The organism is Streptomyces sp. AJS327, assembly GCF_013450295.1.
Lineage (GTDB): Bacteria > Actinomycetota > Actinomycetes > Streptomycetales > Streptomycetaceae > Streptomyces.
This window is the reverse complement of record NZ_SKBR01000001.1, coordinates 475,342-590,684: the sequence shown is the minus strand read 5'-3', so window position 1 is coordinate 590,684 and position 115,343 is coordinate 475,342. Positions and strand designations below refer to the sequence as shown.

At 71.1% G+C, this 115,343-nt stretch carries 99 protein-coding genes and 4 pseudogenes (2 of these 103 only partly in view); 56 read left to right on the top strand and 47 right to left on the bottom strand.

Translation table 11 applies throughout. The features are described from left to right. From E0L36_RS02345 to E0L36_RS02320, 6 genes are all read left to right on the top strand, one after another. Window positions 1-190, top strand: partial view of a VirB4 family type IV secretion system protein gene (locus tag E0L36_RS02345; protein WP_180927177.1) — the 3' portion only. The gene continues 1,550 nt to the left of window position 1, outside the view; 190 of the gene's 1,740 nt are visible here — the last part of the coding sequence; its start codon lies beyond the left edge, outside the window; the stop codon is at window positions 188-190. 1,289 nt (window positions 191-1,479) lie between these two features. Then, the gene (locus E0L36_RS27350; protein ID WP_258015872.1) at window positions 1,480-2,637 is read left to right on the top strand and encodes a type IV secretory system conjugative DNA transfer family protein; all 1,158 of its coding nucleotides are present in this window, start codon (window positions 1,480-1,482) and stop codon (window positions 2,635-2,637) included. A gap of 166 nt (window positions 2,638-2,803) precedes the next feature. After that, window positions 2,804-3,661, top strand: coding sequence for a replication-relaxation family protein (locus E0L36_RS02335; protein ID WP_308416604.1), 858 nt, complete (start codon window positions 2,804-2,806; stop codon window positions 3,659-3,661). Continuing rightward, window positions 3,658-4,581 (top strand): NlpC/P60 family protein, encoded by a 924-nt coding sequence (locus E0L36_RS02330; RefSeq protein WP_308416603.1) that lies wholly within the window; start codon window positions 3,658-3,660, stop codon window positions 4,579-4,581. The genes E0L36_RS02335 and E0L36_RS02330 overlap by 4 nt, the downstream gene beginning before the upstream one ends. 431 nt (window positions 4,582-5,012) lie before the next feature. After that, complete coding sequence (locus E0L36_RS27345; protein ID WP_258015871.1) at window positions 5,013-5,324, top strand: hypothetical protein; 312 nt, start codon at window positions 5,013-5,015, stop codon at window positions 5,322-5,324. Between the two features lie 249 nt (window positions 5,325-5,573). Then, a complete protein-coding gene (locus E0L36_RS02320) occupies window positions 5,574-6,347 on the top strand; it encodes a hypothetical protein (protein ID WP_180927174.1) in 774 nt (257 codons plus the stop codon). Between the two features lie 47 nt (window positions 6,348-6,394). On the opposite strand, the gene E0L36_RS02315 is transcribed toward E0L36_RS02320, so the two are convergent. The 3 genes from E0L36_RS02315 to E0L36_RS02305 form a co-directional block, all read right to left on the bottom strand. After that, window positions 6,395-7,090 (bottom strand): hypothetical protein, encoded by a 696-nt coding sequence (locus E0L36_RS02315; RefSeq protein WP_180927173.1) that lies wholly within the window; start codon window positions 7,088-7,090, stop codon window positions 6,395-6,397. A 125-nt stretch (window positions 7,091-7,215) separates the two neighbouring features. Next, window positions 7,216-8,604 carry a VWA domain-containing protein gene (locus tag E0L36_RS02310; protein WP_258015870.1) on the bottom strand — a complete coding sequence of 463 codons (1,389 nt, stop codon included), beginning with the start codon at window positions 8,602-8,604 and terminating at the stop codon, window positions 7,216-7,218. 508 nt (window positions 8,605-9,112) lie between these two features. After that, window positions 9,113-10,207 carry an AAA family ATPase gene (locus tag E0L36_RS02305; protein WP_374705501.1) on the bottom strand — a complete coding sequence of 365 codons (1,095 nt, stop codon included), beginning with the start codon at window positions 10,205-10,207 and terminating at the stop codon, window positions 9,113-9,115. Window positions 10,208-10,492: 285 nt separating this feature from the next. Here E0L36_RS02305 and E0L36_RS02300 point away from each other — a divergent pair, with 285 nt between their 5' ends. Next, a complete protein-coding gene (locus E0L36_RS02300; RefSeq protein ID WP_180927170.1) occupies window positions 10,493-10,666 on the top strand; it encodes a hypothetical protein in 174 nt (57 codons plus the stop codon). A 377-nt stretch (window positions 10,667-11,043) separates the two neighbouring features. Here E0L36_RS02300 and E0L36_RS02295 read toward each other — a convergent pair whose 3' ends face one another. The 16 genes from E0L36_RS02295 to E0L36_RS02220 all read right to left on the bottom strand — a co-directional run bounded on the left by E0L36_RS02295 (window position 11,044) and on the right by E0L36_RS02220 (window position 26,258). Further along, window positions 11,044-13,899, bottom strand: a complete 2,856-nt coding sequence (locus E0L36_RS02295; protein WP_180927169.1) for a BTAD domain-containing putative transcriptional regulator — start codon at window positions 13,897-13,899, stop codon at window positions 11,044-11,046. A gap of 24 nt (window positions 13,900-13,923) precedes the next feature. Next, the gene (locus tag E0L36_RS02290) at window positions 13,924-14,391 is read right to left on the bottom strand and encodes a pilus assembly protein TadG-related protein (protein WP_219636078.1); all 468 of its coding nucleotides are present in this window, start codon (window positions 14,389-14,391) and stop codon (window positions 13,924-13,926) included. Then, window positions 14,388-14,852 carry a TadE/TadG family type IV pilus assembly protein gene (locus E0L36_RS02285; RefSeq protein WP_308416602.1) on the bottom strand — a complete coding sequence of 155 codons (465 nt, stop codon included), beginning with the start codon at window positions 14,850-14,852 and terminating at the stop codon, window positions 14,388-14,390. The genes E0L36_RS02290 and E0L36_RS02285 overlap by 4 nt, the downstream gene beginning before the upstream one ends. Continuing rightward, window positions 14,849-15,265, bottom strand: a complete 417-nt coding sequence (locus tag E0L36_RS02280; protein WP_180927168.1) for a TadE/TadG family type IV pilus assembly protein — start codon at window positions 15,263-15,265, stop codon at window positions 14,849-14,851. Before E0L36_RS02280 ends, E0L36_RS02285 begins: the two co-directional genes overlap by 4 nt. A gap of 8 nt (window positions 15,266-15,273) precedes the next feature. Further along, on the bottom strand, window positions 15,274-15,462 hold the full coding sequence (locus E0L36_RS02275) for a hypothetical protein (protein ID WP_180927167.1): 189 nt from the start codon (window positions 15,460-15,462) through the stop codon (window positions 15,274-15,276). A 13-nt stretch (window positions 15,463-15,475) separates the two neighbouring features. Further along, window positions 15,476-16,372 carry a type II secretion system F family protein gene (locus E0L36_RS02270; RefSeq protein WP_308416601.1) on the bottom strand — a complete coding sequence of 299 codons (897 nt, stop codon included), beginning with the start codon at window positions 16,370-16,372 and terminating at the stop codon, window positions 15,476-15,478. Beyond that, window positions 16,369-17,301, bottom strand: coding sequence for a type II secretion system F family protein (locus E0L36_RS02265; protein ID WP_258015869.1), 933 nt, complete (start codon window positions 17,299-17,301; stop codon window positions 16,369-16,371). Before E0L36_RS02265 ends, E0L36_RS02270 begins: the two co-directional genes overlap by 4 nt. Next, the gene (locus tag E0L36_RS02260; RefSeq protein WP_308416695.1) at window positions 17,298-18,560 is read right to left on the bottom strand and encodes an ATPase, T2SS/T4P/T4SS family; all 1,263 of its coding nucleotides are present in this window, start codon (window positions 18,558-18,560) and stop codon (window positions 17,298-17,300) included. Before E0L36_RS02260 ends, E0L36_RS02265 begins: the two co-directional genes overlap by 4 nt. Before the next feature lie 898 nt (window positions 18,561-19,458). Next, window positions 19,459-20,007, bottom strand: a complete 549-nt coding sequence (locus E0L36_RS02255) for an SAF domain-containing protein (protein ID WP_258015992.1) — start codon at window positions 20,005-20,007, stop codon at window positions 19,459-19,461. 236 nt (window positions 20,008-20,243) lie between these two features. Next, window positions 20,244-20,372, bottom strand: a complete 129-nt coding sequence (locus E0L36_RS27340) for a hypothetical protein (RefSeq protein ID WP_258015868.1) — start codon at window positions 20,370-20,372, stop codon at window positions 20,244-20,246. A gap of 665 nt (window positions 20,373-21,037) precedes the next feature. Beyond that, window positions 21,038-21,535 (bottom strand): hypothetical protein, encoded by a 498-nt coding sequence (locus tag E0L36_RS02245; RefSeq protein WP_258015991.1) that lies wholly within the window; start codon window positions 21,533-21,535, stop codon window positions 21,038-21,040. Between the two features lie 556 nt (window positions 21,536-22,091). Further along, window positions 22,092-22,562, bottom strand: coding sequence for a TrmO family methyltransferase (locus tag E0L36_RS02240; RefSeq protein WP_180927164.1), 471 nt, complete (start codon window positions 22,560-22,562; stop codon window positions 22,092-22,094). A 39-nt stretch (window positions 22,563-22,601) separates the two neighbouring features. Continuing rightward, window positions 22,602-23,567, bottom strand: a complete 966-nt coding sequence (locus E0L36_RS02235; RefSeq protein WP_308416600.1) for a Tat pathway signal protein — start codon at window positions 23,565-23,567, stop codon at window positions 22,602-22,604. Window positions 23,568-24,146: 579 nt separating this feature from the next. Continuing rightward, window positions 24,147-24,686: a GNAT family N-acetyltransferase gene (locus E0L36_RS02230; RefSeq protein WP_180927162.1), complete on the bottom strand. Its 540-nt coding sequence runs from the start codon at window positions 24,684-24,686 to the stop codon at window positions 24,147-24,149. Continuing rightward, a complete protein-coding gene (locus E0L36_RS02225; RefSeq protein WP_180927161.1) occupies window positions 24,683-25,960 on the bottom strand; it encodes an XRE family transcriptional regulator in 1,278 nt (425 codons plus the stop codon). The genes E0L36_RS02230 and E0L36_RS02225 overlap by 4 nt, the downstream gene beginning before the upstream one ends. A 157-nt stretch (window positions 25,961-26,117) precedes the next feature. Beyond that, entirely contained in the window at window positions 26,118-26,258 is a 141-nt protein-coding gene (locus tag E0L36_RS02220; protein ID WP_219636077.1) for a hypothetical protein, read from the bottom strand. A 238-nt stretch (window positions 26,259-26,496) separates the two neighbouring features. Here E0L36_RS02220 and E0L36_RS02215 point away from each other — a divergent pair, with 238 nt between their 5' ends. From E0L36_RS02215 to alaS, 15 genes and pseudogenes are all read left to right on the top strand, one after another. Continuing rightward, window positions 26,497-26,862, top strand: a complete 366-nt coding sequence (locus tag E0L36_RS02215; protein ID WP_180931940.1) for an ATP-binding protein — start codon at window positions 26,497-26,499, stop codon at window positions 26,860-26,862. After that, window positions 26,862-27,257 carry a DUF6415 family natural product biosynthesis protein gene (locus E0L36_RS02210; protein ID WP_258015867.1) on the top strand — a complete coding sequence of 132 codons (396 nt, stop codon included), beginning with the start codon at window positions 26,862-26,864 and terminating at the stop codon, window positions 27,255-27,257. The genes E0L36_RS02215 and E0L36_RS02210 overlap by 1 nt, the downstream gene beginning before the upstream one ends. Window positions 27,258-27,320: 63 nt before the next feature. Further along, a complete protein-coding gene (locus tag E0L36_RS02205; RefSeq protein ID WP_180927158.1) occupies window positions 27,321-27,521 on the top strand; it encodes a DUF5999 family protein in 201 nt (66 codons plus the stop codon). 117 nt (window positions 27,522-27,638) lie between these two features. Then, entirely contained in the window at window positions 27,639-28,988 is a 1,350-nt protein-coding gene (locus E0L36_RS02200) for a hypothetical protein (RefSeq protein WP_180927157.1), read from the top strand. A 1-nt stretch (window position 28,989) separates the two neighbouring features. Next, window positions 28,990-29,178, top strand: a pseudogene (locus tag E0L36_RS28435) (GntR family transcriptional regulator); the annotation flags it as partial. 138 nt (window positions 29,179-29,316) lie between these two features. Beyond that, window positions 29,317-29,805: a class I SAM-dependent methyltransferase gene (locus tag E0L36_RS27335; RefSeq protein WP_308416599.1), complete on the top strand. Its 489-nt coding sequence runs from the start codon at window positions 29,317-29,319 to the stop codon at window positions 29,803-29,805. 23 nt (window positions 29,806-29,828) lie between these two features. Then, complete coding sequence (locus tag E0L36_RS02190) at window positions 29,829-30,266, top strand: DUF6082 family protein (protein ID WP_219636076.1); 438 nt, start codon at window positions 29,829-29,831, stop codon at window positions 30,264-30,266. A gap of 45 nt (window positions 30,267-30,311) precedes the next feature. After that, window positions 30,312-31,070: a bifunctional 2-polyprenyl-6-hydroxyphenol methylase/3-demethylubiquinol 3-O-methyltransferase UbiG gene (locus tag E0L36_RS02185; protein ID WP_180927154.1), complete on the top strand. Its 759-nt coding sequence runs from the start codon at window positions 30,312-30,314 to the stop codon at window positions 31,068-31,070. 256 nt (window positions 31,071-31,326) lie between these two features. Next, a complete protein-coding gene (locus E0L36_RS02180; RefSeq protein ID WP_180927153.1) occupies window positions 31,327-32,142 on the top strand; it encodes an aspartyl/asparaginyl beta-hydroxylase domain-containing protein in 816 nt (271 codons plus the stop codon). Window positions 32,143-32,185: 43 nt separating this feature from the next. After that, window positions 32,186-33,088 (top strand): hypothetical protein, encoded by a 903-nt coding sequence (locus tag E0L36_RS02175; protein WP_180927152.1) that lies wholly within the window; start codon window positions 32,186-32,188, stop codon window positions 33,086-33,088. Further along, window positions 33,085-33,483: pseudogene (locus tag E0L36_RS02170) on the top strand (LOG family protein); the annotation flags it as partial. The gene E0L36_RS02175 and the pseudogene E0L36_RS02170, both read left to right, overlap by 4 nt. A gap of 182 nt (window positions 33,484-33,665) precedes the next feature. Further along, entirely contained in the window at window positions 33,666-34,214 is a 549-nt protein-coding gene (locus tag E0L36_RS02165; protein WP_180927150.1) for an orotate phosphoribosyltransferase, read from the top strand. Next, entirely contained in the window at window positions 34,211-34,891 is a 681-nt protein-coding gene (locus tag E0L36_RS02160; RefSeq protein WP_308416598.1) for an HAD family hydrolase, read from the top strand. The genes E0L36_RS02165 and E0L36_RS02160 overlap by 4 nt, the downstream gene beginning before the upstream one ends. Window positions 34,892-34,897: 6 nt before the next feature. After that, window positions 34,898-35,044, top strand: a complete 147-nt coding sequence (locus E0L36_RS02155; protein WP_180927149.1) for a hypothetical protein — start codon at window positions 34,898-34,900, stop codon at window positions 35,042-35,044. 84 nt (window positions 35,045-35,128) lie between these two features. Next, on the top strand, window positions 35,129-37,804 hold the full coding sequence (alaS, locus tag E0L36_RS02150) for an alanine--tRNA ligase (protein ID WP_180927148.1): 2,676 nt from the start codon (window positions 35,129-35,131) through the stop codon (window positions 37,802-37,804). 332 nt (window positions 37,805-38,136) lie between these two features. Here alaS and E0L36_RS02145 read toward each other — a convergent pair whose 3' ends face one another. The 4 genes from E0L36_RS02145 to E0L36_RS02130 form a co-directional block, all read right to left on the bottom strand. Further along, window positions 38,137-38,403 carry a WD40 repeat domain-containing protein gene (locus E0L36_RS02145; RefSeq protein ID WP_308416694.1) on the bottom strand — a complete coding sequence of 89 codons (267 nt, stop codon included), beginning with the start codon at window positions 38,401-38,403 and terminating at the stop codon, window positions 38,137-38,139. A 53-nt stretch (window positions 38,404-38,456) separates the two neighbouring features. Further along, complete coding sequence (locus tag E0L36_RS02140) at window positions 38,457-38,855, bottom strand: ATP-binding protein (RefSeq protein ID WP_180927146.1); 399 nt, start codon at window positions 38,853-38,855, stop codon at window positions 38,457-38,459. Window positions 38,856-39,483: 628 nt separating this feature from the next. Further along, on the bottom strand, window positions 39,484-40,863 hold the full coding sequence (locus E0L36_RS02135) for a CoA transferase (protein ID WP_180927145.1): 1,380 nt from the start codon (window positions 40,861-40,863) through the stop codon (window positions 39,484-39,486). Between the two features lie 419 nt (window positions 40,864-41,282). Beyond that, the gene (locus E0L36_RS02130; RefSeq protein ID WP_180927144.1) at window positions 41,283-41,393 is read right to left on the bottom strand and encodes an integrase; all 111 of its coding nucleotides are present in this window, start codon (window positions 41,391-41,393) and stop codon (window positions 41,283-41,285) included. Window positions 41,394-42,250: 857 nt separating this feature from the next. Between E0L36_RS02130 and E0L36_RS02125 the strand changes: the two genes are divergently transcribed. Beyond that, complete coding sequence (locus E0L36_RS02125; RefSeq protein WP_308416597.1) at window positions 42,251-43,492, top strand: MFS transporter; 1,242 nt, start codon at window positions 42,251-42,253, stop codon at window positions 43,490-43,492. 313 nt (window positions 43,493-43,805) lie between these two features. Here the strand turns inward: E0L36_RS02125 and E0L36_RS02120 are convergent. The 5 genes and pseudogenes from E0L36_RS02120 to E0L36_RS02100 form a co-directional block, all read right to left on the bottom strand. Then, window positions 43,806-44,165 (bottom strand): annotated as a pseudogene (locus E0L36_RS02120) (amidase family protein); the annotation flags it as partial. A gap of 536 nt (window positions 44,166-44,701) precedes the next feature. Beyond that, entirely contained in the window at window positions 44,702-45,400 is a 699-nt protein-coding gene (locus tag E0L36_RS02115; RefSeq protein ID WP_180927142.1) for a type 1 glutamine amidotransferase domain-containing protein, read from the bottom strand. A gap of 140 nt (window positions 45,401-45,540) precedes the next feature. Beyond that, window positions 45,541-46,128, bottom strand: a complete 588-nt coding sequence (locus E0L36_RS02110; protein ID WP_180927141.1) for a TetR/AcrR family transcriptional regulator — start codon at window positions 46,126-46,128, stop codon at window positions 45,541-45,543. A 79-nt stretch (window positions 46,129-46,207) separates the two neighbouring features. After that, window positions 46,208-47,044 (bottom strand): alpha/beta fold hydrolase, encoded by an 837-nt coding sequence (locus E0L36_RS02105; RefSeq protein WP_180927140.1) that lies wholly within the window; start codon window positions 47,042-47,044, stop codon window positions 46,208-46,210. 202 nt (window positions 47,045-47,246) lie between these two features. Beyond that, complete coding sequence (locus tag E0L36_RS02100) at window positions 47,247-47,795, bottom strand: TetR/AcrR family transcriptional regulator (protein WP_180927139.1); 549 nt, start codon at window positions 47,793-47,795, stop codon at window positions 47,247-47,249. 105 nt (window positions 47,796-47,900) lie between these two features. Here E0L36_RS02100 and E0L36_RS02095 point away from each other — a divergent pair, with 105 nt between their 5' ends. Next, window positions 47,901-48,761: an enoyl-CoA hydratase/isomerase family protein gene (locus E0L36_RS02095; RefSeq protein WP_180927138.1), complete on the top strand. Its 861-nt coding sequence runs from the start codon at window positions 47,901-47,903 to the stop codon at window positions 48,759-48,761. 209 nt (window positions 48,762-48,970) lie between these two features. Here E0L36_RS02095 and E0L36_RS02090 read toward each other — a convergent pair whose 3' ends face one another. Further along, the gene (locus tag E0L36_RS02090; RefSeq protein ID WP_180927137.1) at window positions 48,971-50,461 is read right to left on the bottom strand and encodes a PLP-dependent aminotransferase family protein; all 1,491 of its coding nucleotides are present in this window, start codon (window positions 50,459-50,461) and stop codon (window positions 48,971-48,973) included. A gap of 40 nt (window positions 50,462-50,501) precedes the next feature. On the opposite strand from E0L36_RS02090, the gene E0L36_RS02085 reads away from it, so the two are divergent. Beyond that, window positions 50,502-51,395 carry a methyltransferase domain-containing protein gene (locus tag E0L36_RS02085; RefSeq protein WP_180927136.1) on the top strand — a complete coding sequence of 298 codons (894 nt, stop codon included), beginning with the start codon at window positions 50,502-50,504 and terminating at the stop codon, window positions 51,393-51,395. A 180-nt stretch (window positions 51,396-51,575) separates the two neighbouring features. Here the strand turns inward: E0L36_RS02085 and E0L36_RS02080 are convergent, their stop codons facing one another. After that, entirely contained in the window at window positions 51,576-52,544 is a 969-nt protein-coding gene (locus E0L36_RS02080; RefSeq protein ID WP_180927135.1) for an ABC transporter permease, read from the bottom strand. A 107-nt stretch (window positions 52,545-52,651) separates the two neighbouring features. Here E0L36_RS02080 and E0L36_RS02075 point away from each other — a divergent pair, with 107 nt between their 5' ends. The 5 genes from E0L36_RS02075 (at window position 52,652) to E0L36_RS02055 (ending at window position 56,000) form a co-directional block, all read left to right on the top strand. Continuing rightward, window positions 52,652-53,284 carry a TetR/AcrR family transcriptional regulator gene (locus E0L36_RS02075; RefSeq protein WP_180927134.1) on the top strand — a complete coding sequence of 211 codons (633 nt, stop codon included), beginning with the start codon at window positions 52,652-52,654 and terminating at the stop codon, window positions 53,282-53,284. A gap of 279 nt (window positions 53,285-53,563) precedes the next feature. Beyond that, complete coding sequence (locus E0L36_RS02070) at window positions 53,564-53,902, top strand: hypothetical protein (RefSeq protein ID WP_180927133.1); 339 nt, start codon at window positions 53,564-53,566, stop codon at window positions 53,900-53,902. A 28-nt stretch (window positions 53,903-53,930) separates the two neighbouring features. Beyond that, window positions 53,931-54,278 (top strand): hypothetical protein, encoded by a 348-nt coding sequence (locus E0L36_RS02065; RefSeq protein ID WP_180927132.1) that lies wholly within the window; start codon window positions 53,931-53,933, stop codon window positions 54,276-54,278. Between the two features lie 232 nt (window positions 54,279-54,510). Then, on the top strand, window positions 54,511-55,191 hold the full coding sequence (locus E0L36_RS02060; RefSeq protein ID WP_180927131.1) for a FadR/GntR family transcriptional regulator: 681 nt from the start codon (window positions 54,511-54,513) through the stop codon (window positions 55,189-55,191). Continuing rightward, window positions 55,188-56,000, top strand: a complete 813-nt coding sequence (locus E0L36_RS02055; RefSeq protein ID WP_180927130.1) for an ABC transporter ATP-binding protein — start codon at window positions 55,188-55,190, stop codon at window positions 55,998-56,000. Before E0L36_RS02060 ends, E0L36_RS02055 begins: the two co-directional genes overlap by 4 nt. A gap of 347 nt (window positions 56,001-56,347) precedes the next feature. On the opposite strand, the gene E0L36_RS02050 is transcribed toward E0L36_RS02055, so the two are convergent. Further along, window positions 56,348-56,491, bottom strand: a complete 144-nt coding sequence (locus E0L36_RS02050) for a hypothetical protein (protein WP_180927129.1) — start codon at window positions 56,489-56,491, stop codon at window positions 56,348-56,350. A 674-nt stretch (window positions 56,492-57,165) separates the two neighbouring features. Between E0L36_RS02050 and E0L36_RS02045 the strand changes: the two genes are divergently transcribed. The 4 genes from E0L36_RS02045 (at window position 57,166) to E0L36_RS02030 (ending at window position 60,792) form a co-directional block, all read left to right on the top strand. Then, window positions 57,166-57,720 (top strand): hypothetical protein, encoded by a 555-nt coding sequence (locus tag E0L36_RS02045; RefSeq protein ID WP_180927128.1) that lies wholly within the window; start codon window positions 57,166-57,168, stop codon window positions 57,718-57,720. A gap of 366 nt (window positions 57,721-58,086) precedes the next feature. Next, complete coding sequence (locus tag E0L36_RS02040) at window positions 58,087-58,671, top strand: CGNR zinc finger domain-containing protein (protein ID WP_180927127.1); 585 nt, start codon at window positions 58,087-58,089, stop codon at window positions 58,669-58,671. A 623-nt stretch (window positions 58,672-59,294) separates the two neighbouring features. Further along, on the top strand, window positions 59,295-59,750 hold the full coding sequence (locus tag E0L36_RS02035; protein ID WP_180927126.1) for a VOC family protein: 456 nt from the start codon (window positions 59,295-59,297) through the stop codon (window positions 59,748-59,750). 139 nt (window positions 59,751-59,889) lie between these two features. Continuing rightward, complete coding sequence (locus tag E0L36_RS02030) at window positions 59,890-60,792, top strand: pyridoxamine 5'-phosphate oxidase family protein (protein WP_180927125.1); 903 nt, start codon at window positions 59,890-59,892, stop codon at window positions 60,790-60,792. Between the two features lie 267 nt (window positions 60,793-61,059). On the opposite strand, the gene E0L36_RS02025 is transcribed toward E0L36_RS02030, so the two are convergent. The 3 genes from E0L36_RS02025 to E0L36_RS02015 all read right to left on the bottom strand — a co-directional run bounded on the left by E0L36_RS02025 (window position 61,060) and on the right by E0L36_RS02015 (window position 62,904). Further along, a complete protein-coding gene (locus E0L36_RS02025; protein WP_180927124.1) occupies window positions 61,060-61,509 on the bottom strand; it encodes a VOC family protein in 450 nt (149 codons plus the stop codon). A 47-nt stretch (window positions 61,510-61,556) separates the two neighbouring features. After that, window positions 61,557-61,970, bottom strand: a complete 414-nt coding sequence (locus tag E0L36_RS02020) for a hypothetical protein (protein ID WP_180927123.1) — start codon at window positions 61,968-61,970, stop codon at window positions 61,557-61,559. Between the two features lie 112 nt (window positions 61,971-62,082). Beyond that, window positions 62,083-62,904, bottom strand: a complete 822-nt coding sequence (locus E0L36_RS02015) for a hypothetical protein (protein ID WP_180927122.1) — start codon at window positions 62,902-62,904, stop codon at window positions 62,083-62,085. Window positions 62,905-63,495: 591 nt separating this feature from the next. Here E0L36_RS02015 and E0L36_RS02010 point away from each other — a divergent pair. After that, entirely contained in the window at window positions 63,496-64,818 is a 1,323-nt protein-coding gene (locus E0L36_RS02010; RefSeq protein WP_308416596.1) for a hypothetical protein, read from the top strand. 83 nt (window positions 64,819-64,901) lie between these two features. On the opposite strand, the gene nhaA is transcribed toward E0L36_RS02010, so the two are convergent. Continuing rightward, window positions 64,902-66,311, bottom strand: coding sequence for a Na+/H+ antiporter NhaA (gene nhaA, locus E0L36_RS02005; RefSeq protein WP_180927120.1), 1,410 nt, complete (start codon window positions 66,309-66,311; stop codon window positions 64,902-64,904). Between the two features lie 413 nt (window positions 66,312-66,724). On the opposite strand from nhaA, the gene E0L36_RS02000 reads away from it, so the two are divergent. The 5 genes from E0L36_RS02000 to E0L36_RS01980 all read left to right on the top strand — a co-directional run bounded on the left by E0L36_RS02000 (window position 66,725) and on the right by E0L36_RS01980 (window position 76,872). Next, complete coding sequence (locus E0L36_RS02000) at window positions 66,725-67,831, top strand: helix-turn-helix domain-containing protein (RefSeq protein WP_180927119.1); 1,107 nt, start codon at window positions 66,725-66,727, stop codon at window positions 67,829-67,831. A gap of 444 nt (window positions 67,832-68,275) precedes the next feature. Further along, window positions 68,276-68,947, top strand: a complete 672-nt coding sequence (locus tag E0L36_RS01995) for an OB-fold-containig protein (RefSeq protein WP_180927118.1) — start codon at window positions 68,276-68,278, stop codon at window positions 68,945-68,947. A gap of 108 nt (window positions 68,948-69,055) precedes the next feature. Continuing rightward, window positions 69,056-71,098: an SPFH domain-containing protein gene (locus E0L36_RS01990; RefSeq protein WP_180927117.1), complete on the top strand. Its 2,043-nt coding sequence runs from the start codon at window positions 69,056-69,058 to the stop codon at window positions 71,096-71,098. A gap of 290 nt (window positions 71,099-71,388) precedes the next feature. Next, a complete protein-coding gene (locus E0L36_RS01985) occupies window positions 71,389-76,200 on the top strand; it encodes a DNA repair ATPase (protein WP_180928531.1) in 4,812 nt (1,603 codons plus the stop codon). 153 nt (window positions 76,201-76,353) lie between these two features. Beyond that, window positions 76,354-76,872, top strand: coding sequence for a hypothetical protein (locus E0L36_RS01980; protein WP_180927116.1), 519 nt, complete (start codon window positions 76,354-76,356; stop codon window positions 76,870-76,872). A gap of 73 nt (window positions 76,873-76,945) precedes the next feature. Here E0L36_RS01980 and E0L36_RS01975 read toward each other — a convergent pair whose 3' ends face one another. After that, window positions 76,946-77,632, bottom strand: a complete 687-nt coding sequence (locus E0L36_RS01975) for a hypothetical protein (protein ID WP_180927115.1) — start codon at window positions 77,630-77,632, stop codon at window positions 76,946-76,948. 1,103 nt (window positions 77,633-78,735) lie between these two features. On the opposite strand from E0L36_RS01975, the gene E0L36_RS27330 reads away from it, so the two are divergent. Together E0L36_RS27330 and E0L36_RS01965 are read left to right on the top strand one after the other, a co-directional pair. Further along, window positions 78,736-80,607, top strand: a complete 1,872-nt coding sequence (locus tag E0L36_RS27330) for a serine/threonine-protein kinase (RefSeq protein WP_258015865.1) — start codon at window positions 78,736-78,738, stop codon at window positions 80,605-80,607. Between the two features lie 211 nt (window positions 80,608-80,818). Continuing rightward, a complete protein-coding gene (locus E0L36_RS01965; protein ID WP_180927114.1) occupies window positions 80,819-82,513 on the top strand; it encodes a VWA domain-containing protein in 1,695 nt (564 codons plus the stop codon). Between the two features lie 205 nt (window positions 82,514-82,718). Here the strand turns inward: E0L36_RS01965 and E0L36_RS01960 are convergent, their stop codons facing one another. Beyond that, the gene (locus E0L36_RS01960; protein WP_180927113.1) at window positions 82,719-83,405 is read right to left on the bottom strand and encodes a transglycosylase family protein; all 687 of its coding nucleotides are present in this window, start codon (window positions 83,403-83,405) and stop codon (window positions 82,719-82,721) included. A gap of 869 nt (window positions 83,406-84,274) precedes the next feature. Between E0L36_RS01960 and E0L36_RS01955 the strand changes: the two genes are divergently transcribed. From E0L36_RS01955 to E0L36_RS01930, 6 genes are all read left to right on the top strand, one after another. After that, on the top strand, window positions 84,275-84,565 hold the full coding sequence (locus E0L36_RS01955; RefSeq protein ID WP_180927112.1) for a DUF3040 domain-containing protein: 291 nt from the start codon (window positions 84,275-84,277) through the stop codon (window positions 84,563-84,565). 346 nt (window positions 84,566-84,911) lie between these two features. Next, window positions 84,912-85,130, top strand: coding sequence for a hypothetical protein (locus E0L36_RS01950; RefSeq protein WP_180927111.1), 219 nt, complete (start codon window positions 84,912-84,914; stop codon window positions 85,128-85,130). Between the two features lie 185 nt (window positions 85,131-85,315). After that, entirely contained in the window at window positions 85,316-85,801 is a 486-nt protein-coding gene (locus E0L36_RS01945) for a cation:proton antiporter regulatory subunit (protein WP_180927110.1), read from the top strand. Between the two features lie 4 nt (window positions 85,802-85,805). Next, a complete protein-coding gene (locus tag E0L36_RS01940; protein ID WP_180927109.1) occupies window positions 85,806-87,125 on the top strand; it encodes a cation:proton antiporter in 1,320 nt (439 codons plus the stop codon). Between the two features lie 140 nt (window positions 87,126-87,265). Further along, on the top strand, window positions 87,266-87,640 hold the full coding sequence (locus tag E0L36_RS01935) for a VOC family protein (RefSeq protein WP_180927108.1): 375 nt from the start codon (window positions 87,266-87,268) through the stop codon (window positions 87,638-87,640). A gap of 202 nt (window positions 87,641-87,842) precedes the next feature. After that, the gene (locus E0L36_RS01930) at window positions 87,843-88,391 is read left to right on the top strand and encodes a GNAT family N-acetyltransferase (RefSeq protein WP_180927107.1); all 549 of its coding nucleotides are present in this window, start codon (window positions 87,843-87,845) and stop codon (window positions 88,389-88,391) included. A gap of 76 nt (window positions 88,392-88,467) precedes the next feature. On the opposite strand, the gene E0L36_RS01925 is transcribed toward E0L36_RS01930, so the two are convergent. Next, window positions 88,468-89,517 carry a zinc-binding dehydrogenase gene (locus E0L36_RS01925; protein WP_180927106.1) on the bottom strand — a complete coding sequence of 350 codons (1,050 nt, stop codon included), beginning with the start codon at window positions 89,515-89,517 and terminating at the stop codon, window positions 88,468-88,470. Between the two features lie 92 nt (window positions 89,518-89,609). Here E0L36_RS01925 and E0L36_RS01920 point away from each other — a divergent pair, with 92 nt between their 5' ends. Next, window positions 89,610-90,182, top strand: coding sequence for a TetR/AcrR family transcriptional regulator (locus E0L36_RS01920; RefSeq protein WP_258015984.1), 573 nt, complete (start codon window positions 89,610-89,612; stop codon window positions 90,180-90,182). 156 nt (window positions 90,183-90,338) lie between these two features. Beyond that, entirely contained in the window at window positions 90,339-91,886 is a 1,548-nt protein-coding gene (locus tag E0L36_RS01915; protein ID WP_180927105.1) for a hypothetical protein, read from the top strand. A 247-nt stretch (window positions 91,887-92,133) separates the two neighbouring features. Here the strand turns inward: E0L36_RS01915 and E0L36_RS28165 are convergent, their stop codons facing one another. From E0L36_RS28165 to iolC, 6 genes are all read right to left on the bottom strand, one after another. Beyond that, window positions 92,134-93,306 carry a cytochrome P450 gene (locus E0L36_RS28165; RefSeq protein ID WP_308416594.1) on the bottom strand — a complete coding sequence of 391 codons (1,173 nt, stop codon included), beginning with the start codon at window positions 93,304-93,306 and terminating at the stop codon, window positions 92,134-92,136. Window positions 93,307-93,473: 167 nt separating this feature from the next. Further along, complete coding sequence (locus E0L36_RS01905; RefSeq protein ID WP_180927103.1) at window positions 93,474-95,771, bottom strand: FUSC family protein; 2,298 nt, start codon at window positions 95,769-95,771, stop codon at window positions 93,474-93,476. A 326-nt stretch (window positions 95,772-96,097) separates the two neighbouring features. Next, the gene (locus E0L36_RS01900; protein ID WP_180927102.1) at window positions 96,098-97,594 is read right to left on the bottom strand and encodes a CoA-acylating methylmalonate-semialdehyde dehydrogenase; all 1,497 of its coding nucleotides are present in this window, start codon (window positions 97,592-97,594) and stop codon (window positions 96,098-96,100) included. A 204-nt stretch (window positions 97,595-97,798) separates the two neighbouring features. Next, entirely contained in the window at window positions 97,799-99,769 is a 1,971-nt protein-coding gene (gene iolD, locus E0L36_RS01895; RefSeq protein ID WP_180927101.1) for a 3D-(3,5/4)-trihydroxycyclohexane-1,2-dione acylhydrolase (decyclizing), read from the bottom strand. Further along, window positions 99,766-100,887: a 5-deoxy-glucuronate isomerase gene (iolB, locus tag E0L36_RS01890; protein WP_180927100.1), complete on the bottom strand. Its 1,122-nt coding sequence runs from the start codon at window positions 100,885-100,887 to the stop codon at window positions 99,766-99,768. Before iolB ends, iolD begins: the two co-directional genes overlap by 4 nt. 294 nt (window positions 100,888-101,181) lie before the next feature. After that, window positions 101,182-102,333, bottom strand: coding sequence for a 5-dehydro-2-deoxygluconokinase (gene iolC / locus E0L36_RS01885; RefSeq protein WP_180927099.1), 1,152 nt, complete (start codon window positions 102,331-102,333; stop codon window positions 101,182-101,184). 450 nt (window positions 102,334-102,783) lie between these two features. On the opposite strand from iolC, the gene E0L36_RS01880 reads away from it, so the two are divergent. The 3 genes from E0L36_RS01880 to E0L36_RS01870 all read left to right on the top strand — a co-directional run bounded on the left by E0L36_RS01880 (window position 102,784) and on the right by E0L36_RS01870 (window position 104,962). After that, window positions 102,784-103,758, top strand: coding sequence for a sugar phosphate isomerase/epimerase (locus E0L36_RS01880; protein ID WP_180927098.1), 975 nt, complete (start codon window positions 102,784-102,786; stop codon window positions 103,756-103,758). 496 nt (window positions 103,759-104,254) lie between these two features. After that, window positions 104,255-104,449, top strand: coding sequence for a MerR family DNA-binding transcriptional regulator (locus E0L36_RS01875; RefSeq protein WP_180927097.1), 195 nt, complete (start codon window positions 104,255-104,257; stop codon window positions 104,447-104,449). Between the two features lie 294 nt (window positions 104,450-104,743). After that, window positions 104,744-104,962, top strand: coding sequence for a heavy-metal-associated domain-containing protein (locus E0L36_RS01870; protein WP_180927096.1), 219 nt, complete (start codon window positions 104,744-104,746; stop codon window positions 104,960-104,962). A 659-nt stretch (window positions 104,963-105,621) separates the two neighbouring features. Here E0L36_RS01870 and E0L36_RS01865 read toward each other — a convergent pair. Both E0L36_RS01865 and E0L36_RS01860 read right to left on the bottom strand, forming a co-directional pair. Next, entirely contained in the window at window positions 105,622-106,932 is a 1,311-nt protein-coding gene (locus E0L36_RS01865; RefSeq protein ID WP_180927095.1) for a citrate synthase, read from the bottom strand. Between the two features lie 140 nt (window positions 106,933-107,072). Continuing rightward, the gene (locus tag E0L36_RS01860; protein WP_180927094.1) at window positions 107,073-109,331 is read right to left on the bottom strand and encodes an ATP-dependent RecD-like DNA helicase; all 2,259 of its coding nucleotides are present in this window, start codon (window positions 109,329-109,331) and stop codon (window positions 107,073-107,075) included. 193 nt (window positions 109,332-109,524) lie between these two features. Between E0L36_RS01860 and E0L36_RS01855 the strand changes: the two genes are divergently transcribed. The 3 genes and pseudogenes from E0L36_RS01855 to E0L36_RS27320 all read left to right on the top strand — a co-directional run bounded on the left by E0L36_RS01855 (window position 109,525) and on the right by E0L36_RS27320 (window position 114,145). Further along, window positions 109,525-110,532, top strand: a complete 1,008-nt coding sequence (locus E0L36_RS01855) for a LacI family DNA-binding transcriptional regulator (RefSeq protein ID WP_180927093.1) — start codon at window positions 109,525-109,527, stop codon at window positions 110,530-110,532. After that, a complete protein-coding gene (locus E0L36_RS01850; RefSeq protein ID WP_180927092.1) occupies window positions 110,529-112,124 on the top strand; it encodes a sugar ABC transporter ATP-binding protein in 1,596 nt (531 codons plus the stop codon). Before E0L36_RS01855 ends, E0L36_RS01850 begins: the two co-directional genes overlap by 4 nt. Then, window positions 112,114-114,145: pseudogene (locus tag E0L36_RS27320) on the top strand (substrate-binding domain-containing protein). The gene E0L36_RS01850 and the pseudogene E0L36_RS27320 overlap by 11 nt, the downstream one beginning before the upstream one ends. Window positions 114,146-114,708: 563 nt before the next feature. Here E0L36_RS27320 and E0L36_RS01835 read toward each other — a convergent pair. Then, a protein-coding gene (locus E0L36_RS01835; protein ID WP_180927089.1) for a sugar phosphate isomerase/epimerase crosses the window boundary here: on the bottom strand, window positions 114,709-115,343 show its 3' portion. It continues 190 nt past the right edge of the window; the window shows 635 of its 825 coding nt (coding positions 191-825); the start codon falls outside the window, past its right edge; it ends in the stop codon at window positions 114,709-114,711.

Genomic DNA, 115,343 nt, shown 5'->3' with positions numbered 1-115,343 from the left:
CCGTCTCTCCCACGGGGAGGCCGAGTTCCTGCTCACCGCAGCTCGTGGCGAAGCCCTGCTTCTCGGCGGCGGCGAACGACGCCGCAAGGCGGCCTTCATCGGTGTGGCCGCGCCCGAAGAGCACCGTCTCATCACCACCGACCCGGCCGAACTCGCGGCGGACCCAGAGCTGGGTCCGGAAGGATTCTGATGCACCAGCGGGCACCCACATCTGGGCGAGAAACCCACTCTCCGCTAACCGACTTCCTGATCCAGCCCACCGAAGTATGGGCCGATCTGGGGGCCTACGCACACGCCATGTGGGCCGCAAACGCCCCCTATGTCCTCCCTGCCGCACTGCTGCTAACCGCGGGCACGGTTCACCTGCGCCATCTGCTGCATGTACGGCGACAGCGGCACCTCGCCCGTGAAGCTCGATGCCTGACTATCCAGGCTCCGCCCGAGGTGGACAAACGCGCGGGCGAGGTGCTGTGGGCCAACCTCTCCGGAATGCGCCGCTCGTGGTGGGACCGGCTCCTACACGGGCAGCCGCACCTCGGGTTCGAGTACGCCTGGACTCACACCGGTTCCCAGACTGAGTGCACCATCCGCCTCTGGGTTCCGCGCACCATTCCACTGACGCTCGTTCACGGCGCCGTGCAGGCCGCATGGCCAGGCGCTCACACCCGTACCGCCGATCCCGAACCCCTGGTGCCGCGCGCTCACATCGTCACCGCCGGGAGACTCCGCCTCGCACGCCCCGATGTGCTGCCCCTGCGGGTCCGCCACGAGACCGATCCCCTGCGCGCGGTGCTGCAAGCCGCTACCAGCATGGCGGCCCACGAGACCTGCTCCGTGCAGATCCTGGCGCGCCCGGCGACCGGATTGGCGATTCGCCGGTCGCGACGAGCGGGCCAGCAACTGAAGACCGGGACCGGCGGACCCGTAAGAGCGACCGCAGCCGCAGCGTGGATGACACACCGGCCACAGCGAGGAACAGGAACCAAACAGGATGCCGACCACTCCCTCGCTCTCCGACAGGCCGGACTCAAACTCGCCAGCAGCGGATCATGGCAAGTCACCGTCGCCTACGCGGCCACATCTGCGGCTGATAGGCCAATCGGCCACCGATCCGTCCCGGCGGCCATGGCTCGGATTCGCGGCCGGGCCCACGCACTGGCCTCCGCCTTCGGTCTCTACACCGAACACAACTGGCTCGCCCGATCCCGCCTCCGCGATCCCGCCAAACCACTGAATGCCCGTCGCTTCCCACACCGCAGCCACCTCCTTGGCGTCGCGGAGCTAGCCGCCCTGGCTCACCTGCCCACCGACCCCGCCGCGCCCGGCGTCCAGCGAACCGGGGCCCGCTCGGTACCCCCGCCCGCTACGGTCCCCTCACCAGCGCCAGGACAGCAGATCAAACCCCTCGGGTGCTCCGATGCCGGGGAACGACGGCCTGTCGGTCTCGCCGTCCCCGACGCGCGACACCACCTACACCTGATGGGCGCGACCGGATCTGGGAAATCCACTCTGATCGCCAACATGGTCCTCCAGGACGTCCGGGAAGGGCGCGGTGCGGTGGTCGTGGACCCGAAGGGTGACCTGGTCATCGACCTGCTGAGCCGTCTTCCCGAGGACGTAGCAGACCGTCTGGTGATCATCGATCCGGACGACCCCCACCCCCGCCCCTGCCTGAATCTCCTGGACCGCAGAACGCACACGGACATGGACGTCACCGTGGATAACCTCACCGGCATCTTCCGCCGAATCTTCACCCAGTTCTGGGGGCCCCGCACGGACGATCTCATGCGCGTCGCCTGCCTCACGCTCCTCCACCATTCCCGCGCCGCCCACCACCCGGTCACCCTGAGCGATGTTCCACGCCTACTGTCGGAGCCCGCGTTCCGCCTCCGCCTCGTCCCGACGCTCAAGAACAGGGTGCTCCAGAGCTTCTGGCGCGACTTTGAGCAGCTGTCCGAGGCTCACCGAACCGCTGTTACTGGGCCCCTCATGAACAAACTCCGTGCCTTCCTCCTTCGAGGATTCACACAGGACATCGTCGCGGCCGGTCCCTCCACTATCGACCTTGCCGAGGTTCTCAACGGAGGCGTCCTGCTCGCCCGCCTGCCCAAGGGGGCCCTGGGGGAGGAGACGGCCCGACTCCTGGGGTCGGTTCTCGTGGCCGGAGTGTGGCAGGCAGCCTCCGCACGCGCTCGCGTCCCGGAACCCCGGCGCCTCGACGCCGGGCTCTACATCGATGAAACGCACAACTTCTTGACCCTTCCCTATCCAGCGGAGGATCTGCTTGCCGAAGCCCGCGGCTACCGACTCGCCATGACCCTGGCCCATCAAAACCTCAGCCAGTTGCACCGCGACCTGGCAGAAGGAATCTCCGCGAACGCCCGCAACAAGGTGTACTTCACTGCCTCTCCCGAGGACGCCCGCCTCCTCGAACGGCACTGCGCCCCTCACCTCACGGCACACGACCTCGCGAACCTTGGGCCGTACCAGGCCGCTGCCCGACTCGTGGCCGACAACACCGAGGCCCCGGCCTTCACCCTCGCCACCCGCCCACTTCCCTCCCCGATCCCCGGCCGAGCCTCAGCCCTGCGGACGGCCGCAGCACGACGCAACACCCGGTTCGATCATCGGTGGTGATCCTTCGTTGCCAGCCGGACTCCCCCGCCCCTCAGAAGGACCTGGATCCCGATACACCGCGCGGACGGCGACCTCCCGACCTCGGCCATCCCCCGCTCACCGGGGGCACCGGACCATCGCCGCCCTTTCCCACCGCCTCACGCCTCGCGACATCTGGCTGGCCTGGATGCTGTTCGAGCACCGCGTGCTCACGACCCGGCACATCCAGCGCCTCGCTTTCTCCAGCCTCCGGCGCGCTCAGCGCCGTCTACGACAGCTGCACGATGCAGAACTCGTCGACTCATTCCGCCCCCTGATCCTGCGTGGGTCCGCGCCCGAGCACTACACGCTCGGCTCAGCGGGAGCGGACCTTCTCGCAGCACAAGCCGGATGCGAGCGAAAGGACGTGGGCTGGCGCCCCACCCACGTCTCCCGGATCGCCTACTCCCCCTCCCTCGGCCACGACGTGGGAGTGAACGACTTCGTCACCCGGCTCGCGGCCGGTTCGTCCAGCAGCCGTCCGACAGGCCAAGCAACGCTATGGCTCTCGGAGCGCTCCTGCGCCCGGCGGTGGGGCGACATCATCCGCCCGGATGCCTACGTCCACTGGCAGGACGACAGCCCCGCGTACCCGTTTCCGTTCTTCTTCGAATTCGACACCGGAAGCCAGCCCCTCGCACGTGTCGAAGCCAAACTCGCCGGCTACCACGCATTCGCTTCCACCACAGCCACACGCCCGGCAGTGCTGATGCACACCCGGACCGCCTCGCGTGAACAGGCACTCCGGCACCGCCTTGGCAACTCCGCGCGCCACCTGAACCTGCCGATCGCCACCACGACCGCCGACCTCACCACCAACCCGTCGGGGCCGTGGTGGCTCCCCATCCACCCGCCCTCACGCCGCCTCACCCTCACCGAACTCGCGGCCCACTGGCCCCACCTCTCGCCCGCATTCGGTCTGGACCCAACTGACGCGGATACCCCGCTCACGCTTCCCGTTCCACCGCAGCCTCCCGTCGCCGAACCACCGGATCACCACGGGTGACCGTGATCGTCAGCGTCCTTGCTGGCCTGTGCTTGCTCATCGCGCTCAGCGCCACTGGAGGTGCTGCCGTGGTGTCATCCATCGGCCAGGAAGGCACGCATCAGACCGCTACCACGACGAACACACCCTCGTCGCATGCTCACTCCGACATCCCGGACCCGATGCTGGCCCTCTACCGACGGGCAGCCCCCGAGTGCCCCGGCCTTTCGTGGACCGTCCTCGCGGCGATCGGCAAGATCGAAACGGATCATGGTCGCCACCCCACCATGCGCTCCAGCGCCGGAGCCGTCGGCCCGATGCAGTTCCTTCCGGCGACCTTTCGGTCCTACGCCCACCCCGTCCCCTCCGGTGGGAAGAACCCCCCTACGCCATGGGACCCCGTCGATGCGGTTCATGCCGCCGCCCGCATGCTCTGCGCGACGGGGGCGAAGAACGGCGATCTCGAAGGAGCGATCTTCGCCTACAACCACTCCGAACAATACGTGCGGGATGTCCTTCGCACAGCGAGACGGTACAGCCGCGGAACCGCCTCCGGCCCCGCCACTTCAGCCCTGGCATTCGCCCACTCCCACCTCGGGCGGGACTACGTGTGGGGCGGAGACGGCCCCCACGAGGGCGGGTTCGACTGCTCCGGACTGACCAAAGCCGCCTATGCCACGGCCGGAGTCACACTCCCCCGCGTAGCCGAAGCCCAGTATCAAGCCACCCAGAAACTGGCTCCCGGGCAGCCCTTGGCCCCCGGCGACCTCCTCTTCTACGGAACTCCCGGCAACCTGCACCACGTGGGCCTCTACTCTGGAGAAGGACGCATGATCCACGCGCCCCGTCCGGGGACCAATATCCGCTACGAGCGCTACAAATACCCCGGCCACGACTTCTACGCGGCCACACGCGTCACCCTCACCAACGAGCGCCGGTGAGCAGGCACGTGCCCCCGCCTCCCTCTTGTACTGGCCCCTCACCGGAGCAGGCGCGTTCGCTGCTGTCCGCGCTGAGCCGCTGCCTGTGTGGCGTCGCGATGCTCACAGGGCTGTTCACAGCGGCCAACGTGACCCTTTTCGCCACCGCACGAGGGGTGCCGTGGCCCATCGCGATCCTCCTCGACCCCATGGTCGGACTGGCGCTGGCCACCGTCCTGTACGGAGACGCTCGGCTGGCCGCTTTCCAGGTACGGCCGCCACGGTGGTCCGTGTGCCTTCGATGGGGTACTGGCCTTATCGCCACCTTGATGAACACCTGGACCTCCCTCTGGCCGCCGAGGCACGGACCGGCCGATCCAGTCGCCTGGCCCACCGATCTCGATCCGGCTGGGGTTCTTCTTCACGCAACGCCGACCCTCTTGCTGATCGGCTTGACCGAGACCGTGGCCGCCTACCGTCGGACCCTCACGCCGTACCTGCGCCCGCTCAGCAGCCCGGAACCAGTCGGGTCGGTGTCGGTCGGCGCGGTGGTGGAGGAGGGACACGATCCGTCTACACGCGGAAGCACGGTATGGGAGCAGGCGCTTCAGATCGACAGAGCACACCGCATGGCGACCAACCGTCCCGCGAGCGTCTGGCGTCTGCGCACCGCCTTGCATCTGGGCCCGGCCCGGGCCCGGCGTCTCTACGAAGAACTGCACCAGCACCACTGCCAACACCGCGAATCAGCTCCTCCGGAGTGATCGAGCCGACGGACAGATCACCGGACTAAGCCGTCTGTCCACCAGCTCTTGCCGATCGGGACGGACCTCCTCGCACCGTCTCCGACCAGGCACGACAGTCGTCTTGACACAACCGGAGTGTCGAGAGTTCATGGTCGGCGGCGGGAATCACATCGCGCTGTACACGCGATCCCGCCGTCTCACGCCGCGTACTGAACGCGCCACCCCGGCCGGGGACCCCACCCGTGAATCGGAAGTTGAGGTCCCGTCATGTCACATCAACGAACCCCATCAGCTCAGGATGGCTCCGCGCTCACAGACCAGCAGGAGGCGGTCCTCTCCGCGCTTCGGGCCAACCCCGGAACCACTACCGTCGCCCTCGCCAAGACCGCCAACCTGAGTCGATCAGTAACCGCCAAAGCACTTGTCGTGCTGGAGCGGCAGCAACGAGCTGTTCGCAAGCTGGGGCGGCGCGTAGCGGGCAGCGGTCAAACTCCGGATCTGTGGAGCCCCTACACGGAGGCAACGCCCAGCTCCACGCCGGTTCCTGATAGGGACGAACATGCCGACAACAGCGCCGAAGAGGTCAAGGCAGGCCCCGACCAGCGCACGTCCCACAACGACCTCACCGAGGAAGACTCCGTAGCCGGGAAACCGCTGAACGCTGAGTGCGATGCGGTGTCCGATTCGTCGGATCGCCCTGACACGAATCACCGCGATGACGAAACCACGACCAAGGAATCGCCCCTACCACCTGAACCGGGCGAGCGGTGCACGCTCTGCGGGACGCTCCGCCGTCCTCCGCGCACGGGTGGACACTTGCGCTCCGGCGAGTTGCACCAGATCGTGCTGAGGCACATGGAGACGCACCCAGCCTCCGAGTTCACCGCAACGGGCCTCAGCCGAGCGATTGACCGGTCGGGAGGTGCGATCGCCAACATCCTGCCGAAGCTAGTGAAGTCGGGAATGGCCAGGCAGGTCTCCGACAGTCCGCGTCGCTTCCAGTACGCGGGCTCGCGACCCATCGACAGCCGAGAAGGCTGACACATACGCCGGTGCCCGCACCGAAGTTGGCGCGGGCACCGGCGTATTCAGGAGACGCGAAGAGCGAGCACCGGACCGTGCTGCGGGATCTCATGTCGAGGGACAGGCCGCTGGTCCGCCATGCCCGCACACAGGGCGTAGAGGATGTGGCTGGGCGCGGCGGCGCTGGCCACACCGGCCCACAGCAGGCGCTCGGCCCCCGGGAGGCGAGCGGCGAACACCCACGGTGCGCGCCTCTGAGCCCGTAGTCCCTCCTCGCCGGGGACTTCTGGCTTGCGCGCAATGACCAGGCCCCGGTCCTCGGGCGAGTACCAGGTCACGTCGTTCGTGCCGTGATCGGCCATCCACTCGCCCTCCGCCAACGGTTCGGTGGCTTGCGGCGGTACATGCTGTCGCGGTGTTGCGGTCCACCGATTCACCGAGTCCGCGACGGCGGCCGGGAATTCAGGCGGAGTCCGGTGTGAGAACTTCACTTTCCACACGGGCGATGCTTCGAGGGCTGGGTGCCCGGTGAATTCCCAGTGCCACACAAGGTCCGGTGACTCCGGAACGTCGTCACAGGCATAGATGCGCTGACGGGCCACCACGAGCCGACTGTCGCAGCGGTACACGAAAACTGATGTCCGGTCCGCGTACCCCTGGTGGTGCCAGTCGGGGCCGAGCACCGTCATGGACGATTCGGGGCCCGCCAGATACAGAGGCGCGACCATGTAGCGGTATCGATCGCTGGTCTGAATGTTCATGTTGATCTTCCTTGTTGTGCTGTCCCGGTCACGGAGGGGTGGACCATCCGGAGCCCGGAGACCGGGGCGGGAACGCGGGGGTGGGATGCGCGGTGGGGCCGGGAGGTCGTCTCCCGGCCCCACCGTCATGCGGAATGCAGCGCAGATGTGGCGGCTTTGGCGAGTACGTCCACTGCTTGTGCCGGGGCCCCGAGTTCGATCCGGGGCACGTCGGGCGCCGCGCGCCTGAGCACGTCGTGGGGGTCCGGGGCAAAGGTCAGCCAGAGCAGGGCACAACCTGAGTTCCGCAGCGCGCCAAGACAGGAGTTCGCCTCCGCCCACTGCTCGGGCGTGAAACGGCCGTCGGAGGCAATGGCGAGCAAGCGGCCACCAGTTCCAGCACTGGTCAAGCCCAGGGCTGCGTCCAGAACGTTGATCGCCCCTCCGAGGCAATGACCACCGCCCACGGCTTCGAGTTCAGTCACCTGGCTCGGCGTACGTCCTGGCGCGGTGATGGCGGTGATGCACTTGTCGAAGGTCACAGCGGCGAACGTCGAGTCACGGCCGGTCACCGCAACGGCCTTCGCCAGGATCCAGGCTGCTGAGGCGATCGGCCCGCACGCGTCCTTCATGGACCCGGACACGTCCAATGCCACTCCGAACCGCAGCGATGGATTGGGAGCGCGCTGATATCGGGTCCGGTGCCAGGGGGCCGCAGTCGGGATCTGCCCTGCGGACCTCTGGGCATCACGGGCCAGCGCGCCTCGCATGGACAGTCGTCCTGGAGGTGTGGTCGTGGGCACCCGCGTGGAGACGCGTTCGCGGTGGGCGGCTACACGCAGGGCTCGGCCCAGTCGTCCGGCAGCCACTTTTTCCCCCGCTGTAGGTGGGCGTGTACCGGCGACCGGATTGCGCACCTGCGGTGAATCTGACTTGGAGTGCGGAATTGGCTGTGGAGTCCCCGGCGCGAACACACGCCGGGCCTGATGGGCGGCAGATGCACGAGCGGCGACTTTCCGCTCTCGTTCCTCCACTCGCGATTTCCGGGCACTCTGTGAGGCGGTGGCCGCTTCAACTTCACTGGCCGCCTCCTGCGCCTCACCACCGGCCACTCGGCGGACGCATTCTGCCGCCGTACGCGTGAAGCTGTTGGCCCGGGATTCCGGTTGCTGGCGAAGGGCCGCGAGTACCTCGCGCCAGGCCCGGGCGTGCTCCATCATCGCTTCGGCATCGGTGTCCGCCGTCGCCTGAGCAGCCCGCCAGATGAGACGGAGCTTCGACAGCACCTCGGCCCCGAGGACTTCGGTGATCCTCGCTTCGAGCACCCTTACCTCATCAGCGTCGAGGATCCCCGCATCGCGACGAGCGAGGATCAGTCCTGCCACCCACGCCGCAGCCGGAGGAGCCTCCGGCCGATAGGTCGGCATGTCGGGCATCACCAAGCGTGCGACGCAGGCGCGAAGCCAGCGTCGGTCATGTGGCCGACGCGCGAGGTGGGCGGATTCCGCGCGGGACTCCTCCAGCAGCTGTGCCACATGGTCCACCGGCGTTCCGCGTAGCGCGGTGGGGGTAACCCATCGGGAATGGGCAGCGTGTGCCGCTTCATGGACGAACGCTCCCCAAGCGGCCGGATACAAGACTTCGTTCCCCACGTGGCGGGGCCTCAATTGGGTTACCGGAAGCGGCGCGAAAACCGCCCGCCTCATCTCCAGCGCAGCTAGGTCGGGGATGAAACAGGCATCGGCTCCAATCCTGGTTTGTGGGAGGCAGGAGACGATTACGTCATCCCGCCCGGCCAGTTCGACTACGCGGTCGGACAACTCCGCTCCGACTCGGTGCCATTCAGGGTCGATCGCCTCTCGGGTGGGAATGGGCACCGCACCACCCTCGCCTTCCCAAACGGCTAGGTCGTGCCTTTCGGTGGATGAAGGCAGGTGGCGAATGTACATCTGAGCAGGCATGATTCCTCCTTGGGTGGTTCGGAATAGGGGGCCTACCCGGGCATGTGATTCCGCGAGGGAACACGGGGGGGCATACTTGCGCCTAGATCTGCCGCCCCAGCGACAGCGGTGTGACTGAACTGCCGATTACCTTCTCAATGACTTCAGACACAACGTCGCGATCCTCTGGCGGCGCGATACCTACCAAGTTGGCGAACGCTGCCTCTGATCCCAGAAGTTTCTCGATTTTTGCGTGTGCTAGAAGTTCACGTAGCTGCGGCGCCCATCCGACCTCGTCCGCATCCGCTCTCCGCGCCAGGTTCCGGGCAATTCGCACCGCCGCTCGGCTGACGCCCAGTGCGATTGCGAGGTCGTAGTCGGACCCAACCTGAATCTGTACCGAGAAGCGACTAGCTAGGGCTTCAGTCATGACCGCTCCGTGTACACCCGGGTTGTGACCAGCGGTGACGTAGAAGCCGTCGGCGGCTGTCACGACTTCCCCTCCCAGGGCTTTCAGTTGGATTTGACGGCGACCGTCCATGGCGGGGTAGAGCGCTGCCAGGACCTTGGGGGAAATCAGTGTCGCGTCGTCGATGAGCAGTGCTCGTCCCTCCTTCATGGCGACCACCAGTGGGCCGTAGATGAACTCGTAACTGCCGTCATCGCGTTGGGTGTATTCCCCTACAAGGTCCGCGACTTCGGTGTCGCCGTCTCCCGCCACGGTGATCAAGTCAGGGAAAGCCGCTTCGACCAGGGATGTCTTCCCCGTCCCGGGAGGCCCATAGAGAACTACTGGGACGTTTGCATCACGGAGACGCGACAGCACTTCCACGTCCGGGAGGTGGGCCAGTTGACGCGGATGATACTTCGTGCCATTCGGTCGTTCGATCGGCCCTGAAGCGCCCAGAGTTCCTGACCGCCGCTTTCCAGGGTCCTGTGTATCGGCTGGCGTATTCAGTGAAGCGGAGCCCGAAGAACGGGTAGAAGATTCGGGACCTGTGCCGCGTTCAGCTGCCGCCGGAGTGAGGGTGTTCGCAACATAGGTACGAGGCGCTGTTCCCGTCTGCAGGGCTTCTCCCGCGCACACCAGGGAGTTGAGAGCGTTGCCGACGGCGCCATTGCTGTGGTTGCCCAGTTGGGCCACCATCTCCGCTACGGTGAAGGACCGCCATGGATTACTGGACAGGCACGCGGCCACCTTCGCACGAAGAGGGGCGAGACGTCGCGAGGTGCGTCCTTGGTCGACCGTTCCAGATCCCGCTCCTCGGGAGGCAGGAATACCGGTTGTGGCGGTGGTGATGTTGGTGCGCATGAGTGTCCCATCGCAGATCTATCGCGGGAAATTCAGGTGCGCCCGTTACGCGTGTCGGAATCTTTGAGCTGACACTCTAATCCCGCACCAGACGCACTCCACCAGCACTCGCATTCTCATGCGGCACCGGTTGGATTTCGTTCCGTTTCTCAGGAACACAACGAGAATAGCGTGGTGGCTGCACGATTTAAAATGGGCCACCATCTGCGAATTCTGGGGACATCAAAGGTGACACGACAGAAATGGGGGAAATTCTCGATGGTCACGACAGATGGCGTCGCCCAAAAGCCCGACGGCGACGGGTTTGAAGAAATGGGGAAAATGCAGATTCACCCTCGCCAGTGAATCCTGCACAGGCGTGCGACACCAGACGCCTGGGCGCCCATAAAGTCGATAAATGCCACTTACCGCCAATGACTGGGCGACCAGTACTGCGTCATCCCGCGTCTACGGAGCCAAGGCACGGACTAGGGACCGTGGAGTGAGGAGATGAGTACCTTCCACAAGAATCAGTCGCACACCTCAAAAGATTGAAGGGAGCAATCCGCGGGGCACCACGATCGAGATGGTCACCATCAACCGATATTCAGTCGCCCTCGCCTCTTACTGGCCCGCACATGCCTCATCCTGCGGCGGAGGGATTGCGCGGGTGGCCGCCTCCATATCCGCCCACCGATGCGCTGCCCGAGGCGGCCCCGGATGCGAACCGCTCACTTCGGACGTCAGGGGATCTCGATGGCTCCTGACGAGCCAGCGGTGCGTACGCGTTCCGCGATGCGGTGTGCGGGTCGCGCCTTCCGGGATCGGTCGGCCCGCGCGATCACGGAGTCGCCCAGCAGGGCGCGGGTGGACGGGTCCGGCTCTAGTCCGAGGTCAGATAGATGCGCTCGCAGGCGGACGTAGGTGCGACGGGCTGCGTCGGAGCGGCCGCTGTGCATGTGAAGGTTGATGACGTGCTGATAAAGGAGTTCGATGTCCGGATGCCAAGAAATTAGGCGTTCGAGGTGAGCCACGGCGTCTTGTGTGATCGATCGCTCAATTTTGGCCTGTTGAGCCAGCTTAACCACCGCACCAACCGCATCGCGGATGCAATTTTCACGAATGGGCTCCACCCACAACCAATCCACGCCATTCAACACTGGCCCATGATAGGCGTCAAGCACTTTCGATAGCGCTTCGGCATGGAGTTCATCTACTGCTTTTGTCGAGTTCTTGACCGCGTCATTAAATTCAGCGATATCGGTTCTCACGAGCGTGGGTGATAGTTTGTGGAGCTCCCCGAAGAGCGTTAAGAACTCTGCTTTTCCGTTTCCGGTTGCTGTACGCAATGCGCGTCGTACAGCTCGGCGGAGATTCTTCAGCTGATGGGCAATCTGGTCGGCGTTTCCGTCCAGTCGAAGATGACGGGCGACTTCCGCGGAGACGAGTCCGGCCGGGTGTGTGGCCAGAAGGGCCAGGAATTCGCGAGCCTCGCTGCGCAGGTGGCCACAGACGGGCTCGTCACGCCCAGGCACCCGCACCGTCATGGGGCCGAGGAGGCAGATCCGTACCCTCACGCCGTCTCGCGTATCCGCTTGTGGGCACAGAGCTTCCGTGGTTTCGAACTCCGGGGCCTCGTTTTGCGAGTTCTGGGCGATGGGAGCAATTGGGGTCGGCGAAACGGCTGGTGATGGCTGGGGGCCGTCTAACGGCAGACCCGAGCCTCCCTGATCGGCCTCGGAACCGGTCGCTGTTGGTGTTCCGGTGCTCTCCGGCTCTGGAAGGGGTTCTCCCTCCAACGAGTCGGGGAGAGAGGGCGGGTCGGGGGGTTCGTCGTCTTGCGCGCGGGCGAGGTAGGTGGCGACGTCCGCGGTTGCTGCCTGGGTGAGGTGGAACAGCTGAGTCCCTTCCAAGACATGTGCTTCGTGTTCTGGTGGCTGGGCGCGGACGTACCCATCGGCCGTCACCTCCCAGACGGCTGCCCCGGGAAGTGCGGCATGAAGGGTCAGAACAGCGAGGACACCGGGCTTCGCGCAGGCCGCCATGTCGCGCAATCGGTCCGAGCTGGTTGAGGTGAGGGCCCGGTCGGCCATGACGATCAGGAGCCCCGGGTCAGGGCGTGGGTGTTCGGCGGAAGCTTCCGAGTGATGGCGCGCGTGGGCGAGCAGGTGTGCTTCGGCAAGCTCCAGGAGCTGTTCGTCATCGCTGGTCGCGGTGAGTACGGGTCCTGAGCACGTCCACCCCTCGGTGTCCGGCAGGAGGTGGTGGGCAAGGTGCGCGGGGAGGCCAGCGGTGACGGTACACGTGAGAGCCGAGGTGCGTGCGGCAGCGGCGAGGATCGCGGTGAGGAGGGCGCGGACTACCGCCTCGGCTCCAGGGCCGGTGAAGGAGTGGCCGCCCGACGTGGCCATCACGTCAATGGTGATCTCGGCGCCGTCGCGCGTGCCGATCGTCACGTGGGAGTCGGCGTGCGGCGTCGCGGGGGGTGGGCGGCGGGTCAGCAGGGCGTCGGGGTCAGACGAAGGGGACGCGAGGGTTGCTTCTCGGGCTGCTTGGCAGGCCAGGTCTACCACTGGTGTGAGCCGCGGTACTGGGTCGCCGTCTGGTCGGCCCGTTCTGGTGAGGCGACGTGTTCGGCGAATGCGGTAGACCCGTCGGGCGGCGAGGAGGCTGGCGGCAGTGGTGACGCCGATGACTCCGGCCTCACCCAGGCTGATCGCTGCCGAGCCCCGGTCCCCGACGGTGTCTGTCTTGCTGCTCGGGTGGGCCGCGCGCTTCGGCCGGTTTGAGGTGGGGGCGGGGCCCGCTGGATCGGGCGTGGTTGGTGCGCCTTCCACGCGGGGGCGGGGTGCGGCGGGTGGCTCGGTGGCCGACTTCTTGAGGTTGGGTTCCGTGAGGGCGGGGAGGAGCAGCTGCCAGCCCGGGCGGAGTGCGTTGGGGTCGGTGAGGCGCTGGCCGCCCGGCTGGGGACGGTCCTTGTTTATGGCCCAGATCCGCGGCCACTTCACCCCCTCGCCCAGGTGTCGGGTCGCAAGGTCCCACAGGGTGTCGCCCTCCACCGCCGTGTACGTGATGACTGGTTCCCCTCGCCGGCGGTCCTCCGCGGGCTCGTGCTTGGGAGGACTCGTCGGTTGCGAAGCTGCCGCGATGACCGGCGTTCTCAGCGCCTCCGTCGTGGGTGGGACGGCGGTGGCTGGCCGGATCGCGGCGAGCACGCTGAGGAGGGCTGCGCCGACGGTGGCAGCGGCGACCCAACGCATCGGGCTGAGACCGGTCATGTGGGCCTGGTGCGCCTCCCGGTTCCAGGCGAGGTGCGGGAGGTGAAGGGCATACCAGGAGATCTCGCGAATTACCTGCGTGGTGAAGACCGCCCAGCACCCCCATCCAATGAGCGCGAGGATGTCGAGAAGCGCTGGGTCGGTGACCGGTGCGGCCAGTCTTTCCCTCAGTTCGGTCCACGAGAGGACCTGGTCAGGAACCGGCATCCCGACCGCGTTCCACAAGATCATTGGGACGCCGACAACCCATCCGGCGACGATCGCGCCGGAGGCCAGTGCCTGACCGAGGTGACCGGCTCTGTGCACGATCCGAGAGGTCATTTTCGTCGTTGGTTCCCTCGCGTGTCAGGGGGCCTCGGTCGCAGGCCGCGCCCCGGCAGTTGCCTGGGTGCGGCCGGTCAGTTCGGTGAGCCCGATGAGCCGGAGAACCTGAGTACGTTGACGGTGGTCGACGGTCACGGTGACCGTGCCAGGTCCCGCGTTCACGCGCACGGCCCCCTGGAATTCGGAACGCGCGAGGTAGTGGCGCGCTGCTGCGGCGGCTTCGGCATCGCGAAGGCGAACCGCGTGGCCCCTTCGCAGACGGTCCACGTCGAGGCTCTGGGCACCTGCGCGGGCTGCTTCCTGTGCGACATCGTGAGCTCTGGAGGCGGTGGCCATAGCTAGGCCGCCGTCAACCACGATCCCCGCGCCCAGCCATGCGGCTGCGATCCCGGCGACGACAAAGGCGGTCACCTGTCCTGCCTCCCGGTGACGACCGGTGGCGTGGTGGATGACCCTCCGGGTACGCCGCTCGATGAAGGCAGGGGTCACGGGCTGCTCCGGAAGGCGTCGATGGGTGAGAGCGCGTGCTCGGTCAGTGTGACCTGGCCGGGAAAACCGGTACGGGTGAGATCCCCGAGAGTCGTGGTGCACTCAACTCCCGTTCGGATGGCGCCACCTGGGGTGAGCCCGTCGGTGTCCACCACGATCTGTGTGCGCGCACAGGCAGCGCCAGCATCGCGAAGCGCGGCAGCCACGGCCTGGCGCGCGGCCGATCGGGCGGCTTCCTCGCTTCGGGCGATCGACGCGGCGCGCGCGGCTTGGTGTGCCGCGTCCGAGACGACCAGTCGCGCATCCACAAGCCGTCCGAGCGCTACGGTGATCAGCGCCACCAGGATCAGCAAAGGGATGAGGATGACCAGTTCGGTGGTGGCTGAGCCCCGCTCGGAGGACGACCTCACAGTGTCCGGTGGACGTTCTGCGATGGACGGCGGCAGGGAATGGTCGTTCACGGCCAGTCTCCCACGGTCACTCGCTCCACCGCTCCCGACGCCGTTCCTCCAGCACGCAGCGTCAGGCCCGGCACAGCACGCAGTACTTCACCCTCGACCTTCACTGTCGCGAACGCAGTTCCACGTCGCACTGTCACCCGCGGACTGGTCAGTACTCGACCCGCCACCGCGCCCAGCCGCTCACGGGCCCGGGCCTCCCCTTCTGCTGGGCTCCCACGATGGGCCCGGGTGGCAGCGAGGGCTTCCTGCGCGGTGTATTGCGCGAGATGCTGAGCGTGCCACGCCAGCGCACCCTGCACCACCAGTAGACACACCAGCAGCAACAGCGGAGTGCACACCACCAACTCGGTTGTTGCCGCCCCGCGCTCGCGGTCGGATCCACGCCCCAGGCGACAGTGCGACCGGTTCTCCATGTGCTCCCCTAGCCCATATCGATACCGATGGCGCGCCCCATGACGTGGTCTGTGATCACACTCCCCACACTGATAGCGAGCACGGCCATGAGACCAATGATGATCACTGTTTCGGTCGTATAGCCGTCGTCCCGGCAGGCTCGTCTTCGAACCAGCTGGAGGTGGGCCCGAAGAGCTGCGAGAAGTTCGAGGTGCATCAGTAGTGCTCCTTCACATGGTGAGGACGTGAGCTAAGGCGGGGTAGCCGATCAGGATCAGGAAAGCCGCGAAGAGACCCACTAGCGGAAGGCTCATCCGCTCGGTTGCGGCCTGCGCCTCCCCTTCCAGGTCGGCGAGGCGTCGCTTACGCATCGCACGGGCCTTGGCGTCAAGCGAGACGCGGATCTTGGCGCCCTCCGACCCCGCGAGGTCCAGCGTCGAAGCTATTTCGCAGAGTTCGGGAACGTGAGTCTTTCGCCCGACCTCGGCCATGTGGCGCCAAGGGGAAGTGCGGGTGGTAGTGGCCAGAGTCCAAGCGTGGCGCAGCTTGCTGGCCGCCCATCCGCGGGGGGCTTCGGTGGCCTGCTGAAGCGCCTGATGCACTCCAGCACCGCCGGCGAGAGCGATCACGGTCAGGTCCAGCACAAGGGCGAGTGTGTGCCGCATCTGCGCCTGCCGGTCCCGAGCCCGCTGACGGATCGCGAGATCAGGTACGAAGAACAAGACCGCGGCGAAGATCACCGATGTGGCCAAAGACATCCAGCTGCCGGGCCACCTCCCCACTCCCACCCCGTAAACGCCTAGGGCGAGCCACGGTGCGATAAGCCCTGCCACAGCGCAGGCTGTCTTCTCGGCCAGGTGCACTTCCACGTCCGTGCCGCAGACCTCCAAGTCGGCGCGGACCGCCGCAGGGGGCCAGCCCAGTGCCTTGGCCATCGGAACGCCGGGACTTCCAAGGCGCACAGCCCAGGATCGCCCAGCGCGGGATGCCTCGGAGTTCGGGATGGCGGGTGCCTCCAGCGATCTGAGCAGCGTCCTGAGGTTCGCGCGGGGCGGGCGCATGCCGAGTACCAGGACCGTCAGACCGATGCCGAACGCCGCGCCCAGCAAGGGAATCATCAACGTCATCGGACCTCCCGGGCCGAGGGCACGCGCGCTCCGGCCGTCACGTCCAGCAGGCGTGGTTCAGGGGCGAGTTGTGACAACGTGTGAAGCCAGGCGAACGAGGCTGCGAGAAGAAGTCCCGCGACGGCGAGCACGGACTGCCCGATTACCGTGTTGAATGGATCGAGATAGGGACGGTTGAAGACCAACAGCCCGGTGACCATGGCGAGGGTGACGCCGATGGTGACGCGTACCCCCGTACGGATGCTGGCCCGGCTCGCGTCGATCTTCTGCCGTGCGGCCACCTGTTCCCGGACGGACTCCGCGAGGTGTCCCAACAGTGCCGCCAATCCGGACCCCTGCTGGTGTGCGGCCATCATCAGCGCGGTGATCACCACGTCGGCGATCGGGTCATCCACCGCCTGGGCGAAGTCCTCCAACGCGTCGACCAACCCACACCCCTCGCGCACCGCTGTTGCCAACTGTGTGAGTTCGTTCTTCAGGGCAGCCGGAGCGATATCGGCCGTGGCCAAGATGGTTTGCTCCAACCCGGCGGCGGCGGACAAGGTGTCGCGCAGCATCTCCGACCAGCCGGCGAGAGCCTCCAGGCGCTCGGTTCGCCTTCTCGCGCCCCGATCCGGTCCCAGTGTCTCCGGCAGCGTCAGTAGCCCGATAGCCGTGAGAATGGCGGCGACAGGCCAGCCCGTTACCGCCCCCGTGATCACTCCCCCAAGCATGGCCGACACCAGCCGAGGTCTGCTGCGCCAACCACGCGGAATACGGACAGCAGTTGTCCGCAGCCATCCGATGACGGCGGGAGTCGAGTCATGGCCCCGGGGGCCGGACCACAACCCGGCCACCAGCATCACGGCCCCTCCGCCGAAGAGAAAACCGAGGAGCGTAGCTGCGGGAACACCGAGTTGACCGATAACCCTCATGAGGAGGTCCATCATCGAGCCGCTCCGGCTCCGTCGAGTTCCGCGCGGGTCTGCGCTCGCAGGCCAGACGCTGGCACTGCCCGTCCATCGGGTCCTGGCGCATAGACCTCGTTGGAGATGATCTGCGGGCCATCCGCGTCAATCACTTCACGGACCGAGTCGATGCACCGGCGCCCGCTCGTGTCCCAGCCCAGGTGCACCACGAAGTGCACGGCAGAAGCCACGAGTAGGTGCGTCGTCTCCAGCGACAACCGCTCCGGAGCCTGGGCAGCGTAAGTAGCGAGTTTCGTGAAAACTCCGCGCGAGGTGGAGGAGTGGATCGTGGAAAGCGAACCGTCATTGCCCTGCGACATCGCCTGACACATCGGGATGACCTCAGCACCCCGAATCTCCCCAACAATCACCCGGTCCGGTGACATACGCAATCCCCAGCGCACCAGCTCCGCCTGATCGATCCCGCCGACGCCCTCGATATTCGGTTCCCGCGCTTGCAAGGAAACGGAATTGAGATGGGTATTGCCGAGACCGAGCTCAAGCGTGTCCTCGATCGTCACCAACCTCTCGTGTGAAGGGATCGCAGAAGCAAGAGCACGCAATACCGTGGTTTTGCCGAGGTTGGTGCCCCCGGCGACGATGAGGTTCTTCCTGGCTCGCACCAGCCGACGCAGAAGCCCAGCCATATCCTGATCGCACACGCCGAGGCGAACCAAGTCCCCCAGATCCAGACGCTGATAGCGGTGGCGTCGAATCGTGACCGACACACGCTCCGTGACCGCCATTACCGCAAAAAGCCTCGACCCATCCGGCAAGTGGAGGTTGAGACGGGGCATTCCGCGGTCGAAGCGCCGTTCCTCCCCCGTCGCGCGGGCCGCCAGAGTGCGAAGGCGCTCGATCAATTCCGCGTCGGAGGTCGCGACCGGTGCCTCTCTCCGCCACTGCCCGTTCCAATCACGCACCCACACGACGTCGCACCCGTTCACGCAAATGTTCTCCACGCCGTCATCAGCCAGCAGCCGGTCCAGGGCCCCCGCCCCCTCCAGGGCATCGATCACCTCCCCACCGACACGGATCTCTTCCTCTGCACTCAGCCCCCGCTCACATCGCGTCAAGGCAGCGCGGCGCAGGGCAGCGAGTTCTTCGGCGACCAGCCGGTCGAGCGTGCCCCGCCGCTCGGAGTCGGACTCTGGCGGCAGCCCAGCTGCCTCCCGCTCATCGGCCAAAGCGGCGAGCCGAGCGACGACACGCTCCCGCACTTGGTAGACCACCGCGGACACATCGGGTAGCTGAGCATCACCGTGGTGCTGCGCGCTTCCGACCTGCGACGGCACGTTCGTGTGTGGGTGAGTCATCGATCAACCCCGGGCCTCGTGCTGTTGTGAATCACATGCGTCAACGGCTCAACCGGGTTGCCTCGCCTCGCGTCGGCCACCACCTCGCCCGGCGCGGTGAGACTTCGCGCGAGCCGGTGTGCTTCGCGGACCAGAGGGCGGGCGAACAGGCTCTCACCGGAGAGTCCATTCATCGGAGGCGACCGAAAACCCCCTAGCACAGCTGCTGTACGAGCATCCCAGGGCAGGAACTCCACCCGGGCCATCCCCAGCGAGTCACTGATTTCTCGCGCCGGATAGGGACAGGGCCCAACGACCACCAGGCGCCAGCCCGAAGCCTGAGCACCCCACTCCGGTACACGGGCCGCTACCCGGGCAAGGGCGTCAGCACCGCCCCGACTCACGATCACGACTTCGTCCGCGTCCGAGAGCAGCGCTCCGTGTTCCGGACTCGCCCGGCCCAAGTCCATCAGGACTGTGCCGAAGTCCGCGTCGGTCCCGCGCAAAACCCCAACACCTTCCTCGGTGGCGAGAAGCCGAATAGCCTCCGTGCACGGCCCCCTACCGGCAGGGGCGATCACCACGCGCACGCCTACAGAAAGGTCCTGTACCGCACCCAGAAGCGAACCCGGATGCGCACGGCCCACCATGGCCGCGACGTCGACCAGTCCTGGGGCACTCGGCACGCGGAATCGCGGACCCACATCACCACCTCCAGGGCCCGCCTCGATCACTGTGGGCCGAACTCCGCTCGCGGACGGCGCCCAGCAAGCCGCCAGGGCAAGAGCGGTCGTGGTCGCTCCTGGTGCCCCGGACACCGAGGTCACTGCGATGAGTCGGCGGGTCACGGCATCTCACGCCCTACGGCCGGAAGCACCACCACGCGCGGTCGGTCCAAGGACACTGCCCGGCGAACCGCGGGCGTCTCCACGAGAACCCGGACCTCTCGCGCATCGCCGGTAGATGCTGGCTCCCTGACCCCCGTCACGGTCCCGGCGACCGGATCCGGATCAGGGCCGGGTGCCTCGACCTCGCCCTCCCCGCTGTCCGGAGGGCCGGAAGGAGCACCTTGGTCAGGCCCGGGCAGTAATGCCACCCGGTCACCACGAGCAAGGTTAGAGGGGCCAGCTCCGGCCTCCATTCCGATTGTGACCTGGGACATTCCCACCGGTGGATACGCAGCCCGACCGCCGACCATGCCGGGAGCGACCAAGGCACCGGCGGGAAGCGGCAAGCGCGCCCTGTGCCCAACTACCTCGGTCCGACGGTCCAGCGGAATCACGCCCCGTTCGACAGCCGCTCGCACGGTGCGTAGATCCTCCCGTCCAATCACCTTGCCTGCCGGAACATCGCGGGCCACCACCAGAACCTCCGCGCGATCGCTGGCGGCCATCACGACCCAGCTGAACGCCACAGCAGAAACCATCACAGTGCCCAGTCCACCCCAAATCCACGCCGGGCGCCGCCTCCGATCACCAACTACTCGCCCTCTACCTGAATCTGGATTGTCCGAGTTCGGCTTCGCGGTCGCTGGTCCCGCAAAAGGCAAAGAGGTACCCATACATCACCTGTGAAAAAGAAAGAAAATGAACCCATGAGGTGTTCAACCAATCGCGCGCCGTCACATAATCAGCGCATCACAATCGTCTGCACCTCACGCACGGCCACCCGCTGATTCGCGGATACCGACAACCCCGGCACCACCCCGACCTCGCCCGCGCCCTTCCAGAACACATCCCAGATGACCCTGACAGTCACCAAGAACCGGCCGCCCGAAGCACTCCGATAGGTATACCCACAGTCGGGCGACGGCTCCATGCCATCTGTACGAGCCGAGTACGGTGTCCCGGGCCCCTCGCATATCACCGACGATCCATCACCCATCGACCACACCGCACGACGAGGCCGCGCCGTAGCAGTCACCGACACCCCACCCACCGCAGCCGATTCAGACACCGGCCGCCATGAAGACCGCGCCAACCACAACCACGTCGGCACCTGAACCACCTGAAAAGCATGTCCCGGACTCATGCGAATCACCGGGGTTGGTAAATCAAGACGAGTCGCCGCCCGCTTTGCCACTGCCGCTACCGGAGGCGCTTTTCCTCCTTTCCCAGCATCAGGTTGCGGTGCCACGTGGTACGGCAGACGGGAACCCAACTCCTCCGGCGTTACCTTCCGATTCCGGGATGAATTCCCAGACCCAGCAGAAGGCTTTCCAATCAAAGGTGCATTCTCAGGAATTCTACGCGAAGCATCACCTTTTGAGCGTGACGTGGCCACAAGATCGCAGCCCTCGTCACACCCCACACTGACGCCCTGCATTCCGTCCTTCGCCCCCTCTGCCCATGCAGCTGGCGTCAAAAAGTTTCCGCAGACTACAATAGCCGCCGATGCCGCCATAGTTCTGCTCATACCGGGGGTCAGCATGAACCGGCCTCGTGCAGGTAGAGGGAGGTCACCTTCCACTCTCCCTTAACAACCTCCACAATCGCGTCAGCCCGATCGTGACTCCCCGGAACATGGTTCTTGAGGGTGCCATCACGCTTGTACAGCAACCACTTGGTGTCATCGACACAGTCACGCAACTTAACTCGTTCTTCGGTGGCATCGATGACCCGAGGTGCGATGCGAGGGCGCCCACGGCTGACCACGTCGTTCTTGGCATTCTGCGTCAGTCCGAACTTCAGCAACCGAAGCGCCGCGCCCTGAGCATGATCATCCAACTGCGGTGACGAGGCGTCCGAGGTCTTCGACGCCTGCGCCATGTCTTCCCACATCGCGCGGTACGCAGCCACCGCACCCACGCCGGGACTGGTAGAGGCGCGCGCGGAAGGCACCGACGTGGGCGAGACATCGGTGGTTCTGGGTGGCTCGCTGTCCTCACGAGCAGCAGAACAGCCAATCACAGCGATCATCATGATCAAGGCCGTGCCGAACCACCTTGTCGCCGCCCTCATCACTCACCGTCCCCAGCACTCTCGAACCCAAAATCAGCACCGGCAGCAGTTATACGCCACAGTGAGCTACCCACCGCTCACGCCGTAAACCTCGGCACTAAGGGTCTACGCCTTCGGGCCGGCATCGCTCGGTCAACAGTCCGACCGCTGGAAGATGATGAGCACGCCTTACCCGAACTCAAGTAGGGCCCGGCGCGCTGTGATGACCTGCGCTGTCGCATCAGTAGCGACGGACTGACCTGGCCACGTCACTGTGACATTCCACTGCCGGGACACGACTTCTGGTGACTCGTCGGGAGAAGGATCCCAACTCACAGTCAACTCTTTCGAGTGGGTACCCAATTCCCATCCAGAATTCCTCTATATTATCTACCTCTAAGGTTAGAATATCAGCCACTTTCCCGCATATTTCCTCTCGATCGAGGATGATCGAGAACCATATACATTTCCCAGGTACTTTCTATGGAACCCTCAGGATCCTTTAGTGAGAGTGTGCACGATATGCAGAAGCATCCGGTCAGGCAGGTTTAACCCAGTAACCCGCCAGCATCTCGCCCGGCCACGCGGGCTCGTGAACCGTTCCGCGCGGTCCCATCGCCGCGAAGTAGGGCGAAAGATCGTAGATCTTCGTCCCGACGACGGCGTCCAGGTCGGCCACCCGCAGGCTGAGCCCATCGACCTTCAGCAACCGCGGGAAGCTCTGCGCCAATTGGTTGGGCCGTCGGTGATTGCGGTGGGCGAATGTTCCCGTGGCCGGCCACTCCGTGTTTCCGCGTGGGCTGCGAGCGTGGTACTCAACGTCATCGGGTGACGCTTGATCGAAGTGCCACACGACGATCAGGTGGGAGAACTCCTCCAAGCCCTGCACGGCGTCGAGAGGGAACTCTGTGTCGAGCTGGATCACCGACTCGACATCTCCCCAGAAGTCATCGGCAACTTCCGTACGGCCCGCGATGACCTCTCCGATCGGCTCGATCTCCAAAGCCATGGCTCCAGCCCTTCGATTCGGTCTCAACGATACATATGATCAATCTACTTGGGCCAGGTAGGAGGCCGCTCGGGAGTCGATCGTGCCAACTGCGGGGATGCCGCGCTTCCGGTAGGGCGAGAGAAGTTGCCGCATGTCAACAACCGTCTGGCGGGCTCGACCCGAGTAGATCCCGTCCTCCATGGCGTCCAGGGCCTTGGACCACGTCGAACACGCTTCCTCGACGCCGCCCTGCCCGATCTGCGCGGCCCCCATGTACCCGAGGGTGACCGCGTGCGTGCGCCGGAAAGCAGCCCCCCGCGTGCGTACGGAGTGCCGGAACTCCTTGACAGCGCGGTGGTGATCACCGAGATCCCGCAGTGTGCACGCTGTCTCGTGCGCGAGAGCCGCCTCGCCGAAGAAGAAGGTCCGGGCTGGTTCCCTGATCCCGTCGCTGGCGTTCGACAGGTCATCCTCGGCGCGGAGAAGCGACCAGGCCGCCTGCTGCTTGTGGCCGTTCGCGGCGAGCGTCCGCGCGTGCACCACGCCGAGGAGTGCTCGCTCCCGGGGAGTGGCCGCCGCGTACCGCTCACCGTCCACCGACGTTTGGGCGATCTGAAGGGCCTCGCGACGGAACCCCAGGTCGAGCGCCTGATGCGCCATGGCGCGCAGGATATGCCCGCTGAGGGGAGCGTCGCCGGAACGCGCAGCGAGCTTCACCGCGGTGTTGAAGCGCTGGAGCGCGACGGCGTGCTCGCTGTTGTCGAACGCCATCCAGCCGGACACATAGGCCAGCTCGGCGGAGGCCGAGAACATCGCCCGTCGGGCCGCGTCGTCGGCGAACCGGCCCCGGAGGAAGTCGTGAGCATCGTGCTTCAGGTACTCGTCAACTGCGCGCCGACCGTGGCCCCCGCCGCGACTCTGGTCCATGCGGGAGAAGGCCAGAGTCAGCTCGCGCACCATCTCGACGTCGCCGTGCCCGACACGCTTGCCGGTCGAAGGCTCGTCCGCTGGCGGCCTGGACATGGCGTCCCACCACGTGGCATCCGGCAAGAGCAGTGCCGCTGCGGAGTACACACCACCTGCCAGCAGACCGCGTCGGTCCGTGTCCACTCCACTCTCCAAATCCTTCAGCACGATCAAGGGATCGACGCGCCAGTCCAGCGCCTCCTGCGCCGGTGAGATGGAAGCCGCGAACCCGGCTTCTTGTGGCGTGATTTCACGCTTTAGACGGCGGGACAGCGCCTGGCACAAGATAGCGGGCGCGACCCCTGTCGGCTCAGTGCCACCTACCCACATACTCACGTGGGAGCGCCCGATCTTGGAGTTCTCCCGCACCTCCCCGTTCAGCGTCTCGACGGCCACACGGTTGTACGCGGCTGCCGCCTGTTCCCTTGACCAGCGAGCTTCCAGGAGAAGCGCGGCCAGCCGCTTGTTCCTCTCTCTCGCCATCCTGCGCCTCCGCCACTGAAAGTGATCTTTGACCACGTTGGCCGACCTGCCCGTGTTCGAAGTACAGGGCGGGCGCCGCTCCAACGTAATGCTCAACTGACTGCGGTTGTAGGAGAGATGGCGGAGAGCCGTCCCTACGGGTTCGAGGTGGGATCAGGTTGTGGAACGAATCATCACCGTGAGCCGGGGCGAGGCCGGCGACGGCTGACTGAGGCCGATGTCCTCGTAGCCCCACGACCGGTACAGAGCGTGGACCTTCCCGTCCCCGGCCGCTTCGTTGACCATGAGCGTCACGTACGGCTCGTTGCGGTCGGCGAGCAGGGTGTCGTGGGTGCGTCGCGCTATCCCGGTGCCTCGCCACCCAGGGGACACACCGATCTCCTTCAAGGCCAAGGCGGCGCGGTCGGTGTACTTCTCGGGGGGCGGCGGGGTGGTGCGCTGCCAGTACCGGTCCCCGTCTTCGATCGTGTTGCCGTAGGCGTAGCCCACCGGCTGCGCGCCCTCGTAGGCGAGTACCGCTTGGAAGCCCGGCTCGGCACCATGCCGGTCCAGCCGCTCGCCGAAGGACGAGACCGCATAATTCGCCAGGTGCAGCAGGGGCGCCCGTACTTCGGCGTACACGTTGAGCAGGTCGGCGCGTACAGCGTCGAGTTCGGTGAAGGAGCGAAGTTCGATGGCGGGTGCCGAGGTCATGCGTTGGGCCTCCAGGCGGCGGTGTGCTTGGACCAGGTGCTCGCGCTGGCGCTGCCCGGTGCCGTTGCACGGAGGGCAGCACCGAACTCCTGAAGCATGCGCGATACCCGGGGATGATGGGTAGCCGCCTCCGCCGTCACTGACATGGCGGTGCCAGTCGCGGTGTCGACGTCGCCCTGTGCGAGCTGGGCCTGCGCGAGGCGGCTGGTGGCGATAGCGCGCGAGCGCTGCATGTGCGGCCGGAGCACGGCCAGGCATCGGTGCGCGTGGTACTCGGCAGTGGACCAGTCACCAGCGGCGAGGTGGGCGGTCAGGGCGAGGGAGTGAAGTTCCGCCTCGTCGTAGAAGGCCACGAGCCACACCGGTCGGGAAGCGTCTCGATCAGCCCGGTCCATGGCGTCATGCGCCTGATCGAAAGTGCGCGGCAGGCTCCGCCCCTCGTGGGCGGCGCCTTGGATGGCCATCTGCCGGGCCATGCCGAGGGAGGCGAACATCGGGTCGCGGCGCGTGATGTGCAGGTTCCGTGCGACGTCGTTGGCGGCTCGCGCGTCGGCGGGACGCCCCATATGCCGGTAGAGACTGCCGGCGTGCGACCAGACACGGAACTTGATGGCCTGATCACCGGAAAGCTCGGCGAGCGCCTGGGCTTCCCGCATGTGGGCCACGGCTTCTTGGAACCGGCGACCGTCGATGGCCGCCCACATCGCCGATGAGCGGAAGCTGGCCGCCGTGGCGTACAGCCGTCCCCGTACCCGCTGGGTGGCGCTGCCGGAGTTCTGGAGATTCAGGGCTGAGTCGGCGAGGTCTGCGGCACGCTTCTCGATATCGAGCTGTCCACCGCGTTTGTGGTCGCTGGCGACCACGGCGGTGAACTTCTCTTCCAGGCGTCCGACGTCGCTCATGGCGATTTTGCGGGTTGAGGCGGCGGCTGGAGCAGCGGCAGCCACGGCCGCCGAGATGGTTCCGGCGACGAGGGTGCGGCGGTGCATGGGGTCCTCCTGCGGTGGGGCTGCCGTGGATGAGGAGCGGCCCCGTGGCACGAACCCTAAGTCGACGGCGGACATCCCCGAGATGTCCTCCAGGACCTTTCGCGTTGCTGTATTGGGCCATCGGACTCGCCCGGATCGCCACTCGCGGACATGGCGTCCGTCGCACGTCCCGGGTCGGCCGGTGAGGTCTTCAAGTGCCGAATTCACGGCCCTGGCCAGGCTGTTGGAGCTGTGTTGATGGTTTTCCATCCACGCTTCAAAAGCCTCGTTGCGCGTGGTGCCCATGACCGCACCGTAGACCGTTGCGGACTCAGCGCAAGGTAAAGAGATTACCAAACCCCCCTAGGGGACTCATCGCGGTTCTGCGTCAGATCCCCTAACCAGGCGCGGGCGAGGGGGAGTTATGTGTTTCACCCGGCACCGGATGGTGCACGTGGCCCCGTCACAGATCGGCGCGACGGTGCCCGCCGGGAACGAGCAGACGACCCCACAAACGATCTTTGACCACCTTGACCGTCTCCAAGCTCTTGACCCCATGCCGATCGCGGCGGTTAAGCGGTTCGCTCTTGTAGGCCAGCTTCACGACGGGCGGAGTACCCCACATGAACTCCTCTACCGGCAGCTCCAACGCCACGAGTGCCGCGTGCCCGGCCAGCGTCAACGAGCGGCATCGACGGGGCTCAAGTGCCCCCGCGCCACCGGCGCACCGCTTCTCGCACCATGCCCCGACCTGTCCATCTGGGAGGCTCCCGATGACCCCGGCCACAGCAGGCGCACCAGTTGCGTCGAAGCCGCTGCCGCGGACCCCGCGCGCTTTCGAGGTGGCCTGCGCCCCTGACAGGTCCTACGTCGGGCACCTGCGCCAGGTCACCGCGGGCTATCTCGGCCTGTGGGACGTGCACGGTTCGGTGGCCGACAACATCGTGCTCGCCGTGTCAGAGCTGGTCTCCAACTCGGTGCTGCACGGCAAGGGAGGCATCAGCCTGCGCATTCGGTACGCCGCGCCTGACCTCCGCGTCGATGTCACCGATGCCAACCCCACCCCGGCCGAACTGCGTAACGCCGGCGACGACGAGGACTCCGGCCGCGGCATGTTCCTCGTGGCCGTCTTCTCACGGGCCTGGGGCGTCAGCAAAGACGGCCGGACGACATGGTGCCGCTTCCGCGTCCCCACCGGGAGGCCGTGATGGTGGCCATGACGCCGGACAGGGCCGTCGAACTGATCGGCCCGTGCTCGACGGACGACGCGACGGTGGGCGTCCTCCTCGGTGGCCTGCGCCGCTCCCTTGCCCGCGAGGCGATCAACGACGAGCTGTACGACGACCTGGAAGCAGCCATCGGCGAGTTCGCGAACCCCGCGCCCGAAGAGATCGGTCCCCTCGCTGATCGGCTCCGGGCGGCCACCACCGGCCTCGTCGGAGTCGTGCCGCACCTCGTGCGGCCGTACCCCGTCGAGGAGATGCAACGCCTGATCGTGCTGAGCGCCGAGCACCCCCGCCCAGAGGACGCCTCCGGGCACGTCGTCCGCTTCGCCACGGCCATGCTCTCGCTTCTCGACCTGATGGGAGACGACGCCTTATGACGCTCGCCCCCGCTCTCGACGTCGGTATCCCTTCTCCCCGCGCCTTCGAAAGGACGAGCGCCCATGTGTCGGCACAACCCCCCGTGTCCCACCGCGGAAGCCCCCGACCGGGAAGCCGCACAGGTCATCGCGCACGGCGGCGTTCAGGGCTGGGCCTTGTTGTGCAACCAGGTGCTGATCTTCGATGACACCGGCGAGCTGCTGCCAAACGGCAAGATCATCGCTCCGCGCCGCCCCATATGCGCGCCAGGAGCACGCGCATGAACTCGGCCTGGAAGTGCCTCGCCTCTACATCACAGCGAAAGAGCGCAGCGTACTGGGGGCCCGATCTTCGGGGTCGATTCCTCAGGAATAAGAATCCAAACCCTTCTTGGAGTACCAATGTCCATTCCGGCCATTTATGATTCATTGCCTGCCCAGACGCGCTCGTGCTGGCGTGCGCTCTCGCACCTGCCGGGGCCGGTGCTTGACCTGGAAGAGGTGGCTGCGGCCTGCGGCCTGCCGATCCCCGACGCGCGACACCTTGTCGAAGCCCTGGTGGGGGCGGGCCTTCTGAAAGAGGGCCCATCTCACGTGACGCCCGCGCCCACGGTGCGGTTTGACGCAGAGATGCGTGACTTGGCGCGGGCCGCGGCCAGCCGTGATGATCTGCCCGTCGACCGTGAGGTGGCGCTCCGCCGCTGGGTGGAGGGCATCGTCGCGATCACCACCGCTGCGGAGCGGGTGCTGTCGCCGTGGCACCTGCGCCTCTCCCGGGATCTGCGGCACATGCCGCCCGACCCGCCGCCGTTCGGCGCCGATCCGACGGGGGCGGTGGAGTGGCTTGCGCGCCATGAGGCCACGGTGATGGCCGCCCTCACGGTGGCTGAGGCGCAGGGCTGGCACTCTCTGGCGTGGCAGGTGGTGCACGCGGCCTGGCCTCACTGGCACCGCGCGAAGCCGGTGCCCGTCGCGATCGACGCGCACGAGCGCGGTCTGGCCGCCGCGCGGGCGGCCGGGGACCGGTGTGCGGTTCGGGAGATGCTGACGTCGCTGGCGGGGATGCTCCGAGCTGGCCGAGCGTATGACCAGGCGTGGGAGTGCGCCTTGGAGGCGAGGGACAGCGCCCACGTCGACGGCGATGTCCGTGCGGAGGCGCAGGCCACTCATCAGGCGGGCAGCGTCGCGTTGGAGAGCGCCACCCGGGTTGCTGGGCTGGACCCGGCCGCGCGAGTGCGCGTGGCGCGCGAGTACTTCGTCAAGGCCCTGTCTCTGCGCGAGCGCCTGCACCAGGAAGCCTCCTCTGAGGAGGAGGGGTTCCTCTACCAGCGGCAGTGCAGCCTCACGCGGATCCAGCTGGGGCAAGTCGAGCTGCATCTCGGCAGTCCGGATACCGCGATCAAGGTGCTGAGTCGCGCCCATGCTGACCTCACCAGCCTGGGTGACTCGCTGGATGCCGCGAGGGCGCTCACCTGGCTGGCTTGGGCCCATGCGGTCCGGGCCTCTGACCCCACCCCCGCTCTTCATCTGCTGGAGCGGGCGAAGGCAGCTTTCCACGCCGCGAGCGCCCGGTCCTGGATCGTGCGCGTGGAAGAAGTCCGCGGCGATATCCACCACCGCCATGAGCAATGGGACTTGGCCGCCGAGGCGTACTCCGAAGCCCAGCGTCTTCTTGACCTTTTCCCCGACTCCTTCAGCACGGAGGACGCACAGCGCATCGGCGGCCTTCTGAAGTCTCTCCCCGAGAACTGACATGACTCAGCCTGTTTCTGCTTCCGTTGCTCAAAGAATCCACGTACTGATCCACTCTGGGCATTACCTGCCCGGCCAGCTACTTCTTCTACGGAGCCTGGAATCGGACCTTGGAGTTTCCCGGTCGACGGTGCGTGAAGCCCTTATCCAGCTCTCGTGCGCCGGCGTCGTATCGAAAACCCCTGGAGAGTCAGCTCGGGTGCCGGAGACGCCTATACCGGAGCCCGGCGACGTGCCACCACCCCGGCCCCGAACCGCTTCCCCTCCCCCGTCGTCACCGCCACGGCCCCGCAGTACCCGGCTCATCAGCCAGGTCGAGCAGGAGCAGGTGCTGGCCAGGCTGGGACCGCGCCGCGGGCTGGCGATCGATCTGGGGTGCGGCGTCGGTAGCTGGACTCGCATCCTGGCCAATTGGCAGTTTGAGACCGTCGGTCTGGACTGGGCCCCACAGGCGATCGCCTCCGCGCGCCGCGCCTCACCCCACCTCAGCTACGCCCTGCATGACTTCACCAGGCCCGACATAGACGCCATCCCGGGCACGGCGAAGGCGGACCTGATCACCGCCCGCCTCACGCTGCATGTCCTTCCGCGGCCTCACAGCATCATGGCCTGGGCTCGCACCAGATGGCTCCGGCCAGGCGGCCGATTCCACCTGATGGTGCCCATCACGGCCGACCGCACGGACCGCACCGGTTTCACAGAACGAGAGCTGATGGTGCTGTGCGACGGGTGGAAAGTACTCGACCGCTGGTATCTCGCCGGGCATCGAGACACAAAAACCGCGTGCCTACTCCTGGCTCCCGAAAAACTCATGTAAGCCCTCAACGATATGGAGAGGTTATGACCTCCGCGTTCACGTCCTTTCGCGTTGTCTCCTTACTGGCGCTCACCACCGTCGCCGCGTCACACCTCGTCCTCGCCGAGCGCCGACACCGACGCAATCTCACGCTCGACGTCGCACGGATGCACGCGGACCTGATGTCCGATCTGGCCGCTGACCCCACCCTCACCCCGCTGTGGGACTCCGCCCAGGACAGCGAGACGGCCACCCAGACCCAGATGGCCAACCGGCTGATCTCCTTCCTAGCCCTGAAATACGACCTCGGGCTGCTGGACAAGAACGCGGTCCGCGCCACCGCCCAATCTCTGATGGAGCAACCAGTCACCCGGGCGTACTGGACCCGGTGGCGAAGTCTGCGCATCCGCGAGGCCACCACCTGCAGTGCTCAGCAGGTCGTGGACCTGCTGGACGAGGCGTACATCGCCGCTCAGCAGTAGCCACCCGTGTTCTCGACCCGCGCCTTCCTACGAGACGAGCACCCCATGACCCCAACCACGCAGACCCGCCCGCTGGCCACCCACCACTGCGACACCCTTCGTGACGCGCTACGTCACGCCCTGGTCGACCGCGCCCTGGCCGAGCACATGTCCCCGACTCCCCAGCGCGTTTTGGATGTTGGTGGTGGCACCGGTGTCCAGGGCCGAATGTTGGCCGAGCGCGGCCATCACGTCCTGATCCTGGATCCGGACGAGGAGATGCTGGCGCGGGCCCAGTCCGCCTGGCCGCCGCACTCGGAGGGGGTGCCCGGCAGCATCGCCTACCGCGCCGGACCCGGTGAGCGCGCCGCCGACCTCGTGGGGACCGGCTGGGATGCGGTGCTGTGCCACGGCGTGCTGATGAACCAGATCCCTCCCCCGCTGCTGCGCACGGTGGCCCGATGTGTGCGCCCGGGCGGTCTGGTCTCTGTCGTGGGCAAGGAGGAGACCGCGTCAGCCATGCGCCATGGCCTGCATCGCGACTGGCCCGGCTTCCTCCACGCTCTCACCGGCCCGGAGAAGGGCAGCGATCTCCTCGGTACCACGAGCCGCGTCGGGGTTGTGCGGCAGCTCGTCGAGCACGGCGTGTACCAGCGCGCCTGGTACGGCGCGTGCGTCCTCACAGACCACCTTGCCGACGACGCGATCACAGGCGAATTCGAACAGATCCTTGAAGCCGAATGGCAAGCGGGCATCAGCGACCCCTACCGCCGGATCGCCCGGCTCTTCCACATCGTCGCCCGCGCCCAGTTGGGGACTCGATGATGACCCCGACCGCCGCCCGCGACGCCTGCCTCGGTTCGCCCGCAGCGGGCGTTGCCACCGCCCCTTCGGGGCGGGCGCCCCGTGTGAACGCCCGCCCAGCAGCCTGAATACCGGCGCTGTGTCCGGCCGACGCCGCTGAGTACCTGTCAGCTTCCGCTCGTACGCGGAGGCTTCCGGCCGGGCGCTGTGTGCTCTTCACTTTCGACCCCGCCTGGCGGACTACGACCCGCGGGCGGAGAGAGCCAGGTGACTCGATATGACGACCGCACAGGTAGTGGAACTGGAGGACCGTCTTGACGGTCAGTTGGTGGAGCGAATGCGGCACGAGGCCCTTACCACCCCGGCGCCCTGGACGGCCGAGTACGGCGAGTTCCAGTCAGGCGGCTGGTGGACCACGTCGCTGATGAACGCCTCCGGTGAGGCGGAAGAGGTGAGGATCGCCGACGGCGCTGCCCGGCCCACCGCCGTGCTGGAGCACATGCCCGCCACGGCCTCGCTATTGGAGGGCCTCGGCCTGTCCTACATGTGGGTGCGGCTGGCGCGGCTGGAGGCGAACGCGTTCTTGTGGGAGCACCGCGATTACGACGAACTCGACCAAGTCGAACGTCACCGGCTGCACATCCCGCTGCACACCAACTCCAGCGCGTTCCTGGTCACGGGAGGGCGCAAGGTCCACATGGCCGCGGGGCGGATCTGGCGGCTGACGCCGACCTTCGCGCACGGGGTGTGTAACTTGCTCGGTCCGGACCGGATCCACCTGATCGCGGACGTGTACGCCGACGATGCCTACCGGCGCCTCGCCGGGCAGGCAAAGGAGCCGTCCGGGGCCCTGGCGCTGCCGCAGGCGAGCGAGCCGGAGTTGACCGAGCGCCTTGCCGCCGCCCGGCGTCTGGCCGACCTCGGCTTCACCGACGCCGCCGAATCCCTGCTGCTGCGGCTGTTCTACGCCTTCGCGCTGCCCGAGGGCACCACCTACGACCTGATCGCCGAGCTGCACTCCGCGCTCGGCGACACGGAGACCTCCAGGCGTTGGAGGTCCGCGAAGTCCACTCTCCTCGCGCTCGCCTCCTGATGCAGCGTCATATCCCTCGCGTCCGTTCCGGGAAGGAATGCGCATGTCCACCGCAACCCTCACCCAGGCCCCGTCCATCGGGCCTCGTCTCACAGAGCTGGCGGAGGCCAACCGGCCGCCCCAGCTGCCGCTGCTGACCCGTATCGCCGAGCTGCTGTCGGCTTCCGATGCGGTCACGCATCTGCTGGTGCGCGGTTCGCTCGCCTCGGGCACCGCCGACCGGCTCTCGGATGTCGACTTCGTCGTCGGTGTCCACGACCGGGACCTGCCCGCCTTCACCACTGCCCTGGACGACCTGATGACGGTCGCGGGCGGGGCCCTGCTGCCCGGCTGGCGCGACACGATCGTCACCAACATGGGCGGGGTCGGGTTCGTCTTCCTCCTCCAGCACGAAGGCAAGCTTCACCAAGTCGACCTGTACCTGGCGCCCGCCTCCCGGATAAGCACCGTCCAGGAACAGATCGCCGCCAAGGTGCTGCTCGACCGGGCCCCGGACGATGTCACCGCCTCGCAGATCGCGCGGGCACGGGGTCATCTGGACGAGTTATTGGTGCGGCCAAGGACGTGCGCCGAACTGCTCATCGAGCACCTGGTGCTGGCGGTGCTGCTGCACAAGCGCATTCAGCGTGGGCAGCGGTTCGTCGCCTACGCGGAGTGGCACCGGATGCACACCGCGACGAAAGACCTGATCAAGGCCGCTCTCGCCCCGACCTCCCGGTGCTGGGGCTGGTACCGGTTGTGGGAGGAGGTCGGCCTCACCCCGATCGGCCGGGCCTGCCTGGCCGATCTGGAGGCCGCGATCACTTCCCCGGCTATCCCCGACGCGGCCGACGTGGAGGCCGCCTTGGAGCGGGTGCTGGAGCTGACCCGCCGAGCATGTCCGCAGGCCCTTGACGACCTGGCCGACGCGATTGCCGCTTACCGCACCTATCTGGAGTTCACATGACAGGCCGGAGGACGGCGGTGTTCTTCGGCGGGGTCGTACCAGCCTCGCCCGCAGATGAACGGCTCGCCGAAGAGGTCGGCATGGCCCTGGCCGGAGCCGGGTTCACGATGCTGCACGGCGGCTACAACGGCCTGATGGAAGCGGCCGCACGCGGCGCCGCCGCCAAGGGCGGCACGGTCGTGGCGGTCACTCTGGCCGACAAGCACGCCGAGTGGGGCGACTTCAACCCGCACGTGTCGGACGAGGTCCATCTGCCCGACGTGGGCACCCGCCTCAACCACTACCTGGACGCGGCGGACGTGGTGGTCGCCATGGGTGGCGGGATCGGCACCCTGCACGAGCTGACCGCCGCCTGCTACTACGCGGGCACTATCCGCCCGGTCCCGGTCTGGATCACCGGCCCGACCGCGCTGCGGTTGCTGGCCTACCTGCGGCGCAACGGGTGGCTGACCGAAACACCCACCCGGCCGCTGGGCTTCCTTCGCACGGCCGCCACGGCCGCCGCCTTCGCCGTCCAGCTCCACAAGCTGGCTGAGGGAAGCGCGGCGGAGAACCGGGCGGGGAAGGCGGCCGGGTCATGACCGCCGACCAGACGCCCGGCCTCGCGGCCCGGCTCGCTGAGACCGCCTGCGTGCGCGGGGCTTTCACCCTGCCCGACGGCACAGTGCTGGACGCGTACTTCGATGAGTACCGCCTCGCGGCCGACCCCGGTCTGCTGCACGACGTGGCCGTCGCGATGGCCTCCCTCATCCCCACCGAGACCGAGGTGCTGGCCGGGCTCGCGCTCGGCGGCGTCCCGCTGGCCGTTGCCCTCTCGGCCGCCACCGGCCTGCCTGCCGCGTTCCTGCGGCGCAGGGCCAAGTGCTATGGCTCGAAGAGGCAGGTCGAAGGCATCGCCCTCGAAGGCAAACGAGTGGTTTTGGTTGACGACGTGGTCCGCAGTGGTGATCAACTGCTGGCCGCAACAAGGGTTCTGCGTATCGCTGGCGCGAAGGTGACCGACGCGCTGTGCGTCCTGGAACGCCCGTCGAGGGGACGCCAGCGGCTGGCGGAGCACCGCATCACGCTGAACCCGCTGCTGGCCGAAGCCGACCTGCCCGTCCCCGCCACGGAGGCGGTCTCGTGACTGGAGCCGTGCTGTTTGATCTGGACGGGGTGCTGCTGGACAGCCGGAAGGCGATGCTGGCTACCCTCGCCGGTGTCGCCACCGCCGCCCTCGGCAGGCGGATCATGCCCGCCGACCTGCCGCCCGAGGCGCTGACCGCCCCCAGGGTCGAAGTGCTGACCGGGCTGGGAGTCGTAGACGCCGATGCGGTGTGCGAGCGGTGGTGGAGCCCGTCCCTGGCCGCAGCTGGCGCCGGAGTCCGGCTCTTCCCCGGAGCCTTGGAGGGGTTGAGAGCGATCAAGGACGCGGGGATGGCGACGGGCCTGGTGACGCTCCAGACGCGTGACCGGCTGCCGTGGCTCCTGCCCGAGGCTGCCTTCGTCCTGCTGGACGTCACCGTCTGCCGAGAGGATGCCGAGCCCAAACCGTCCCCGAACGGGCTCCGGCTCGCTCTGGACCGGATCGGCACCGACCCGCAGGAGGCCGTCTTCCTCGGCGACACCGTCGGCGACATCCGCGCAGCCCAGGCCGCCGACGTCACCCCGCTGGGGTCCGGCTGGGGCTATGCCACCCCCGCCGCCCTTACCGCAGCCGGGGCCGTGGCCGTCCTCGACCGGCCGACCCTCATCGGGCCGGACCTGGCCGACTACGCCCCACACTCCATGGCCGCACACAGCGCGATGCCTCACGCACGCTAAGCGATCTTGAGGCGCTTCCCGGTAGAGTCGGTGCTGCGGCGGGCCCGCACCGCGCAGGCGGTGGGCTGCCGCGGTACCGATGTGAGCAACGGATCTGGAGTCATGGTCTACACCGTGGGGGCGCGAGCTATCTGCGTCGAGCTGGAGAACTGAGAACCCTCAGTCCCTGTTCTCGGCCCGGCTCGGCGTGTGAACTCCCACTACCTCCCGTGACTCACCCGTGAGGGCTTTCCTCCCATGCATTCCACGCAGATCCGACAGACGTTCACCGACTTCTTCACCTCGCGCGGCCACCACTCGGTGCCCTCCAGCCCGCTGGTCCCCGACGACCCGACGCTGCTACTGGCGAACGCGGGAATGAACCAGTTCAAACCGTACTTCCTCGGCGAGACCACCCCGCCCTACCCCCGCGCCACCAGCATCCAGAAGTGCGCGCGCACCTCGGACATCGAGAACGTGGGCCGCACCAACCGGCACGCGACGTTCTTCGAGATGATGGGCAACTTCTCCTTCGGCGACTACTTCAAACAAGACGCCATCGCCTTCGCCTGGGAGCTGCTCACCCACGGCTACGGGCTGGAGAAGAACAAGCTGTGGATCACCGTCTACGAAGACGACGACGAAGCCGAACACCTGTGGCGCCGCATCGGCGTTCCCGCGAGTCGCATCCAGCGGCTCGGTATGGAGGACAACTACTGGTCCATGGGCGTCCCCGGACCGTGCGGCCCATGCTCGGAGGTCAACTACGACCGCGGACCGGACTTCGGCAAGGAGGGCGGCCCGGCCGTCGACGGCGAGCGGTACGTGGAGATCTGGAACCTGGTCTTCATGCAGAACCTGCGCGGCGAGGGCCCGGCCAAGAAGGACTACCCGGTCCTGGGCGAACTCGCGGACAAGAGCATCGACACCGGCCTCGGCCTGGACCGGCTCGCGGCGATCCTCCAGGACGCCGAGAACATGTGCACCACCGACCTGCTCCTGCCCACCCTGGAGACCGTCCAGGAACTGACCGGCCGCGAGATGCCCGACCAAGGCGAGGAGAAAGTCTCCTTCCAGGTCGTGGCCGAGCACACTCGCACCATCGCCTACCTCATCGCGGACGGCGTCCTGCCCGCCAAGGACGGCCGCGGCTACATCCTGCGCCGCCTGATGCGCCGCGCGATCCGCCACGCCCGCCAACTCGGCATCACCGGCCCCGTCCTGCCGCAAACCACGGCCTCGGTCATCAGCAACCTGGGCCCCGTATGGCCCGTACTGAGCGCCCAGGCAGAGCTGATCGGGCAGATCACCACGGCCGAAGAAGAGTCCTTCACCCGCACCCTCGCCCAGGGCACCCGGCTGCTGGACGCCGCGATCAGCCGCACCCAGTCCACCGGTTCGGCCGCTCTGCCCGGCGAGACCGCGTTCGAGCTGGCCGACACCTACGGCTTCCCCCTGGAACTGACCGTCGAGGCCGCCCACGAGGCGAGCCTGACCGTGGACGAGGACCGGTTCGCCGCCCTGCTGGACCAGCAGCGCAAACGCGCCCAGACCGGCCGCCGGGCCAAGACCGCGCAGGCGCTGCGGCAGATGGACGCCTACCGCGAGTTGTCCGGCCACCTGCCGCCCGCCGAGTTCCTCGGCTACGAACACCTCCAGGTCGAAGCCACCGTCACGGGACTCATCGCCCACGGCACCGTCACCTCGACCGCGAGCGAGGGCGAGGGCGAGGAGATCGAACTCGTCCTGGATCGCTCGCCCTTCTACGCCGAGGCCGGAGGACAGGCCGGGGACACCGGCACCTTCACCACCACTGACGGCGCGACCATCCGCATCACCGACACCCGCTACGGCCTCGGCCACGCCCCCAACGGCTTCCGCGTCCACACCGCCCGCGTCCTGGAAGGGGAGTTGCGCACCGGCACCAGCGGCCTCGCCGCCGTGGATGCCGAACGCCGATCTGGACTCATGCGGGCGCACTCGGCCACCCACATCCTCCACGCGGTCGTCATGGCCACCCTCGGTGAACACGCCCGCCAGCAAGGCTCCCTGGTCGAAGACGACCGGCTCCGCTTCGACTTCGCCCACTTCACCGCCCTCACCCCCGACCAGCTCACTACCATCGAGGCCGCCGTCAACCGGCACGTCCTCCACGACCCGGCGGTGAGCGCCTGGTACGCGTCCCGGGCGGAGGCCGAAGCCGCCGGAGCCATCGCGCTGTTCGGCGAGAAGTACAGCGAGACCGTCCGTGTCGTTGACATCGGTGACTTCTCCCGCGAGCTGTGCGGCGGCACCCACGTCGCCCACGGCTCCCAGGTGGGCACCTTCCGCCTGCTGTCCGAGTCCTCCATCGGCTCGAACATGCGCCGCATCGAAGCCCTCACCGGCCACAGCACCCTCACCCACACCACCACCGAGCGCCGACTGCTGAACGAACTCGCCACCCTCCTCGGCACGCCCCCCGACAGCGCCCCCGAAGCCCTGCATGCCCGCCTGACCGCCCTCGCCCAGGCCGAGGGCGAGCTGGCCCGGCAGCGAGCCCAGAAAGTCATCCTCAAAGCCACCGCCATCGCGGGCGGAGCCCGCCAGGTCCCCGGCGGGTGGATCATCGCGGAACAGGTCACCGACGTCAGCCCAACCGACCTACGCACGATGGCCACCGAAGCGGTCCGCAAAGTCCACCTCGGCCCGGTCATCGCCATCCTCGGCACCGAACATGACGGCAAAGCCCAACTCGCCGCCGCCATCTCACCCAGCCTCGTGGACGATGGCCACGCTGCCGCACCCATCCTCACCCGCGCGGCCCGAGCCGTCGGTGGTGGAGGCGGCGGCACTGGCGCCCTCGCCAGCGCCGGCGGACGCCGCCCCGCCCACCTCACTGAAGCCCTCAACCTCGCCGCCCAGGACGCCACCACCCTCCTAGCCAACTCGTAACACGAAGACCCACGGCCGGGCCCACCCAGGCCCGAGTGCAGCTCGGTTATGGAGCATGGGGCCCGCGCTGAGGTCGTCGCACACGGGCCCCTCTCTCACCGCTGCTGAGGTTTACGTGGTGGCGTGGGACTTCGGCGCGTGAGCTGAGAATCGGATCGCAATCCCATGGGGTTTCGCCTGCCGGGAGTGACAGCGCTCTGACGGTTCACCGTAATGGTTCGAGGCACGAGGGCGAGTCACGCCCCACTGTCAGTTAAGATGGCGGAACGGTACGGTATGCACCCTACGCGTAACTATCCAACTTTCACCCTTTACCTCAGCCCGGAAACTGTTCACTGTCGACTCTGATCAATTTGCGCTGCTGAAATCCGGGCGTTTCCGTTCGCCTTCCACAGACGTGCCGTCTTATCCCTGCTCCCGGTGGCGAGGGTCCTACCATCCGGACTGAACACCACAGACGAGACCTCGTCTTTATGGCCGGTGAGAGTAGCTTTACGATCACGGCTTGCGAGTTCATGAACTGCTTCATGGATACCGGATTGGTATCGCGAGACTCTAATGCGAGAATTCAACGGTCTCTCCGTCGACCAGCTCCGCACACGCGACTGGCACACCAATACCGATTCACCACAATCTGGCGTCTGTCCGAACCTCACATCTTGGCGTTAATCGAGAACCACACACACTTCCCACCCTCTTTAGACCTGATCCCCCATGATCCATTAGTGAGGGTGTGCACAATCCGCAAACCCCTTCCCCTCTCCTCAAGTAGCGACACATCCGTATCATCGAGTGACACCCCACTACCCGGAACCAGCAAGGCGGCCCGTGGAATCACCGGATCACCATCATGCACCTCGCAAACCCAAGTCTCTTCGACACGACGCAGGCTGAGTTTGTAGGGGCCACAAGCATGCTCGGCGGCGTTTGCCACGATCTCCGAGACTGTTAGCGCCGAGTCCGCGCACACGTCTTCATCAAATCCCAGTCCCTGGAGAGCACCGCTCAGAACCTCGCGCACGGCCCCCACAACGCGCGTGGTGCAGTCCATCCAGCAGTAGGTCAGAACACTATCTCCGACGTGGCACGCCCCCGTCATCGTGCCATCCAACGCGCGGCGTGACGCCCACCACCACGACGGTGACGCCCGGATCCCGGGGAAAGGAACGTGCGAATCGGCACGTACGAAAACGACAAGCCCAGGGCCAGGAAGAACGCGAAGGCACTGGAGTACATTTGACACCTCCCGGTGATCGCCTAAATGAACTAGACGACGACACCGAGAAGACCTAGACGAGCGGAACCCCACACCACCAATTAGGTTAGAGAAATCCCCGATTAGCACCCATCACCGCATCACTCCGACACACAGATGACAATTGAAACATCCACTCAACTTGTCATTTAACGAAGCGGGGCCCTGGGTTGCCGCCCTTGTGGTGCGGGAGTGGTCGAAGTGGCCGTCATGCTGATGAATCTGCGTCAGGATGAAGTCGTGGATGACATCGCTTGCCGCCCTGCCCAGCCCCATGAGTTACCTGCCGTCGCCGAGTTGCGGTGGCGGTGGGTGCAGGAGGTCTACGGAACGCCCGACACCACGCTGGATGAGTTCGTTCCCCGGTTCGTGACATGGGCGCGGACGCATCGGCCTGACGGGCGCACCACCCCTAAAGTTCTCGTCAGGCTCCGCCCCAGACCGCTGCGTCCGTACCCCACAGGCCCGGCGGGCGTGCCCAGTTCACCGGGCTTCCCTCGTACGACACCGGCGGCAGCGCATGCCGCAGCCGACCCATGGGGCTGTCGGTCTCGGTCAGCCAGCGTCCGGCGTCGAAGATGTCATCCTCGCCCGGAGCGGGGGCCAGGTCGTGGACCAGCCAGTGCGCGGTCTGCGTCAGGGCCAGGCGGATCAGCCTGGTGCCACCCGTGCGGTGCTGCTCGGTGAGCGCGCGCAGCACCCCGGCCGCCAGCAGATAGCCGGTGCCGTGGTCGAGCGCCTGGGCGGGCAGCGCGCCGAGCGCGTCCGGCGAGCCCTCCAGTTCGGCGATGCCGGTGGCCACTTGGACCAGGCTGTCGAAACCGCGACGCTCGTGCCACGGCCCGTAACAGCCCCACGCGGACAGCTGGGCGATCACGAGACCCGGACGGCGCTCGCCGAGCGCCTCGGGCGTCAGCCCGAACCGGTCCAGCGCGCCCGGCCGGTAACCGGTAACCACCACGTGGGCCTCGTCGAGCAGCTCCTCGAAGATCCGGCGGCCGGTGGCGTCACCCAGGTCCAGGGTGGTCGAGCGTTTCCCCATCCCCGTGTCGTTGTGGGCTTCCTGACTCTCCGGCAGCTGTGGGGCGTCGATCCGCAGCACGTCCGCCCCGAGCAGCGCCAGCGTTCGCGTAGCGACCGGTCCGGCGAGCACCCGGGTCAGATCCAGGACGCGCAGCCCTGCGCACGGCAGCGCGGCGTCACGGAGCACCCGGTTCGGGGCGTCGTCGACGCGCGCTGTCGTCAGCAGCGGCTGCCCCGTGACCAGGACCCCCTGCTCGCTCTTGGCCCACTCCTCGGGACTGCGTGCCGCGACGGCCAGACCGCCCGCCGCGTACACGGTTTCCTCCACCACCAGCGCGGTACGCTCCGCGATTGCCCCGGCCACCGCCTCCTCGCCAGCGTCCTCCGGCACCCCGAGAGCGGTGAGCAACCGGGCCCGATGGTGCGGGTAATTGGCGTGCGTACGGACCGATCCATCGGCCGCCCGCCAGAACCGGGACAGCGACGCGAAGGTCGACCACGCTCGCCCGTCGACCCGCACCAGCCGGTCGCTGAGAAACGCCGTCGAGACCGACTCGTCGTCGACCCGCACTCGGGGCACGGGCCGCCCCGTGCGTACGGAAGTGAGCTCGGCGGCCGCGAGCGAGCACACCGCGACAGTGGCCCGCGCCAGCTCCATGACGGGCAGCCGCGCTGGCAGTCCTCCGGACGGACCGCCGTAGGACACCCGGTCGAGCAGAGAAGAATCGGCACCCAGTGCCGCCCAAGCCTGCGACGTACCCGCGAAAATTGGAGAGTCCACACCCGCACTATGGCACTAAGTGCCATAGTGCGGGAAGGGTCCCGGCCGCCGTTCCTCGCTTCGCCACACGCGATTGGTCGGCGGCGTGCGCCAGCACTGCGGGTCCTCTCTCATAGCCCGCCGGGGATCTACTTCGCGGCTCGGGACTTCGGTAGGTGGGTGGAGAATCGGATCGTGAGGGGGTTTTCGCTGTTCATCGGGGGTTTTTGACCAGCCCTTGTCGGTGGGGCCTGCCGGGGGCACCTACACCGACCCTCCCAACGGGAGGGTCTTTTTGCTGGTCAGGCTAATGTTGATCTAGCCCTGGACGGGGCGGACCAGCCCCCGGTGACCAGCGGGGCGGTCCGGCACCGTCGGGCCGTCACCGGGTTTCCGCGGGTGGCCACGGAGAATACGCGGAGACCTCGCCGCGATCTTGGTCAGCCGTCGATCGGGCTACCGGGCAGATCTCCCCGCGCCTCGATCCGTTTCTTCAGGTCCGAGAGCTGCCCGGAGACGGATCGGGCGTAGGTGGCGAGCAAGCTCGGCACGGAGAAACAGCCTCGCCGTCCAACCTCGTGGCGAGAGCTCGGAGAACTTCCTCGACCCTCGCGGGGTCCACCCAGGCCGCCATGGGCGGGGAATCGGGCTCGACCCATTCAGCTTCCTCACGACTCGTAGAGCCTGCCTGCCCAGCCAGCGGGAAAGCTCTCCCTCTTCACCGGGAAGTCCGCCGCTCGACGCCCGACCAGGCGGAGCCAAGGGTCAACTGGTCTGCGTACATGCCCTGTTGTCAGTGTTATCGCCTACTGTGTGCGCCGTCCTGGTCGGTGTTGCGGAGGGACGTCGTACGGACGGAGGACAGATGCGGGTACGGGTGGCTGTGACGACTGCCGCCGAGGAGGTGCCCTGGACCGAGGTTCTGGCTCCGGGGCGCGGGGGTTGGTCCATGGCCTGCTCGCCCGGGGCGCACCGGAGCTGGGTCAGCGGTTGCACCGTGAGGGGCTAGGACCGCACGGGATGGTGCCGTTCGGGCACAGTGCTCCGATGTTCGCGAGGGCACCGAGGAGGCGGGGGCGTTACGCGGCGGGCGGGCCGGGGGTAGTGGAGTTCGGCAGTCCGGTACCGGAGGTGGCGGAGGAGCTGGCGAAGGGGTTGGCAGACCGCGAGTTGATGGTTGGGGGGGGCGTCGCGTTGCTGATCACCGGGATAACGGTTGTGACGCCGCCGGAATTCGGTCAGGGCCGGGCGGTGATGCGTACCGTACGCCGCGCGGATCCGCGACGTGGTCGAGAACGGGATGCCAACGCGTCCCGTTCCCAAGCCGCACATCCCGGTGACGTCCTCAAGGGCTGGACAGTGACTGCTCTTTGGGGCCTGCTTCGTCCCCGAAGAACTGACTGAGGACATGATGAGGACCGCTGGCCTCCGCCGCTTCATCGCCGCTCGTACGATCTCCATGCTCGGTGACCGCGCCGCCGAGACGGCATTGCCGATGATCCTGCTGCTGGTCACCGACAGCCCGCTGGTCGCAGGCATGGTCACTGCCTCCAACACTCTTCCTGCCCTGCTGTTCTCCCTCCCCGTTGGCCACCTCGTTGATACCCGGGAACGCCGCCGACTCATGATCACCGCGGACGTGTGGCGAGCGATCCTGGGGGGCGGACTCGCGTTCGCGTTGCTCACGCCCGAGCCGTCAGTCACGCTGCTCGTCGGCATCACGTTTCTCATGGGCTGCGGCGATGTCCTGTTCTCCGTGTCCTCGCACGCCTACCTTCCCGCCCTCGTCCCCTCGACTCGGATCATGCGGGCCAACACGGCTCTGGAGGCGGGCGACGCGGCCGCGACTCTCACTGGACCGGCGCTCGCCGGGCTGCTCGTGGCCCGGTTTCCGCACCCTGTGGCCATAGCGGTGAACGCGGGCTCCTTCGGCGTCTCCGCAGCGCTGCTGGCCCGGCTGCCCGCCACAGGCGTGCCCCGTGGCGATGAGGCCAACACCGATGGCGAGGAGCGGACAGTGGCGGCGCCGAACCGCTTTGACGTGCTCGCCGGCTTCCGACTACTCATCTCGGAACGCTTGCAGCGGCTTCTTCAGCTGGCCTGTCTCTACACGCACCTGACCGCGGCGACCGCAGCCCTCGTCGTCGTCACGCTGTGTGTTCAGATGCTGCAACTCGGGTCCTTCCGGACCGGTTTGGTCCTGTCCGCGGCGGGAGTGGGAGGGCTGCTCGTGACGCTGGTGGTTACACGGTTCGTTGAGCACCTGCCCTGGGGGCCGCTGCTCGGTGGATCGTTGTTCGGGCTCGGAGCCACCTTCTTGTGGCTAGCCACGGCGGACGGTTTCGTCAGCGCCTTTCTCGCGGTGCTGTGCATGGACGCCTGTTCCGCCTTCGCCTTCATCACCGCTGGCTCCGTGCGCCAGGTCTTCACACCCACCGCGCTACTCGGCCGGCTCACCGCGGCGACAGGGCTCGTCAATGCAGCCGTGCGTGCCGTGGCCGTACTGTCCGGCGGCGCCGTTCTGGTCTGGCTGGGTGCCCGGACCACGGCCGTCGTCCTCGGCATCATGGGCCTGGCCTGCGCCGTGCCGCTGCTCGTGGCCCGCTCTGCCCGCGAGAAGATCGCTGGCGAGCCCTCCCCCGTGCCCTGACCACGCGTCCCCTCCGCCAAGGAGGCTCACGTGCCCAGCATTTTCTTCCCCGCGCCAGAGATCCCTGACAGTCCCCGGGGCCACGAGTTGGAGGGTGCGGTCCCCGACACGCTCGTTGTCCCAAACGCCGCGCTACCGCACACGGCCTCCGTCGTCGTCATCGGCGGTGGCCTCGCGGCGCTCACGCTCCCAGCCCAGCTCTTGCGCTACGGAATCCGGGGCCACCTGCTGCTTGAGCGTGATCCACCTCGCCGTCGACGGACACCCGGGTAGTACGCCCTACTTCGGCGCCTGGAAGCCCGGCCCACGCCCGCGCACCCACGGCGGACCCGGTCGGAATGAGCGGATGCTCGTCGAGGACCAGAACCCGGAAGTCGCGGAGCCGTTCGTGGCGCGCGGGCGGCAGCGTCAGGTGGTACCCCACACCGAGCGTCAGCGGGTCAGGTCCGGTCATGACGTCGAGCGGGAGCGTGAGGTCGCGAGCGGTGCGCGCCATCGGACCGACGACAGCGAGGTCGTGCTCGATCGGCAGGGCTGGTCCGGGCGGCGGCACCATACCGCGGCTCGCCGCCAGCCCGAGTGTCGGCTTGTGCGCGTGAATACCGCAGAAACGCGCGGGGGTGCGCAACGAACCGGCGAGGTCGGAGCCGATGGACAGCGCACCGAATGTGGACTCGTTCGGTCCGCGGATGTGCGGCTGGCTGGCGATGTGACGGCGCTGAGGTTCTTCGCGAAATGGATCGTCAACTGGCCGCGACGCGAAGTGACCAACGTCCAGTCCTCACCGCCCTTATGAGGGACACCAATTCCGGACCGGAACAGTGAACCGCTTCCAACAAGTCACGGCTCGATTCTGGTGAGAGATGGAATCCCTATGCCGTTAGGTACGCGCGTGCCCTCTCTGTCATCGCTGCTGGGCGTACTCCCGTACTCCCTGGCCGCGTTCCGAATCCGTCGGTCGCGCTTGGTCGAACTCGCGGCGGCCAGCGAGCCGTTCAGCCTGGAGTGGACGGTGCGGAAGACCCGCTCGCGGGACCCGCTCGCCCTTGTCCGGGTCCTCCCAGGCGGGCGTCCACCGTGGGGGCCGGAGCCGCGGCGGCCCCGCCGGGCCGGGCCGCGCGGGGCGTCCCGGTCCGGCGGGGTCACGGGTCACTCGGCTGTGTGCCTGACGGTGCTCGTCGCGCCCGACGGTGCTTGTCGCGGTGTTCGCTAGGCGCGGGTCTCGTCAGCCTTGGCGAGGAGGCCGAGGAGGGTGTCGGCGGCGGGGCCGGAGGAGGCGGGGTTCTGGCCGGTGACGAGCGGGCCGTCGGTGATGACGTACGGCTGCCAGTCGCCGACCTTGGAGTAGTCGGCGCCGAGGTGCTTCAGTTCGTCCTCGACGAGGAAGGGAACGATGTCGGTCAGGCCGACGGCGGCTTCCTCCCCGTTGGTGAAGCCGGTGACCTTCCGGCCCCGGACGAGGGGTGTGCCGTCGGGGTTGGTGGTGTGGCGCAGCACCCCGGGGGCGTGGCAGACCAGGGCGAGGGGCTTGCCACCGCGCAGGACGGTCTCGATGAGCCGGGCGGAGTCGGGGTCCTCGGCCAGGTCCCACAGGGGGCCGTGGCCGCCGGCGTAGAAGACGGTGTCGAAGTCGTCGGCGGAGACGGCGTCGAGACGGACGGTGTGGGTGAGGGCGGCCGTGGCTTCGGGGTCGGCCTCGAAACGGCGGGTCTCGTCGGTCTGGAAGTCCGGTTCGTTGCTCTTGGGGTCGAGCGGTGGCCTGCCGCCCTTGGGGGAGGCGAGGACGACGTCGGCGCCGGCGTCCTTGAAGCGGTAGTAGGGGGCGGCGAGTTCCTCCAGCCAGAAGCCGGTCTTGCGTCCCGTGCCACCGAGTTCGTCGTGCGAGGTGAGGACGATGAGGATCTTCATGGGTAACTCCCTGTTCCGACAGACCGGTCGTCTCAGATGAGGCGGGAGGAAACACCGACCCGGCTGGGCGCGAACGGACCGCGCGGAGCCGGGTCGGCTTCCGGTGTTTCGGGGGTCACGGGTAGTACGGGTGCCGCGTGTTACGGGTGCAGGAGCTGGCGGGTGATCCGCGTCGTGGTGTCCAGCAGTCCAATGTGGCGGTGGACCTTGACCATGACGCTCGCTCCGAGCCACATGTCGTACAGGGCCTGCGCGGTGTCGCGCGGGGTGTCGGTGACGGCGATCGACCCGTCCTTCACCCCGGCCGCGATCGCCCCTTCCAGGCGGTCGATGACGGCGGTGGTGCCTTCCTTCAGGGCCAGCCGCATCGACTCGGACAGGTCGGAGACCTCCGCGGCGAGCTTCACGACCAGGCACTTGCCCTGGCACTCGTCGACGCTCTGCGCCTCACGCCAGCCCCGCCAGTAGTTCATCAGCCGCTCGGCCGAGGTCAGGCCGGGCTCGGCGAGGACGCGGTCCATCTCCGCCAGGTACTCGGTGAAGTAGGCCCGTATCAGGGCCTCACCGAATGCTTCCTTGGATCCGAAGAAGTGGTAGAACGAGCCCTTCGGCACTCCGGCGGCGGAGAGGACCTCGTTGATGCCCACCGCGGAGAATCCCTTGCGGGCCATGATCCGCCGTGCGGCGTCGAGGATGCTGCTGCGGGTGTCGCCCTGAATGACTGCCATCCGCATCACCCTACCGTCGATTAGACCAGTCGTCTAATGGTCTCCGTGTGTCGACCGGCCCGGCGGGGCACCGGCCGCGTCACCGGGCGAGGAAGCCCAGAAGGATCTCGTTGACCTCGGCAGTGTGGGTGGTGAGCAGCCCGTGCGGGGCGTCGGCGATCTCGACGTACGTGGCGGCGGGAAGGGCCTTGGCGAAGCGGCGTCCGGTGGCCTCGACGGGCAGGGTCCGGTCGGCCGTGCCGTGCACGATCAGGGCGGGCACGTCGATCCGGGGGATGTCGGCCCGGAAGTCGGTGGGCCACGTCAGCGGGGCGGCGACAGAGGCGATCGGGCCCGCGCCGGCCGCCACGTTCCAGGCGTTGCGCACGGCCTCCTCGCTGACCCGGGCGCCCAGGTTCTCGTCGAGGTTGAAGAAGTCGGCGTAGAAGCCGGTGAAGAAGGCGTAGCGATCCTTCCTCACGGCGTCGGAGACGCCCTCGAAGAAGGAGAGCGGAGCGGCGCCGTCGGGGTTGTCGTCGGTGATCGCCAGGTACGGCTCCAGCGACGCGAGGAACACGGCCTTGGCGACCCGGCCGGAGCCGTACGTGGACAGGTAGCGGGCGACCTCGCCGGTGCCCATGGAGAAGCCCACCAGGACCGCGTCACGGAGGTCGAGCGTCTCCATGACGGCGTGCAGGTCGGCGGCGAACGTGTCGTAGTCGTAACCGGTGGCGGGCTGGGCGGACTTGCCGAACCCGCGCCGGTCGTAGGTGATCACCCGGTGGCCGGCGGCCAGCAGGGCCGGGACCTGGCCCTCCCAGGAGTTGCCGTCCAGGGGGTAGCCGTGGATGAGGACGACCGGCTGCCCCGCCCCCTTGTCCTCGTAGTGCAGTTCGATATCGGTGCTGTTCTCCGTGCCGACCTTGATGCGGCCCATGAAGCCTTCTCCTTCGGGGAGTTCGCAGTCTGGTGTGCTCCGACACGAGGACTATACGACCGGTCTACTCGGCCTGGCAACCCCTCCCCCACGGTGTCGGCCGACGGGCCAACCGGGGGGCGACGCCGCACGATCCGGCGTCCACACCCTGGGCCGGTCGGGCCGGTCGGGCCGGTCGGGCCGGTCGGGCCCGGGAGAGGCGTTACGTGGGCCAGGCCCGGGCGGCGTGCCGGGCCACGTCCAGGAGTCGGGGCCGGTCCGCGCCGTCACGGGCCAGGGCGGCCATGCCGGTCAGCACGGTGTCGACGAACGCGGCGACCCCGTCGGCCTCGGCCGCGGAGGCGAGTTCTCCCTCGGCGGCAGCCCGGCGCAGGCGCGCCTGGATCATGCCGCGCGTCCGCTCGCGCCGCGCGGCGAGCCGCGGTTCGCCCATGACGAGGCAGCCGGGAGGCTGTCCGGGCGCCGTGAAGTGCTCGGCCGACGACCGCAGCAGACGCTCGATCGCCTCACGCGCCGTGGGTGCCGACAGGTCACGCTCCAGATCCTCGTCCAGATGGGCGGTGTAGAGCGCGCACGCCTTCTCGAACAGCGCGTCCTTGCCGCCGAAGGCCGCGTACAGGCTCGGTGCGGCGATCCCCGCGTCCGCGCACACCTGCGCGACGCTCACTCCGTCGTAACCGCGTTCCCAGAACGCGCGCATCGCCATCCGGAGCACCGCGTCCTTGTCGAAGGTCCTGGGTCTACCCGTCATAAGCAAACTGTAGCGCGCGCTACAGAAGGTGGTACCGTACTTCTGTAATCCTCACTAAACAACGTGTGCGGAAGGCGTGCCGCGCCCGCCCGAAGGAGCCAAGCGATGAGCTACAGCGGTTACCGGTCCCTGTTGGTCCGCGTGGAGAACCGGATCGCCTGGGTGACCCTCGACAACCCGCCGGTGAACACTCTCGACGCCGTACTGGCCGGTGACCTCAGGGCGTTCGCCGACGAGGTGGCGTCCGACGACGGCGTCGCCGTGATCGTCCTCCAGTCGGCGAACCCCGAGTTCTTCTCCGCGCACGCCGACTTCGAGTGGTCCTTCGATCCGAGCACCCTCATGGCCCTGGCCGATCCCGACGCCGACCCCGCCCTCAACCCGCTCCAGCAGCTCAACGAGCGACTGCGCACGCTGCCGCAGGTGACGATCGCGAAGCTGCGCGGCTACGCCCGCGCGGGCGGCGTCGAACTGGCCATGGCCGCGGACATGCGCTTCGCCGCCGCGGACCGGACCTGGCTGGCGCAGCCGGAGTCGCTGATGGGCATCTTCCCCGGCGGGGGAGGCACCCAGTACCTCAACCGGCTGGTCGGCCGGGCACGCGCCCTGGAGATCGTGCTGGGCGCCGAGCTGTTCGACGCCTTCCTGGCCGAGCGCTACGGGTGGATCAACCGCGCGATACCCGACGAGCACCTCGACGCGTTCGTTGACGCTCTCGCCCGCCGGATCGCCGGCCTGCCCGAGGGGGTCGCCGCCGCGGCGAAGGAGGCGCTGGACGCCGCCGAGGCGAGCGGACCCGTCCCGGACTTGACCGAGGAGGCGGCCGCCCACGCGAAGGTCTACCCCTCCCCGGACGACATCGTGCACCGGCTCCGCGTACTGATGGACCACGGCGGGCAGACGCGCGAGGGCGAACTGCGGCTGGAGCGGCTGCTCGAATCCATCCCCTGGTCCCACCGCTCCTGAACTCCGGCGACACCGCCCGCCAGCCAGTCAGCGCGCCATGCCGTTCCGCCGCCCGGGGCGCGCGGCATCGAAACCGCCGACCACCAGGAGGTGTTGGCAGCGTTGGCAGCGGGAGGGTGCTCTGCCCCGGGGCGCGGTGAGCCACCGGGTTCTCCCGCCGAGTTCGCCCGGGTTCGGGGGCGTGGGGCGTACGGGGTGGGGGGTGACCGTCAGGGGAGCTGTCGCAGTACGTCGCCGAGCGTCGCTACTCCCTCGCTGATGTCGGCCGGGGAGCTCGCGGCGTACCCCAGGACCAGTCCGGGCTGGCGGGGGCGCTGGCAGTGCCAGGACAGGGGGTGCACCTTCACGCCGCGGGCGAGCGCCGCGGCCGCGACGTCCGTGTCGGCGAACCCGGCCTCGAAGGTGACGGTCAGGTGCAGACCCGCCGCGGTGCCGTGCACGATCGCGCCCGGCAGGTGGGTGCCGACGGCTTCGACCATGACGTCCCGGCGACGGCGGTGGTGTCCGCGCAGGTGGCGGAGTTGACGTTCCATCGCGCCGGATTCCATGAACTGGGCCAGGACGAGTTGTGGCAGGGCGGCGTTGCCGAGGTCGGCGAACCGCTTGGCGTCCACGAGGGCGTCGCGGTACCGGGGCGGGGCGAGGAGCCACCCGACGCGCAGGGCCGGGGCGAGGAGCTTTGACACGCTCCCGGCGTAGAAGACGTTCTCGGTGAGCACGGACCGCAGGGCGGGCACGGGCGCCCGGTCGTAGCGGTGCTCGGCGTCGTAGTCGTCCTCGATGACCAGTCCGCCGCTCTCGCGGGCCCAGCGCGTCAGTTCGCCGCGTCGGCCACCGCGCAGGACGACTCCCGTGGGGAACTGGTGGGCTGGTGTCAGGAGGACGGCCGCCGCACCCGTGGCGCGCAGTTCGTCGACACGTACCCCTTCCGAGTCGACCGCGACGGGTGGGGTGTTTACCTGGCAGGCGCGCAGGTGCTGGCGGGCGCCGAGGGAGCCGGGGTCCTCCATCGCCACGGCGGAGACGCCGTCCCCGCGCAGCACCCGCCCCACGAGGGTGAGCGTCTGGGCGGTACCGGCGACGACGAGGACCTCGTCGGGGTCCGCCCGGATGCCGCGGTTGCGGGCGATCCAGTTCGCGACGGCCGCGCGGAGCGCCGGTGTGCCGCGTGGGTCTCCGTAGCCGAGGTCGGACGCCGCGAGGCGATCCAGGACGCGGCGTTCGGCGCGCAGCCACGCCGCGCGGGGGAACGCGGCGAGATCGGGGAGCCCCGGGGAGAGGTCGATCCGTGCTGGGGCCGTACGGAGGACGTCGAAGACGTCCGCGTGGGGCGCGGCGGCGAACACCGAGGGGGGTGACGGCGGAGGAGGGGGCGTGGAAGGTGTGGTGGCGGCCGTCGTCAGGGGGGCGCCGACGACGACCGTTCCGCCGCGTCCCCGTCCGGCGAGGTGTCCGTCCTCGATGAGGCGCTGGTATGCCTCGGTGACCACGCCGCGCGATACGCCCAGGTCGCTGGCGAGGACGCGGGTGGCCGGCAGTCTGCTTCCCACCGGCAGGCGCCCGTCCGCCAGCGCCAGCCGGATCCGCTGGGTCAGCCACTCGGACTTCCGGCCGCTCGGGGCTTCGTCGATGGCGAGGTGGAGGAAGTCGGACCCGGCTCTTATGGACTGGTGAGGAGGGCCCTCATTGGATCTTTCCATCGGGCCATAGTGGCAGCAGGGTGGGCCCATGGACACCGCCATGACACCTTCCCCTCCCGGCCCGGACGCCGCCTACGTGCACGGATACTCACCGCGTGAGGGCCGTCGGCTGGGCGACCAGGCGGACACGCTGGCGCGACTGCTGCACGACGGCACGGCCTTCCCCGCGGGCAGCCGGGTGCTGGAGATCGGCTGCGGGATCGGCGCCCAGACGGTCCACCTGCTCCGTTCCAGTCCCGGGGCGCACATCGTCGCGGTCGACCGGTCCGGGGAGTCCCTCGCGCGGGCTCGCGCCCACGTCGCCGACGTGGTGCCCGGGGCGCGGGTGGAGTGGCACCTCGCCGACGTGTTCGATCTCCCCTTCGCCGCCGCGGAGTTCGACCACGTCTTCGTCTGCTTCGTCCTGGAACACCTGCCGGATCCCCGGCGGGCGCTGGCCGGACTGCGGCACGTGCTGCGCCCCGGGGGCACCGTCACGGTGATCGAGGGAGACCACGGATCGGTGGTCTTCCACCCCGACAGCGCGTACGCCCGGGCGGTGATCGACTGCCAGGTCCGTCTCCAGGCGGCGGCTGGCGGCGACGCGCTGTTGGGGCGGCGGCTACAGCCGTTGCTGGCGGGCGCCGGATACGAGGGCGTCGAGGTCCGTCCGCGCACGGTCTACGCCGACCAGACCCGGCCCGCCTGGGTCGAGGGCTTCACCCGCAACACCTTCATCGCCATGGTCGAATCCGTTCGGGACGACGCGCTGGCCGCCGACCTGATCAGTGCTGCCGACTGGGAGCGGGGGGTCGCGGACCTGCGTCGGACCGCCCGTGAGGGCGTCTTCCAGTACACGTTCCTCAGAGCCGTCGCGGTGAACCCACCCGTGGGTCCGGCCGCGTCCCGGCGCCGTGAACGGCCGCCCGTCCCGCCGGGGACACCGAAGGGCTGACCCGCCGCCACCGTGCGCGCGTTCCGACGGCGGGGTCCCGCTGTCCCGCCGCTGGCGGTCCCGCCGTCGGCTGGCTGGACCGGCTCTCCCCGATCGCCGCGGCGGCTCGCTGACCGGTACCGCTCCCCAGGTCGGGGCGCGGGGCCGGGGTGACGCGGGAGCGCGCGCGGGCCGGGCGGCTCAGGTGGCGCTTGCCGCGAGCGGCGGCCCGGGGGTGGCGGTGCGGCGCTTGACCAGGGGACCGAACGAGATCAGGGCGAGCCCCAGCAGGCTCCAGACCCCGAGGGTGACCAGCGGTCCGCCGACGGCGCTGCCGTCGAAGTAGGCGACCGAGCGGAGCAGTTGGCCACCGGCGCCGGGTGGCAGCCACTGGCCGAGGGCGGCCGCCGGTTCGGGCAGGAGTTCCGGGGCGGAGGCGACGCCGGAGAACGGGTTGCCGAGCAGCATCACCAGCAGCGCGCCCAGGCCGATTCCGCCCGCGCCGAGCAGCGCCGCCAGACCGGCCACCGTCGCGCCGCCAGCCAGGGCGACGAGGGCGAAGGAACCGGCCTCGGCCCACCAGTCACCGGCCAGGGCGCCCAGCCAGCTGTGCGCGATACCGGCGGCGACGAGCCCGACCGCGGTGGCGGCGCCGAGGACCGCGGTGGCGGCGCGGGTGCCCCGCAGGCCGAGTCCGGTGACGGCGGCGCCCATGGCGATGCCCGCCAACGACATGGGCAGCACGCTGGAGTTGAGCGCGGTGCCGCGCGGGTCCTCGTCGGGCAGCGGGACGACGTCCTTCGTGGGCATGGGGCGGTCACCCCGTTCGCCGACGGCGTCGGTGAGCAGCTCCGCGACGGCCGGGCTGGCGGCGGAGGCGGTCAGCAGCCGGGGGCCCTTCTGGGTGACCACGACGGCGCCGTAGACCTCGCGCTCCTCGATGGCGGTGCGGGCGGCGGCCTCGTCGGCGTAGGTGTGTATCTCGAAGGCGCCGTCCCGGCGTTCTAACTCCGCCGTGACCGGTGCGGTGGCCTGGGCGGGCCCGGCGACGCCGAGCGGCAGATCGCGTGGTTCGAGTCGGGCGTTGGGCCACAGGAACGCCCACATGGCGAACGCGATCACGGCGGGAATCAGAACGACGACGGCGATCACGCTGCGTCCGTGTGACATGGACTGCCTCGCTCCATCAGAGAAGGACCGTTCGTTTTACGGTGCCCCACTCTGAGACGGGCCGGAGCCGCTTGTCAAGAATGAACGTTCGTTTTAGCGTGGGCGCCATGGCACGTGTCTCCCAAGCGCACCTCGACGCCCGGCGGCAACAGATCATCGCGGGCGCCCGCCGCTGTTTCACCCGCAACGGCTTCCACGCCACGTCCATGCAGGACGTCTTCAGGGAGACCGAGCTGTCCTCCGGCGCCGTCTACCGCTACTTCGGCAGCAAGGAGGAGCTGATCCAGGCGGTGGCCGCCGAGGCGTTCTCCTCGATGCGCGACGCCTTCGCCAGCGCCACCCAGGAGACCCCGGTACTGCCGCTGGACGAGGTGCTGAGCCGGGTGTTCAGCCATGTGCTGGCGGACCAGGCGCGGCGGGCGGGCGCCGGAAGCACCGGCGCCTTCGCCGAGCTGATCCTTCAGGTGTGGGGGGAGTGCCTGCGCAGCGAGCCGCTCGCCATGACCCTCCGGCAGGGGTACGAGGACATGCGCGCGGCGTGGAGCGAACTGGTCCGGGCCTACCAGGACGCGGGCCAACTACCCGCCGGGGTCCCGACCGACCACGTCGTACGCACCCTGATGGCCCTGGTGCAGGGATACATCGTGCAGCAGGCCCTGCTCCGCGACGCCAGCAGCGAGATGCTGCGCGACGGGTTGCGCGCCCTGATGACGGCGAACAGCGACCGCCAGGACCCGTGAGAGGCCCGGGTTCCCCGGCCGGAAACCCCACCTTCCGCTGAAGTCCGGGCGGGGGACTGTCACATCCTGGCGGGCCGCGCCGTCAAGGAGGTGCCGGAGCCGGGACCGGCAGGTCAGTGCCGGGCGCCCCTCGGGACAGCGGTCAGCACAGCTGACGTGCCGCGCCGGGGGCGCGGTCGGGGCTGGCCCGTGGCCGCGGTGACGCGGTCCGGACCGGACCGCTTCGGTGAGCGACCAGTCACCGGACACGAGTCTTTTCGAGAGGAAGGGGTGACACCCGTGCGTAGGACACCCAGGCTGCTCCTGGCGGGCGCCGCGCTGACGGGCGCCGCGCTGCTGACGGCGCCAGCCAGCGCGTCAGCCGCCAGCGCCGGGCCCACGGCATGGCCCACCGGATGCGCGTACGCCAAGCACACGAGCACGATGACCCTCGCCACCTGCACCCACCACAACGGTGGTTCGTATCGGGCACACGCGGACTGCAAGGACCCGGACACCGGGAAGGTCAAGACGTTCGTGGGCGACTGGAGGCAGACCGGGGACTCCAAGGCGTACTGCGGAGGAGCGACCCGGGTCAAGACCGCGGGGATCGAGACGACCGCCCGGGACATGACGTGACACGTCGGCCGGAGAAGGAGGCACACGGATGAGGAAGCACTGGTCGGTACTGCTCGCCGGCGGCGTGCTGGCGGGCTCGGCCCTGGGACTCCCCGGCACGGCCGTCGCGGCCACCGCGACGTCCCCCGGTGGGCCCACGGTCACCGGTTGGCCGACGGGCTGTGAGTACGAGAAGCACCGGCACGGCGCGCGCGCCCGCTGCGCCAAGAGCAACGGCGGGCACTACCGGGCCAACGTCACTTGCGCGCGGATGGACGGTGGCGGCACCGTCTACCGCGAGGCGGTCAAGTGGGTGTCCGGCGGCGAGTGGTCGGCCGTGTTCTGCCCGCCGATGACGCAGTACCTCTCCGCGGGGATCACCACGAAGTCCACGTAGTCCCCGGCGGCCCCCGCGGTCCCGCGTTGTTCCGCGTTGTTCCGCGTTGTTCCGCGTTCCCGCGTTGTCCCGGCGGCCCGCCGACCCCCGGCGGGCCGCGGGCTCCGGCTCCACGGCGGGGAGCCGGTCTGGTCGGGCCGCCACCTCGGTGGAGCGGGGAGGAACCCGGCGGAGAGCACCGGGTAGACTCTCCTCACTCCTCAGACAAGCTGAGCGATCAGGGACGGTGGACATGGCGCGGGTGATCCGGACTCCGCTGGCGGACCAGGCCGCCGAACTGCTGCTGGAGCGCGTCACGTCCGGCGAGTGGAAGCTCGGCGAGCGGCTTCCGGGCGAGACGACGCTCGCCCCGCAACTCGGGGTCGGGCGCTCGACCGTGCGCGAGGCGATCCGGCAGCTGGCCGGCCGTGGGGTACTGGCCTCGCGCCAGGGCTCCGGCGTGTTCGTCACCTCACTCGACGTCCCCGAGGGCTGGGAGACGGTGCTGCGCCGAGCCGACGTCGTCGCGGTCATCGAGGCGCGGATCGCCATCGAGGCGGAGGCCGCGGCCCTCGCCGCCGCGCGGCGCGCCCCCGCCGACCTCCGCGCGATGCGCCGCGCGCTCGCCGTGCGCGCCGAGCGGCGGGCCGAGCGGCGGGCCGAGATCGAGGGCCACGTCGACGCCGACACCGACCTGCACCGCGCCATCGTCGCCGCCGCGCACAACCCCGTCCTGCTCGAACTCTTCGACAGCTTCACCCCGCGACTGCGGATCGCCATGATCGAAATGCTGCGCGTACGGCGGCACTTCGACAGCGACGCCGACCACCGGGCGCACGTCGAGCTGGTGGACGCGATCGCCGACCGCGACGTCGCGGCCGCCGCGACGCACAGCCGCGCCCACCTGCTCTCCCTGAAGGAAGGACTCGCATGACCGCGCCCGAGACACCCGAGGTCCTCCGCCTGGACGGCGTCGGCCTCGTCCGCGACGCGCGGCCGATCCTCACCGACGTCGACCTCACCATCCGGGCGGGCGAGCACTGGGCGCTGATCGGCCCCAACGGGGCGGGCAAGAGCACGGTCCTGAGCCTGTGCGGAGCGGAGCGGCACCCCACCAGCGGCACGGTGCGCGTCCTCGGGCAGCGACTCGGCCGCGTCGAGATCCGCCGACTGCGCGAGTCCATCGGGCACGTCAATCCACGCCATCCGCTCCGTTCACCGCTGACGGCACGGGAGGTCGTACTCACCGGGGCGACCGGCACCACCCAGCTGATGACGCGCTGGGAACCCACGCCCGAACTGTCGGCCCGCGCCGACCACCTCATCGACACGCTCGGCCTCGGCGGTCTGCGCGCCGCGACCTGGCCGACCATGTCGCAGGGAGAGCGCGGCCGCACGCTCATCGCCCGCGCGCTGCTGCCCGACCCACCGCTGCTGCTCCTCGACGAGCCGTCCACGGGCCTGGACGTCGCCGCGCGGGAACAACTCCTCGAAACCATCGACGCGCTCCACCGGACGCAGCCGCAACTCGCCACGGTGCTCGTCACCCACCATCTCGAAGAGCTCCCCGAGACGACGACCCACGCCATGCTCATCCGTCAGGGCCGGACCGTCGCCGCGGGCGCCGCTCCCGACGTGCTCACCACGGAACTCGTCACCAAGAGCTTCGACCACCCGATCCGGATCGGACGGCGGAACGGACGCTGGCACGCCCGCGCCACCCGAAACCCCGCCGCCGCCTAGGGAACTGACTCCTGGCGGCCACGGGATTCCCACCCGGGAAACCCTCAAAAACCCTTCACCGACTCCGCGCGGCACCGGTCAACCCGCTCGGACGTCGCGGGCAGGGCGAGGGGAACCATCGCGGGGAGGCTCGGGGAACGGATTTCTCGTCAGTTCTCCAACTCGCGGCCCACGCGGTGGAAACGGAACGGTGGAACGGTGGAACGGTATGGGAAATGCCCGGAGGAACGACGTGGGAAAACCCCGAGGAGGGCGGGGCATCCACGCCAGAAAGACCGAAGGCCCGCGAGCGGTCTCCCCGCTCACGGACCCTGGGCCCGGTACAACTCCCTGACGGGAGCGTCTCCTTACCGGCGTTCGATCTTGCCGCCGTCAAGGCTCATGAAGGGCAGGTCCTTCGGGCACTTCCTCTCCGACCACTGACCGTCGCGTACCCATCGGCCGTAGTACTTCCAGGTCTTCCCCTTCGGCGTGGCAGCGCAGGAAATCACGACGCGCTGCTTGCCAAGAAATCCCTTGCACTGCGACTTCGCCTTACCCGGAGTGCGCCACTCGTTCTTCACGCCGCACCCCACTCCCCCTCCGGCGTTCGCCGTGCCCGGCACGGCGATCACGAGGCTCGTACTCGCTATGGCGAGTCCCGCGGCGAGAGCGATCCTCCTCATGTTCTCCCCCGTTCTGGAACACGGCCGGGTGACCCCCGTTGACTCACCAATCGCCGCGCCCCTTCCGGGATTTTAGGGCGTCCGGAAATACTCGACTGAGAGTTCCGGCCATTGGCGGACAAGCGGGGGGAATTGATCCGCTCCTCGTCGCCTGGTCAGACGGTGTCGGCACCTTTCGGGAGCGGAGACCGGTGGGCAGAGCGACGGACGGCGGGACACCGGGCGGTGCCGGGCCGGTGGACCGCTGAGCACGGCCGGGCGCCGGATAGCCGTACTCGCCGAGGGCGTGTTCCGTCAAATGTCCGGATCACGCCTTCGAGGGCGCGGTTCCGCTCGCGGAACGTCGAACGGCCAGCGGATGACCGGGAGGCGGGGGAGGCCGGGGAGCCGGGGTCGGTCACCGGTTCGTGGGCTTCGACGCGATTCGCCGGACCACGCGTCACGGAGGGTCTACGGTGCGAACACACCGCGTTGCCACAGCACTTGAGGAGGGACCCTCCGTGTCGTCCACCTGCGACCCCGCGCACGCTCCCGTCGGTGACGTGGGAGCGGCGCTGATGATGATCGACTCCCGACTGAAGGGCGTCCACGCGGGCAAGACCCGGATCGATCCCGAACAGCGGGCGATGATCGACCAGTTCACCGCGTCCCTGGACTCCCGGGGCGCCCATGACGTACTGGAGGGGGCCTGCACGCTCATCTACATGTACATGCAGTGGCTGCGGAGCGCGTACGAGGACCACGACCGGGACGTCCTGGAGTACGTGGTGCCCAGCACCGTCGCCACGATGCGGATGATGCCGCGGAGCGTGAGCCCCGAGGCCATCCCCTCGATGGCCGGTCTCATCGTCGCCGCGGGCACCGGGTTGAGCCCGAGCCTGTGGCGCCAGCAGTACGGCTACTGGACCAAGGAGGAGATGACCCCGCTGGAGGTCACCGCCTTCCTGCTCGCGGAGCACATCAACCGCCTCACCGAGGACCCCGACTTCGCCACCCGGCTGATCACCGACGCGCTGACGCGGGCGGACGAGGACGCGGCGGCGGACACGGACTGACCGCTCCGGCGGCGGACGACTCCCGGCCGCCCGAATCGGCCGCCGCGGTCGCCCGCCGGAATCGGCCGCCGGGACCCGGGAGCGGGAGCCGGTGGGCGGGAGCCGGTGGGCGGGAGCCGGTGGGCGGGAGCCGGTGGGCGGGAGCCGGTGAAACGTCAACGGCGGTGCGGGGAAGCGGACTTGGAGCGTCCGGGGTGCGTCGTGGGTGTCGGGCCAGCGCGGGGCGGGCGGTCCGCGCGGCGGCGGAGACCCTGACCGGAGGCGTCCCACCGGCGGGTTCGTTGTATTCTCCGTTGCCGGTTCGGGTGCGGCATCCCGCGTCCGCCGGTGCCGCCGGTACCCCGGGCCGGGAAGGGAGGCCGCACCATGTCGGCACCGCAACCCGAACTCCGGGCGTCCGTCACGGACCCACGGCCCCTCACGGGCGAGCCGCTCTCCCTCGACCTGCTCAACACGCGCTGGATCGACGGGGACGTCCCCCACGATCTGCTGGAGTCGGTCGAGGGCCTGGCCGTCTGGCTCGCCTCCACCGAACTGGACGACCGTGCCCCGGCGGACGAGCGGACCCTGGCCGCGCTGCGCGAGGTCCGCGAGGCCCTGTGGACCCTGATGGAGACCGACGGCGCCTCCCCCGAAGCCCGCGACGCGCTGAACGAGTACCTCGGACACGGCTGGCTACGCCGTCAGCTCCGCACCGACGGTCCGGGGACCGTGGCGGAGGCGGACAGCCCGGCGCACCTCCCCGCCTGGCTCGCCGCCGCCGACTACCTCCACCTGCGCGAGGAGAGGCCGTCCCGCATCCGCCGCTGCGCGAACGCGAGTTGTGTCCTCTACTTCTACGACGTCTCGAAGAACGGCACGCGACGGTGGTGCTCGATGGCGATCTGCGGCAACCGGGCCAAGGCCTCGCGTCACTACCGGCGCCACCGGCACGGCCAGCCGGACGCCTGACGGGCGCCCCCTCGCTCCCACCCCGACACGCACCTCCGCTCCCCCCGCTCGCCAACTCCCGGCCTCGGCGCTCGACTTCCGGGTCCCGTCCCCCGGCTGGCTCCCAACTCCTGGGCCCCGGCTCATCTTGGACCCTGCCCCCCTGCCCCCCTGACCCCTGACCCCCGGTTCCTGGCACCTGGCACCTGGCACCTGGCACCTGGTTGGTAACGCCCGAGCCCTGGGCCCGTCTGGCTCCTTCGCCGGTTCGCGACTCCAACTCCCAGCCCGCGCACCACTCTTCACCGTCCTCGCGCCGGGCACTCCTGATCTCCGGTGACGCTCGTGACGCTCGCTCCGTCCCGTCGCCTCGCTCCTCCGCGTCCCTTCCGTAGCCGCAACGCGGGGGTGGCGCCGTCGGGTTGGGGACGGCTGCGGCTTCGCGGCGGCCAACGGCCACCTCTCCCATGACCATCGAGCCGGGCCTCACCGTCCAGCTACCGGCGCGGGGAGGTCAGCCAAGTACCGGTGCGGGGCGGGGGGTTCGGCGTTCCCGGGCGGTTGACGCACCGAGAACATAACCTCTAACTTCTTTTTGAGTGGTTAGAAATCGCCCTCGTCGCCCGATGCGAAAGCGAGCACTCATGCCTGTTCTGAAGGGCCTCCAGACCGGTCACGTCGGTCTGAACGTCACTGGCCTGGAGCGGTCCACCGCCTTCTACACGCGCGTCCTCGGTCTCGACGTCCTCGCCGAGGGGGCGGAGGAGGGACGGCGGTACGCCTTCCTCGGCGTCGGGGGCGCCCCGCTGCTCACCCTCTGGGAGCAGAGCGAGGGCACCCACCCGGCCCGGCTGCCGGGGCTGCATCACCTGGCGTTCCAGGTCGAGTCGGTGGCGGTGGTGTGGGAGGCCGAACGGCTGTTGCGGGACCTCGGCGCCTCGTTCGCGTACGACGGGGTGGTTCCGCACGCGGAGGGCTCCGCCTCCGGTGGCGTCTTCTTCAGCGACCCCGACGGCATCCGCCTGGAGATCTACGCACCCACCGGCACCGAGGGCGCGACCGCCCCCGACGCCTCCGCCCCCACCTGCGGCTTCTTCTAGGCCGAAGCCCCCCGCCCCCCGCACGGCCGTCACGGCGCGGTCCCGGAGGACGGAGCACGCTGCCGGAGAACAGGGCACGGTGCCGGATGCCGGATGCCGGATGCCGGATGCCGGGGCACGATGCCGGAAAGGAGATTGCGTGGCCAGCTATCACCCGGGCGAACTCGCTGTCCAGCGGCGGGCGAACCTGGAGTCGTCCGCCGCCCGGTCGCTGACCGCCGTCCGGTCGGCCGTCCCGCCGGTCGCCGCGGCCTTCCTCGCGGAGCAGCCGTTCGTCGTGGCCGGGGCCGCCGACGCGGAGGGCCGTCTGTGGGCGACGCTGCTCCGCGGTCAGCCCGGGTTCCTGCGGCTGCCGCACCCCGAGGTCCTGGTGGTCGAGGCGCGTCCGCTTCCCGAGGACCCGCTGGCGCCCGTCCTCGCCGCACCGGCCCCGATCGGGATGATCGCCATCGAACCGGCCCGTCGTCGCCGGATGCGGATGAACGGACGCTCCCAGCCGGCGGGCGAGGGACTGCGCGTCGCGCTCGACCAGGTGATTCCGAACTGCCCCAAGTACCTTCAGCAGCGGGAGTACACACCGCTCCCGGTGGGTGACGCGCGGCGGGAGAGCCACCGCTCGACACGGCTGAGCGCGGCGCAACGGGCGGCGATCACCGCCGCCGACACCTTCTTCGTCGCCACCGCGTCCCCGGAGGGGGCCGCCGACGCCTCACACCGGGGCGGCAACCCCGGCTTCGTCCAGGTCCTGTCACCGACCCGGCTGCGGTGGCCGGACTACCGGGGTAACGCGATGTTCCTGACCCTGGGGAACCTGGAGCTGAACCCGCGGGCCGGTCTCGTCGTGCCGGACTGGACGGGCGGGTCGCTCCTCCAACTCACCGGCACCGCGCGCACGGTGTGGGACCCGGAGGCCGCCGCGCGCGTTCCGGGTGCGGAGCGGCTGGTGGACTTCGCCGTCGAGGAGGTCCACGAGATCTCGCACGCGGTGCCGCTGGGCTGGTCCGCCCCCACTTACTGGCGCTTCAACCCCCCGGTGGACTGAGTCTCCGACCCGGTGGACTGAGTCTGCGGCCCGGTGGACTGAGTCTCCGACCTCGGAGGGCCGGGCTCCGGTCCGTCTCCCCACGGCGCGGGCGGCCCCGGAGCGAGCGGGGCGGCCTCGGGCCGAGGGGGGCGGTCCCGGCGGGCGAGCGGGGGTCCCCGGCCGGACGCCCCCGGAGAGGCGGGGCCCGGCTGGGCGGTCGCGGCGGGGCGGTCCCCGGACGGTGCCCGGGGAGCGGGAAGCGTCCGGGGCCGTGCGGTGGGGCGGTCAGCGTACGTCGAACTCGTTGTCCTCGGGATCGGCCATGGTGACGTGCTCGCCGCCCTTGGCCGAGACCGTACGCAGTACGCGGGCGCCCAGCGCCGTGAGACGCCGCACCTCGGACTCCCGGTCGCCGGGGGCGGCGTGTACGTCGATGTGCAGCCGGTTCTTGCCGAGCTTGGGTTCGGGCACCGCCTGGAACAGCAGCCGCCTGCCCAGTCCGGTGCCGGTCGACGGCTCCACCGGATCGTCCGGGTGCCGCACCGCCGCCAGGTCCCGCCACACCTTGCCGTCCCGGAAGGGGAGGAAGTCCTCGACGTCGATCAGGCCCTGGTCGAGGAGGTTCTGGATGATCGGGCCGTGGTCCTCGATCCGGTAGCCGAGCGCGGCCTCCCAGAACTCCGCGAGGCGCAGCGGTTCCGCGCAGTCGATGACGAGCTTCCAGTCCAGGGCCATGGCGTTCTCTCCCGGGCGGCGGTCTGGCGCGGCGCCGGACGCGTGGCTCACGGGCGCCGGGACGGCGGGGGGCTGGCGCTGACGAGCTGGTGGCTGATCCTGGCGCGCAGCGCTCCCCATGTATAGCAGCCGGTTCCGGCAGCGGAGAGCGGCACGGCGACGGCCAGCAGGAGCGTGCCGTACGTCCAGCGATCGGCCGGTACGCACGGGCCGTCGACGCCGCAGTCGAGGAGAGTGGCGCCCGGGAGGAAGAGGGTGAGCAGAGCCGCGATCCAGCTGAGTGCCGCCGTCGCGCAGAGCAGCAGCCCCAGCGTCCGGACGCGTCCGGCGCGCGCCAGCGTCTCCCAGTGCAGTTGGCGGCGGCGCAGCTCGTCCGCCCGCTCCCGCTCCCGTTCCTGGTGGCCGGGGTGCTCGGGCGGGGCGGGGTCGTCGGGCGGGCCGGGCCGGTCGGGTCCGGTCATGTGCCGTCTCCTCGGTGCCGGGTGGCGTCGCCGCCTCGCCCCGGCCGGGCGGGCGGACACCCGGGGGGTGCCGCACCGGGGCCGGGCCGGTGGAGCGGCGGTGGCCCGCCGCTCAGTTCTGGCCCTGGCCCGGATGACCCGGTCCCGGCTGACGTGGCCCCGGCACCTGCTGACCGGGGTGACCGGCGGGTCCGGGCTGACCGGGCTGGCCCGCGGGGCCGGGCGCTCCGGGCTGGCCTACGGGGCCCGGCTGGCCCGGGTGACCGGCGGGACCGGGCTGGCCCGGGTGACCGGCCGCGGGGCCCGGCTGGCCGAGCCGCCGACGCTGGCCCGGTCCCGCGGGCTGGCCCAACTGGCCCGGCTGTGGCTGGCCCTGCTGGTCCGGGCGGGGCGGCAGCTGGCTCTGCGGCGGCTGCGGGGGCCGCCCCTGCGGGGCGCCCGCCGGGCCGGTGGGCTGGCCGGAGCGCGGACCGTCGGGCTGTTCGAGGCGCCGACGGCCGGAGGGGGCGGGAGCGTCCTCCGGACGCTGCCGTTCCGGCGCGTCCGGTGCGGCGGGGCCCCCGCCCCGCGACCCACCGCCCTGCTGACCGGCGTTCTGCTGGCTCGCGGTCGGCTGGCTCGCGGTCGGCTGGCCGATGCCCTGCTGACCGGCGCCCGAAGGACCAGCGGACGGGCCACCGGCGGGCGGCAGCGCGGGGAGTCCGGAGGCCGGGGCTCCCTGGGGCTGCGGGGCCGCTCCGGGCTTCGGCGCGGTGGGTCCGGCGGGTGCCGGGCCCGTCGCCGGGGTGGCGGGGATGGGCCCGCTCCACTCAACGGCGGCGCGGGCTTCCCGCAGCACCTGCTCCGCGACGGCCCGTACGTCGGACGGCACGTCGCCGAACTCTTCGATCAACTCGTCGTAGATCGAGGAACTGGTGTCGGTGGCTGTACTCATGAGCCTCTGACCTCGTTCTCACAGGGTTCTCGGGTGGTCGTTGTTCCGCACGGCCGTGCGGGGCTTGGCGCGGTTCCCCTTCGGGTTCCGCGCGGCCGTACGGTCTCGTACGTCCGCTGTTCCGAACCGGCCGAATAGGCTACTCACCCCCTCGGACATCGCGCTGGCCGGGAGGCCCGGAACGGATGTTCGGGACACGTTCGGTACAGAGCCGGTACCCGGTCGGTACCGCGTGGGGGCCGCCCCACGGGCCACCGCCGTCCCTCGCGTCCCGGCCGCGCGGGCCCGTTCCGGGCACGGCGCCGCTCCGCTTCCGGCCCTCGCGGGGCGAGTTGACGGATGGGTAACGGTGAGCGTCGCGGGTGGGGGCGGACGCGGGAACCCGTCACGCGCCGGTGGTGCGTGGACGCGTGGTTTGTCAACCGGATGACAGGACCGGGACTCGCCTTCGCCCTAGCCTGAGCCCCGATGGAACCCCATGGACGGTCCAAGCGGCACGGTCTCCCGCGGCGTCTCGGCGCCCTCCGGAGACCCTGGCGCTCCCGGAGTACGGCGGCGGGGCTGGCGGGGAGGTTCGGGAGCCGCCCGGGCGTGCGGCGGTTCGTCCGGGGTGTCCGGCGGATCGCCGGGCACCTGTGGCGCCCCGGTACGTCCCGGCCGCGCCGCCGTACCGTGCTGGGGGCCAGCGCGGCCGCCACGCTGTTGCTGCTCGCCCTGGTGGTGGCGCCCGAGGAGGGTGCCGAACGGGCGGCGGGGTGCGGCGGTCTGCGGGTCGGTGCCTGGCAGCGCGACTCCGCGATGACGGACGAGTTCACCCGTTACGGGAACGACAACGCGCGGCTGGACGACTGGACCGGCGGGGACGGCACCCGGTCCGTACGGCTGCCGGACGGGCGGACGCTCTGGATGTCCGCCGACACCTTCCTGGACGAGGTGCGGGGCGGGGTCAGCCGCGCGCCGAACGCGGTGTGGGTCCGCAACTCGGGGCTGGTGATGTCCCCGGAGGGCCGGATCGAGCGGACCCTGCTGGGCGGTACCGAGACGAACCCCACCGCGCTGTTCCCCGGCACCTCCACCGAGGACGGGCGGGAGGTGTGGCGGTGGCCCACGCAGGCGGTGGTGGAGCCACGGGCGCCCGGCTCGTCGGAACGGGTCGTGCGGGTGGTGCTCTGGCAGCGGGAGGCGGGTCATCCGCCGTGGGTCTTCGGGGTGCCGCGGGCCACCGAGGTGGCCACGCTCTCGCTGCCGGACCTGGAGGTGGAGAGCGTCCGCACGGTCGACGAGCCGCGCCATCCGCAGTTCGACCGGCGGGTGCTGTACGGGACGTCGGCGGTGCGGGTGGGGCGCTGGACGTACGTGTTCGGCGCCGACGAGGGCAGCGTGAACGGTTCGGCCTCCCGCGCGCACGTGGCGCGGGCGCCGGTGGGCAGGCTCGCCGAGCGGTCGGAGTGGCGGTACTGGGCGGGCGCGGAGCGCGGCTGGCAGCGCACGGCGTCCCGGTCGCGTCCGGTGCTGGTGGGTGAGGAGTGGCAGCGCGGCGCCACCGGTACGTACTCGGTGGTGCGGTCCGGGGACAGCTGGCTGTTGCTGACGATGGACGCGGGCGGGCCGGACGGCACGGGCCTCTCCGACGTCACGACGTACTGGTCCTGTGCGCCGACCGGCCCGTGGAAGGGGCCGACGACGGCGGTGCGGCCGCCGCTGCCGCCGGGTGGGGCGGAGGCCGGGGCGCTGCCCTACAACCCGCAGGGGCACGTGGAGTTCGGCTCGGGCGAGCCGGGCGGCGGCGGCCGTCTGCTGCTCGGCTACGACGTGAACGTGCTGAACTCACCGCAGGCGATCCACGAGAACGTCAGCCTGTACCGGCCACGGTTCCTGCGGCTGGAGCTGGAGCGCGTCAACGCCCCGGAGTGACCGGCCGGAGGGGCACCCCCAACCGGACGGACCCGACGGGACGCGGCGGACCCGACGGGACGGGCGGACCGGGGCGCCGGGGGTCACTCCGTGGAGGTGGGGCCCTCGCGGAGGGCGGCGCGGCGGGACGCCTCGGTGGGGCGGCGCTCGGCGTCCTCCTCCTGGTCTATGTCCCAGAGGCCGTCCTGGTCCTCGTCGCGGGTCTCCTCCTCCCACAGCGCCCGGTACCTGGCGTTCCGGAACCGCAGGAGGACGCAGGCGCAGAGCGCGGCCAGGAAGGAGGCGATGAGCACGGCGGCCTTGACGTGTTCGGTGGTCTCCGCGTCGGTGAAGGCCAGTTCGGTGACGAGCAGGGAGACGGTGAAGCCGATCCCGGCGAGCATCGACACCCCGGCCACGTCGGCCCAGGCCAGGTCGGAGCTGAGGCGGGCGCGGGTGAACCGGGCGGCCAGGTAGGTGCCGCCGAAGACGCCGACTATCTTGCCCGCGAAGAGCCCGAGGACCACGCCCAGCGCCTCGGGCTGCCGGGCGGCCTCCGCGAGCGCCGAGCCGGAGACGCTGACGCCCGCCGCGAACAGGGCGAACAGCGGCACGGCGACCCCGGCGGAGAGCGGCCGGACGAGGTGCTCGATGTGTTCGGCCGGGGAGGTGTAGTCGTCCTCGGAGCGTCCGGCGGGCGGCTTGACACGCAGCAGCATGCCCATGGCGACGCCCGCGATGGTGGCGTGCACGCCGCTGTTGTACATCAGCGCCCAGATCGCCAGGCCGAGCGGGACGTAGACGTACCAGCCGCGCACGCCGAGGTTGATGTGCAGGACCCGGAAGAGGACCAGTCCGGCGAGCGCGCCGCCGAAGGCCGCCCAGTTCAGGGTGGAGGTGTAGAAGACGGCGATGACGAGGATCGCGCCCAGGTCGTCGACGATGGCGAGGGTGAGCAGGAACGCGCGGATCCCGGAGGGGAGGTTGGTGCCGATCACCGCGAGGACGCCGAGCGCGAAGGCGATGTCCGTGGCCATCGGGATGGCCCAGCCATCGGACTGCCCGCCGGCGGGAACGTTGACGGCGAGGTAGAAGAGGGCGGGGACCGCCATACCGCAGATCGCGGCGACCACGGGCAGCGCCGCGGCGGCCGGGTTGCGCAGCTCCCCGGCGACCAGTTCCCGCTTCAGCTCTATCCCGGCGACGAAGAAGAAGACCGTGAGGAGCCCGTCGGACGCCCAGTGCGCGACGGAGAGGTCCAGGCCGAGGGCGGGAACGCCGAAGTGGAAGGAGCTGACCGACTCGTACAGGTCGCGCAGCGGGGTGTTGGCCCAGACGAGCGCGATCAGCGCGGCGGCCAGCAGCACCATGCCGCCGACGGTCTCGGTGCGCAGGGCGTTGGTCAGCACGCGCCGTTCGCGGGCGCCGGGACGGGCGAACAGCGCGGTGGCGCGGGCGGGGGTTCCGCTGGGCTCCGGGGTGGTGTCGCCGGTGGGCTGGGAGGGGGACGTCATCGGGCGGGCTCCCTGGGGGTCGCGGGCAGGAGGTAGCTCACTGCCGACCAGACTTCCCGGCTCACCATGTCGATATGGATCTTTTCTTGCCTGACCACCGTACCGGGTACCTGCGGTTTTTCGAAGAGTGGCGATGATCACGAACCCCGGGCGGGGCAGCCGTCGTCTCCGGCGGCAGCCGGAGCGCCCCGCCCGGCCGCTCGTTCGCTTACCCTGTGCCCGCGCGCCCGCCCTCGCGCGGGCGCGCGGGACACCAGGGCACATGCCCGGTGGGGCGGGGTCCGTGACGGGCCGGGTCCGGCCGGGCGGCGGGCGGCGCCGGTCAGCGGGGGCCGCCGACGGTGGCGGGCGGGCAGACGGCGGTGGACACCGGTGCGCGGCACCGGCGGAACGGTACGGAGACGGGACGGCACGTGAGACGGGACCCGATAGCCAGCTCCTTCCTGGGGGACTACCCGCGGCTGCTCGCCGAGGTGTCCAGCACCGGGCGGCTGCCGCGCAGGGACGAGCTGGAGGCCCTGCGGGAGCTGGGGGAACGCGCCGCGGAGCACGGCCACGGGCTGCGGCAACTGGTCGGGCTCTACCTGAAGGAGACCCGGCGCCTGTGGAGCGAGCTGCCAGGCGTCGCGGAGACGGCGGGCGCCGCCGCGCGGGCCCGGGTCGGGGACGCGGTACTCGGCGCGGTGGACGCGGCCGTCGCCGCGCTGAGCGACGGGCACGAGCGCGCCCAGCGGCTCGCGGTGCGCCAGGAGGAGGGCGAGCGGCGGGAGTTCATCGACGACCTGCTGTACGGCCGGAGCGACCTGGGGCGGCTGGCCGAGCGGGCGCGCCGCTTCGGGCTGCACCTGGCCGACCGGCACGCCGTCGCGGTGGCTGTCGGCGCGGAACACTACGACGACGTGCACCCCACGGTGCGGCGCATCGAACGCGAGCTGCTGGCCCGGTACGAGGAGCGCGACGTGCTGCTCTCCACCAAGGAGGGGCGGCTGGTGTGTGTGGCGGGCAGCGCCGACACCACGGTGCTGGACACCTTCGCCAAGCTGGCCGAGGCCCCGGGGCCGGGCTACACGGCGGCGCACCGGGTCGCGGTGGGCCGCGAGCACGCCGGGGCGGGCGGGGTGGTGCTGAGCTACGAGGAGGCCCTGGGCGCGCTGGAGTTCGCGGACCAGCTGGGGCTGGAGGCGGTGCGGTTGGGCGCCGCCGAGGTGCTGGTCTTCCCCGTCCTGCTGCGGGACCGGGCGGCGATGGCGGATCTGGTGCGGACCGTGCTGGGCCCGCTGACGCAGGCGCGGGGCGGCGCCGAGCCGCTGATGGAGACGCTGTCGGTGTGCGCCGCCGCGGGGTACGTCAACGCGGAGGCGGCCCGGCGACTGGACGTCAGCGTCCGCACGCTCTCCTACCGGCTCGTCCGTATCCGCGACCTCACCGGCTACGACCCGGGCGACGCGCTCCAGCGGTTCACGCTGGAGACGGCGGTGATGGGGGCCCGGCTGCTGGGCTGGCCGCGCACCGAACTCTGAGCGGGACACGCCCACTTCACACCGTCGCGCGTGGACGCCCCACCTCACCACCGTCGCGCGTGGACGCCCCACTTCCCGGCCGACGTGCGCGGGGTGCCGGGCCTTCGCGGTCCCCCGTCCACGGGTGCCGGGCGGCGCGTGGGGGTCCGCGGCGGGGCGTTGCTCACGCACGGTGGTGGCGGGGGCGTTCCGGCGGGGTGTGGGGTGGTGGGCGGTGCGGGGCGCGGTGGGGTGAGAACCGGGCACGGGCGGGGACACCGGGCCATGGCTCGGGCAAGGACCGGCAAAGTCCGGCCAAGAACACGACCGTTCGGGAACCAGAGCCCCGGTTTCACCGTGAGTGAGACGTAAAGGCAGCGTTAAGACTGCCGGGATCCGGAAGTGTGTAAGGGACACACTCAGTGACATCCTGGCGGCACACCGCACAGGGACGGGGGCAAGGCAGTGCACGACTTCCTTGACGTGGCGCTGAGTTTCCCGGCGGCGCTGTTCACCTTCGCCCTGGCCGTGGTGGTCGTCTACTGGCTCCTGACGCTGGTGGGCGGCCTGGGGGTCGATGCCTTCGACGGGGGTGAAGGTATCGGCCCCACCTCAGGCGGGGCCGCGCCGACCGGGTTCGCCGGGGTGCTCAGCGCCCTCGGGCTCGGCGGAGTGCCGGTCACCGTGGTGCTGTCGCTGGTGACGGCGATTGCCTGGTTCGTGTCCCTGGCCGCCGCCGCGCTGACCGGCAGCGTGCCGCTGCGGGCCGCGGCGCTGCCGGTGGCCCTGCTGCTCGCCTACGGGGTGACCCGGCTGTTCGCGCTGTCACTGCGCCGGTTCGCGCCCCGGGAGAAGGGCATCGAGCTGGCGGAGTTCGTCGGCCGGGTCTGCGTGCTCCGCACCGGGCGGGTGAGTCCGGACTTCGGGCAGGCCGAGGTGGTCGCCGAGGACGGCTCGACCGCGCTCATCCAGGTCCGGGTGGCGCCCGAACCACCGCTGGCGCCCGCCGAGTCGGCCGCGCAGTCCGCGCTGACGGCGGGGGACAGCGCGCTGATCTACGCCTACGAAGCCGAGGGCTCGTTCTTCTGGATCGCGCCGTACGACGCGGCGCTGGATCCGAACCAGCCGCCCTCCTGACACACCCCCGCTCACGACAACCGCACATACCGCGCGACTCCGGCACCCGGGCCCCCAGCGGCCCGTGCGCGGGCCGGGCCGCGCTCCGCATCCGCTCGGAGGTCTTCCATGGACACCATCTCGCTGGGTATCGGCGTGCTCATCGCCGTCGCCCTGATCATCGCGCTGGTCGCGCTGTACGTCGTCAGCAGGCTGTTCCGCAAGGTCCCGCAGGGGCGGGCGCTGATCGTCTCCAAGATGCGGAAGGTCGACGTGACCTTCACCGGGCAGGTCGTGCTGCCGGTGCTGCACCGGGCGGAGGTGATGGACATCTCGGTGAAGGCGATGGAGATCCACCGCACCGGGCGGGACGGGCTGATCTGCCAGGACAACATCCGCGCGGACATCCGCATCTCGTTCTTCGTCCGGGTCAACAAGACCGTGCAGGACGTGATCAAGGTGGCGCAGGCCATCGGCACCGAGCGCGCCAGTGACCAGGCGACCCTCCAGGAGCTGTTCAACGCGAAGTTCTCGGAGGCGCTGAAGACGGTCGGCAAGCAGCTCGACTTCCAGGACCTCTACACCAAGCGGGACGAGTTCCGCGACCGCATCATCCAGGTCATCGGCACCGATCTGAACGGCTACAGCCTGGAGGACGCGGCCATCGACTACCTGGAGCAGACCCCCCTGGTGCAGCTCGACCGGGACAACATCCTGGACGCCCAGGGCATCCGCAAGATCACCGAGCTGACCGCCGAACAGCACGTGCTGACCAACGAGTTCCAGCGTCAGGAGGAGAAGGAGATCACCCGGCAGAACGTCGACGCGCGGGAGGCCGTGCTGGAGCTGGAGCGGCGGCAGGCCGACGCGGAGATCCGGCAGACGCGGGAGATCGAGACCCTGCGCGCCAAGGAGGAGGCGGAGACCGAGCGGGTGCGGGCCGAGGAGCGGCTGCGGTCGGAGTCGGCGGGGCTGAAGACGGACGAGGCGCTGGGTATCCAGAACGAGAACCGTGAGCGGGAGCTGGCCGTCGCGCAGCTCAACCGGCAGCGGGTGGTGGCGATCGAGAACGAGCGGATCGAGAAGGACCGGCTGCTGGAGGTCATCGCCCGGGACCGGGAGACCCAGCTGCGCCGGATCGCCGCCGACAAGGAGGTCGAGGGCGAGAAGCGGGACATCGCGGACGTGGTGCGGGAGCGGATCGCGGTGGAGAAGACCGTCGCGCAGCAGGAGGAGGAGATCAACAAGCTGCGCACCGTCGAGGAGGCCGAGCGGGAGCGGCAGGCGCTGATCATCCGGGCCGAGGCCGAGGCGCAGGAGCGGCTGGTCAAGGACATCAAGGCGGCGGAGGCCGCCGAGCAGGCGGCCGAGCACCGGGCGGCCGAGGAGCTGACGATGGCGGAGGCGCGCCGCAAGGCGGCGGAGCTGGACGCCGAGGCGGCGGTCCGGCTGGCGGACGGCAAGAAGGCGGACGAGGCGGCGGCCGGGCTGGCCGAGGCCGAGGTGGCGGAGCGGATGGCGGACGCGTCGGAGAAGACGCGTGGCGTGGAGGCGCGCGCCCAGCGGGAGATGGGCCTGGCCGAGGCGGAGGCGATGCGGGAGAAGATGCGTGCCGAGGCCCAGGGGCTGAACGAGAAGGCGGCGGCGATGGCGGCGCTGGACGCGGCGAGCCGGGAACACGAGGAGTACCGGCTGCGGCTGGACGCCGAGAAGGAGGTGCGGATCGCCGGGATCGACGTGCAGCGGCAGATCGCCGAGGCGCAGGCGGGGCTGGTCGCGAAGGGACTGGAGAACGCCAAGATCGACATCGTGGGTGGGGACACCGTCTTCTTCGACCGGCTGGTGGGCGCCATCTCGGCGGGCAAGGGCGCGGACGCCTTCGTCGCGAACAGCGAGACGGTGCGGACGGTGGCCGGGTCCTGGCTGGACCCGGAGGGGTCGACCTTCACCGAGGACCTCTCGCGGATGCTCGGTGGGCTGGGCGCCTCCGGGCTGCGGGACCTGACCCTGTCCGGGCTGCTGACCCGGCTGGTGGCGGCGGACGGGCCGAACACGGCGCAGCTCCGCTCGCTGCTGGAGAGCGTGCGGGGCACGGAGGCGGCGGACCTGCCGCTGTCGGCACTGGCCCCGGCGCCGCGGAACGGCAGCGCTCCGGTGATGACGAAGGGCTGAACGGGCGGACTGGCGGGGCCGGTTGGTCCGGCACCCGCCGGAGCGCCCCCGCGTCGCGCGCGGAGCCGCCGCTGAACTCCGTGGTCCGGCCTCGGGGTTGGGGGGGGAGGTACGGCACGGGGCGGGGGTCCGCGCGCGGGGGTGCGCGGGAGTCGGGGACACGGGGCAGGGAACGACGAGGAGGGTGGGCAGTGCCGGAGGTCGATCAGGAGACGCTGGAGGGGGCGGCCGAACAGGGGGCGCCGGGCGGCTCGTTGGACGCGGGCACCTACGAGGTGCTGCGGGACCGCATGGTGGGCGCGGCGGCGGAGCTGTCCGCCCGGGCGCGGGCGCTCAACACCGAGCGGATGGCGGTGTTCGGCGGTGGCGAGCTGGAGTTGGCGGGACCGGTGCGGCTCCACACCGAAGCGCCCTGTGTCGCGCGGGACATCGTGCGCGTCGGCGAACTGCTGCTGCTCGGGCGGGAGTCGGAGTCGGGGTTGACTCCGGAGACCGGCCTCACGGAGGTCCTCACCCTCTACCGGCGGGACGGCGAGGGGTACCGGGAGCAGCCGCCGGAGGCGCTGCCCGGGCTGCTCGACGACGCGCGGTTCCAGCGGGACTTCGCGGAGCTGTGCCGGTACTTCCGCGGGGCCCGGCTGCTCCGGCTGCGGCTGGTGGGCTCGTTGCTGCTGGCGGTCTTCCGGACCGGGGACCGGGCGGCCGACATCCGGGTGCTGCGCTGGCGGTTCGCGGCGGACGGCGGTGTGGAGTACGTCGACGCGAAGGGGGAGCGGGACCACCGGCTGCCGGAACCGTACGAGGAGCCGTGGACGCCGACCGGGCGGGAGGACCACGCCGACGGGCGGCATCCGCACGTGCTGGTCGACGGGGCGCTGCGGGTGGACACGCTGGAGGGGACGCTCAGCGTGCGGTCCGCGGAGGGCCCGGAGCCCGGTGTGGAGCTGTACTCGGAGCCGGTCGACGAGCCGCTCCAGTCGCTGGCCGACGCGGAGGTCGGCTACGTGCGGGTGGGGCCGCTGCTGCTGCTGCGGGTGCTGCCGTACAACGAGACCGTCGCCCGGTACCTGGTGTGGAACGAGCGGACGGGCGAGGTGGTGCGGCTGGACGGGCTGGGCCGCTCGTGGCGGCGGCTGCCGGAGGACCAGGGGGTCGTCTTTCCCGGCGGCTACTACCTGACCACGGCGCCCGCCGGGCGGGCCGCGAAGACCTTCGCCACCGACACCGAGGGCCTGGCGTACGAGCGGACGGTGCGCTCGCCGAACGGTGAGGACGTGCTGCACGTCTTCCAGGCGCCCGCCGGGGGGCACACGCTGCTGCTGCCGTACAACCTGATCCGTGAGGAGGTGAGCAGCCCGCTGCCGGCGCGCGGCCACACCCTGTTCGAGGACGGCACGCTGGTGGTGCTGCGCGCGGGCGAGGGGCCCGCGCGGGTGCACCAACTCCAGGTCTGGCGCACGCCGTTCGTCAGTGACAGCCACGCGGCGGCGGTTCCGGCCGGGGAGGGGCCGCTGGCGCGGGTGGGCAACGCGGAGCTGGTGCGCGGGGTGTCGGACTGCCTGGCGGTGGCGAGGATGGCGGACGGCATGGAGCCGAACGGCACCGTGTTCCGCGCGATCACCGCCGCCTGCGAGCGGGTACGCGATCTGCACCACTGGCTGCCGGACGGTGGACTGGGCGGGCTGGACGGCCCGTTGGAGGTGCTGCGGGCCACGGCCGAGCAGGTAATCGAGGAGTTCCAGCGGGTCGAGGAGGCGCGGGCCCGGGACAGCGCGGCGCTGGACGAGGCGGAGCGCGAGGTCACCGCGCTGGTGCGGCGGGCCCGGGGCGAGGTGCCGGGTGGGGCGGCGGGCTGGGTGGCGCTCCTCACCGAGCTGCGGCGGGCGCGGGGCGGCGCGGAGTCGCTGCGGGAGTTGCGGCACGCCGACCCGGAGCGGATCACCCGGCTGACGGGGGAGCTGACGGAGTCGCTGGCGGCCACCGGCCGCCGGGCGGTGGCCTTCCTCGCCCGGGAGGACGCCTTCGACACGACCCGGGCCGGGATCGCCGGGCTGGAGGAGCGGGCGGCGCGGGCCACGACGGTGGCGGAGACGGAGCCGCTGGACGCCGAACTCACCGAGCACGCTGAGGGGTTGCGGACGGTCACCGAGGTGGTGGGCGGGCTCGACATCGCGGACGCCACGGTGCGTACCGGGTTGCTGGAGCGCGTCGGTGAGGTGACCGGGGCGGTCAACCGGGCGCGGGCGGTGCTGGACGGGCGGCGCGCGGAGCTGCGGGACGCGGAGGGGCGGGCGGAGTTCGCCGCGGAGGTCGCGCTGCTGGGGCAGGCGGTCGCGGGGGCGCTGGCCGCGGCGAGCGGTCCCGAGGAGTGTGACGAGCAACTGGGGCGATTGCTCATCCAGTTGGAGAACCTGGAGTCCCGCTTCAGCGCCTTCGACGACTTCCTCGCCCAGCTCGCGGACCGCCGCGAGGAGATCTACGAGACCTTCGCGGCGCGGAAGCAGGCGCGGCTGGACGAGCGGGCGCGGCACGCGGAGCGGCTGGCCGGTTCGGCGGAGCGGGTGCTGGGCACGGTCACCCGGCGGTCCGCGGCGCTGGACACGCTGGACGAGGTCAACGCGTACTTCAGTACCGACCCGCTGGTGGAGAAGGTCCAGGCGACCGCGGGTGAGCTGCGGGACCTCGGGGACACGGTGCGCGCCGAGGAGCTGGAGGGGCGGCTGAAGGCCGCGCGGCAGGAGGCGGCGCGGGCGCTGCGGGACCGCGCGGACCTGTACGACGCCGAGGGCACGGTGCGGCTGGGCCGTCACCGGTTCGGCGTCACGGGCGAGTCGGTCGGTCTGACGCTGGTGCCGCAGGACGGCGAGCTGGTGTTCGCGGTGACCGGCACGGACTACCGGGCGCCGGTGCGTGACGCGGAGTTCGCGGCCACCCGGGACTTCTGGGACCAGCCGCTGGTGTCCGAGTCACCGGCCGTCTACCGGGCCGAGCATCTCGCGGCGACGGTGCTCCAGGCGGCGGTCGAGGGGCGGGACGGGCTGACCCTGGACGGGCTGCGCGCCGCGGCCTCCAGCGACGGCGGTGAACTGCTGGGCCTGGTACGGGAGATGGCCGAGGCCGCCTATGACGAGGGCTACGACCGGGGGGTCCACGACCACGACGCGGCCCGGGTGCTGGAGTGCGTGCTGCGGTTGCGGGACGGTGCCGGGCTGCTGCGTTTCGCGCCGCGGGCGCGGGCCGCCGCCCAACTGTTCTGGGCCTTCGGTACCGACGCGGCGACGCGGAACGGCTGGGCGGTGCGGGCCCGTTCGCTGGGGCGGGCGCGGAGCGCCTTCGGCGGGACGGCGGAGGCGGCGCGGCTGGCGGGCGAACTGGGCGAGGCGGCGGGCCGGTTCCTGGCGTCGTTCCCCGGCACCGCTGAAGACCCGGCGGACGGTGGGGAGTCGGGGGATCCGCTGCGGTCACCGCCGGGGACGGCGGGCGAGGCCGGGGAGTACCTCTTCGAGGAACTCGTCCTGGGCGGGCCCCGGTTCGCGACGGGCGCCGCCGCCCGCGCGCTGCTCGACGACTTCACCACGGCGCTGGGCGGCGCTGGTTCGGCGGAGGCGAAGGAGCTGGCGGAGGACCTGGCGGCGCTCGACGCGGATCTGGGGGCGAGAGCGCAGCTGCTCGGCGGCTGGCTCTCCGGGTACGCGGCGAGCCGGGAGCTGGGGGGCGAGTCGGCGGCGGCGCTGCCGGAGGCGGCGGCGATCCGGCTGTGCGGGGAGGCGGTGGACCGGCGGGACACCCCGGCGCCGCTGTCCGCCGCCGTGACCGGGCTGCTGGGTACCCATCCGCGGGTCGAGCGGGGTGAACTGCCGCTGCGGCTGGACGAGTTCCTGGCCCGCACGCGGGAGTTCCGCACCTGCCGGGTGCCCGCGCACCGCGCCTACACGCGGCGGCGCAACGCGCTGCTGGAGGCGGAGCGGGAGCGGCTGGACCTGGAGCGCTACCTGCCGCGGGTGATGCCCGCGTTCGTCCGGAACCGGCTCATCGACGAGGTGTACCTTCCGCTGATCGGTGACAACCTGGCGAAGCAGCTCGGCACGGCGGGCGAGGAGCGGCGCACCGACAGCCAGGGGCTGCTGTTGCTGCTGTCCCCGCCCGGGTACGGCAAGACGACGTTGATGGAGTACGTCGCGGCGCGGCTGGGGCTGGTGTTCGTCACGGTGGACGGTCCGGCGCTGGGGCACCGGACGACCTCGCTCGATCCGGCGGCGGCGCCGGACGCGGCGGCCCGCCGCGAGGTCCAGAAGATCAACTTCGCGTTGGAGATGGGCAACAACGTCCTGCTGCACCTGGACGACGTGCAGCACACCTCGCCGGAGCTGCTCCAGAAGTTCATCCCGCTCTGCGACGCCCAGCGCCGTATCGACGGGGTCGGCTCCGACGGGCGTCCGCGCGGCTACGACCTGCGCGGCAAGCGGTTCGCGGTGTGTATGGCGGGCAACCCCTTCACCGAGTCGGGGAGTCGCTTCCGGGTGCCGGACATGCTGGCCAACCGCGCCGACGTGTGGAACCTGGGGGACGTGCTGAGCGGCCGGGAGGAGCTGTTCCGGCTCAGCCACATCGAGAACGCCCTCACCTCCAACCCGGTGCTGGCGCCGCTGACGGCGTGGGAGCGGGCGGACGTGGACCTGCTGGTGCGGATGGCGCGCGAGGAGCCCGGCGCCCGGGCCGACCAGCTCTCCCGGCCGTTCCCTCCCGCCGAACGGGAGCGCGTGCTGGCCGTGTTGCGTGGGCTGCTGGAGGTGGTGGAGACGGTGCTGCGGGTCAACGCGGCGTACATCGCCTCCGCCACGCGGGACGAGGCGACCCGGCGCGAGCCGCCGTTCCTGCTCCAGGGGTCGTACCGGAACACCAACCAGCTGGCCGAGCGGATCAGTCCGGTGCTGAACGCGGAGGAGCTGGCGGCGCTCGTCGACGACCACTACCAGGCGGAGGCGCAGACGCTGACCACCGGCGCCGAGGCGAACCTGCTGCGGCTGGCGCTGCTGCGCGGCCGGGCCACGCCCGAACAGGAGGCGCGCTGGGCGGAGTTGACCGAGCCGTACCGCCGCTGAGGAGCCGCGCGGAAGCGCCGTCCGGCGCACCGGCGGCGCGCTTCGACCATATGATCGGGGTTCGCTTGTCCCGATGACCCGGCTCGGCGGGAACGCGTCCCGGCGGGGCCTCGTACGGGCAGGAACTCGTACCGGCAGGAGGAGAACGGCACGGTGCAGGGCACGTCCACACTGGGCAAGGCCGTACGCGGCGCGGCGCTGCTGCTCGCGGCGGGCACCGCGCTGGCCGCGGCCTGCGCCTCCGCGCTCGGGCATGTGCGCAGCACGCCCGGGCTGGTCGACGGCTGGCCCGGTGGCGCGGTCGGCTTCGGGCTGAGCTGCGGCGTCACGGTGCTGCTCGCCAGCACCGCGACGCTCCGGCTGCTGCGGGTGATCCGCTCGGGCCCCACCGAGCTGCGCGCCCGGTACCTGCCGTGGGCGGTGCTGTGCGCGGCGCTCGGAACACTGTCCGGGGTGTACGGGCTGGCGGTGGTTCCGCCGCGCTGGTGCTACCAGTCGCTGAGCCCGCGGTGTGACGCGCTGCCGGGCGCGGCCGAGGCGGGGCTCGCCTTCCAGGCAACGCTGATCGGGGCGTTCTTCCTGAACGGCGCCGTCATGACCTGTGCCAGCGGCGCCCGCGCGGCCCGGCAGGAGCGGCTGGGCCCGATGGCCCGGCCGCGGCGTCCCGAGTGACGGGGGCCGGGCCGGGCCCGCGCGGATAACGCGGTGGGTGCCACGGCCCGGGAGCGGGCCGCGTACCGCGGGTCTACTTGACGTTCCAGATGAGCGGCTTCGACAGGTCACCGGCCCAGGCGACCTGCTTGACCGCGGTGCCCTCGTCCAGCAGGAAGGTGGAGCACTCGTTGACGGTGTCGCCCTGCTTCACCTCGCCCATGGCGTCCTTCGGGCAGCCGCCCTTGATGTCCGCGGCGCCGATGGTGATGAGTTTCTGGCCGGGCCTGCCGTCGGCGCCCAGCACGCGCGCCTTGACGTTGAAGTTGGGGCTGGTCTCCGGCTTCGCCATCTCCGCCACCTGGTAGCGGAAGTGGACGAACACCGGGTACTTGCCCTTGACCTTCTCCGCCTGCACGCCGGCGGCGACGAGGTCGGCGTTGGTGGCCTTGCCGACCTTGGTCGCGGTGACGCGGACCTTGCCCTTGTCGTTCATGTCGTGGGTGCCCGGGGCGGTCTGGCCGACCACCAGGGTCTTGTTGCCGGGTCGGCTGTTGGAGCCGCCGGAGCCGTTGGAGTCGTCGTTGGAGTCGTTGTTGGCGTCGTCCTTGGCGTCGTCGGATCCGCCGCCGGAGCCGCCGGAGTCCTGGGAGGTGTCGTCGCCGCCCCCGCCGCCCTTCTTGCGTCCGCCGTCCCCGTCGTCGGAGCAGGCGGTCAGGGTCAGGGCCAGGATCGCCGCCGGGGCGGCGACGCGGAGCAGGGTCTTCCTACGGTGCAGCACGTGATTCTCCTGAGGTGTGCGCGTACGTCTCGTACGTCTCCCAGCACAGCGCTGTGCGGGGTGGACTGGACGGACCGGGGTCCGGGGAGACCGCGCGCGGGCGCGGGCTCCGAATCCGGTCCGCCGGCGGGCCGGTGACCCGACCGGGTCAGGCCGTGGGAGCGCGTGGGGCGTGCGGCCGTCCCCCTCCTGGTTCGTCACTGCCGCTCGCGTGCCGCCGGTGTCACCGGGTCCGGCGCCGTGGTCGGTGCCGGGTGGATCCGGGTGTCTGTGTCCCCCCGCGGCCGCGTCACCGGATCACCCCCACCGGGTGGTCCCCCGCGACGCTCCCGGCCGCCCTTGGGCCGTTGACGTGGGATGCTACACGCAGCGTGAGGCGACCCCCCGAGGCGCGGGGGCCGCCACACGGACCCCCCGCACCCCCTTCCGGAGCCCCCGCCACCGCTTGCCGTGGCCCACCGGCCGCCCCTCCGGAGGCTGTCCGGAGGGGCGGGCCGGAAGCCCCTCCCCCACCGGTCCCACCAACCCCCACCCGTCCCGCGCGACCTGGACTTTCACCCCCGCCATCCGGACGGGGCGGGGGGCCGCGGAACGCCCCGCGCGCCGCCCCCGCCGGCCAGAGCGCCCGCCCGCCGGGCGGCCCGTGGACCGCCCCGGGAACCGCCGTCGCGCACGCTCCGGGGGACGTTTCCGTTGCGAAGCTGTCGCCGTTTCGGGTCGGTTCCGGATCCGTCCTGATGCGGTTCCGGTGCGAAGCGCGGACACCTCCGGTACGGAACGGCCCGCGTTCCGCCCCCGTCCGGCTTCGCCCCGCCCGCCCGCCTCCCGTACGGGCTCCCCGCACTCCCCCACGTCCCACCGAACATTCCGCTTCCGGGCACGCCCACAGCCGTCCCCACCGGGGAGAGGCCCGCCCCGGGCCGCGCGGGAGGCGGGAGCGCGGCGAACTCCCGGCGCCCCGGGGGAAGTCCGAGGGGTGAACGGAGGAGGAGTGCACGAGGGGCGAAGGCGGGGCGAAGGCGAAGCGAAGGAAGCAACCCGGATGAGCGGCAGGACGCGCCCTACGTAGCATGTCCACTCCAACGAACGGGAGGCCCGCACCGATGGAAGAGCTCGCACCGGACGAGCCCCGGGAGATAGCCGGATACCAGCTGAAGGCACGGCTGGGCCAGGGCGGCATGGGCATGGTGTACCTGTCACACACGCGGGGCGGTCAGCCCGTCGCCCTGAAGGTCGTGCGGCGCGAGTACGCCCAGGACCCGGAGTTCCGGCGGCGGTTCGCCGCCGAGGTGGCCGCGGCCCGCCGAGTGCAGGGCCCCTACACGGCCCCCGTGCTGGACAGCTTCACCGACGGCCCGGAGCCCTGGCTCGCCACCGCCTACGTCCCGGGCCCCTCGCTGTCCAGCGCCGTCAACGAGCACGGCCCGCTGCCCCTGGGCACCGTCCTCCAGCTGACGGCGGGGGTCGCCGAGGCCCTCCAGACGGTGCACGCGGCGAACGTCGTCCACCGCGACCTGAAGCCGTCCAACGTGCTGCTCGCCTCGGACGGTCCCCGCGTCATCGACTTCGGTATCGCCCGCGCCGCCGACGCGACCGCGCTGACCGGCACCGACGCCCGGCTGGGCACCCCCGCCTTCATGGCGCCCGAACAGGCCGTGGGCGGCGAGGTGACCCCGGCGCTCGACGTGTTCGCGCTCGGGCTGGTCGCGCACTTCGCCGCCACCCACCGCCACCCGCACGGTGACGGCGCGTCCGCCGCGCTCCTCTTCCGCATCGTGTCCGAGGAGCCGGACCTCAGCGAGTGCCCCGAGGAGCTGCGCGAGCTCATCTCCTCCTGCCTCGCCAAGGACCCCGCGGACCGTCCCACCCCCGCGCGGGTCATCGAGCGGTGCGCACTGCTCGCGGGCACCGCGGGCGTCGCCCGCGACCAGGACTGGTGGCTGCCGCCGACGCTCGCCGCGGAGGTGTCCCGGCAGGAACAGACGCTGCGGCTGGTCGGATCGGGCGACGGCACCGGCGCCACACCGCAGGCCGCCCCGCCCGCCCCCGCGCCGCCCGGCCACTCACCGCAGCAGGCCATGGCGTCCGCCGCGCCCACGGCGCCCGGCTGGACCCCGCACGCCCAGGTCCCGCACGCCCCCACCGCCCCGCACGTCCCCGACCCACGGCCCGCGCAGAGCCCACCCGGCTTCGGCGCCGCCCCGCTCCCGCCCGACTCCGGCAAGGGCGGCCGCCGCACCTCGATGCTGGTCGCCGCGTCGGTGGCGGGCGCGCTGGTCCTCGGCGCGGGCACGGTCCTCGGCATCCAGATGCTCTCCGGCGACGGCGACGACTCCGGCGGGAACGGCGGCGGGCAGGCCGCCGAGAGCCCCAGCGGCCGCGGCTCCAGCGACGACCGGGAGTCCGAGGAGCCGCCCGGCGGCGACCCCGGCGGCGGCACGGACGACACGACCGCGCCCCCGGAGGACACCGGCGGCGACGCCAAGCAGGAGGCGGGCTGGCGCCTCACCCAGCAGGACAAGTCGGTCACCCTCTCCGGGCCGAAGCCGGACACCACCAAGCGGTACAAGGTCTGCGACACCTACTACCTGGACGTCGACAACGACCTCTCCACCGAACACCCCGGCAACGTCGGCCTCATCGACAGCTTCGGCGCCATCGCCTACGGGGCCTGCGCGGAGCCCGACCAGGACGAGGGGTTCCAGACCACCGACGGCGCCATCATGAACACCACGAAGAAGGAGTTCCCCAAGCCCAGCGAGTGCCTGAAGATCGCGCGGGACAGCTCGCTGCCCAACCCCGTCCCGCTCAAGAAGGTGCGCGACGACTCCGTCTTCAAGGAGAACACCGGCATCTGCGTGGAGTCCTCCGAGAAGGCCGTCGCCCACCTGTGGATCCGCAAGATCAACCGGGACGGCAAGAACAGCCTGCCGAGCTACGTCCTCACCGCGACCCTCTGGGAGCCCGAGAGCTGACAGTCCCCCGCCCGGCGGCACCCCGGCCCCCGGTGGGCGACCGGCCGGGCGGGACGGCGGCCACCGGACGGACCCCGTCCGGACGCCGAACGCCCCTCCCCCACCGAGGCGTTGGGGCTCCCTGGCGCACCGGCGATGGGTCCGGATCGCCCCCTCGTACGTCACACCCCCGGCAGAACGCCGGAGACGGCTGACACATGGGGGATGGACGATGCGAACGACGGCGTGGCGAACCGGCGTGGGAGCGCTGCTGAGCGCGGCGCTGCTGGCCGGATGCGGCCTGGGCGGCGGGGACGACACCACACGGGAGGCGGCCGATCGCGGTGGGGCGCCCGCGCCCCCGAACGAGGCGGCGCCCGCCCCACCCGGCGGCGGGTACGAGGCGGGCGGCGAGCGCCGGAACCAGGAGCGGGGGGACGCCGCGGGGGAGCCCCGCACCCCACCCGACCTCCGGTCCACCTTCGCGCTCGACGTCGACACCGCCTCCTACGGCTACGCCAGCCGCACCCTGCGCGACGGGGCACTGCCGCGGCCCGACACGGTGCGCACCGAGGAGTTCGTCAACAGCTTCGGCCAGGGCTACGCCGAACCGGAGGGCGACGGCTTCTCCGTCTCGGCGGACGGCGCCCGCACCACCGAACCCGGCTGGTCGCTGCTGCGCGTCGGCCTCGCCACCCGCGCGGAGAGCGCCGGGGAGGCGCGCGCCGCCGAACGGAAGCCCGCCGCGCTCACCTTCGTCCTGGACGTCTCCGGCTCCATGGCGGAGAAGGGGCGGCTCGACCTCGTCCAGCACTCGCTCCGGCTCGCCGCCGAGCAGCTCTCCCCCAGGGACTCGGTGTCCCTGGTGACCTTCAGCGACGAGGCCCGCACCGTCCTGCCGATGACCCGGCTCGGCGAGCGCGACGGCGGCGCGGGGCGCGCGAAGCTGCGCGCCGCCGTCGCCGACCTCGCCCCGCGGAACAGCACCAACCTCGGCGCCGGGGTCAGCACCGGCTACCAGGAGGCCGTCAAGGGGAAGCGGAAGGGCGGCACCAACCGGGTCGTGCTGCTCTCCGACGCCCTCGCCAACACCGGTGACACCGGCGCCGACAGCATCCTGAGGAGCGTCGCGGAACACCGGAAGGAGCACGGGATCGCGCTGTTCGGCGTCGGCTTCGGCAGCGAGTACGGGGACGCGCTGATGGAGCGCCTCACCAACCGGGGCGACGGCCACACCACGTACGTCTCCAGCCGGCGCGAGGCGCGCGAGGTCTTCGTCGACCAGCTCCCCCGGCACGTCGAACTCCGCGCCCGGGACGCCAAGGCGCAGGTGGAGTTCCGCCGCGCCGCCGTCCGGGAGTTCCGCCTCCTCGGCTACGAGAACCGGGCCGTACGGAACGAGGACTTCCGTAACGACGCGGTGGACGGCGGCGAGGTCGGCCCCGGCCACACCGTGACCGCCCTGTACGCCGTGCGGCTCAAGGAGGGCGCTACCGGCCGGGTGGCCACCTCGACCGTCCGCTGGCTCGACCCGTCCACCCGCGAGCCACGCGAGCGGAAGCGCGAGACCGACGCCGGGGCGCTGCGCGGCGCCCTGTGGAAGCGCGGCGCCGACGGCGGCCGCGCGCGCGACGGGGCCACCTCGCCCCGCCTCCGACTCGCCGCCACGGCCGCCTACTTCGCACAGGCGCTCCGCGCCGAGGACGCCACCGGCGAACGGATCACCCCCCGCTCCGCCCCACGGGACACCCCGCCGGGCAAGCCGAACGGGAAACCGTCGACCCTGCCCGGCGCCCCCACCCTTCCGGAGCTGCGCGGCCACGCCCGCGCGGTGGCCCGGGAGACCGGGGACAGGGCGGCCACCCGGCTCGCGCGGAACATCGCCCGCGCCGCGAAGCTGTCCGCGAGGACCCCCGAAGGCGGCTGACCCGGGCCGGGCCGACCACCCCGGCCCGGCCCGCGCACCACCCACACCTCCCGCGGACCCGCCCGAAGCCGACGCCTCGCACCCGCCTCGCACGCACCCCGCACGTATCCCCCGGGAAAAGAGCCATGGCCCGTGCCCTCGGGGGGAAGAGGCACGGACCATGGCGGTCTCGGGGGTGGGGCCGTGGCCCCGGGCGTCAGGGCGCTCAGCGCACCTGGAGCTTCTGCCCCGGGAAGATCAGGTTGGGGTCGCCACCGACGGTGGACTTGTTGTCCTGGTAGATCTTCTTCCAGGTGGTGCCCTTGGCGTCGGCGATCTTGGACAGCGTCTCGCCGGACTTCACCACGTGGTTGCCCTTACCGGCCTTCGGCTGCGCCGGCTTCGGCTGCGACTTCTGCGGCTGGGCCTGCTGCGGCTGGGTCTGCTGCGGTTTGGGCTGCGCCTGCCGGTTGGAGCGCTCCTGCGGCTGGGCGCGCTCGGCCGAGGCACCGTCCGGGTTCACGTTGGCGGCCGGGCCACCGGCGGTCAGGCCACCGGCGCTCGCGCAGGCCCACGCACCCGGGCCCTGGATGGCCAGCAGCCGCTCGGCGGTGGCTATCTGCTGCGCCTTGGTCGCCTGGTGCGCGTTGGGCGCGTACTGGGTGCCGCCCGCCGCCGCCCAGCTGGAGCTGGAGAACTGGAGGCCGCCGTAGTAGCCGTTACCGGTGTTGATCGACCAGTTGCCGGTGGACTCGCACTGGGCCACCTTCTCCCAGGTCTCGACCGAGGCGGCCTGGGCGCTGCCCGCCGTCATCAGCGGGAGGGCGACGGCGGCACCGGCGACGCCGGTCACGGCGACGGCGCGGGTGGCGATGGACGGGCGACGGTGACGGCCCTTACCGGAGAATCGCATGCTCTTTCATTCCTTACGGTTGCGGCTGTCCGCCGTCTGAAACCGGCGAACGGGTCGAGCGGAGCGACACTAAGCACACCCGTCTGGATGCATCAAAAGTCCACCTGCCGAGATCATCGGCCCACTTGACAACAGTCATCGCCATTGACGCAGGTGAGAAAGTTAGCCGCGAATAGGACAGAGCGGGTGTGACGCAGAACTCGGAGAGAAGCGTCACAGATCGACAGTGGAACAGCGGGTGGTTTCCCGCTGAACACCCCCAATAGTCCGATATCTCCGCCGCCTCGGAGGCGACGCGCCCCCATCTCCCCCGCACACGCCCGCACTTCACCCCGGACCACACGCCGCCCGAACCGGGACCCACGAGCCGCCGCCACCCGAGAGGTTTCCGAGCGGACCCGAGAGGACCACCGCCCCCCGAGGGGACCACCCCTCTGCATGTTCACGCCCTCCGGGAATGGGTGCTGGACCCGATGGCGCCGGACGGGAGGCGGCGCGAGTCTGAGGCGGGCACGCGGGTCACCTCCCAGGGCACGTGAGCCGAGCGGGGCGCCGGGACCACCCGCCAGGGCACCAGCCGCGCACGACGGCCACCAGCGGCGTCCGGCGCGGCCAGCCGGGGCACGGAGTCCCGGTCCACCGGGGCCGGTCGGTACGCACACCACGGGCGCCCCGCGCACGGCGAACCACCCCGTAACCCGTTACGCCCATAAATGTCCACTGTGTACGGCTGCGTTACGGCGCCTCGCTCGACCGTGGCGGACGATCCGCCACGAGCCGAGGAACGGGCGGTGCCCCGCCCGAGCCCCCGGCGACACCGGCCCGGTGACGCCGCCGCACCGGAACCGGAAGGGCCGGAAGGGGAGGCCATGGCACGCCGGGACGAGGAACCACTGGAGGCGCTGGCCGAGGAGCTGCGCCGCTCCGACCCCGAGTTCACCCGGGCCATGCGGAGCGGGCGCCCGCGCCGCCCCCGCGAGTACCGCAACAACCCGGGCTGGCTGACCCTCGCCTTCGGCGTGCTGGCCTTCCTCTCCGGCGCGCTCCTGGGCGACGGCCTGCTGCTGACCGGAGGGCTCGTCGCCGTCGGTGCCGCCGCCCACCTGCTGGACCCCTCGCGCATCCGCACCCGCTACCGCGACCGGCAGGACCGCGCCTGACCCTCCCGGGCGGGGCGTTCATCCGCGGAGCGCGTACCAGCTTCCGCAGCGACGCGGGAACCACCCCGGAAGCACCCGGCGGACCGGGCCGGAACCAGCGCGGAGCACCGCCGACAGACGACAGGTGGCCGTGCTCAACACCACCGCCCTCACGGTCAGTTCGTCCGCTATGACGCGAAGACGGCCAATAGTCCCGTGTGTTCTGCGCTACGATGCCTCGCCCGGGACCACGCCCCGCCGATGAGCGGCGAGGTGCTCAATCGCCGGGTGTGCGTGACCGCTACGGGCGGAGCGCCCTCCGCCCGGTCCCCCAGGTTCCACCGCCGAACGAGACGGAGCGCAGACGGTGACGGGAAAGCACGGCGCGGTGCGAGCCGCGCGGCGTCCCGCCGTCGACTCCCCCGACTCCCGCGCGTCGGCCCGGGCGTTCCATCCCGCGCGGACCGGGCGCTTCCCGCGCCACCAGCCTCCCGAACCGCCCCCCGCGCGGCGGGCGCTGAGCGTCGACGGCGGCGGACGGCACCGGTCCCCGGAGCCCAAGGTGCCGCTGTGCGCGGCCGGTTGACCCGGAGTGGGTCGGCACTGAGCGGTACCCGGTACGCGGGCTGAGGCGGCACACCCTCACCCGGTGCCGGGCATGGTGCACAATCCCTCTCCGGTACGGCCTCCGGTGGCACCGGCCCCGCGCCGTCCTCCGGCACAGCGACCGTGCGTCCCGCACGGTTCCCGCACGCTCACCTGGAGCCTTCGATGGAGCCCACCGCTCACGTGCGCACGACCCGGCTTCCCGGAGTCGGCACCCGCTACGACCTCAACACCGAGACCGGGCAGCACCTTTCGATCGTGGTCTGCCAGGACGGTCGCCGCGTGCTGTCCTTCCACGACCCGAAGGACGACGACAGCTGCAAGGACGCCGTGCGGCTCACGCCGTACGAGTCGACGGCGCTGTCCAAGCTGCTCATCCCGGACCCGGTCGCCCATCTCCACCAGCACACCGAGATCGACCTGGTCACGGAGCACATCCCGGTCACCAAGCGCTCGCCCTTCGCGGGGCGGACGCTCGGGGCCACCCAGGCCCGTACCCGCACCGGCGCCTCCATCGTCGCCGTGCTGCGCCGTACGGGCGCCATTCCCTCTCCCACGCCCGACTTCCGGTTCGGCATCGGCGACACCCTCGTCGTGGTCGGCACCAGGGAGGGCGTGGACGCCGTCGCGGAACTGATCACCGGAGGATAACGCTGTGCACGACACCACCGCACTGCTCATCGAACTCGGGGCCATCATCCTCGCGCTGGGCATCCTGGGCCGCCTCGCCGGACGGATCGGCTTCTCCGCCATCCCCCTGTACCTGCTGGCGGGGCTCGCCTTCGGACATGGCGGGGTCCTCCCGCTGAACGCCAGCGAGGAGTTCGTCGCCACCGGTGCGGAAATCGGTGTCATCCTGCTGCTTCTGCTGCTCGGACTGGAGTACAGCGCCTCGGAGTTGGTCACCAACCTCAAGACGCAGTACCCGTCCGGGCTCGTGGACCTGGTCCTCAACGGCCTCCCCGGAGCCGTGGCCGCGCTGTTGATGGGCTGGGGTCCGGTGGCCGCCGTCGCGCTGGCCGGGGTCACCTGGATCTCGTCCTCCGGAGTCATCGCGAAGGTGCTCGGGGACCTCGGCCGGCTCGGCAACCGGGAGACCCCGGTGATCCTCGGCGTCCTCGTCATCGAGGACCTGGCGATGGCGCTCTACCTGCCGCTGCTCACCGCCCTGCTGGCCGGGCTGAGCCTCGCCGGGGGCTCGCTGACCCTGCTGATCTCGCTGGGCACCGTCGGTGCCGTGCTGTACCTGGCGCTGCGGCACGGGCGGCTGATCAGCCGGGCCGTCTCCTCCGACAACCCGGAGATGCTGCTGCTGGTCGTGCTCGGGCTGACCGTCCTGGTCGCCGGGGTCGCGCAGGAGCTCCAGGTGTCCGCCGCCGTGGGCGCGTTCCTGGTGGGGATCGCGCTCTCCGGTGAGGTCGCGGAGGGCGCGCACAACCTGCTGGCGCCGCTGCGGGACCTGTTCGCCGCGGTCTTCTTCGTCTTCTTCGGGCTGAACACCGACCCGTCCGCCATCCCGCCGGTGATCGTCCCCGCGCTGATCCTCGCCGTGGTGACGGCGCTCACCAAGATCGCCACCGGCTGGTACGCGGCCCGCCGCGCGGGTATCCGCAGCGCGGGCCGCTGGCGTGCCGGGGGGACCCTGGTCGCCCGGGGTGAGTTCTCCATCGTGATCGCCGGGCTCGCCGTCGGGGTGGAGTCACGGATCGGCCCGATCGCCACCGCCTACGTCCTGATCATGGTCATCCTCGGCCCGCTCACCGCCCGCTGGACCGAGCCGGTCGCCCGCAACCTGGCCGCGCGCCGCGCCCGCGCGGCGGCCACCGGCATCCCGGCCCCCGCCACCGAACTCCCGGGCCCCGCCGAGCGGTTGGCCGAGCCCGCCGAGGGCACCCAGCCGGACGCTCCCACCGAGGCACAGCCCGGCGGCCCGTCCGACGCGCAGTCCCTGGACTCCCCCGGCAACCCCCGCTGACCAGCCCCGTCCACGCCCCTCCGCCGGGACGCCCGACGGCGGCCGACCCGCCGCCGGGCATGCCCGCCCCGGTGACGGGGTACGACCCCTCCCGTACCCGGGGCGTCCGGCAAGCGGCCCCCGAGGGAGGGGTGTTGGACGTGATTCGGAAACTACAGGCGGTCGCCGTGGACTGCGCGGACCCGGTACGGCTCGCCGCGTTCTACGCGGAGCTGCTCGGCGGCCGGGTGGTCCCGAACCCCGAGGACCCCGACTGGGTCGAGGTGCGCGGGTTCGAGGGAACCCCGCTGGCCTTCCAGCGGGTGGACGACTACCAGCAGCCCGAGTGGCCCGGCCAGGAGCACCCCCAGCAGGTGCACCTGGACTTCGACGTGGACGACCTCGAAGCGGAGGAGAAGCGGGTCCTCTCCCTCGGCGCGACCCTGCTGGAGCGGACCGACCAGCTGCACGAGGGCGTCAACTGGCGGGTCTACGCCGACCCCGCGGGCCACCCCTTCTGCCTCTGCCTCCACTGAGGCCAGCGGCCCCACGGGCCCGGGCCGTTCACCTCGCCCGGGCCCATCGCCCCGCCCTCGCCCGACCGTTGGCGCCCCGTCACCCAACACGCCGCGCGAGAACGGCGCCCCGCCCGACCGGGCCGTCCGCGACCACGTCCCCAACCGCCCCCGCACGGATATCCGTTTGCCGACCACCGGCCGGGCCGGATAGGAATCCCGCATGCTGAAGGGCGAGAAGGTCGGGCTGCGGGCCCGTCACGCGGAGGACATCCCGGTCCTTCGGACCGAGCTGTACGACGACGTCGTCAACTCCGCGCGGGCGGAGGGCCAACCATGGCGGCCGCTGACTCCGGAGTCGAAGGACCCGCGTCTCGTCGTGGAGGACACGCAGGAGGGGATCGTCCCCTTCTCCGTGGTGGAGCTGGACGGCGGTACCCTCATCGGCGCCGCGACGCTGTGGGGCATCGACACCCACCACCGGTCCGCCCACGTCGGGTTGGGGCTGCTGCCCTCCGCGCGCGGCAAGGGTTACGGCACCGACGTCGTCGCGGCCCTGTGCTACTACGGGTTCATGGTGCGCGGCCTGCGACGGCTCCAGGTCGAGACACTGGCGGACAACACCCCGATGATCCGCTCCGCCGAGCGCAACGGCTTCGTCCGCGAGGGCGTCACGCGCTCCTCGGCCTGGGTGCTGGGCGAGTTCCTCGACGAGGTGCTGCTCGGCCTCCTCGCCCACGAGTGGAAACCCAGCCGCCCAACGGTCCCGTGATCCGGGAACTCACGCCGGGCGAACCGGAGTCGAGCCGAGTTCCCGGCAGGACCGGACCAGTCGTCGATGGGGCGTTTCAGGGGCGCAGGACGATCTTTCCCACGTGGGCTCGGCGGGAGAGTTCCCGCTGCGCCCGGGCGGCCTGCTCCAGGGGGAAGACCCCGGCGATGACGGGCTGGATCCCGGCCCGGCGGGCGAGGTCCACGAGCAGGCCGAAGTGCGCGGGCGTGTGCATGGAGGAGCCGATCACCTGGGCGTTGTGCAGGTAGAGACGGCGTACGTCGAAGGACACGTCGTATCCGGCCAGCGCCCCGGCGACCACCCACCGGCCGCTCTCGCGCAGCAGCGGCAGTCCCTCGCCCAGCAGCGGACCGGCCACGACGTCGAGGACCACGTCGACGCCTTCCGGGGCGGCGGCGCGGAGTTGACCGGTGAGGTCCCCCGCGCGGTCGAGGACCGCGTGTGCTCCCGCCGCGCGCACCGGCTCGACCTTGCAGCCGCTGCTGACGGCGAGCACCCGCGCGCCGCGCGCCCGCGCGAGCTGCACCAGGGCGAGGCCGACGCCGCCGGACGCCCCCGACACCAGGGCGGTCTCCCCCGCCCTCAACCGCCCCCGCTCGATCATGCCCAGCGCCGTGCCGTAGGCGGTCGGCAGTGCCGCGAGCTGGTCGTCGGTGAGCGGGGACTCCGTCACGTCGTGCGCCCGCTCCACCGGTGCCGTCACGAACTCGGCGTAGCCGCCGTCACGTTCGCTGCCCATCAGGCCCACGGGGTTCGCGTCCGGCCCAGCGGCGTCGTAGATCGCCGGGTCGACGACCACCCGCCGTCCGAGCAGGGAGCCGTCCACACCCGTGCCGACCGCGGCGACCCGGCCGGCCACGTCGGCGCCCTGGACGCGCGGGAAGTCGATCGGCCCCCGCCAGCCCGCGAGGGTGTCCGGGGCTCCCGGACGTCCGTAGGCGCCCTCGCGGGTCCACACGTCGGTGTTGTTCAGCGCCACCGCACCGACCCGGACCAGCACCTCCCCCGCCCCGGGGGTGGGCACCGGGACCTCCGCCAGCTCCAGGACCTCCGGCCCTCCGTGCCGGGTGATCCGCACCGCCCGCATGACCTCGGCCACCGCCATCGCCCGTTACCTCCTCGCTGGTATACTGATCTGTGAACATCGCCATGGTACACCGATCAGTGAAGGACAGTCCCGTGACGGACCCGCGGCCTCTGACGCCAGCTGGCCGCCGCATCGCCGAGGCCGCCGAGGAGCTGTTCTACGGCCGCGGCATCACGGCGGTCGGCGTGGACCTCATCGCCGAGCACTCCGGGGTGACCAAGCGGACCCTGTACAACCAGTTCGGGTCGAAGGACCACCTCGTGGAGGTCTACCTCGCGGAGCGGGACCGGCGTTGGCGGTCGGCCGTCCTGGCCGCCGTAGACACCACCGGCACCCCCGCCGAGGCCGTCACCGCGCCCTTCGAGGCCCTGCGGAGCTGGAGCGCGGCCAACCCCCGGGGATGCGCCTTCCTCAACGCGCTGGCCGAACTCCCGGACCCCGCCCATCCCGCGCACCGCGTCGCCGCGGGCCAGAAGCTGTGGCTGCGGGACCTGTTCGAGGAGCTGGCCACCGCCGCGGACCACCCGCGTCCGGACGAACTCGCCACGCGACTCCTGGTGCTGCACGAGGGCGCCGTCGCCACCCAGCCCCTCGCGCTCGACACCCTGGCGGCCACCACCGCCCTGGCCCGGGCCCTGGTCCGCGCCGACCCACCGCTCCCCCCGTCAGCGCCCGAACCGTAGGTCTCCGCGATCCCGGCTCGCGCCACTCGCGCGGGGGGTGGACCGGGCGGCGGGCTGGACGAGTGGCGGAGGTCGCGCTGGTGGTAGGGGGGCGCGCGGGCGTGGAAGAGGTCCCGCACTCTCTCCGACCGCGCCGACGCTGGGGTCAGTTCTGTCATGTTCCCCCTCACCACCGCCCCCACGCCCACCGACTCCACGCGCCTCGCGACGCCGCGACGCCGGGCTTTCCCCGCCCTCCCGCCGCTGCCGCTGCTCGCCGTCGCGGCCGCCTCCACCCTGGTCCAGCTCCTGCTGGTGGTCACGCCGGGGCTGCCGCTCGGCTGGGACGAGATCGTCTACGTGAGCCAGGTGGACGGCGAGGCCCCCGCCGCGTTCTTCAGCGCCCCCCGGGCACGCGGCATCTCCTACCTCGTGGCGCCCGCCGCGCTCACCGGTTCGGTGACGCTGATCCGCGTCTACCTGGCGGTGCTGACGGGCGCGGGGCTGCTGGCCGCGCTCTGCGCGTGGCGCGGCGTACTGCCCGTACGGGTGATCGCCTGGGGCGGCGCCCTGTTCGCCGGGCTGTGGATGAGCCTGTTCTACGGGCCGATGGCGATGCCGAACACGTGGAGCTCCCTCGGCTGTCTGGCGGCGGTCGGCTGTCTGCTGCGCGCGGCGGGGTACGCCCGCGCGTACGGGGCGGACCGCGACGAGGCGCCGCGCTTCGGCCGCGCGGGGCCCTGGGCCGGGATGGCGGTGGCCACGGCGCTGGTCACGCTGGTCCGTCCGCCGGACGCGGCCTGGCTGGGCCTCGCGCTGCTGGTGGCGGGGCTGGTGCTGGGCGGCTGGCGGAGCCGGGCGCTCTGGCTGAGCCTCGCGCTGGGCGCGGCGGTGGGCGCCGCGCCCTGGCTGGTGGAGGCGTGGACCGCGTACGGGGGGCTGGGCGCGCGGCTGCACCGGGCCAGCGAGATCGAGGGCGGCATGGGGTGGAACCTCGCTTTCGACGACCAGCTGCGCAGCCTGCGGGGGATCACGCTCTGCCGCCCGTGCCACGGGACCTGGACGGACGAGTACACCGGGGTCTGGTGGCTGGCGCTGCCCGTCCTGGTGGGGCTGGGGCTGTGGCGGGCGTCCCGCGCGGGGCGGCTCGGGCCGCAACTGGTCGCCGTGGGCTGCGCGCTCTCGCTCTCCGTCCCGTACCTCCTGCTGATCGACTACGCGGCGCCGCGCTTCCTGCTGCCGAGCTACGCGCTGCTCGCGCTGGCCGTCGCCGAGGGGGTGGACCGCGTGTTCACCCGGACCGGACGCTGGCGGCGCAGCGCGATGGCGGGCACCGTCGTGCTGCTGACCGCCCACCAGGTGGTGCAGTTCACGGTGGTGGACCACGTGGTGCGGGTGCAGAACACGGTCGGGGAGCGGCTGACGGCGACGGCCGAGCGGCTGCGCTCCCTGGGGGTCCGCCCGCCGTGCGTGGTGAGCGGGACGGAGGCCATCCGTATCGCCCACTACACGGGCTGCTCCTCCCGGCAGATCGGCGGCCACGACGGGAGCGTCAGCGCGGCGGAGCTGCGGGACCTCGCCCGCCGGACGCCGGTCGCGTTCACACTGTCGGAGACGGGGCGGCGGAAGGCCCCGGCGTACGCGCGCGACTGGCGGCGCGAACCCCTGCCGATGCGGAACTACTTCGTGCTGGTGGCCCCGGTGCCACCGGACGCCCGACGCTGAACCGCCCCCGATTGACGCACAGTTCGCCGTCCCTCCTCTCGGAGACGCGTCCAGCGCCCGGAGACGGACCGGTGCCCGCGCCCGGCTCGGACCCGACGCACCCCGCTCGACCGCCAGCGCGTCAACGCACCGGCACACCCACGACAGGCCACCCGCGCGTCCCCAGACGCGGTCGCGGCACCTGTTCGTTGGATCACGTCCCCGCCACCGTGGTCGTTCACGACCGAGACGCGCTCCCCCACAGGCCCTAGGTACGGACCCTCACCTCCAGATGTTCCAGTCCGCGCAGGCCGTTGTTGATCATCGGGGTGGCGGCGACGGTCTCGAAGCGGCTCACGCGGTCGGCGAGGCGGTCCAGGAGCACGCCCATCTCGAGACGGGCCAGGTGCATACCGATACAGACGTGCTCGCCACGCCCGAAGGCCAGGTGGTCCGAGGGCCGACGGGTGATGTCGAAGCGCTCCGGGTCCGGGTAGTGGCGCTCGTCGCGGTTGGCGGAGCCGTAGAGCAGCGCCACCCGGCTGCCAGCGGCCAGGGGGACGCCGTCGATCTCGTGGTCCTCGGTGAGGACCCGGCTGAACTGGGGGACCGGGGTCTCCAGACGCAGCGACTCGTTGATGGCATGCGGGATCAGGGACCGGTCGGCGCGCAACACGTTCCACTGGTCCGGGTGTTCGGCGAAGAGCGCGACGGTGTTCGTGATCGCGAGGATCGTGGTGTCGAGGCTCGGGGTGACGTAGTCGAGCATCAGCGCCGGGCACTTGTCGCGCGGCAACTCCCCGCGGTCCGCGGCCTGGTGCAGATGGGCGGCCCAGCCGTCGGGGCGGATGTTTCCGGGGACCGCCTCGTGGGCGACGTAGTCCATGAACTCCCCCACCACCGGTGCCGCCTTCGCGAAGCGCTCGTTGGCCGGGCCCTGCATGTCCCACATGGCCGCGGCCCACTCCAGCATCTTCTCGCGGCCCCGGTCGGGCAGCCCGACGAGGTCGGAGACGACCGCCATGGGCAGGTGCTCGGCGAGTTCCGTCGCCGCGTCGAACCGGCCGCGATCGACCAGTCTCGCGACGATCCGCTCGGCCTCCGCCTCGATGGTGGGCAGGACGTCCCGCATCCGGTCCTGGCGCAGCGGGCGCCCCAACACCGCGCGCATCTCGGTGTGTTCGGGCGGGTCGCTGCACAGCGTGATGCCTTCGAGCTGGGCGTTCATCTCCGGGTCGACGAACACCCCGCGCGCCGAGGAGAACGTCCGCCAGTCCATGAGCGCCGCCCGCACCTCCTGGTAGCGGGGGAGCGCGTAGAGGTCGTAGCGAGTCAGGTGGACCACCGGTCCGAGCGCGCGCAGTTCCTCGTAGAGGGCGTACGGATCGGCCCGCGCCTCGGGCGTGTAGAGATCGACGTCGCTGACGGGTATCGCGGACACACATCCTCCTGGAGACGAAGCACCGAACGCGGTGCGATCGTGGCACGCGGCCCGCGCCGGGGACCGGTTTGTTGTGCGGACAGGACGTGTTCGTGACATTCCCGAACGGGCGAGAGCCGTAGCGGTCCGGCGTCTGAGGCGACGATCACCGCCGTGGGGGGGTGTGCTCAAGCGCCGTCGGTCGAGCGGGAGGCGGGGGGCCGTACGGCGGTGGCCAGTTCGTCCAGCGCCTCCACCAGCAGGTCGGCGGTGCGCAGCGCCACCGGGGGCGGCAGCGGGGCCCGGGCCGTCCAGTCCGCGAGCGCGGCGTGGACCGGCGCGGTCTCCACGGGGGTGCCGGTGCGTACGGCCTCCGCCGCCGCCGTCAGTACGGGGGCGAGTGCGGCGGTGAACTCACCGGCGGGCGGGGAGGGTTCGGCGTCCCGGTCGGGGATGTGGGCCTCCAGCAGCATCACCGCGCGTCCCATGGTGACCATCGCGGACTGCGCGTCGGTCGCCTTGCGGCGGGACAACTTGCCGCGGTGCCGCACCGGTTCGGCTCCCGCGCGCTCCACGGTCTGCTCCCACTCCTGCCGGGCGGAGCGGGCGTCGAGCAGCGCCTCGCGTACCTGGCGGGGGGCGCGGTCGGCGGGGCGGGCGAAGCAGTCGAGGACGGCGACCGCGTACCGGCCGTTGGCGGTGAGCCAGTCGGCGAGCCGGTCGCGTAGCCGTGGGGTCTCCCAGGCGGGGAAGAGGGCGTAGCTGAGCAGGGCGAGCGCCCCGCCGATCGCGGTGAGCAGGACGCGTTCGTAGACCGTCTGCGACCAGTGGGCGCCCGGGATGGACAGCAGGAAGATGACGTAGGCGCCGGTGCAGACGGAGATCAGCGCGTATCCGGTGCCGGTCAGCAGGTACTGGAGGGCGACGGCGAGGACGGCGAACGCGGCGCTGAGGTAGGGGCCCGGATGCGTCAGTCCCACGACCGCGCCGGCCACGGCGACGCCGAGCAGCGTGCCGGTGAAGCGGCCGACGCCGCGTTCGAAGGTGCGGGAGAAGTCGGGGCGGAGCACCATCACCGCCGTCAGCGGGATCCAGTAGCCGTGCTCGGTGGTGAAGACCAGGCTGACGAGGTATCCGGCGGCGGCGACACCGGACACCCGCAGCGCGTGCCGCAGGATCGGCGACGACCAGCGCAGTTCGCGCTGGAAGGCGCGGACGGCGACGGGCGCCAGCGCGGCGAGCGACGGCCGGTGCAGGTGACGGGGGTGCGCGGCGCCGCCCACCCCGGCCGCCTGGCTGAGGGCCCGGGCCCCGCGCGGCCGGCGTACGCGCCCACCGCCTGAACGGCCGCCACCACCCTGGCTGTTCGCGTCCGCCGTGGGGAACGGTCGCGGTTCGCGCGGGGCCGCGCGCTCCAGGGCGCCCGCTCCCGTCTCCGGTGCCGCGTGCCAGGTGGCGGGGCGCAGCGGACGTCGGCTGGTGACCTCGACGGGTTCCTGGGCGGCCTCCACCGCGTCGTCGGTCAGCGCGATCAGCCGGAAGGCGGCGCGCTGCGCCGGGCCGTTCAGCACCGGGCCCTGCTGCGGGACGCGCAGCACCTCCAGGGCCTCCTCGGGGATGCGCACCCGCTCGCCCCGGCGGATGGCGCGGGCCGCCGCGTCCAGCACCGTCGCGGCGGCGGCCAGCAGCTCCCGTACGCGCTCGCGTTCCGGACCCTCGGTGGGGGTGCCACCGACGACCGGATCGGCGAGGGAGGCGAGCACCGGACGGAACCGCTCGGCCAGCGCCCGGTAGCCGTGCAGTTGGCGGGGACGGCGGCGGGCCTGCCGGGGGCTGATGGCCGCCGCCATCCGGGCCTCGATCAGCGGCTCCGGGTCGAACGGGGCGACCGGGTCGTGGCGGAGACGGCGCGCGTAGTCGGCCACGGCTGCCAGCGCGTCGGCGAGCACGTCCCGCCGTTCGCCCCACGGCCGGATGGGGAACAGCACGATCAGCAGCGCCTGCACCACGCCGCCCAGCGCGATCAGCGTCACGTGTGCCAGGGCGCCGGGCAGCGAGTCCGGCAGCATGACGGTGATCAGCATGACGGCGACGGTCAGCCCGGCCACCACCCCGGCGGTGGGCCCCGCGCCCCAGGACATCCCGGCGCCGAAGGCCCACACCGCGAGCAGCACCACGAAGGCGGGCGGAACGTCGACCAGCAGGTAGCCGAGGAAGGTGGACACCGCGAGGCCGGTGGCCGCCGCGAGCGCCAGCACCGGACGCGGGCGCCAGCTGCGCTGGAAGGTGGCGACGCCGGAGGCGAAGGCGCCGAAGGCGGAGGAGACGGCCAGTTCGGGCGAGCCCCAGCGCAGGGCGGCCCCGATGACGAGCGCGACCCCCACCGCCCCGCGGAGCGCCGCGAGGGGGGCGAGGGAGGTGCGTTCGACGGCCAGCCCGGAGCGGGCGGTCTCCTTCAGCGCGCGGAGCCAGTTCAGGACCGTCATGCCCCGAGAATACGGGGACGATGCGGGCATATCGCCGCGCGCGGGAGCGGCGGTCCGAACCGGCCACGGCCCCGGACACCCACCGTGCCGAGCGGCGCGGACCCGTCGGCCCCGGGTGACGGAGCCGACCGGGAACGGGTCAGCCACCCACCGGCGGAGAGACGGAGGAGCGCGCGGCGGCAGCCGTGCGGGACGCGGTCGACCGACCGGTCAGCGCATCCGCGCCCCGCACCCGCACCCGCCGACGCCCCGGCCCCACCGACGCTCCCGGCCCCCGGAGGCGCCACGGCCGCCGGAGCCCGATACCACCGGGAGGCCGGAGGAGGTCAGGAGGAGGTGGGGAAGCCGAGGTTGATGCCGCCGCTGTCGGCGGGGTCCGGCCAGCGGGTCGTGATGACCTTGCCCCGGGTGTAGAACTGGATGCCGTCGTTGCCGTAGATGTGCAGGTCCCCGAAGAGCGAGTCCTTCCAGCCACCGAACGAGTGGTGGCCGACCGGCACCGGGATCGGCACGTTCACGCCGACCATGCCCGCCTCCACCTCCAGCTGGAAGCGGCGGGCCGCGCCGCCGTCCCGGGTGAAGATGGCGGTGCCGTTGCCCCACTTGCTGGCGTTGATCAGGGCCAGCCCCTCCTCGTAGGTCTCGGCGCGGACGACACAGAGCACCGGGCCGAAGATCTCGTCCCGGTAGGCGTCCATCTCGGGGCGGACCCGGTCGAGTAGCGAGACACCGAGGTAGAAGCCGTCCTCATGGCCGGGAACGGTCAACTCCGTTCCGTCCACCACCACTTCGGCGCCCTGGGCGCGGGCCCCGCTGACGTACCCGGCGACGGTGTCCCGGTGCTCGCGCGTGATCAGCGGGCCCATCTCGGAGGCGGGGTCCGTCCCCGGGCCGATCCGCAGGGCGTGCGCCCGATCCGCGATCTTGCTGACCAGCGCGTCCCCGGTCTCGCCGACCGCGACGACGACGGAGACCGCCATGCAGCGCTCGCCCGCCGAACCGTAGGCCGCGTTGACCGCGTTGTCGGCCGCGAAGTCGAGGTCCGCGTCCGGCAGCACCAGCATGTGGTTCTTGGCGCCGCCCAGCGCCTGCACCCGCTTCCCGTGCGCCACCGCCTGGCTCTGGATGTACCGGGCGATCGGCGTGGAGCCCACGAAGGAGACCGCCGCTACGTCCGGGTGCTCCAGGATGCGGTCCACCGCGACCCTGTCCCCGTTGACGACGTTCAGCACGCCGTCCGGCAGCCCGGCCTCGGCGGCGAGTTCGGCCAGCCGGAACGCGGCGGAGGGATCCTTCTCACTGGGCTTCAGCACGAAGGTGTTCCCGCAGGCGACAGCGAGCGGGAACATCCACATCGGCACCATCGCCGGGAAGTTGAAGGGCGTGATGCCCGCCACCACCCCGACCGGCTGCCGGATGGAGGACACGTCGACCCGGGTGGACACCTGGGTCGACAGCTCGCCCTTCAGCTTCTCCGGGATGCCGCAGGCGAGTTCGACGATCTCCAGACCGCGCGCGACCTCCCCCAGCGCGTCCGAGTGGACCTTGCCGTGCTCGGCGGTGATCAGCGCCGCCAGCTCGTCCCGGCGCTCGTGCAGCAGCGCCCGGTAGGCGAACAGGAACGAGGTCCGGGCGGCCAGCGAGGACCGCGACCAGGAGACGAGGGCTTCGCGGGCGGCGGCGACGGCCGCGTCCACCTCCTCCGCGGAGGCGAGCGAGACCCGCGTCGGCTGGGCGCCGGTCGCGGGGTCGAAGACGGGTCCGAAGCTGCCGGAGACGGACTCGACGGGCTTGCCGCCGATCCAGTGGCCGAGGGTCTTCATAGAGCGGGACCTTTCTGCGTCTCGTGGTCGGTGTGGGGTGCGGATGCTCCGCGCGGTGGACCGGCACGGGCGGCGGGCCGAGGCGGCGTCAGGGCGGACGACCCACCGGCGCCGGTCCACGTCCCGGGGAAGCCGGTGTCCGCGCGGGCACCGATCCCCTTACCGGAGCCGGTACGCGTACCCGGATCGCCGGGGACGGTGGGCTCACAGGGGCCGCCGGCGCTCGGCCACCCGGCGCTCGTACTCCGCGCGCGCCGCGCGGGCCGCCGGGCGGTCGGAGACGGCGGCGACCGGCACGTCCCACCAGGCGGCGGCCTCCGTGCCGGACACGGCCGGGGGCGGCGCGGTCTCCACGTGCACGCAGACCGGGCCGTCCGCCTCGCGCGCCTCGGCGAGCGCGCTCCGCAGCTCCCCGAGGGTGCGGGCGCGCAGCAGCGACATCCCCAACGACGCGGCGTTGGCGCCCAGATCGACGGGGAGCGGCTCGCCGGTGTAGCCGCCGCCCGGGGAGCGGAAGCGGTAGGCGGTGCCGAAGCCCTCCACGCCGGTGGCGGCGGACAGCCCGCCGATCGAGGCGTAGCCGTGGTTCTGCACCAGGACCAACCGGATCGGCAGCCGCTCCTGTACGGCGGTGACGATCTCGCCGGGCAGCATCAGATAGGTGCCGTCCCCCACCAGCGCCCACACCTGACGGTCCGGGTCGGCCTGCCGGACGCCGAGCGCGGCCGGGATCTCGTAGCCCATGCAGGAGTAGCCGTACTCGACGTGGTACTGGAGCGGGGAGCGGGCGCGCCACAGCTTGTGCAGATCGCCGGGCATCGATCCGGCGGCGTTGACGAGGACGTCCTCCTCGCCCAGGGTCGCGTCCAGCGCCCCGAGCACTTGGTGCTGGGTGGGCGCCCGGTCCGCGCTCCCGGCCCGCCCCACGCGACCGGAGCCCCCAGGGTCTCCCAGGTCTCCTGAATCCCCCGAGCCCCCCGAATCGCCTGAGTCCCCCGAGTACGCCGCCGCCACCACGCGCTCCCACCGCTCCTTCGCGCTCCGGTACTCGGCGGCGTACGCCTCCGGGACGCGGTGGCCGCTGAGGGCGGCGCGCAGCGCGTCGAGACCGGCGCGGGCGTCGGCCACCAGGGAGACCCCGGCCATCTTGTGCGCGTCGAAGGCGGTGATGTTGAGGTTGACGAACCGCGTCCCGGGGGCGGTGAACAGCGTTCCGGAGGCGGTGGTGAAGTCGGTGTAGCGGGTGCCGACCCCGATCACCAGGTCCGCGTGGCGGGCCAGTTCCGCGGCGGCGGCGGTGCCGGTGTGCCCGACACCGCCCAGGTCGCACGGGTGATCGTGGCGGAGGGCGCCCTTGCCGGACTGGGTGGCGGCCACCGGGATGCCGGTCTCCTCCACGAGGGCGCGCAGCGCGGCCTCGGCGGCGCTGTACCGCACCCCGCCACCCACCACCAGCAGCGGGCGCCGCGCCTCCCGCACCCGCCGGACCGCCTCGTCCAGCGCGGCCGGGTCCGGTGGGGGACGGCGCACCGGCCACACCCGCTCGGCGAGGAACCCGGCGGGCCAGTCGGCCGCCTCGGTCTGCACGTCCTGCGGGAGCGCCAGCGTCACCGCGCCGGTCTCCGCCGGGTCCGCGAGCACCCGGGCGGCCTCCAGCGCGGCGGGGATCAGCGCCTCCGGTCGGGAGACCCGGTCGAAGTGGCGGGAGACCGGCCGCAGGACGTCGTTGACACTGACGTCCCCGGCGTAGGCCACCTCCAACTGCTGGAGGACCGGGTCGGCGGGGCGGGTCGCGAAGGTGTCGCCGGGCAGCAGCAGCACCGGCAGGTGGTTGATGGTGGCCAGGGCCGCGCCGGTGGCCAGGTTGGTGGCGCCGGGGCCGATGGAGGTGGTGACGGCCTGCGCGGACAGCCGGCGGCGGTGACGCGCGTAGCCGACGGCCGCGTGGACCATGGCCTGTTCGTTGCGGCCCTGGTGGAAGGGGAGCGGGGCGCGCTCGCCACGCTCGGCGGCGCCGGACTCCACCAGCGCCTGCCCCAGCCCGGCGACGTTGCCGTGCCCGAAGATTCCCCAGCAGCCCTCGACGAGCCGCTGCCGCTCGCCGTCCCGTTCGGTGTACTGCGCGGTCAGGAAGCGGACGAGGGCCTGTGCGACGGTGAGCCGTTCCGTGGTCACGCTGCCCCTCCCGGTCGCTCCGGCCCCGGCCCGGCGTCCCCGGCCGGGGTCTCCCGCCCCGTGGCGGCGCCCGCGGAGACCTCCGGTTCCCGCGCGCCGTACAGCGGAAGCCGGGGGTCGGGCGGGGTGTCCCGCCAGGTACCGCGAATCCAGGCGTGATCCGGATGGTCGCAGATAAGCCACTCGCGATCTACCCCTGGACCAGCCATCACGTTGAGGTAGTACATGGCGTGGCCCGGCGCGGCGATGGACGGGCCGTGCCAGCCGTCGGGGATCAACACGGCGTCCCCACCCCGCACTTCGGCCAGCACGTCGCAGCCGCCCGGGGTGCTCGGCGAGACCCGCTGGTAGCCCAGGCCGTCGGTCGTTCCGTGCGGCGCGAACTCGTAGTAGTAGATCTCCTCCAGCGCGCTCTCCTCGCCCGGCCGGTGCGTGTCGTGCTTGTGCGGCGGGTACGAGGACCAGTTGCCGCCCGGGGTCAGCACCTCCACGGCGATCAGGTTCTCCGCCTCGAACACCCCGGCCGCCGCGAAGTTGTTGACCTGCCGGGAGCAGGATCCGGCGCCGCGCAGTTCGACGGGGACGCCGGAGGCGGGCCCGTACCGGGCGGGCAGCCGCCGCGTGCAGCGTGCCCCGGCCAGCGCCAGCCGGACCGGGCGCGGGCCACCGAGGACCGCCTCGGTGTCGCGCGGCAGGTACGCGAAGTCACTCACCCCGGTGAACACGCTCTCGCGCCCGTGCAGTTCGAAGCGGTGCCCCTCGCTCTCGACCACGCAGCCGCCACTCAGCGGGAGCACGATCCACTCGCTCCCGCCGGTCGCGAACCGGTGCCGGGCACCGGCGGGCAGCTCCAGCACCCGCAGCGAGGAGTAGCCCCACCCCGCGCTCTCCGGGCTGACGTCCAGCGCGTACGGTCCCGATCCGGCGCTCCCGGCGGGCAGGTGGTGGCCCGGCGGGCCCGCGCCCGCTCCCCGCGCGCCGTCCCGCGGGCCCCGCCCGTCCCACGGGCCGCGTGTCGACTGTTCATCCCGTGCGTCCCGTGCGTCCTGGTTGCCCTGTACGTCCTGGGTGTCCGGTGCGTCCCGCCCGCTCCGCCTGTCCTGCCTGTTCCGCGTCATGGCGTCAACCCTTCCCCGTCGTCCCCGTCTCATCGCGGACCACGCCCCGCGACGGGCGATGGGCGCGGACGACCGGCGCACACCCACCACACCGCGCGCCCCACCACGCCCACCGGGCCACCGACCCCGACCGCTGACCGCTGACCGCACACCCGGCCCCGCGCCCCCCACCCCGACAACTGACCGCTGACCGCTGACCGCCCGGCCCCGACAACTGGCCGCTGGCCGCTGGCCGTCCGGCCCGACCTCGCACCCCCCGACCCCGACCGGCGCCCCGCCGCAACCGGGCTCCGCTCAGCCGCGCAGCAGCTCCTCGATCTCGTACGGCTCCGGCATCGCGGCGGAGCAGGCCAGCCGCGAGGCGACCAGCGCGCCCGCCGCGTTGGCGTACCGCAGGGTGTACTCCAGCTCCCAGCCCGCCAGCAGCCCGTGGCAGAGCGCGCCGCCGAAGGCGTCCCCCGCGCCCAGTCCGTTCACCACCTCCACGGGGTGCGGCGGTACGGCGGCGCGCGTCCCGTCCCGGCGCAGCGCCAGCACCCCCTCCGGGCCGCGCTTGACCACGGCGAGTTCCACCCCGGCGGCCAGCAGCGCCTCGGCGCACGCCTCCGGCTCCCGTTCGCCGGTGGCGACCGCGCACTCCGCGACGTTGCCGACCGCCACCGTGGCGAACCGCAGAGCCGCCCGGTAGTGCCGCCGGGCCTCGGCGACCGCCCGCTCGGCCACCTCCCCCGCGTCCGCCACCGGCGCACCCCTCCCGCCACCGCCGCCGGTCCCACCGCCCGGACCGTCCGCCGCACCGCCGTCCGGGCCGCCCGCCACAGCGGCGTCCGTCCCGCCGTCCGTCCGGCCGCTTCCCTCGCCGGTGGCGGGGGTCCCGTCGGGACCGGGCTCCGCGCGTTCCCAGAACATCGGCCGCCAGTCGAGGTCGAACACGGTGGCCACCCGTCCGGTCGCCGTGGCGGCGGTGTCCGAACGGTGCGCGAGCGCGGCGAGGGTGGCGCTCCGGCTGGGCTGGGCGCAGAGGCCGGTGCCGGTCATCCAGAGGACGCGGGCGTCACCGAGTGCCGCGAAGTCCAGCTCCCGGGTGCGGATCTCCAGGTCGGGCGCCTTCGGCTCGCGGTAGAAGTACAGCGGAAAGTCGTCCGGGGGGAAGACCTCACAGAAGGTGACGGGCGTCGGGTAGCGCGGTACGGGGGTGACCCACCGGTCAGCTACGCCGAAGCCGCGCAGCGCCTCGCGCACGTACTCCCCGAAGGGGTCCTGCCCGGTCCGGCTCACCAGCGCGGCGGACCGCCCCAACCGCGCGGCGGCGACGGCGACGTTGGTGGGCGAGCCCCCCAGGAACTTCTGGAAGGTCTCGACGCGGGCCAGGCCCACCCCCGTCTGGAGGGGGTAGAGGTCCACCCCGGACCGGCCCATGGTGATGACCTCGAACGGCTCTGTCATGACTGCCCCTTCGTCGATACCGGTGGCCGCCCCGCCCACCGGACCAGCGCGGAGCGGACCGGCCCAGCCGCGTCCAGGTTGCCGTACCCGGCGCCCCGTTCCCACCGCGCACTCCCCCGGCGCGATCCCCACCGCACCGGATGACGTGGACGCCACGCGGCCGCCGGGCGGGCGCCCCTCGACGCCGGCGCCCGACGCTGACGACACTGGGAGACGACCCACCCACGGCAGCACAGCACCCACGGCGACACCGGCGGCGGCAACGACACCACCTGCACCAGCGGCACGAGCAGCAGCACCGGCGGAGAACCAACGACGATGGCCCGGACGTTCACACGGAGCGCCCGGGCGGACGGCGGACTGGAACACCGGGAGGCGGCCCACCGGCGGTCGCGGACCGCGGGCGCCGAGCGCGACCAGCACCCATCCACGCCCACGAGAGGACGCGCAATGACGAGCCCATCCGGCCCGCCCACCTCCCCCAACTCCCCCGGTCCGTCCGGCACATCCAGCCCGTCCGGCACATCCGGTCCGTCCGGGCGTATCCGCGTTGGCTCGGCGCCGGACTCGTGGGGCGTCTGGTTCCCGGACGACCCCCACCAGGTGCCCTGGCAGCGTTTCCTGGACGAGGTCGCCGCCGCTGGCTACGAGTGGATCGAGCTGGGGCCCTACGGCTACCTGCCCACCGACCCGGCGCGGCTGACGGACGAGGTGCGGGCCCGCGACCTCAGCGTCTCGGCCGGGACGGTCTTCACCTCGCTGCACCGCGGCCCCGCCGTGTGGGACGCGACCTGGGAGCACGTCAGCCGGGTCGCGGCGCTCACCCAGGCGATGGGCGCCGCGCACCTGGTGGTCATCCCGTCGTTCTGGCGGGACGACCGGACGGCCGAGCTGATCGAACCGTCCGAACTCACCGACGCGCAGTGGGCGGAGCTGACCGGCGGCACGGAGCGGCTGGCACACCGCGTGCGGGAGGAGTACGGGCTGGAGCTGGTGGTGCACCCGCACGCCGACACCCACATCGACACCGAGGAGCACGTCACCCGCTTCCTGGAGGAGACCGACCGCGACCTGGTGCGGCTCTGCCTGGACACCGGGCACTACGCCTACTGCGGCGGGGACAGCGTCCAGCTGCTCCGTACCTACGGCGAGCGGATCGGCTACCTCCACCTCAAGCAGGTCGATCCGGACGTCCTCGCGGAGGTGGTGCGGAACGGGACGCCCTTCGGACCGGCCGTGGCCCAGGGCGTGATGTGCGAACCCCCGCGCGGGGTACCGGCGTTGGAGCCGGTGCTGGACGCCGCGCGGGAGCTGGACGTCGACCTGTTCGCCATCGTCGAGCAGGACATGTACCCCTGCGACCCGGACCAGCCGCTGCCGATCGCCACCCGCACCCGGCGGCTGCTGCGCTCCTGCGGCGCCTGACCCGGCCGCCGCGCACCCCGGCCGCGCCCCCGGCATCGGGTTCCGTTCCCGGCCGGGGGCCACAACTTCGCCACGGTCGTAACAGCGCGTAACAGAAGCGGACCGGAGAGAACCGGAACCCCGAGGGTGCCCGTCTTCGCCGGTGTCAGCACGGAGCCTCGGGGGCCAACGGGGGTACGGGGACGTGCTGACGCGCAGACGGGCCGTCCGCCGGACCTTCCAACACCCGGCGGACGGCCCGGGTCCACCACGCCCCCAGCGCACCCCGCCCCCGCTCGCCACCCTCCCGTCACCCGGTGGCCCCATCCGCCGCACCCCACCGCCCCACCGCCCCACCGCTCCGGCAGTCCGGCGGTGCGGCAGTCCGGGGCAAGGGTCACCGTTCGGCGGATTCCCCATCACAGCCGTACAACGGCCACACCCCACAGCGCTCCGCCCCTCGTTCACCGAGTGAGGTTGACTGATCAACAGTCGCCCCGGTGGGAGGTGCCAGGAGATGACCGACGGTGAGCTGTGGTCGTATCGGGAGATCGCCGCGCACATTCGCGTCCGCCCGGACACCGTGCGCTCGTACCGGAAGCACGGACTGCTGCCGCCGCCCGATCTCACCGAGGGCGGCAGGCCCTACTGGCACGCGGACACCATCCGGCACTGGGTCACCCGCCGCCCCGGCTACGGCCGGGAGCACTGACCCCGGCCACCGCGCCCCGGACCGGCGGACACCCCGGCCACCGGGCACCCCCGACCACCGGGCACCCCCGCCGACGCACGCCCCGTCCGCGCCGCACGACCGGTACCCGGCGGGCCGCGAGGGACGCCGAGCGCACCCCGGGGATGACGCATACCCTTGGGGGGTATAAAATCGGACGCGGAACCCCCGGGGTACCCGGCTCCGCCCGGTGCACCCCGGTCACCGTGCCAGCAGAACCGACAGCGAGGGCGGAGCGGCAGCCCCGGCCACGACCACACATGTGAGGAAGAACCCATGAGCACCGTCACCACCACCTACAAGGTCACCGGGATGAGCTGCGGCCACTGCGAGACCGCCATCTCCCAGGAGGTCTCCGAGATCGACGGCGTCTCCTCGGTGAAGGCCGTGGCGTCCGCCGGGGAGGTCACCATCGTCACGGCGGGCGAGCCCGACGACGCGGCGGTCGGCGCGGCGATCGACGAGGCGGGGTACGAGCTGGCCGGACGCGTCTGAGCCAGCGCCGCGGCACAGGCGCCCCACCTCCGGGCACCGCCACCGCGCGCCCCAGCCAGCACCGCGCGAGCCAAGCGGAGCCGCATACTCCAAGTCGAGTGTGCGGCTCCACTTGTGTGTGCCCGGAGGGGCCGGAGGGCCGGAACGTGGAGCGGGTGGACGACCGGGGGACGGTCGAGAGGCGCCCACCGAGGGCACCCACCGAAGGGCGACCGCGGACACACGAAAGGCGCCCCGCCGGTGAGGTCCCCCCACGGGCCCTACGGCGGGGCGCTTTCGTCTCCCGGCGACTGGATTCCCCCCACGGGATCCAAGCCGGGCGTTCATCGACGGCGCGGCGTACGGAAGGGCCGCTCAGCGCTCCCGTACCGCACGCACCGCTGCTGCCGCCCCCCACTCCCAACGGTGGGCCGGCAGATGGCTACGGCTCCGCCGGGAGGCCGCCGCCACCCGGTTAGACACACAGCCCCCCGAGATGGTTACCCCCCAAAGTCTGTGACTTACATCTCCCCCACATTCCCGCACAACCGGAGGGCCCCGATCCGAGTGGATCGGGGCCCTCCGTATGTGGGGTGGCCGTCCGCGACCCCGGAGTCACCGGGGCGCGACGCCGGTTCGCCGACCGGCCGGCGGTGTGTCCTGCCCGGTCGGCGGCGTGCTCAGCGAGCCTCGACGGGCACGTACTCACGCTCGACGACGCCGGTGTAGACCTGCCGCGGACGACCGATCCGGGAACCCGGCTCCTTGATCATCTCGTGCCACTGGGCGATCCAGCCCGGCAGTCGGCCCAGCGCGAAGAGCACGGTGAACATGCTGTTCGGGAAGCCCATCGCGCGGTAGATCAGGCCGGTGTAGAAGTCCACGTTCGGGTAGAGCTTGCGCTCGACGAAGTAGTCGTCGCTGAGCGCGTGCTCCTCCAGCCGCAGGGCGATCTCCAGCAGTTCGTCACTCTTGCCGAGCGAGGAGAGCACGTCGTGCGCCGCCGTCTTGATGATCTGCGCCCGCGGGTCGAAGCTCTTGTAGACCCGGTGGCCGAAGCCCATCAGCTTGACGCCGTCCTCCTTGTTCTTCACCTTGCGGATGAAGGAGTCGACGTCCCCGCCGGACGCCTGGATGCTCTGGAGCATCTCCAGCACGCTCTGGTTGGCGCCGCCGTGCAGGGGGCCCCACAGCGCGTTGATGCCCGCCGAGATCGAGGCGAACATGTTCGCCTGCGAGGAGCCCACCAGCCGGACGGTGGAGGTGGAGCAGTTCTGCTCGTGGTCGGCGTGCAGGATCAGGAGCTTGTCGAGGGCGGAGACGACGGTCGGGTCCAGCTCGTACTCGGCAGCCGGGACGGAGAAGGTCATCCGGAGGAAGTTCTCGACGTAGCCGAGGTCGTTGCTCGGGTAGACCACCGGGTGGCCGATCGCCTTCTTGTAGGCGTAGGCGGCGATGGTCGGCAGCTTCGCCAGCAGGCGGATCGTCGAGAGGTGGCGCTGCTCCTCGTCGAACGGGTTGTGGCTGTCCTGGTAGAAGGTCGACAGCGCGCTGACCACGGAGGACAGCATCGCCATCGGGTGGGCGTCGCGCGGGAAGCCGTCGTAGAAGCGCTTGACGTCCTCGTGCAGCAGGGTGTGCTGGGTGATCTCGTTCTTGAAGTGCGCCAGCTGGTCGATGGTGGGCAGCTCACCGTTGATCAGCAGGTACGCCGTCTCCAGGAAGGAGCCACGCTCGGCCAGCTGCTCGATCGGGTAGCCGCGGTAGCGCAGGATGCCCCGCTCACCGTCGAGATAGGTGATGGCCGACTTGTACGCGGCGGTGTTGCCATAGCCCGAGTCCAGGGTCACCAGACCGGTCTCGGCACGCAGCTTCCCGATGTCGACCCCGCGGTCACCAACGGTGCTCTCCACGACCGGGTAGCTGTACTCGCCGTCCCCGTACCGCAGTACTACAGACTTGTCGGAGTTGTCGCTCACGTCATCCCTCACCGACGTAGTGCCTCTTCTTCGAGGTGCCCTGACTCTCCCCACTGTCCCCCATGAACTGCTGTGCGGTGCACTCGGGGTCAGCCAAAGGGCTCTTTCATGGCACGGAGTGCCGTCCTAGGAACATCCTGCACCCTCCAGCTTCACCGGTCACCCCCTCGGCCGCGCGCTGAGGCGGCGGAGTCGCGCAGCCGGTGGTCGAGCGCCGTGCCGCGCCGCCCCGCCGAGACACTGCGCACCGCCTGGCCGAGCGCCCTGCGCGAGCCGACCAGCACCACCAGGCGCTTCGCCCGGGTGACGGCGGTATAGAGCAGATTGCGCTGGAGCATCATCCAGGCTCCGGTGGTGACCGGAATCACCACCGCCGGGTACTCGCTGCCCTGCGAGCGGTGGATGGTGACCGCGTAGGCGTGGGCCAGCTCGTCCAGCTCGTCGAAGTCGTAGGCCACCTCCTCGTCCTCGTCGGTGCGGACGGTGAGGGTCTGCTCCTCCTGGCTGAGCGCCGTGACCACGCCGACCGTCCCGTTGAAGACGCCGTTCGCGCCCTTCTCGTAGTTGTTGCGGATCTGGGTGACCTTGTCGCCCACCCGGAAGATCCGGCCGCCGAAGCGCTTCTCGGGCAGGTCCGGACGGGCCGGGGTGACCGCCTGCTGGAGCAGGCCGTTCAGTGTGCCCGCGCCCGCCGGGCCACGGTGCATCGGGGCGAGCACCTGCACGTCCCGGCGTGGGTCCAGGCCGAACTTGGCGGGGACGCGGCGGGCGGCGACGTCGACCGTCAACCGCCCGGCCTCCTCGGTGTCCTCCTCGGGGAAGAGGAAGAAGTCCGGCAGCCCCTGGGTGACGGGCGGGGTACCGGAGTTGATGCGGTGCGCGTTGGTCACCACACCCGACTGCTGGGCCTGCCGGAAGATCCGCCGCAGCCGGACGGCGGGGATCGGCCCCCGCTCGTCGAGCAGGTCCCGCAGCACCTCCCCGGCGCCCACCGAGGGGAGTTGGTCCACGTCGCCCACCAGCAGCAGGTGGGCGCCCGGCGCCACCGCCTTGACCAGCTTGTTGGCGAGCAGCAGGTCGAGCATCGACGCCTCGTCGACCACCACCAGGTCGGCGTCGAGCGGCCGGTCCCGGTCGTACGCGGCGTCCCCGCCGGGGCGCAGCTCCAGCAGCCGGTGCACGGTGGACGCCTCGGCACCGGTCAGCTCGGCCAACCGCTTGGCGGCCCGGCCGGTGGGCGCCGCCAGCACCACCTTCGCGCGCTTGGCGCGGGCCAGTTCCACCACCGAGCGGACGGTGAAGGACTTGCCGCAGCCCGGGCCGCCGGTCAGCACCGCGACCCTGGAGGTGAGCGCCAGCCGGACGGCCTCCTCCTGCTCGGGCGCGAGTTCGGCGCCGGTGCGAGTGGCGAGCCAGCCGAGCGCCGCCGTCCAGTCCACGTCGTGGAAGTGCGGGATGCGGTCATCCGGGGCCTCCAGGAGCCGGAGGAGCTGGGCGGCGAGGGAGAGTTCCGCGCGGTGGAAGGGGACGAGGTAGACGGCGGTAATCCGGTCGGCGCCCTCCGGGTCGCCCTCGGCGGCCGGGTCGGGGACCCGCTCGCGCACCACGCCCTCCTCCTCGGCCGCCAGTTCGTCCAGGCACTCGATGACGAGTCCGGTGTCGACCTGGAGCAGCTTCACCGCGTCCGAGATGAGCCGCTCCTCGGGGAGGTAACAGTGGCCCTGGTCGGTGGACTGGGAGAGGGCGTACTGGAGTCCGGCCTTGACCCGGTCCGGGCTGTCGTGCGGGATGCCGACGGCCTGGGCGATCCGGTCGGCGGTGAGGAAGCCGATGCCCCACACGTCGGCCGCCAGCCGGTAGGGCTGGTTACGCACCACGGAGATGGAGGCGTCGCCGTACTTCTTGTAGATCCGCACGGCGATGGAGGTGGAGACGCCGACGCCCTGGAGAAAGACCATCACCTCCTTGATCGCCTTCTGTTCCTCCCAGGCCGCGGCGATCCGGCTGGTGCGCTTCGGGCCGAGGCCGGGCACCTCGATCAGCCGCCCGGCGTCCTCGTCGATCACGTCGAGGGTGGTGGTGCCGAAGTGGCTGACGATGCGGTCGGCGGTCTTCGGGCCGATCCCCTTGATCAGGCCGGAGCCGAGGTAGCGGCGGATGCCCTGCACGGTGGCGGGCAGCACCGTCGTGTAGTTCTCCACCGTGAACTGGCGGCCGTACTGCGGGTGGGAGCCCCACCGGCCCTCCATCCGCAGGGACTCACCGACCTGCGCGCCGAGCAGCGAGCCGACGACGGTGAGCAGTTCGCCGCCACCACCGCCGTCGACCCGGGCGACGGTGTAGCCGGTCTCGTCATTGGCGTAGGTGATGCGTTCGAGGACGCCCTCAAGCACCGCGGACTGGAAGGACATCCACCGACCGTATCTCCGCACAGTGACGGGCTGTCGACCGAACGCTCAACACTCGGGAACGCGCGTCCCGTTGGGCAGCGCCACCCGGTCACGATCTGGTGTCGGGCTCTTGCGCGAGCGCCCGGGGATCCCTTCCCATGTTCGATGTAATCGTTTCCATGCGCGTACGGCCCAACGGAGTTCCCCCGCGGCGATGGTCGGAATCAAGGATGTGGCAGCCCGCGCGGGAGTCTCCGTCGCGACGGTCTCCCGGGCGCTGAACGGACACCACGGCGTCCGGCCGGAGACCCGGGAACGTGTGCTGCGGGCGGTGACGGAGCTGGGCTACCGGCCCAACGCCGTGGCCCGCTCGCTCCGTACCGACCAGACCCGCACCGTGGGGCTCGTCATCGGGGACGTGCTCAACCCGTTCTTCACCGAACTGGCCCGCTCCGTCGAGGACACCGCGCGCCACCACGGCTACAGCGTGATCATCGGCAACGCCGACGAGCGCTCGGCGCTCCAGGACCACCACGTGCGCACCCTGCTCGACCGGCGCATCGACGGACTGCTGGTCTCCCCCACCGACGGCGGCCGGGACCTGGTGCGGGACGCGGCGCGCGCCGGGACCCCGATCGTCTTCGTGGACCGCTGGATACCGGGGATCGACTGCCCGGTGGTCCGCACCGACGGCCGCGCGGCCGTCCACGACCTGGTGTCCCACCTCTACGGGCTGGGGCACCGGCGGCTGGGCATCATCACCGGCCCCGCCACCACGACCACCAGCAACGAGCGCGTCGCCGCCTTCCGTTCGGCGCTGCACGCGCACGGGCTGCCGCTGCCCGCCGCGTACATCGGGCAGGGCGACTTCCAGACGGCCAGCGGACGGCGGGCGGCCGCCGGGTTCCTGCGGCTGTCCCGGCCGCCGGAGGCGGTCTTCGCCACGGACAACCTGATGGCGCTGGGCGTCATGGAGGAGCTGCGCTCGCGCGGGCTGCGGGTACCGGAGGACATGGCGCTGGCCGCCTTCGACGACATCCCCTGGTTCCTGCACACCGATCCGCCGATCACGGCCATCGCGCAGCCGACGGCCGAACTGGGACACCGCGCGGTGCAGTCCCTCATCGAACTCGCGGAGGGCCGGAGCGCGGACTCCGTCACGCTCTCCGCCCGTCTCATAGCGCGCCGCTCCTGCGGCGAAGAGGAAGGGAGCCGCCATTGACCACCGAGCACGCGCCCGGCGGACGTGAACTACTGCGCACCGAGGGCGTACGGAAGGCGTTTCCCGGGGTGGTCGCCCTGGACGGCGTCGACTTCGACCTGCGCTCCGGTGAGGTGCACGTCCTGCTCGGCGAGAACGGCGCGGGCAAGAGCACGCTGATCAAGGTGATGTCCGGCGCCTACCGCGCGGACGAGGGCCGGGTGCTGTACGAGGGCGCTCCGGTGCGCATCGACAGCGCGCAGACCGCCGAACGGCTCGGGATCGCCGCGATCCACCAGGAGTTCAACCTGGTGCCGCGGCTGTCCATCGCGGAGAACATCTATCTGGGCCGTCAGCCGCGCCGCTTCGGCATGGTCGACCGGCGCCGGATGGAGACGGACGCGGCGGAGCTGCTGGAGCGGGTCGGGGTGCGGGCCTCGCCCCGCACCCCGGTCGGTGAACTGGGCATCGCCGGGCGGCAGATGGTGGAGATCGCCAAGGCGCTGAGCCAGCGGGCCCGGGTCCTGATCATGGACGAGCCCACCGCGGTGCTCACCTCGCAGGAGGTGGACCGGCTGTTCGGCATCGTACGGCGGCTGCGCTCCGAAGGCGTGGGCATCGTCTTCATCACCCACCACCTGGAGGAGATCCCGGCGATCGGGGACCGGGTCACCGTGCTGCGGGACGGCCGCAGCGTGGGGCAGGTGCCCGCCACCACCGAACGGGACGAGCTGGTGCGGCTGATGGTCGGCCGCAGCATCGAGCAGCAGTACCCGCGCGACACCACCGCCGCGCGGCCCGGCGCCGAGACCCTGCTGCGGGTCTCCGGGCTGTCCCGCAAGGGCCAGTTCAGCGAGGTCGGCTTCGAACTCCGCGCCGGTGAGGTGCTGGGCGTGGCCGGGCTGGTGGGCTCCGGGCGGACGGAGGTGGCCCGCGCGGTCTTCGGCGTCGACCCGTACGACAGCGGGCGGGTGGAGGTGGCGGGCCAGCCGCTGCCCCGCCACGACGTGAACGCCGCGCTCGCGGCGGGCCTCGGTCTGGTGCCGGAGGACCGCAAGGGGCAGGGGCTGCTGCCGGACGCCTCGGTGCAGGACAACCTGGGCCTGGTGGCGATGCGTTCGGCGACCCGCGCCGGGTTCGTCGACCGCGGGCGGCAGCGGAAGGACGCCGCCCGGGTGGCGCAGCGGATGGCCGTGCGGATGGCGGGTCTGCACCAGCGGGCGCGCACCCTCTCCGGCGGCAACCAGCAGAAGGTCGTGATCGGCAAGTGGCTGCTGGCCGAGAGCCGGGTGCTGATCCTGGACGAGCCCACGCGGGGCATCGACATCGGCGCCAAGGTCGAGATCTACCAGCTGATCAACGAGCTGACGGCCGCCGGCCACGCCGTCCTGATGATCTCCAGTGACCTTCCCGAGGTCCTGGGCATGAGCGACCGGATCCTGGTGATGTCCCAGGGCCGGGTCGCGGGCGAACTCACCGCGCGGGACGCCACCCAGGACGCGGTGATGGCACTGGCCGTCGGCTCGGCGGCGCCCGGCGCGGGCGCGTACGCGGCGGGCGGCACCCGAGAGACCGGAACGAGCACTATGGAGGGCACACACCGTGGCCACTGACACCCAACCGGGCCACCGGCTGAGCAGCAAGGGACCCGGCGGCGGCCGTAGCGAGGGCGGGCAGCCGGGCGTCCTGCGGCGGGTCCTGCTGGACAACGGCGCGCTCACCGCGCTGGTCCTGATGATCGCGGCGATGACGGTGCTCTCGGACAACTTCTTCAGCACCCAGAACCTCACCAACATCGCGATCCAGGCGTCGGTCACCGCGATCCTGGCGTTCGGCGTCACCTTCGTCATCGTCTCCGGCGGTATCGACCTGTCCGTCGGTTCGGTGGCCGCCTTCTCCGCGATCATGCTCGGCTACCTCAGCACCGAGCAGGGGCTCCCGGTTCCGGTGGCGATCGCCCTCGCCATCGCCACGGGCACGGCGTGCGGGCTGGTGAACGGGATGCTCATCAGCTACGGCAAACTGCCGCCGTTCATCGCGACGTTGGCGATGCTCTCGATAGCGCGCGGTATGGCGCTGGTGGTGTCGCAGGGTGAACCGATCCTCTACCCCGACGTGTTCGCCGACATCGACGAGAAGATCTCGGTGATCGTGATGGCCGGGATGGGGCTCATCACCGCGATCGTGCTGGCCCGTACCTACAGCGGCCGTTCGATGTACGCGATCGGCGGCAACGAGGAGGCGGCGCGGCTCTCCGGCATCCGGGTCCCCCGCCAGAAGCTCGTCATCTACGCGCTGTGCGGCGGGTTCGCGGCCGTCGCCGGGATCGTGATGGCCTCCCGGCTCGCCTCGGCGCAGCCGGACGCGGCGGTGGGGTACGAACTCGACGCCATCGCGGCGGTGGTGATCGGCGGGGCCAGTCTGGCGGGTGGTGTCGGCAAGGCGTCCTGGACCCTGATCGGCGCGTTGATCCTGGCGGTACTGCGGAACGCGCTGAACCTGCTTGAAGTGTCCACATTTTGGCAGCAGGTTGTTATCGGAGCGGTGATCGCTCTCGCGGTTCTGCTCGATACACTGCGTCGCCGCGCCTGAGTTTCCGTCCCGCCGGGAGCCCCATGAACCGGCGGGGGTGGGCCGGGTGTTCAGCGCGCTCATCTCAACCGCCGCCAACCGCAAGGACAAACGCAGTATGAGCAAGAGACACAGCACGTCAGCCGTGGTGACCGTCGCAGCCCTCGCGCTTCTCACCAGCGCCTGCGGGACCGCCAACGACGGGGAGTCCACCGAGGGCGGCAAGGGCAAGGTCAAGATGGGCATGGCGCTGTCCGCGCTGAACCCGTTCTTCGTCCAGTTCAAGAAGGGCGCCGAGGAGGAGGCGAAGGCCCACGGGGTCTCGCTGAACATCCAGAACGCCCGGGACGACGCCTCCGAGCAGACCAACCAGGTGCAGAACCTGACGGCGCAGGACATCAAGGCGCTGATCATCAACCCGGTGGACTCGAAGGCGGCCGTTCCCTCGGTCAAGTCCGCGAAGAACGCGGACATACCCGTCGTCGCGGCCGACCGGTCGATCGACAGCCCCGACGTGAAGACCACCGTCGCCTCGGACAACGTGGGCGGTGGCAAGCTGGCCGCCAAGCAGATGGCCGACATGCTCGACGGCAAGGGCAAGATCATCGTGCTGCGCGGGCAGACCGGTACCTCGGCCTCCCGCGAGCGCGGCAAGGGCTTCGAGGAGGGGATCAAGAAGTTCCCGGGGATCAAGGTCGCGGCGAAGCAGCCCGCGGACTTCCTCCGTGACAAGGGGATGGACGTCACCACCAACCTGCTCCAGTCGCACCCGGACATCGACGGGGTCTTCGCCGAGAACGACGAGATGGCACTCGGCGCGGTGAAGGCCCTCCGGGGACGGGCGGGTAACGATGTCAAGGTCATCGGCTTCGACGGCACCCCCGAGGCCATCAAGGCCGTCAAGAAGGGGTCGATGAGCTGCACGATCGCACAGCAGCCCGACGAGCTGGGCAAGATGTCGGTCCGCAACGCGATGCGCATCGTCGAGGACGAGAGTGTCGACAAGAACATCAAGGTGCCGGTCAAGGCCGTGCACCAGAAGAACGTCGACGACTTCTCCTGATCCCACCCCGGCCCGGGCGGCCCACCGGCCCCACGGGCCTGGCACGGCCCCGGTGAGGACCCGCCCCGAGCGGGACACCCACCGGGGCCGTGTGCGTCCGCGCCCGGGCGGAGGCGGCACACCGCGCCGAGGGGCGAGTGGCCCTCCGGGCACGGGAAACCCGGGACGCGCGGGAAACACCGGGTACACGAGAGACAGGCCGGGACAGGCCGGGAGACAGGCGGGGTCCGGCTCCGCCCACCGCGGAACCGGACCCCGCACCCCCCGCCGGAGCCACACCCCCCGGAACCCCCGGGAACTCCAAACCCCCCGGAGTTCCCGATCCCCCGGTTCCACTGGTCGTCCGGCACCCGCTACGACAGCCGCACCCCACCGGGGGTTGTACGCCCCGGCCGACTTTCTCCGGCACATCCACCCCAGCCCGCACCCCGGCCGTCCTCCGTCCCGCACCCGGCCATCACCCCGGCGGCGGGCGGGTGCGGGACGGGGGACGGGGGACGGCGAACGAGGCGTCCCGGGCACCGGGGCGCGGGACGACGCGGACCGGGTGGCGGGGTGCGGTGTCACCCCGGAGCGAACCGGGCGTAGCGTTCGGCGGTCTCGGCCACCACCCGGGCACCGTCCCGGGCCCAGAGCCGCTCGTTGAAGATCTCCACCTCGACGGGGCCGGTGTAGCCAGCGGCCCGGGTCCACTCCAGGAAGCCGCGCAGGTCGACGCAGCCGTCGCCCAGCTGGCCCCGGCCGAGCAGCACGCCCTCGGGCAACGGGGTGATCCAGTCCGCGAGTTGGACGAGCGCGATGCGGTCCTCCGCGCCCGCCTCGGCGAGTTGGCCGGGCACCCGCTCGTCCCACCACAGGTGGTAGGTGTCCACCACCACGCCCACCCGGCGGGCCGGGAAGTCCCGGGCCAGGTCGAGCGCCTGGCCGAGGGTGGAGACCACGCAGCGGTCGGAGGCGAACATCGGGTGCAGTGGCTCGATCGCCAGCCGGACGCCCCGCTCCGCGGCGTACGGGACGAGTTCGGCCAGCGCCCGCCGGACGCGTTCCCGGGCCCCGGCCAAGTCCCGGCTGCCCGGGGGGAGTCCGCCGGAGACCAGGGCCAGCGTGCCGGTGCCCAGCGCCACCGCCTCGTCGATGGCGGCCCGGTTGTCCGCCAGGGCCACCGCCCGCGCGGCCGGGTCCGAGTCGGTGAGGAAGC

Excerpts from the sequence above, each read along its gene's own strand:
- E0L36_RS27350 (WP_258015872.1), top strand. The coding sequence starts at position 1,480 with ATGGGCGCGACCGGATCTGGGAAATCCACTCTGATCGCCAACATGGTC.
- E0L36_RS02335 (WP_308416604.1), top strand. The coding sequence starts at position 2,804 with ATGCTGTTCGAGCACCGCGTGCTCACGACCCGGCACATCCAGCGCCTC.
- E0L36_RS02320 (WP_180927174.1), top strand. The coding sequence starts at position 5,574 with ATGTCACATCAACGAACCCCATCAGCTCAGGATGGCTCCGCGCTCACA.
- E0L36_RS02315 (WP_180927173.1), bottom strand. The coding sequence starts at position 7,090 with ATGAACATTCAGACCAGCGATCGATACCGCTACATGGTCGCGCCTCTG.
- E0L36_RS02295 (WP_180927169.1), bottom strand. The coding sequence starts at position 13,899 with ATGACCTCTCGGATCGTGCACAGAGCCGGTCACCTCGGTCAGGCACTG.
- E0L36_RS02280 (WP_180927168.1), bottom strand. The coding sequence starts at position 15,265 with ATGGAGAACCGGTCGCACTGTCGCCTGGGGCGTGGATCCGACCGCGAG.
- E0L36_RS02275 (WP_180927167.1), bottom strand. The coding sequence starts at position 15,462 with ATGCACCTCGAACTTCTCGCAGCTCTTCGGGCCCACCTCCAGCTGGTT.
- E0L36_RS02270 (WP_308416601.1), bottom strand. The coding sequence starts at position 16,372 with ATGACGTTGATGATTCCCTTGCTGGGCGCGGCGTTCGGCATCGGTCTG.
- E0L36_RS02265 (WP_258015869.1), bottom strand. The coding sequence starts at position 17,301 with ATGATGGACCTCCTCATGAGGGTTATCGGTCAACTCGGTGTTCCCGCA.
- E0L36_RS02255 (WP_258015992.1), bottom strand. The coding sequence starts at position 20,007 with ATGGCCGCCAGCGATCGCGCGGAGGTTCTGGTGGTGGCCCGCGATGTT.
- E0L36_RS02245 (WP_258015991.1), bottom strand. The coding sequence starts at position 21,535 with ATGATGATCGCTGTGATTGGCTGTTCTGCTGCTCGTGAGGACAGCGAG.
- E0L36_RS02240 (WP_180927164.1), bottom strand. The coding sequence starts at position 22,562 with ATGGCTTTGGAGATCGAGCCGATCGGAGAGGTCATCGCGGGCCGTACG.
- E0L36_RS02235 (WP_308416600.1), bottom strand. The coding sequence starts at position 23,567 with ATGTCCAGGCCGCCAGCGGACGAGCCTTCGACCGGCAAGCGTGTCGGG.
- E0L36_RS02230 (WP_180927162.1), bottom strand. The coding sequence starts at position 24,686 with ATGACCTCGGCACCCGCCATCGAACTTCGCTCCTTCACCGAACTCGAC.
- E0L36_RS02225 (WP_180927161.1), bottom strand. The coding sequence starts at position 25,960 with ATGGGCACCACGCGCAACGAGGCTTTTGAAGCGTGGATGGAAAACCAT.
- E0L36_RS02210 (WP_258015867.1), top strand. The coding sequence starts at position 26,862 with ATGGTGGCCATGACGCCGGACAGGGCCGTCGAACTGATCGGCCCGTGC.
- E0L36_RS02205 (WP_180927158.1), top strand. The coding sequence starts at position 27,321 with ATGTGTCGGCACAACCCCCCGTGTCCCACCGCGGAAGCCCCCGACCGG.
- E0L36_RS02200 (WP_180927157.1), top strand. The coding sequence starts at position 27,639 with ATGTCCATTCCGGCCATTTATGATTCATTGCCTGCCCAGACGCGCTCG.
- E0L36_RS02190 (WP_219636076.1), top strand. The coding sequence starts at position 29,829 with ATGACCTCCGCGTTCACGTCCTTTCGCGTTGTCTCCTTACTGGCGCTC.
- E0L36_RS02185 (WP_180927154.1), top strand. The coding sequence starts at position 30,312 with ATGACCCCAACCACGCAGACCCGCCCGCTGGCCACCCACCACTGCGAC.
- E0L36_RS02180 (WP_180927153.1), top strand. The coding sequence starts at position 31,327 with ATGACGACCGCACAGGTAGTGGAACTGGAGGACCGTCTTGACGGTCAG.
- E0L36_RS02175 (WP_180927152.1), top strand. The coding sequence starts at position 32,186 with ATGTCCACCGCAACCCTCACCCAGGCCCCGTCCATCGGGCCTCGTCTC.
- E0L36_RS02165 (WP_180927150.1), top strand. The coding sequence starts at position 33,666 with ATGACCGCCGACCAGACGCCCGGCCTCGCGGCCCGGCTCGCTGAGACC.
- alaS (WP_180927148.1), top strand. The coding sequence starts at position 35,129 with ATGCATTCCACGCAGATCCGACAGACGTTCACCGACTTCTTCACCTCG.
- E0L36_RS02140 (WP_180927146.1), bottom strand. The coding sequence starts at position 38,855 with ATGGACTGCACCACGCGCGTTGTGGGGGCCGTGCGCGAGGTTCTGAGC.
- E0L36_RS02125 (WP_308416597.1), top strand. The coding sequence starts at position 42,251 with ATGATGAGGACCGCTGGCCTCCGCCGCTTCATCGCCGCTCGTACGATC.
- E0L36_RS02115 (WP_180927142.1), bottom strand. The coding sequence starts at position 45,400 with ATGAAGATCCTCATCGTCCTCACCTCGCACGACGAACTCGGTGGCACG.
- E0L36_RS02110 (WP_180927141.1), bottom strand. The coding sequence starts at position 46,128 with ATGGCAGTCATTCAGGGCGACACCCGCAGCAGCATCCTCGACGCCGCA.
- E0L36_RS02105 (WP_180927140.1), bottom strand. The coding sequence starts at position 47,044 with ATGGGCCGCATCAAGGTCGGCACGGAGAACAGCACCGATATCGAACTG.
- E0L36_RS02100 (WP_180927139.1), bottom strand. The coding sequence starts at position 47,795 with ATGACGGGTAGACCCAGGACCTTCGACAAGGACGCGGTGCTCCGGATG.
- E0L36_RS02095 (WP_180927138.1), top strand. The coding sequence starts at position 47,901 with ATGAGCTACAGCGGTTACCGGTCCCTGTTGGTCCGCGTGGAGAACCGG.
- E0L36_RS02090 (WP_180927137.1), bottom strand. The coding sequence starts at position 50,461 with ATGGAAAGATCCAATGAGGGCCCTCCTCACCAGTCCATAAGAGCCGGG.
- E0L36_RS02085 (WP_180927136.1), top strand. The coding sequence starts at position 50,502 with ATGACACCTTCCCCTCCCGGCCCGGACGCCGCCTACGTGCACGGATAC.
- E0L36_RS02080 (WP_180927135.1), bottom strand. The coding sequence starts at position 52,544 with ATGTCACACGGACGCAGCGTGATCGCCGTCGTCGTTCTGATTCCCGCC.
- E0L36_RS02075 (WP_180927134.1), top strand. The coding sequence starts at position 52,652 with ATGGCACGTGTCTCCCAAGCGCACCTCGACGCCCGGCGGCAACAGATC.
- E0L36_RS02065 (WP_180927132.1), top strand. The coding sequence starts at position 53,931 with ATGAGGAAGCACTGGTCGGTACTGCTCGCCGGCGGCGTGCTGGCGGGC.
- E0L36_RS02060 (WP_180927131.1), top strand. The coding sequence starts at position 54,511 with ATGGCGCGGGTGATCCGGACTCCGCTGGCGGACCAGGCCGCCGAACTG.
- E0L36_RS02055 (WP_180927130.1), top strand. The coding sequence starts at position 55,188 with ATGACCGCGCCCGAGACACCCGAGGTCCTCCGCCTGGACGGCGTCGGC.
- E0L36_RS02040 (WP_180927127.1), top strand. The coding sequence starts at position 58,087 with ATGTCGGCACCGCAACCCGAACTCCGGGCGTCCGTCACGGACCCACGG.
- E0L36_RS02035 (WP_180927126.1), top strand. The coding sequence starts at position 59,295 with ATGCCTGTTCTGAAGGGCCTCCAGACCGGTCACGTCGGTCTGAACGTC.
- E0L36_RS02025 (WP_180927124.1), bottom strand. The coding sequence starts at position 61,509 with ATGGCCCTGGACTGGAAGCTCGTCATCGACTGCGCGGAACCGCTGCGC.
- E0L36_RS02020 (WP_180927123.1), bottom strand. The coding sequence starts at position 61,970 with ATGACCGGACCCGACCGGCCCGGCCCGCCCGACGACCCCGCCCCGCCC.
- E0L36_RS02015 (WP_180927122.1), bottom strand. The coding sequence starts at position 62,904 with ATGAGTACAGCCACCGACACCAGTTCCTCGATCTACGACGAGTTGATC.
- nhaA (WP_180927120.1), bottom strand. The coding sequence starts at position 66,311 with ATGACGTCCCCCTCCCAGCCCACCGGCGACACCACCCCGGAGCCCAGC.
- E0L36_RS01990 (WP_180927117.1), top strand. The coding sequence starts at position 69,056 with ATGGACACCATCTCGCTGGGTATCGGCGTGCTCATCGCCGTCGCCCTG.
- E0L36_RS01985 (WP_180928531.1), top strand. The coding sequence starts at position 71,389 with ATGGTGGGCGCGGCGGCGGAGCTGTCCGCCCGGGCGCGGGCGCTCAAC.
- E0L36_RS27330 (WP_258015865.1), top strand. The coding sequence starts at position 78,736 with ATGGAAGAGCTCGCACCGGACGAGCCCCGGGAGATAGCCGGATACCAG.
- E0L36_RS01965 (WP_180927114.1), top strand. The coding sequence starts at position 80,819 with ATGCGAACGACGGCGTGGCGAACCGGCGTGGGAGCGCTGCTGAGCGCG.
- E0L36_RS01960 (WP_180927113.1), bottom strand. The coding sequence starts at position 83,405 with ATGCGATTCTCCGGTAAGGGCCGTCACCGTCGCCCGTCCATCGCCACC.
- E0L36_RS01955 (WP_180927112.1), top strand. The coding sequence starts at position 84,275 with ATGGCACGCCGGGACGAGGAACCACTGGAGGCGCTGGCCGAGGAGCTG.
- E0L36_RS01945 (WP_180927110.1), top strand. The coding sequence starts at position 85,316 with ATGGAGCCCACCGCTCACGTGCGCACGACCCGGCTTCCCGGAGTCGGC.
- E0L36_RS01930 (WP_180927107.1), top strand. The coding sequence starts at position 87,843 with ATGCTGAAGGGCGAGAAGGTCGGGCTGCGGGCCCGTCACGCGGAGGAC.
- E0L36_RS01925 (WP_180927106.1), bottom strand. The coding sequence starts at position 89,517 with ATGGCGGTGGCCGAGGTCATGCGGGCGGTGCGGATCACCCGGCACGGA.
- E0L36_RS01915 (WP_180927105.1), top strand. The coding sequence starts at position 90,339 with ATGTTCCCCCTCACCACCGCCCCCACGCCCACCGACTCCACGCGCCTC.
- E0L36_RS01905 (WP_180927103.1), bottom strand. The coding sequence starts at position 95,771 with ATGACGGTCCTGAACTGGCTCCGCGCGCTGAAGGAGACCGCCCGCTCC.
- E0L36_RS01900 (WP_180927102.1), bottom strand. The coding sequence starts at position 97,594 with ATGAAGACCCTCGGCCACTGGATCGGCGGCAAGCCCGTCGAGTCCGTC.
- iolB (WP_180927100.1), bottom strand. The coding sequence starts at position 100,887 with ATGACGCGGAACAGGCAGGACAGGCGGAGCGGGCGGGACGCACCGGAC.
- iolC (WP_180927099.1), bottom strand. The coding sequence starts at position 102,333 with ATGACAGAGCCGTTCGAGGTCATCACCATGGGCCGGTCCGGGGTGGAC.
- E0L36_RS01880 (WP_180927098.1), top strand. The coding sequence starts at position 102,784 with ATGACGAGCCCATCCGGCCCGCCCACCTCCCCCAACTCCCCCGGTCCG.
- E0L36_RS01875 (WP_180927097.1), top strand. The coding sequence starts at position 104,255 with ATGACCGACGGTGAGCTGTGGTCGTATCGGGAGATCGCCGCGCACATT.
- E0L36_RS01870 (WP_180927096.1), top strand. The coding sequence starts at position 104,744 with ATGAGCACCGTCACCACCACCTACAAGGTCACCGGGATGAGCTGCGGC.
- E0L36_RS01860 (WP_180927094.1), bottom strand. The coding sequence starts at position 109,331 with ATGTCCTTCCAGTCCGCGGTGCTTGAGGGCGTCCTCGAACGCATCACC.
- E0L36_RS01855 (WP_180927093.1), top strand. The coding sequence starts at position 109,525 with ATGGTCGGAATCAAGGATGTGGCAGCCCGCGCGGGAGTCTCCGTCGCG.